109 protein-coding genes, 1 tRNA gene, 1 riboswitch and 1 other annotated feature (2 of these 112 running past the window's edge) are annotated in these 115,343 nt (G+C 36.3%); of the genes, 79 read left to right on the top strand and 31 right to left on the bottom strand.

Going from position 1 to position 115,343, the window contains the following annotated elements; translation table 11 throughout:
* The 3 genes from AC3WSO_RS18495 to AC3WSO_RS18485 form a co-directional block, all read left to right on the top strand.
* On the top strand, positions 1 to 423 hold the 3' portion of the coding sequence (locus AC3WSO_RS18495; RefSeq protein WP_492532851.1) for an amino acid ABC transporter permease. It extends 282 nt beyond the left edge of the window; only the last 423 of its 705 coding nucleotides appear in the window; the start codon falls outside the window, past its left edge; it ends in the stop codon at positions 421 to 423.
* Positions 424 to 435: 12 nt separating this feature from the next.
* Complete coding sequence (locus tag AC3WSO_RS18490) at positions 436 to 1,143, top strand: amino acid ABC transporter permease (protein ID WP_492532850.1); 708 nt, start codon at positions 436 to 438, stop codon at positions 1,141 to 1,143.
* A 153-nt stretch (positions 1,144 to 1,296) separates the two neighbouring features.
* The gene (locus AC3WSO_RS18485) at positions 1,297 to 1,809 is read left to right on the top strand and encodes a GNAT family N-acetyltransferase (protein WP_492532848.1); all 513 of its coding nucleotides are present in this window, start codon (positions 1,297 to 1,299) and stop codon (positions 1,807 to 1,809) included.
* 291 nt (positions 1,810 to 2,100) lie between these two features.
* Here the strand turns inward: AC3WSO_RS18485 and AC3WSO_RS18480 are convergent, their stop codons facing one another.
* Complete coding sequence (locus AC3WSO_RS18480) at positions 2,101 to 3,480, bottom strand: FAD-binding oxidoreductase (protein ID WP_492532847.1); 1,380 nt, start codon at positions 3,478 to 3,480, stop codon at positions 2,101 to 2,103.
* Positions 3,481 to 3,556: 76 nt separating this feature from the next.
* Positions 3,557 to 3,766: a small acid-soluble spore protein SspI gene (gene sspI, locus AC3WSO_RS18475; protein ID WP_079563188.1), complete on the bottom strand. Its 210-nt coding sequence runs from the start codon at positions 3,764 to 3,766 to the stop codon at positions 3,557 to 3,559.
* A gap of 235 nt (positions 3,767 to 4,001) precedes the next feature.
* Here sspI and AC3WSO_RS18470 point away from each other — a divergent pair, with 235 nt between their 5' ends.
* Positions 4,002 to 4,523 (top strand): sigma-70 family RNA polymerase sigma factor, encoded by a 522-nt coding sequence (locus tag AC3WSO_RS18470; protein WP_492532846.1) that lies wholly within the window; start codon positions 4,002 to 4,004, stop codon positions 4,521 to 4,523.
* 197 nt (positions 4,524 to 4,720) lie between these two features.
* A complete protein-coding gene (locus AC3WSO_RS18465; protein ID WP_492532844.1) occupies positions 4,721 to 6,883 on the top strand; it encodes a putative bifunctional diguanylate cyclase/phosphodiesterase in 2,163 nt (720 codons plus the stop codon).
* 315 nt (positions 6,884 to 7,198) lie between these two features.
* Here AC3WSO_RS18465 and AC3WSO_RS18460 read toward each other — a convergent pair whose 3' ends face one another.
* The 3 genes from AC3WSO_RS18460 to AC3WSO_RS18450 all read right to left on the bottom strand — a co-directional run bounded on the left by AC3WSO_RS18460 (position 7,199) and on the right by AC3WSO_RS18450 (position 9,192).
* Positions 7,199 to 7,390: an H-type small acid-soluble spore protein gene (locus tag AC3WSO_RS18460; RefSeq protein ID WP_079563186.1), complete on the bottom strand. Its 192-nt coding sequence runs from the start codon at positions 7,388 to 7,390 to the stop codon at positions 7,199 to 7,201.
* Positions 7,391 to 7,402: 12 nt separating this feature from the next.
* Complete coding sequence (locus tag AC3WSO_RS18455; protein ID WP_197144730.1) at positions 7,403 to 7,564, bottom strand: YfhD family protein; 162 nt, start codon at positions 7,562 to 7,564, stop codon at positions 7,403 to 7,405.
* A gap of 212 nt (positions 7,565 to 7,776) precedes the next feature.
* Positions 7,777 to 9,192, bottom strand: coding sequence for a LysM peptidoglycan-binding domain-containing protein (locus AC3WSO_RS18450; RefSeq protein ID WP_492532843.1), 1,416 nt, complete (start codon positions 9,190 to 9,192; stop codon positions 7,777 to 7,779).
* A gap of 165 nt (positions 9,193 to 9,357) precedes the next feature.
* Here AC3WSO_RS18450 and AC3WSO_RS18445 point away from each other — a divergent pair, with 165 nt between their 5' ends.
* Entirely contained in the window at positions 9,358 to 10,710 is a 1,353-nt protein-coding gene (locus AC3WSO_RS18445) for an FAD-binding oxidoreductase (protein ID WP_492532841.1), read from the top strand.
* Between the two features lie 123 nt (positions 10,711 to 10,833).
* Here the strand turns inward: AC3WSO_RS18445 and AC3WSO_RS18440 are convergent, their stop codons facing one another.
* Positions 10,834 to 11,232 (bottom strand): (deoxy)nucleoside triphosphate pyrophosphohydrolase, encoded by a 399-nt coding sequence (locus tag AC3WSO_RS18440; protein WP_492532839.1) that lies wholly within the window; start codon positions 11,230 to 11,232, stop codon positions 10,834 to 10,836.
* A 260-nt stretch (positions 11,233 to 11,492) separates the two neighbouring features.
* Between AC3WSO_RS18440 and AC3WSO_RS18435 the strand changes: the two genes are divergently transcribed.
* The 5 genes from AC3WSO_RS18435 to AC3WSO_RS18415 all read left to right on the top strand — a co-directional run bounded on the left by AC3WSO_RS18435 (position 11,493) and on the right by AC3WSO_RS18415 (position 21,271).
* Positions 11,493 to 12,257: a TrmH family RNA methyltransferase gene (locus AC3WSO_RS18435; protein ID WP_492532837.1), complete on the top strand. Its 765-nt coding sequence runs from the start codon at positions 11,493 to 11,495 to the stop codon at positions 12,255 to 12,257.
* A gap of 1,127 nt (positions 12,258 to 13,384) precedes the next feature.
* On the top strand, positions 13,385 to 14,422 hold the full coding sequence (gene pheS / locus AC3WSO_RS18430) for a phenylalanine--tRNA ligase subunit alpha (protein WP_197144733.1): 1,038 nt from the start codon (positions 13,385 to 13,387) through the stop codon (positions 14,420 to 14,422).
* A gap of 12 nt (positions 14,423 to 14,434) precedes the next feature.
* The gene (gene pheT / locus AC3WSO_RS18425; protein WP_492532835.1) at positions 14,435 to 16,852 is read left to right on the top strand and encodes a phenylalanine--tRNA ligase subunit beta; all 2,418 of its coding nucleotides are present in this window, start codon (positions 14,435 to 14,437) and stop codon (positions 16,850 to 16,852) included.
* 241 nt (positions 16,853 to 17,093) lie between these two features.
* A complete protein-coding gene (locus AC3WSO_RS18420; protein ID WP_492532833.1) occupies positions 17,094 to 19,061 on the top strand; it encodes a methyl-accepting chemotaxis protein in 1,968 nt (655 codons plus the stop codon).
* A gap of 242 nt (positions 19,062 to 19,303) precedes the next feature.
* Positions 19,304 to 21,271, top strand: coding sequence for a methyl-accepting chemotaxis protein (locus tag AC3WSO_RS18415; RefSeq protein ID WP_492532832.1), 1,968 nt, complete (start codon positions 19,304 to 19,306; stop codon positions 21,269 to 21,271).
* 125 nt (positions 21,272 to 21,396) lie between these two features.
* On the opposite strand, the gene rnhC is transcribed toward AC3WSO_RS18415, so the two are convergent.
* Positions 21,397 to 22,323 carry a ribonuclease HIII gene (gene rnhC / locus AC3WSO_RS18410; RefSeq protein ID WP_492532830.1) on the bottom strand — a complete coding sequence of 309 codons (927 nt, stop codon included), beginning with the start codon at positions 22,321 to 22,323 and terminating at the stop codon, positions 21,397 to 21,399.
* Between the two features lie 133 nt (positions 22,324 to 22,456).
* On the opposite strand from rnhC, the gene zapA reads away from it, so the two are divergent.
* From zapA to AC3WSO_RS18335, 15 genes are all read left to right on the top strand, one after another.
* The gene (zapA, locus tag AC3WSO_RS18405; RefSeq protein ID WP_476425303.1) at positions 22,457 to 22,717 is read left to right on the top strand and encodes a cell division protein ZapA; all 261 of its coding nucleotides are present in this window, start codon (positions 22,457 to 22,459) and stop codon (positions 22,715 to 22,717) included.
* A gap of 5 nt (positions 22,718 to 22,722) precedes the next feature.
* Complete coding sequence (locus tag AC3WSO_RS18400) at positions 22,723 to 23,262, top strand: CvpA family protein (protein WP_492532828.1); 540 nt, start codon at positions 22,723 to 22,725, stop codon at positions 23,260 to 23,262.
* Positions 23,263 to 23,321: 59 nt separating this feature from the next.
* On the top strand, positions 23,322 to 25,031 hold the full coding sequence (gene polX / locus AC3WSO_RS18395) for a DNA polymerase/3'-5' exonuclease PolX (protein WP_492532826.1): 1,710 nt from the start codon (positions 23,322 to 23,324) through the stop codon (positions 25,029 to 25,031).
* An 18-nt stretch (positions 25,032 to 25,049) separates the two neighbouring features.
* Positions 25,050 to 27,416, top strand: a complete 2,367-nt coding sequence (locus AC3WSO_RS18390; protein ID WP_492532824.1) for an endonuclease MutS2 — start codon at positions 25,050 to 25,052, stop codon at positions 27,414 to 27,416.
* A gap of 21 nt (positions 27,417 to 27,437) precedes the next feature.
* A complete protein-coding gene (locus tag AC3WSO_RS18385) occupies positions 27,438 to 27,851 on the top strand; it encodes a DUF350 domain-containing protein (protein WP_197144741.1) in 414 nt (137 codons plus the stop codon).
* A 783-nt stretch (positions 27,852 to 28,634) separates the two neighbouring features.
* Entirely contained in the window at positions 28,635 to 30,326 is a 1,692-nt protein-coding gene (locus AC3WSO_RS18380; RefSeq protein WP_492532822.1) for an AMP-binding protein, read from the top strand.
* Positions 30,327 to 30,490: 164 nt separating this feature from the next.
* On the top strand, positions 30,491 to 31,072 hold the full coding sequence (fadR, locus tag AC3WSO_RS18375) for a fatty acid metabolism transcriptional regulator FadR (RefSeq protein ID WP_079563171.1): 582 nt from the start codon (positions 30,491 to 30,493) through the stop codon (positions 31,070 to 31,072).
* A 14-nt stretch (positions 31,073 to 31,086) separates the two neighbouring features.
* Positions 31,087 to 31,860 (top strand): enoyl-CoA hydratase, encoded by a 774-nt coding sequence (locus AC3WSO_RS18370; protein WP_492532820.1) that lies wholly within the window; start codon positions 31,087 to 31,089, stop codon positions 31,858 to 31,860.
* Between the two features lie 117 nt (positions 31,861 to 31,977).
* Positions 31,978 to 32,751, top strand: a complete 774-nt coding sequence (locus AC3WSO_RS18365; RefSeq protein WP_492532818.1) for an electron transfer flavoprotein subunit beta/FixA family protein — start codon at positions 31,978 to 31,980, stop codon at positions 32,749 to 32,751.
* Positions 32,752 to 32,802: 51 nt separating this feature from the next.
* Positions 32,803 to 33,780, top strand: coding sequence for an electron transfer flavoprotein subunit alpha/FixB family protein (locus AC3WSO_RS18360; RefSeq protein WP_492532817.1), 978 nt, complete (start codon positions 32,803 to 32,805; stop codon positions 33,778 to 33,780).
* Positions 33,781 to 34,175: 395 nt separating this feature from the next.
* Positions 34,176 to 34,409: a binding site (T-box leader), on the top strand.
* 186 nt (positions 34,410 to 34,595) lie between these two features.
* Complete coding sequence (locus AC3WSO_RS18355; RefSeq protein ID WP_492532815.1) at positions 34,596 to 35,945, top strand: amino acid permease; 1,350 nt, start codon at positions 34,596 to 34,598, stop codon at positions 35,943 to 35,945.
* Between the two features lie 133 nt (positions 35,946 to 36,078).
* A complete protein-coding gene (gene trxA / locus AC3WSO_RS18350) occupies positions 36,079 to 36,390 on the top strand; it encodes a thioredoxin (RefSeq protein ID WP_004226420.1) in 312 nt (103 codons plus the stop codon).
* A 496-nt stretch (positions 36,391 to 36,886) separates the two neighbouring features.
* Complete coding sequence (uvrC, locus tag AC3WSO_RS18345) at positions 36,887 to 38,683, top strand: excinuclease ABC subunit UvrC (protein WP_492532813.1); 1,797 nt, start codon at positions 36,887 to 36,889, stop codon at positions 38,681 to 38,683.
* 551 nt (positions 38,684 to 39,234) lie between these two features.
* A riboswitch (Lysine riboswitch) is annotated at positions 39,235 to 39,413 on the top strand.
* A 220-nt stretch (positions 39,414 to 39,633) separates the two neighbouring features.
* A complete protein-coding gene (locus AC3WSO_RS18340) occupies positions 39,634 to 40,860 on the top strand; it encodes an aspartate kinase (RefSeq protein WP_492532811.1) in 1,227 nt (408 codons plus the stop codon).
* A gap of 126 nt (positions 40,861 to 40,986) precedes the next feature.
* Positions 40,987 to 42,246: a methyl-accepting chemotaxis protein gene (locus AC3WSO_RS18335; RefSeq protein WP_492532809.1), complete on the top strand. Its 1,260-nt coding sequence runs from the start codon at positions 40,987 to 40,989 to the stop codon at positions 42,244 to 42,246.
* A 51-nt stretch (positions 42,247 to 42,297) separates the two neighbouring features.
* On the opposite strand, the gene AC3WSO_RS18330 is transcribed toward AC3WSO_RS18335, so the two are convergent.
* Complete coding sequence (locus tag AC3WSO_RS18330; RefSeq protein WP_492532808.1) at positions 42,298 to 42,732, bottom strand: YslB family protein; 435 nt, start codon at positions 42,730 to 42,732, stop codon at positions 42,298 to 42,300.
* 272 nt (positions 42,733 to 43,004) lie between these two features.
* On the opposite strand from AC3WSO_RS18330, the gene AC3WSO_RS18325 reads away from it, so the two are divergent.
* From AC3WSO_RS18325 to AC3WSO_RS18265, 13 genes are all read left to right on the top strand, one after another.
* On the top strand, positions 43,005 to 43,613 hold the full coding sequence (locus AC3WSO_RS18325; protein WP_492532806.1) for a succinate dehydrogenase cytochrome b558 subunit: 609 nt from the start codon (positions 43,005 to 43,007) through the stop codon (positions 43,611 to 43,613).
* Between the two features lie 67 nt (positions 43,614 to 43,680).
* Positions 43,681 to 45,435 (top strand): succinate dehydrogenase flavoprotein subunit, encoded by a 1,755-nt coding sequence (gene sdhA, locus AC3WSO_RS18320; RefSeq protein WP_492532805.1) that lies wholly within the window; start codon positions 43,681 to 43,683, stop codon positions 45,433 to 45,435.
* Between the two features lie 5 nt (positions 45,436 to 45,440).
* A complete protein-coding gene (gene sdhB, locus AC3WSO_RS18315) occupies positions 45,441 to 46,220 on the top strand; it encodes a succinate dehydrogenase iron-sulfur subunit (protein ID WP_132357129.1) in 780 nt (259 codons plus the stop codon).
* Positions 46,221 to 46,600: 380 nt separating this feature from the next.
* Positions 46,601 to 47,059, top strand: coding sequence for an acyl-CoA thioesterase (locus tag AC3WSO_RS18310; RefSeq protein ID WP_492532803.1), 459 nt, complete (start codon positions 46,601 to 46,603; stop codon positions 47,057 to 47,059).
* Positions 47,060 to 47,227: 168 nt separating this feature from the next.
* Positions 47,228 to 47,449: a helix-turn-helix domain-containing protein gene (locus AC3WSO_RS18305; protein ID WP_004226437.1), complete on the top strand. Its 222-nt coding sequence runs from the start codon at positions 47,228 to 47,230 to the stop codon at positions 47,447 to 47,449.
* Between the two features lie 77 nt (positions 47,450 to 47,526).
* Positions 47,527 to 47,979, top strand: a complete 453-nt coding sequence (locus AC3WSO_RS18300) for a MarR family winged helix-turn-helix transcriptional regulator (RefSeq protein WP_053484913.1) — start codon at positions 47,527 to 47,529, stop codon at positions 47,977 to 47,979.
* A gap of 10 nt (positions 47,980 to 47,989) precedes the next feature.
* Positions 47,990 to 48,787, top strand: a complete 798-nt coding sequence (racE, locus tag AC3WSO_RS18295; RefSeq protein ID WP_492532801.1) for a glutamate racemase — start codon at positions 47,990 to 47,992, stop codon at positions 48,785 to 48,787.
* Between the two features lie 132 nt (positions 48,788 to 48,919).
* A complete protein-coding gene (gene rph / locus AC3WSO_RS18290) occupies positions 48,920 to 49,669 on the top strand; it encodes a ribonuclease PH (RefSeq protein ID WP_079563156.1) in 750 nt (249 codons plus the stop codon).
* 1 nt (position 49,670) lies between these two features.
* Positions 49,671 to 50,264 (top strand): XTP/dITP diphosphatase, encoded by a 594-nt coding sequence (locus AC3WSO_RS18285; protein ID WP_492532799.1) that lies wholly within the window; start codon positions 49,671 to 49,673, stop codon positions 50,262 to 50,264.
* Between the two features lie 12 nt (positions 50,265 to 50,276).
* Entirely contained in the window at positions 50,277 to 50,780 is a 504-nt protein-coding gene (locus tag AC3WSO_RS18280; protein WP_492532797.1) for a metallophosphoesterase, read from the top strand.
* Between the two features lie 438 nt (positions 50,781 to 51,218).
* Entirely contained in the window at positions 51,219 to 52,685 is a 1,467-nt protein-coding gene (locus AC3WSO_RS18275) for a protein adenylyltransferase SelO (RefSeq protein ID WP_492532796.1), read from the top strand.
* Between the two features lie 544 nt (positions 52,686 to 53,229).
* Positions 53,230 to 53,409, top strand: coding sequence for a DUF2639 domain-containing protein (locus tag AC3WSO_RS18270; RefSeq protein WP_492532794.1), 180 nt, complete (start codon positions 53,230 to 53,232; stop codon positions 53,407 to 53,409).
* 61 nt (positions 53,410 to 53,470) lie between these two features.
* Positions 53,471 to 54,160: a YqjF family protein gene (locus tag AC3WSO_RS18265; RefSeq protein WP_492532793.1), complete on the top strand. Its 690-nt coding sequence runs from the start codon at positions 53,471 to 53,473 to the stop codon at positions 54,158 to 54,160.
* A gap of 14 nt (positions 54,161 to 54,174) precedes the next feature.
* On the opposite strand, the gene AC3WSO_RS18260 is transcribed toward AC3WSO_RS18265, so the two are convergent.
* Both AC3WSO_RS18260 and AC3WSO_RS18255 read right to left on the bottom strand, forming a co-directional pair.
* Positions 54,175 to 54,840 carry a hypothetical protein gene (locus AC3WSO_RS18260; protein WP_492532791.1) on the bottom strand — a complete coding sequence of 222 codons (666 nt, stop codon included), beginning with the start codon at positions 54,838 to 54,840 and terminating at the stop codon, positions 54,175 to 54,177.
* Between the two features lie 175 nt (positions 54,841 to 55,015).
* Positions 55,016 to 55,186: a hypothetical protein gene (locus AC3WSO_RS18255; RefSeq protein WP_492532790.1), complete on the bottom strand. Its 171-nt coding sequence runs from the start codon at positions 55,184 to 55,186 to the stop codon at positions 55,016 to 55,018.
* Between the two features lie 311 nt (positions 55,187 to 55,497).
* Here AC3WSO_RS18255 and AC3WSO_RS18250 point away from each other — a divergent pair.
* The 7 genes from AC3WSO_RS18250 (at position 55,498) to AC3WSO_RS18220 (ending at position 64,122) form a co-directional block, all read left to right on the top strand.
* Positions 55,498 to 55,571: transfer RNA gene (locus tag AC3WSO_RS18250), tRNA-Arg, on the top strand.
* Between the two features lie 163 nt (positions 55,572 to 55,734).
* Complete coding sequence (locus AC3WSO_RS18245; protein ID WP_492532788.1) at positions 55,735 to 56,718, top strand: tyrosine-type recombinase/integrase; 984 nt, start codon at positions 55,735 to 55,737, stop codon at positions 56,716 to 56,718.
* A 356-nt stretch (positions 56,719 to 57,074) separates the two neighbouring features.
* Positions 57,075 to 58,076 (top strand): hypothetical protein, encoded by a 1,002-nt coding sequence (locus AC3WSO_RS18240; protein ID WP_492532786.1) that lies wholly within the window; start codon positions 57,075 to 57,077, stop codon positions 58,074 to 58,076.
* Positions 58,077 to 58,624: 548 nt separating this feature from the next.
* Positions 58,625 to 60,568 carry an ATP-dependent nuclease gene (locus AC3WSO_RS18235; protein ID WP_492532784.1) on the top strand — a complete coding sequence of 648 codons (1,944 nt, stop codon included), beginning with the start codon at positions 58,625 to 58,627 and terminating at the stop codon, positions 60,566 to 60,568.
* A gap of 2 nt (positions 60,569 to 60,570) precedes the next feature.
* Positions 60,571 to 62,352, top strand: a complete 1,782-nt coding sequence (locus AC3WSO_RS18230; protein ID WP_492532783.1) for a UvrD-helicase domain-containing protein — start codon at positions 60,571 to 60,573, stop codon at positions 62,350 to 62,352.
* A 132-nt stretch (positions 62,353 to 62,484) separates the two neighbouring features.
* Positions 62,485 to 63,291 carry a DUF5677 domain-containing protein gene (locus tag AC3WSO_RS18225; protein ID WP_492532782.1) on the top strand — a complete coding sequence of 269 codons (807 nt, stop codon included), beginning with the start codon at positions 62,485 to 62,487 and terminating at the stop codon, positions 63,289 to 63,291.
* Between the two features lie 375 nt (positions 63,292 to 63,666).
* On the top strand, positions 63,667 to 64,122 hold the full coding sequence (locus AC3WSO_RS18220; RefSeq protein WP_492532780.1) for a hypothetical protein: 456 nt from the start codon (positions 63,667 to 63,669) through the stop codon (positions 64,120 to 64,122).
* Positions 64,123 to 64,256: 134 nt separating this feature from the next.
* Here AC3WSO_RS18220 and AC3WSO_RS18215 read toward each other — a convergent pair whose 3' ends face one another.
* Positions 64,257 to 65,120 (bottom strand): putative endonuclease domain-containing protein, encoded by an 864-nt coding sequence (locus AC3WSO_RS18215; RefSeq protein ID WP_492532778.1) that lies wholly within the window; start codon positions 65,118 to 65,120, stop codon positions 64,257 to 64,259.
* A 505-nt stretch (positions 65,121 to 65,625) separates the two neighbouring features.
* Here AC3WSO_RS18215 and AC3WSO_RS18210 point away from each other — a divergent pair.
* From AC3WSO_RS18210 to AC3WSO_RS18180, 7 genes are all read left to right on the top strand, one after another.
* Entirely contained in the window at positions 65,626 to 65,808 is a 183-nt protein-coding gene (locus AC3WSO_RS18210) for a hypothetical protein (protein WP_492532777.1), read from the top strand.
* A 218-nt stretch (positions 65,809 to 66,026) separates the two neighbouring features.
* A complete protein-coding gene (locus tag AC3WSO_RS18205; RefSeq protein ID WP_492532775.1) occupies positions 66,027 to 66,485 on the top strand; it encodes a helix-turn-helix domain-containing protein in 459 nt (152 codons plus the stop codon).
* 1,516 nt (positions 66,486 to 68,001) lie between these two features.
* Positions 68,002 to 69,084, top strand: coding sequence for a YecA family protein (locus AC3WSO_RS18200; RefSeq protein WP_492532774.1), 1,083 nt, complete (start codon positions 68,002 to 68,004; stop codon positions 69,082 to 69,084).
* Between the two features lie 112 nt (positions 69,085 to 69,196).
* Positions 69,197 to 70,531, top strand: coding sequence for an AAA family ATPase (locus tag AC3WSO_RS18195; RefSeq protein WP_492532773.1), 1,335 nt, complete (start codon positions 69,197 to 69,199; stop codon positions 70,529 to 70,531).
* Entirely contained in the window at positions 70,512 to 71,507 is a 996-nt protein-coding gene (locus AC3WSO_RS18190; RefSeq protein ID WP_492532772.1) for an HNH endonuclease family protein, read from the top strand. The genes AC3WSO_RS18195 and AC3WSO_RS18190 overlap by 20 nt, the downstream gene beginning before the upstream one ends.
* Positions 71,508 to 72,659: 1,152 nt before the next feature.
* Positions 72,660 to 73,424, top strand: a complete 765-nt coding sequence (locus AC3WSO_RS18185) for a hypothetical protein (protein WP_492532770.1) — start codon at positions 72,660 to 72,662, stop codon at positions 73,422 to 73,424.
* Between the two features lie 422 nt (positions 73,425 to 73,846).
* On the top strand, positions 73,847 to 74,620 hold the full coding sequence (locus AC3WSO_RS18180) for a hypothetical protein (RefSeq protein ID WP_492532768.1): 774 nt from the start codon (positions 73,847 to 73,849) through the stop codon (positions 74,618 to 74,620).
* 210 nt (positions 74,621 to 74,830) lie between these two features.
* On the opposite strand, the gene AC3WSO_RS18175 is transcribed toward AC3WSO_RS18180, so the two are convergent.
* Positions 74,831 to 74,986, bottom strand: coding sequence for a hypothetical protein (locus AC3WSO_RS18175; protein ID WP_492532766.1), 156 nt, complete (start codon positions 74,984 to 74,986; stop codon positions 74,831 to 74,833).
* 573 nt (positions 74,987 to 75,559) lie between these two features.
* Here AC3WSO_RS18175 and AC3WSO_RS18170 point away from each other — a divergent pair.
* From AC3WSO_RS18170 to AC3WSO_RS18160, 3 genes are all read left to right on the top strand, one after another.
* Positions 75,560 to 75,760, top strand: a complete 201-nt coding sequence (locus AC3WSO_RS18170) for a hypothetical protein (RefSeq protein ID WP_492532764.1) — start codon at positions 75,560 to 75,562, stop codon at positions 75,758 to 75,760.
* A gap of 448 nt (positions 75,761 to 76,208) precedes the next feature.
* Entirely contained in the window at positions 76,209 to 77,567 is a 1,359-nt protein-coding gene (locus tag AC3WSO_RS18165; RefSeq protein ID WP_492532762.1) for a lytic polysaccharide monooxygenase, read from the top strand.
* 162 nt (positions 77,568 to 77,729) lie between these two features.
* Positions 77,730 to 78,017, top strand: coding sequence for a hypothetical protein (locus AC3WSO_RS18160; RefSeq protein WP_049667586.1), 288 nt, complete (start codon positions 77,730 to 77,732; stop codon positions 78,015 to 78,017).
* A 195-nt stretch (positions 78,018 to 78,212) separates the two neighbouring features.
* On the opposite strand, the gene AC3WSO_RS18155 is transcribed toward AC3WSO_RS18160, so the two are convergent.
* The 3 genes from AC3WSO_RS18155 to fdhF are packed head-to-tail and all read right to left on the bottom strand — an operon-like array spanning position 78,213 to position 82,686.
* Positions 78,213 to 79,259, bottom strand: coding sequence for an Mrp/NBP35 family ATP-binding protein (locus tag AC3WSO_RS18155; RefSeq protein ID WP_492532760.1), 1,047 nt, complete (start codon positions 79,257 to 79,259; stop codon positions 78,213 to 78,215).
* 12 nt (positions 79,260 to 79,271) lie between these two features.
* The gene (locus AC3WSO_RS18150; RefSeq protein ID WP_197144782.1) at positions 79,272 to 79,748 is read right to left on the bottom strand and encodes a helical membrane plugin domain-containing protein; all 477 of its coding nucleotides are present in this window, start codon (positions 79,746 to 79,748) and stop codon (positions 79,272 to 79,274) included.
* 4 nt (positions 79,749 to 79,752) lie between these two features.
* The gene (gene fdhF / locus AC3WSO_RS18145) at positions 79,753 to 82,686 is read right to left on the bottom strand and encodes a formate dehydrogenase subunit alpha (protein WP_492532758.1); all 2,934 of its coding nucleotides are present in this window, start codon (positions 82,684 to 82,686) and stop codon (positions 79,753 to 79,755) included.
* Positions 82,687 to 83,303: 617 nt separating this feature from the next.
* Between fdhF and AC3WSO_RS18140 the strand changes: the two genes are divergently transcribed.
* From AC3WSO_RS18140 to moaA, 3 genes are read left to right on the top strand one after another with little or no spacing between them, the layout of a single operon-like run.
* Positions 83,304 to 83,651, top strand: coding sequence for a Na-translocating system protein MpsC family protein (locus tag AC3WSO_RS18140; protein ID WP_323651379.1), 348 nt, complete (start codon positions 83,304 to 83,306; stop codon positions 83,649 to 83,651).
* A 12-nt stretch (positions 83,652 to 83,663) separates the two neighbouring features.
* Entirely contained in the window at positions 83,664 to 84,494 is an 831-nt protein-coding gene (fdhD, locus tag AC3WSO_RS18135) for a formate dehydrogenase accessory sulfurtransferase FdhD (RefSeq protein WP_492532755.1), read from the top strand.
* 30 nt (positions 84,495 to 84,524) lie between these two features.
* On the top strand, positions 84,525 to 85,541 hold the full coding sequence (gene moaA, locus AC3WSO_RS18130) for a GTP 3',8-cyclase MoaA (protein ID WP_492534414.1): 1,017 nt from the start codon (positions 84,525 to 84,527) through the stop codon (positions 85,539 to 85,541).
* A 102-nt stretch (positions 85,542 to 85,643) separates the two neighbouring features.
* On the opposite strand, the gene moaC is transcribed toward moaA, so the two are convergent.
* From moaC to AC3WSO_RS18115, 3 genes are read right to left on the bottom strand one after another with little or no spacing between them, the layout of a single operon-like run.
* A complete protein-coding gene (gene moaC / locus AC3WSO_RS18125; protein ID WP_386827716.1) occupies positions 85,644 to 86,126 on the bottom strand; it encodes a cyclic pyranopterin monophosphate synthase MoaC in 483 nt (160 codons plus the stop codon).
* The gene (locus AC3WSO_RS18120; protein ID WP_492532752.1) at positions 86,119 to 86,709 is read right to left on the bottom strand and encodes a molybdenum cofactor guanylyltransferase; all 591 of its coding nucleotides are present in this window, start codon (positions 86,707 to 86,709) and stop codon (positions 86,119 to 86,121) included. Before AC3WSO_RS18120 ends, moaC begins: the two co-directional genes overlap by 8 nt.
* Positions 86,706 to 87,200, bottom strand: a complete 495-nt coding sequence (locus tag AC3WSO_RS18115) for a MogA/MoaB family molybdenum cofactor biosynthesis protein (RefSeq protein ID WP_492532750.1) — start codon at positions 87,198 to 87,200, stop codon at positions 86,706 to 86,708. The genes AC3WSO_RS18120 and AC3WSO_RS18115 overlap by 4 nt, the downstream gene beginning before the upstream one ends.
* A 119-nt stretch (positions 87,201 to 87,319) precedes the next feature.
* On the opposite strand from AC3WSO_RS18115, the gene AC3WSO_RS18110 reads away from it, so the two are divergent.
* The 3 genes from AC3WSO_RS18110 to mobB are packed head-to-tail and all read left to right on the top strand — an operon-like array spanning position 87,320 to position 90,134.
* Positions 87,320 to 88,336: a thiazole biosynthesis adenylyltransferase ThiF gene (locus tag AC3WSO_RS18110; RefSeq protein ID WP_492532749.1), complete on the top strand. Its 1,017-nt coding sequence runs from the start codon at positions 87,320 to 87,322 to the stop codon at positions 88,334 to 88,336.
* Positions 88,337 to 88,350: 14 nt separating this feature from the next.
* Positions 88,351 to 89,643 (top strand): molybdopterin molybdotransferase MoeA, encoded by a 1,293-nt coding sequence (locus AC3WSO_RS18105; protein WP_492532747.1) that lies wholly within the window; start codon positions 88,351 to 88,353, stop codon positions 89,641 to 89,643.
* Positions 89,604 to 90,134 carry a molybdopterin-guanine dinucleotide biosynthesis protein B gene (gene mobB, locus AC3WSO_RS18100; RefSeq protein WP_492532746.1) on the top strand — a complete coding sequence of 177 codons (531 nt, stop codon included), beginning with the start codon at positions 89,604 to 89,606 and terminating at the stop codon, positions 90,132 to 90,134. Before AC3WSO_RS18105 ends, mobB begins: the two co-directional genes overlap by 40 nt.
* A gap of 234 nt (positions 90,135 to 90,368) precedes the next feature.
* Here mobB and AC3WSO_RS18095 read toward each other — a convergent pair whose 3' ends face one another.
* Positions 90,369 to 90,545 (bottom strand): hypothetical protein, encoded by a 177-nt coding sequence (locus tag AC3WSO_RS18095; RefSeq protein WP_492532744.1) that lies wholly within the window; start codon positions 90,543 to 90,545, stop codon positions 90,369 to 90,371.
* Positions 90,546 to 90,624: 79 nt separating this feature from the next.
* Here AC3WSO_RS18095 and AC3WSO_RS18090 point away from each other — a divergent pair, with 79 nt between their 5' ends.
* Both AC3WSO_RS18090 and moaD read left to right on the top strand, forming a co-directional pair.
* The gene (locus AC3WSO_RS18090) at positions 90,625 to 91,104 is read left to right on the top strand and encodes a molybdenum cofactor biosynthesis protein MoaE (protein WP_492532742.1); all 480 of its coding nucleotides are present in this window, start codon (positions 90,625 to 90,627) and stop codon (positions 91,102 to 91,104) included.
* Positions 91,097 to 91,330: a molybdopterin converting factor subunit 1 gene (moaD, locus tag AC3WSO_RS18085; RefSeq protein ID WP_492532740.1), complete on the top strand. Its 234-nt coding sequence runs from the start codon at positions 91,097 to 91,099 to the stop codon at positions 91,328 to 91,330. The genes AC3WSO_RS18090 and moaD overlap by 8 nt, the downstream gene beginning before the upstream one ends.
* Before the next feature lie 111 nt (positions 91,331 to 91,441).
* Here the strand turns inward: moaD and modB are convergent, their stop codons facing one another.
* The gene (gene modB / locus AC3WSO_RS18080; RefSeq protein ID WP_492532738.1) at positions 91,442 to 92,098 is read right to left on the bottom strand and encodes a molybdate ABC transporter permease subunit; all 657 of its coding nucleotides are present in this window, start codon (positions 92,096 to 92,098) and stop codon (positions 91,442 to 91,444) included.
* A 5-nt stretch (positions 92,099 to 92,103) separates the two neighbouring features.
* A complete protein-coding gene (gene modA, locus AC3WSO_RS18075; RefSeq protein ID WP_492532736.1) occupies positions 92,104 to 92,889 on the bottom strand; it encodes a molybdate ABC transporter substrate-binding protein in 786 nt (261 codons plus the stop codon).
* A gap of 373 nt (positions 92,890 to 93,262) precedes the next feature.
* On the opposite strand from modA, the gene AC3WSO_RS18070 reads away from it, so the two are divergent.
* Complete coding sequence (locus AC3WSO_RS18070) at positions 93,263 to 94,183, top strand: substrate-binding domain-containing protein (RefSeq protein ID WP_492532734.1); 921 nt, start codon at positions 93,263 to 93,265, stop codon at positions 94,181 to 94,183.
* A gap of 51 nt (positions 94,184 to 94,234) precedes the next feature.
* On the opposite strand, the gene AC3WSO_RS18065 is transcribed toward AC3WSO_RS18070, so the two are convergent.
* Together AC3WSO_RS18065 and AC3WSO_RS18060 are read right to left on the bottom strand one after the other, a co-directional pair.
* Positions 94,235 to 94,417 (bottom strand): hypothetical protein, encoded by a 183-nt coding sequence (locus AC3WSO_RS18065; RefSeq protein WP_492532732.1) that lies wholly within the window; start codon positions 94,415 to 94,417, stop codon positions 94,235 to 94,237.
* 445 nt (positions 94,418 to 94,862) lie between these two features.
* Positions 94,863 to 94,961: an ATP-binding cassette domain-containing protein gene (locus tag AC3WSO_RS18060; protein WP_492534412.1), complete on the bottom strand. Its 99-nt coding sequence runs from the start codon at positions 94,959 to 94,961 to the stop codon at positions 94,863 to 94,865.
* A 517-nt stretch (positions 94,962 to 95,478) separates the two neighbouring features.
* On the opposite strand from AC3WSO_RS18060, the gene AC3WSO_RS18055 reads away from it, so the two are divergent.
* Positions 95,479 to 95,679, top strand: coding sequence for a cold-shock protein (locus AC3WSO_RS18055; protein WP_053484870.1), 201 nt, complete (start codon positions 95,479 to 95,481; stop codon positions 95,677 to 95,679).
* Between the two features lie 273 nt (positions 95,680 to 95,952).
* Positions 95,953 to 96,291 carry a hypothetical protein gene (locus AC3WSO_RS18050; protein ID WP_492532730.1) on the top strand — a complete coding sequence of 113 codons (339 nt, stop codon included), beginning with the start codon at positions 95,953 to 95,955 and terminating at the stop codon, positions 96,289 to 96,291.
* Positions 96,292 to 96,353: 62 nt separating this feature from the next.
* Here AC3WSO_RS18050 and AC3WSO_RS18045 read toward each other — a convergent pair whose 3' ends face one another.
* The gene (locus tag AC3WSO_RS18045) at positions 96,354 to 97,730 is read right to left on the bottom strand and encodes an MATE family efflux transporter (RefSeq protein ID WP_492532728.1); all 1,377 of its coding nucleotides are present in this window, start codon (positions 97,728 to 97,730) and stop codon (positions 96,354 to 96,356) included.
* Positions 97,731 to 98,246: 516 nt separating this feature from the next.
* Between AC3WSO_RS18045 and AC3WSO_RS18040 the strand changes: the two genes are divergently transcribed.
* From AC3WSO_RS18040 to AC3WSO_RS18020, 5 genes are all read left to right on the top strand, one after another.
* Positions 98,247 to 98,624, top strand: coding sequence for a hypothetical protein (locus AC3WSO_RS18040; RefSeq protein WP_492532726.1), 378 nt, complete (start codon positions 98,247 to 98,249; stop codon positions 98,622 to 98,624).
* Positions 98,625 to 98,673: 49 nt separating this feature from the next.
* A complete protein-coding gene (locus tag AC3WSO_RS18035; RefSeq protein ID WP_492532724.1) occupies positions 98,674 to 99,213 on the top strand; it encodes a TlpA family protein disulfide reductase in 540 nt (179 codons plus the stop codon).
* Between the two features lie 96 nt (positions 99,214 to 99,309).
* Positions 99,310 to 99,813 carry a DinB family protein gene (locus AC3WSO_RS18030; protein WP_492532722.1) on the top strand — a complete coding sequence of 168 codons (504 nt, stop codon included), beginning with the start codon at positions 99,310 to 99,312 and terminating at the stop codon, positions 99,811 to 99,813.
* Positions 99,814 to 99,835: 22 nt separating this feature from the next.
* The gene (locus AC3WSO_RS18025; protein WP_492532720.1) at positions 99,836 to 100,240 is read left to right on the top strand and encodes a metallophosphoesterase family protein; all 405 of its coding nucleotides are present in this window, start codon (positions 99,836 to 99,838) and stop codon (positions 100,238 to 100,240) included.
* Between the two features lie 113 nt (positions 100,241 to 100,353).
* Entirely contained in the window at positions 100,354 to 100,560 is a 207-nt protein-coding gene (locus AC3WSO_RS18020) for a hypothetical protein (protein ID WP_492532718.1), read from the top strand.
* Between the two features lie 74 nt (positions 100,561 to 100,634).
* On the opposite strand, the gene AC3WSO_RS18015 is transcribed toward AC3WSO_RS18020, so the two are convergent.
* The gene (locus tag AC3WSO_RS18015; protein ID WP_349659306.1) at positions 100,635 to 100,937 is read right to left on the bottom strand and encodes a hypothetical protein; all 303 of its coding nucleotides are present in this window, start codon (positions 100,935 to 100,937) and stop codon (positions 100,635 to 100,637) included.
* Positions 100,938 to 101,373: 436 nt separating this feature from the next.
* Positions 101,374 to 102,378, bottom strand: a complete 1,005-nt coding sequence (locus AC3WSO_RS18010) for a nucleoid-associated protein (protein ID WP_492532716.1) — start codon at positions 102,376 to 102,378, stop codon at positions 101,374 to 101,376.
* 445 nt (positions 102,379 to 102,823) lie between these two features.
* Between AC3WSO_RS18010 and AC3WSO_RS18005 the strand changes: the two genes are divergently transcribed.
* From AC3WSO_RS18005 to AC3WSO_RS17975, 7 genes are all read left to right on the top strand, one after another.
* Positions 102,824 to 104,383: a spore germination protein gene (locus AC3WSO_RS18005; RefSeq protein WP_492534411.1), complete on the top strand. Its 1,560-nt coding sequence runs from the start codon at positions 102,824 to 102,826 to the stop codon at positions 104,381 to 104,383.
* A gap of 25 nt (positions 104,384 to 104,408) precedes the next feature.
* On the top strand, positions 104,409 to 105,506 hold the full coding sequence (locus AC3WSO_RS18000) for a spore germination protein (RefSeq protein WP_492532714.1): 1,098 nt from the start codon (positions 104,409 to 104,411) through the stop codon (positions 105,504 to 105,506).
* The gene (locus AC3WSO_RS17995; RefSeq protein WP_492532712.1) at positions 105,503 to 106,711 is read left to right on the top strand and encodes a Ger(x)C family spore germination protein; all 1,209 of its coding nucleotides are present in this window, start codon (positions 105,503 to 105,505) and stop codon (positions 106,709 to 106,711) included. The genes AC3WSO_RS18000 and AC3WSO_RS17995 overlap by 4 nt, the downstream gene beginning before the upstream one ends.
* Positions 106,712 to 106,923: 212 nt before the next feature.
* Positions 106,924 to 107,385: an SAM-dependent methyltransferase gene (locus tag AC3WSO_RS17990; protein WP_492532711.1), complete on the top strand. Its 462-nt coding sequence runs from the start codon at positions 106,924 to 106,926 to the stop codon at positions 107,383 to 107,385.
* Between the two features lie 61 nt (positions 107,386 to 107,446).
* Entirely contained in the window at positions 107,447 to 107,998 is a 552-nt protein-coding gene (locus AC3WSO_RS17985; RefSeq protein WP_492532709.1) for a GNAT family N-acetyltransferase, read from the top strand.
* A 410-nt stretch (positions 107,999 to 108,408) separates the two neighbouring features.
* The gene (locus AC3WSO_RS17980; RefSeq protein WP_492532707.1) at positions 108,409 to 109,524 is read left to right on the top strand and encodes a DUF418 domain-containing protein; all 1,116 of its coding nucleotides are present in this window, start codon (positions 108,409 to 108,411) and stop codon (positions 109,522 to 109,524) included.
* A 24-nt stretch (positions 109,525 to 109,548) separates the two neighbouring features.
* Positions 109,549 to 110,286: an alpha/beta hydrolase gene (locus tag AC3WSO_RS17975; RefSeq protein ID WP_492532705.1), complete on the top strand. Its 738-nt coding sequence runs from the start codon at positions 109,549 to 109,551 to the stop codon at positions 110,284 to 110,286.
* 157 nt (positions 110,287 to 110,443) lie between these two features.
* Here the strand turns inward: AC3WSO_RS17975 and AC3WSO_RS17970 are convergent, their stop codons facing one another.
* The 5 genes from AC3WSO_RS17970 to qoxA form a co-directional block, all read right to left on the bottom strand.
* On the bottom strand, positions 110,444 to 111,304 hold the full coding sequence (locus tag AC3WSO_RS17970) for a DUF6612 family protein (protein WP_492532703.1): 861 nt from the start codon (positions 111,302 to 111,304) through the stop codon (positions 110,444 to 110,446).
* A gap of 655 nt (positions 111,305 to 111,959) precedes the next feature.
* Positions 111,960 to 112,244, bottom strand: a complete 285-nt coding sequence (gene qoxD, locus AC3WSO_RS17965) for a cytochrome aa3 quinol oxidase subunit IV (RefSeq protein WP_323653264.1) — start codon at positions 112,242 to 112,244, stop codon at positions 111,960 to 111,962.
* Entirely contained in the window at positions 112,244 to 112,843 is a 600-nt protein-coding gene (qoxC, locus tag AC3WSO_RS17960; protein ID WP_079563106.1) for a cytochrome aa3 quinol oxidase subunit III, read from the bottom strand. Before qoxC ends, qoxD begins: the two co-directional genes overlap by 1 nt.
* A gap of 1 nt (position 112,844) precedes the next feature.
* Positions 112,845 to 114,788: a cytochrome aa3 quinol oxidase subunit I gene (gene qoxB / locus AC3WSO_RS17955; RefSeq protein ID WP_492532701.1), complete on the bottom strand. Its 1,944-nt coding sequence runs from the start codon at positions 114,786 to 114,788 to the stop codon at positions 112,845 to 112,847.
* 32 nt (positions 114,789 to 114,820) lie between these two features.
* Positions 114,821 to 115,343: the 3' portion of a cytochrome aa3 quinol oxidase subunit II gene (qoxA, locus tag AC3WSO_RS17950; RefSeq protein ID WP_492532699.1), read on the bottom strand. 437 nt of this gene lie beyond the right edge of the window; only the last 523 of its 960 coding nucleotides appear in the window; its start codon lies beyond the right edge, outside the window — the gene reads right to left on this strand; the stop codon is at positions 114,821 to 114,823.

Raw genomic sequence — 115,343 nt, 5'->3', positions numbered from 1 at the left:
GATGCTATGTATTTTGTAATTATTACTTACACGTTGAGCAATGCTGCATCGTTTGCAGAGATTTTTAGAGCGGCAATTTTAACAGTTGATCGTGGACAAATGGAGGCAGCTTATTCAGTTGGATTAAGTGGAATACAGGGCTTTATTCGCATAATTCTCCCTCAGGCGATTCGTGTGGCCTTTCCCAATATGGCAAATACGATGATAAGTTCATTAAAGGATACGTCTTTAGCATTTTCAATTGGTGTTATGGATATGGTGGGACGCGGAGAAACACTAATTGCTTCAACGACAAGAGCACTGGAAATATATTTGGCGCTGGCCATCGTTTATTATGTCATTGTTATTTTGTTAGAAAATATATTAAAGCGCAATGAACGGTATCTTAATCGGTATATGCCTAAGGAAACTGTATCTAGTTAGGGGGGAATGGCTATGACAATAGATATTGCTTTTATTTTTGAAGCGTTAAAAGAAATTAGTAAAGTATTGCCGTTAACGTTGTTCATGGCAGTTACACCTGTCTTATTGGGCACTTTAATCGGCATTATTGTTGCATTTATTCGGATACAACAAACTAAATTTCTCGCACCATTGTTGAATTTTTACGTATCTTTTTTTAGAGGCACACCTATCATTATGCATATTATGCTTGTTTATTTTGGCATACCAATTGTTGTTGATGTCTTTGCCAAGGCTTTAAAACTTGAGATTCAATCAAGCTCTATTCCTATTTTATTTTTTGTTATTTTGGCTTTGACGCTGAGTGCAGGAGCTTATGCTTCCGAAATAATTCGGTCCGGTATTTTAAGTGTACCAAAGGGACAGTTAGAAGCAGCATATGCAGTCGGTTTAACATTTTCACAGGCGATGCGACGCTATATATTACCCCAAGCATTTAGTAAATCCATCCCTAACTTCACAAATGTCTTTATTGGTTTCTTACATGCCACGTCACTAGCATTTTTCCTTTCGGTTAAAGAGTTAACCGGGGTTGCGAATATCGTTGCTTCTATTAATTTAAAGTTTTTGGAGGCATTTATCGCTGTCGGACTAATTTATTGGGGTGTTTCAGTTATCGTTGAATGGCTTGCACATCGTATTGAGAAAAGAGTAACTGCCTATAGTAAGGGCGGCATTTAATTTCTTTTCGGCGAATGTCTTTTGATACCGAATGCGTAGCGACAGGTACAGATATCCAAACATCCGATGAAAAGAGGATTTCAAGCTAAGAGACTTAATTATGCTGAGGCATAATGGATATATTGTTGATTAAATAGAAAAGGGGATTAAACAATGGTAGTAGCTGAAATAGTGATTGAGCATTTGAAAGAGGAAGACTATGCCCGGTATTTAGAGGTTCTAGTAGAGAGTTATGCACAATATGAAAAAGAATATGAAAACCCAGAGAACTGGGCAGCGTACTTAAGTGATATTCGCGCATCTGTAGGTAATCCAAATGCAGAAACCATTTTAGTAGCAAAACGTGGCAATGAGATTTTAGGGGGACTGCAATTATTTACAGATTCCGAAAAAGCGTATGGTTTGCCGGAGCTTGACATAAAGTCTACCATTGTGCGATTGCTGGGCGTCCATCCTAAAGGAAGAGGGCTAGGCATTGCTAAAAAATTATTGCATGAAAGCTTCGACTTTGCTCGCAATCGTCAGGATCAAGCATTATATTTGCACTCAGGTGATATTATGCAGGCTGCTATTAATCTTTATTTATCGCTGGGCTTCGTAAGAGATGAATCTAAAGAGTTTTATAAGGGAGGTAAGCTTGTAAAAAGTTTCCGCTATGATTTATAAATTCCCGTAAAATTTTTTATGCTATAGGAAAGGGTTGATTTACCCTTTTCTATGGCATTTAAACTGCAAAAGAAAAAGGCGTCATCTACGGTAAAGTATAAGAGGTAATGACAGAAGTAAGGATGAAGGAATTTTTCGGTATTGAGTCGAAAAAATAATATTTGAAGAAGGAGATTATCTGGTTGAAACGATGATACCAAGCGCATTAGGGTCGGAGCGTAACAATCGATAATCTCCAAAAATAAACACGGTCTCTCCTTTCATGGCGAGATCGTGTTTTAAGTATCTATTTTATAACTTGAAAATTTTCCCTGGATTCATAATATTATGTGGATCAAGTGCTGCCTTTATGCTCTTCATCACTATTAAAGAGGTTCCATGCTCTGCAGACTGATACTTCATTTTCCCAATACCAACACCATGTTCACCGGTACAAGTGCCACCACGCAGTAAAGCAAATTGGACGATATGTTCATTGAAGCGGTTGGCTTTTGCTTGCTCCTTTGCATCGTTTGGATCTAACATTAACAAGGCATGGAAGTTACCGTCTCCTACATGTCCTACAATTCCGCCTGCAAGACCTACATCCTCAAGCTGTTCACGAGCATACAAAACGGACTCAGCAAGCATAGATATCGGCACACAAACATCAGTCGACATAAGCTTTTTCCCTGGATAGGCATGGATATATGCATAGGCCAATGAATGGCGCGTCTCCCATAGCTTATTACGAGCCGCATTGTCATGTTCAAATTCAACAGAAAGACAGTCAAAGTCCGCGAAAATTTCTCTAGCAAATTCTATATCTGCATGCATACCAGCTTCATTTCCGTGAAATTCTAAAAATAGTGTTGGTTTCTCGTCATAGGATGTTTCATTATAAATATTTGCTTGTTTAATAGAGGCTTCATCGACCAGTTCAACACGGCCAATTGAAATGCCCGCTTGCAGCAATGCGGTTACTGCACTGACAGCATCGCCAACTGTCGCAAAAACTGCACGTCCTGCCGCTACAAATTCGGGTATACCATAGACTTGTAAAGTTAACTCTGTAAAGCAACCAAGCGTACCCTCAGAGCCAATGAAAAGGCCATTCAAGTGATAACCAGAAGAAGACTTTGCAGCTAAGCTACCGGTATGAATGACTGAACCATCTGCGAGTACAACCTCTAAATCTCTTACTTGATCGCGCATAACACCATAACGCACTGCGGTTGTTCCACTGGCATTCGTTGCTGCCATTCCACCCAGTGTAGCATCAGCACCCGGGTCAACTGTGAATTGAAGTCCATGTTTTTTTAATTCTTTATTCAATTGGGCACGTGTTACACCCGGTTGTACTTTTACTAGCAGGTCATCTGGTCGAATTTCTAAAATAGCATTCATTTCAGAGAAATCGATAGAAATGCCATTTGCAATGGGAATTGCATTACCTTCTAAACTTGAGCCAACACCAAAAGGTACGACTGGTACACGTTCCGCATGCGCAATTTTTAAGATGGCACTGACATCGGCCGTGGAACGAGGAAAGGCAACGACATCTGGTAAGCTCATTGTATGATGAGATTCATCCTTTCCATGTAGCTGTCGCACCGTTTCGTTTGTTGACACCTGTTCTTCAGATAAAACTTTTTTTAGTTGATTTACTATTAATTCTACAGCAACAGTCATTCCAATCCCTCCTAATTTTCTGATAAATTAAACTTTATCATGCATTTATTGGAAATGGAATGACTGCTATAAAAAATTAGTGAGCAAATGCTTTTTCTAATTTTTGAGTAAATGCATCCTGCTCAGCAGGACTAGATTGCTGCCACCATTTTTCGAAAAACACACCAAGCCCTGGAAGTAAGTGCTCTTCACCACGGCTAATTGCATCCTCGACAATATCTTTAAATTCAGCCGCTGATTGTCCATGTACGTTTGTCGTAATCGCATCTCTTATTTGAAAATTCATCTATTTCGCCTCCTTAGTAGTAATTTGTCCAACCATTTAAGAAATATGTATAGAATTACAGTTAAAACATAGATTTTTTAAATATCACACTATTGTTACGTATAAATATAAAAATGTGCTTTTAAAAACTTGTTGATCATTTTGATAAAATGGCTGTTCGACACCCTTGTAGCCTATTAACTAAGATAGAGGCACCTAGGAATAATGGACTGTGCACAGTCGACAGGACAATAGGATGACACCACAGCATAATAAAAAGTTATCACCTGAACTACCATTTGATGAAGTATTAGAATTAGTCCAGCCGATGATCACGTCAATTTTGTTAAAGTGCCGAATTTATAAGGATTTTGATTATTATCGTCATATAGCATCCATAGCCGTGTGGAATGCTTGGCGTAAAGCAGATCAAACAAAAGGACTGTTTTCTGCTTATCTCTATACAACCGTTAAAGGAGAAATTTTAAAAGAACTTTCAAAGGAAAAGAGTTTTGAAAATATGAATACACCTATGGATCATGAAACGATAAATTATATTCGAAATCATGATATAAGTGAAAGAAATCCAGCTCTTTTAGAATGGTGTATGTCTTATTTGAAATTAGAGGAAAGAAAAATAGTACTACTTTTTTATGTAGAAGGTTATAGTTACTTGGAAATTGCTAAAGAACTAGGTGTATCTGTAGAAGCAGTTAAAAAAAGACGTACAAGAATAATGATTAAGCTTCGCAAGTTGTTAAATTCTAAAGAAGAATAGTGCTATAAAGCATTAAAGGTATGCTAATATCAGTAAAAAATGAATATTGGCATACTTTTAAATTTGCACACAACTTCCGATAAAAATGCTATGATTTGTAAGAAGTCAAAGAAAAATACAATTTTTAATTTTATATTTCCTTTGGATAGAACATATTACCTATCTAATTTGATATATATTGGTATGGAGGGTTTCTGTTGGAGAATGGGTTGAATCAATTTGAGATAAATAAGAAAGAGATTTGGTATATAGTATTGCCACTTTTACTAGTGTTGCCATTGTTAGGTTTAAGTAATCAAGTACTTGGTTCTTTTAATGAAGAAAGTTTTATTTGTTTAAACTTGATTATACAAGTACTAATTATTGTATTTACAATGGCAATCGCTATTCAATCGTGGCTCGTTTTTTCACATTTATTATCAAATCAAACATTATACATAGGTAACTTATTTTTAATCATCGCCTTGTTTGAATTAGTGAACTTGGCATTGGCTCAATATCCAATGGCTGAAACACTATATTTGGAAATATGGTTGGATTTAATCATGCGTTTATGCTTATCAATCGGTTTTCTCTTTATTATTTTAAAGCGAAAAAAACGCTTATCGATGAAAAATCGTATTTATACATATAGCAGTTCCTTATTGTTTGTACTACTAAGTCTTTTACTAGTATATCTCTCTTCAAAATATTTTTTACTCGAAGAACAATTGTTACTGGAAGCAAGCGCTATTGTTTATTTATTGTCTGCTGTCTTACAAGGTATAACGATAGTGATTTTAAGTAAGTATAAAAAAGAGTTGCCTAAACGAGTTATGTGGCTTATTAGCGCAGCAATGTATTTAATTATTAGTGATATTTTCTTTGCGTTCATCAAAGATTTGAAATCAATTTGGGGGTTTTCAGCATTAATTTATCAATTTTTTGCATTCTTCTTTTTCCTAAAAGCCATTTACTATACAACTGTTGAAAAACCATTTCAGCAACTTTTAAAAATAAAGCGAGATCTTGAGTATTCGCAGCAGGAGCTTCATTTTCAAGCTTTTCACGATGATATTACAAAGCTTCCAAATGAACATTTATTATTGAAAACCTTAAAAGAGGATTTTCATGACACTAGTCGTCAAAAAGCAATCATTGCGATTGAGATTGATCGCCTTGCCGCTATCCGCTCATCTATAGGTATTAATTATTCTAATACAATGATGAAGCTCGTAGCAGAGAGAATTCAAGCTATATTACCACCTCATTATTTTGCAACAAAGCTTCTTGAGGGGCAGTTTATTATTTATATTAATCATGTGAAGACGAGAGAAGAGTTAGTACAATTTTGCTTGAATTTGAAGAGAGCTATGAAAAGACCATTACAAGTACAACTATTCACACTCACTGGGAATCTTAATATTGGGATTGCCCCGCATGAAAAAAATTGCTCAGGTGAAGAGCTTTTAATGCATGCTCAGTTAGCAATGAGAGAAGCGAGCCTAATACCTCAAAGAGTTCTTTTTTATAAGCCGTATATGTCAAATGGTCTTGCTGATCGTCTATTGCTTGAACAAGAGCTCCATAGAGCATTGGCTAATGAAGAATTTTACTTAGATTTTCAGCCACAAGTAAATTTAAAAACGGATAAAATTGACTCTGTAGAAGCACTAGTACGTTGGCGTCATCCAACCCGTGGCTTTGTTTCACCTGAGCTGTTTATCCCGATTGCAGAAGAATCTGGCCTTATTATTCCTTTAGGGAAATGGATTTTAGAGACGGCATGCGCTCAAGCAAAAATATGGAGGGAGCAAGGTTTACCACCAATGAAGGTTGCCGTAAATTTATCTATTGGACAATTATTCCAGCAAGACTTAGTGCATATGGTACAAGAAATTTTACAATGTACAAAATTAGAACCAAAATACTTACAATTAGAAATTACGGAAAGTATGACGATGAACATCGATCAAATAACACAGCTACTTCATGAATTAAAGGAAATTGGTATTCAAATCGCTGTTGATGACTTTGGGACAGGGTATTCGTCGCTTTCATATTTAAAAGATTTTCCGATTGATTGTTTGAAAATCGACCGGGCGTTCGTACGGAATATTCAACATAATCCAAATGATGAAGCGCTTGTTTCTATGATTTTATCCATGGCAAAGCATTTAAGATTAAAGGTTGTTGCCGAAGGAATTGAAGAAGTGGAGCAGCTTGCTTTCCTCATAGACGGTGGTTGCGATTATATTCAGGGCTATTTATTTAGTAAGCCGATTTCCGCAGAAGAGATTTACAATAACTTTAACGAGTTACATATTCGAGCAAGAGATGTTTTAAAAGAGTTTAAATATGAAGAGGATTTCGTAATATAAAGTTAGGTTTATCAGAAGCGAGAAATAGAGCGATGGATGGAAGGGCGATGGAAATAAGAGCCAGGGCGATGGAAAGACGATCCAAAGAAACGGATAGAACAGCAAATCGTGGATAGAATCGTCAAAATCGTGGATAGAACCACCAAAATCGTGGATAGAATCACCAAAGCGACGGATAGAAATTAGAATGACATGCCGGAAAATCAACCTTCTTTTTGCAGAAGAGACTTAATATGTCCGACATATTAGTTTTTCACAACATAAAAACTGCTCACTTCAATTTCATCATCGAAAGTTGAAGTAGCAGTTTTTTATTTAATGTGCGAGGTACTCTTCCTTTAATTCTCCTATGTCCACTTCGGATCGTTCCTCTAAAGAACGCCGTAAATGAACAGTTGCTGTTTTACCATCATCGTGAAGCTTGTCAATCCAGATTGATACGCCATTATAACTTACTTCATATTCTTTTGGTGAGGCGACAATTTCTTGTGCACGTTCAAAATCCACTTGAAGCCCCCCTTATTTTTTTGTTTTACCTTCTTTAGTAACCGTATTAATCAGGTTCATAAACTCTTGAGAAAATTCTTCACTAACTTTGTTTGGTGCTATTTTTTGGTTTTTTGGTGTTTGAGGCAATGACCCTTTGTTAGCGCTTTGACCTTGCTTATTGTCTCTTCCCATGTTTAGTTTCTCCTTTCGTTTTGATATTTCTTAATATGGCCTTGATTTGATTTTTTATCATGGGAAAAACTAGGGAAAGGTAAGAATTTATTGTAGAAATATTTAGAACTTTTTGGGTTAATAATAAAGCCTTAAATGCGCAAACTAAGCCAATAAAACGGCTCATTGGACATCCTAGAAAGCGTCTAGTCTAGCGAAATCACCCTCACGTTTTATAATGAAACTTTTTTAATGGAAAAATCATTATTTAATAGCGCCCAGTTTTGAGGGAAAGGAAAACCTAATGCCCAATAACTTATACCTCGAAGATTATATTGCTTCGTCATGTCAAACTTAGCTTGTGCACTTCTAGCATCTTCAAACCATACCTCATGATTTCTACCTTGTTCATCAATATAACGGAAATACGGTGACTGTGCGGTCCTATCATATTGAATAGTTGCGCCATATTTTTTTGCTCTGTTAAGTGCCTCTTGAGAGCTAAATGTTTCTGCCTCTTGACCTTTAACATGCGGTAGAAGCCAATCGCGAGCATAAATTTCAAAGCCTAAAAATATTTTGTCAGCAGGCATAACTGATAATGCATATTCCACAACTTTTCTCATTTCGTTAATAGGTGAAATTGCTTGTGGTGGACCAAGCCGATATCCCCACTCATATGTCATCAAAATAACAAAGTCTGCAATTCTTCCGTGTGCTTCATAATCATGTGCCTCATACAAAGTGCCTGCCTGCGTTCCACTCGTTTTTGGCGCAAGTGCCGTTGATACTAGGAATCCTTCTGGATGAAGAGTATCAACAGCTAATTGGAGGAAAGTGTTATAATTTTCCCGATCTGCTGGAAGAACGTTTTCAAAATCGACGTTTAGAACTTTATAGCCCTTTTCCTGCATCACTTGTAAAGTGTTGTCGATAACCTTTTTCCTTAATTCTGCACTAGATAAAATAACATGTGATAAGTTAGAACCGGCCTCTGTGGAAGAGAAATTCGTAAGTGTCAACATAGGAGTGACGTTTTTGGCAATGGCAGCATCAATCATTTCTTTATCCTTTATAGACTGTAGTGTTCCATCCTCCTTCACCATATAAGCAAAGGGGCTAAAATAAGTTAGTAGATGACCAACTGCGTTTATCGACTGCACAGCTTCTTTAGGATCTTCATACGTATAAGCATTTACTTCAATGGAAGGCTTTGCTCTCGGAATAATCAAATGCGTACCAGCGTAAATCATGTTTGGATTTGAAATTTCATTTTCTAAAACAATTGCTTGCACAGTCGTTCCATATTGCGTGGCAATTTGCGATAAAGTCTCCCCTGGTAGCACAATATGTGTAGTGGGTGGGATAATTAGTCTAGTGCCAGGTGTTAAAACATCTGGATTCGTTAAATGGTTTTCTGTGATTATCGATTGCATGGTCACCCCATATTGTTGGGAGATTGACCATAAAGTATCACCCCTTTTTACTATATGGGTTGTGTAAGGAGAAGGGATAACGAGTGATTGTCCGATTACTAATTGGTTTGGATTAGATAAAGCGTTTAATTGGATAATAGAATTAATAGGTACAGAATAGCTGTTTGCAATTTGCCAAAGCGTTTCACCAGCGCTCACCACATGAATAATCATTAGGACACCTCCTTAGTGGTTTCAATATAGCATCATATGTATGAATAAAGGGAATGAGCATTTATCTTTCATTTTTACGTGATAAAAATTGCAAACTTCAAATTCTTTCCAAGTGATATGCATAGGATAAAACATATGCAATGCATCATTTGAGAGAGGAGCTGTATGTTGAAGAAAGTAAAGCTCACAGGAAGAATTGTTACCCCTAAAGATCCGGACTATGAGCAAGCAAGAACAAATAATAATTTAAATGATCCTAAATTTCCGAGTATCATTGTATTTTGTCAAAAGACGAAAGACGTTATCCATGCATTAAGATGGGCGAGAGAAAATAACGAACCATTTCGAATCAGAAGTGGGAGACATAACTATGAAAATTATTCATTATTAAATGAAGGTCTTGTTATAGATGTTAGTGAAATGAATGAAATAACAATTAACCAGAAAGAAATGACAGCGAGAATTGAAGCAGGTGCTAATTTAGGAGAAGTGTATCGAGTATTATGGGAAAATGGTTTTACAATCCCGGCAGGAACTGAAGGTAGTGTAGGGGTTGTTGGTTTGGCGCTTGGTGGAGGGTTTGGCATGTTATCTCGTCCATTTGGGCTAACATGCGACAAACTACTAGAAGTTGAAATGGTTGTTGCAAGTGGTCATGAAGGGGCTGAAGTAATCCAAGCTGATAAGCATAGAAATAGTGATTTATTTTGGGCGAGTTGTGGCGGTGGCGGTGGGAATTTTGGCATCGTTACAGCACTTACATTTAAACTACATTCTATTTCTAACGTTTCGATTTTCTCTATTACATGGGGATGGGAAGATTTTGAACGAGCCTTTGACGCATGGCAAAAATGGGCACCATATACAGATGAACGCTTGACCTCACAGATTGAGCTTAAATCTAGGGAAGTTGGAGAAATAGTAGCTCAAGGTGAGTTTATAGGTACAGCATCTGAGCTAAAGAAACTACTCCGACCTATAAGAAAAACAGGTTCACCAACGAGCATATGGATAAAGGAAGTACCGTATATTAAAGCTGTAGAATTTTTTGACTTACCGAGCGGCAATAAACCAGCTCTTCGTAAAAGGTCAGGATCCTTTATTGAAAGGCCACTCCCTCATGCTGCCATTGTACAAATGAAAGAATTTTTATCTAATGCACCCAATAGAAATGCATCCATTTGGCAGCAATCGCTTAAAGGGGCAGTAAGTCAAATTGCATCAAGTCGAACTGCTTATTATTATAGAAATGCTTTAATTGTTCAGGAGTATATTACTTCGTGGAAAAAGCCTAAAGAGGAAGAAAAAAATATTCATTGGGTAGAGAATTTAAGGCGGGTTTTATCACCGTTCACTACTGGTGATTATGTGAATTTCCCAGATCGTTTTATAAAAGATTGGCCAACTGCCTATTATGGTCGTAATCTAAGAATGCTCAGAGAAGTAAAGGGAAAATACGATCCGTTTAATGTATTTAATTTTCCTCAAAGTATTCCACCAAATAGAAAATGGCTTTAAATGAAAATCAAAAAGAGCAGAATGCAGAGATGAACCAAGCATTGCTGCTCTTTTACCTGTTTTAAACCCGATTGATGAAGACGACTACACAATGGGAGATGAAGAAAATCCCAATGAATAAATTCAATACTTTTCTGCAATTATTTTATTTATCGCTGGAATATCAGCAGGAGCAAAATTAAGATTTAGAAGTTCATGTCGAGGAACCCATCTAATGGCAGTATGTTCAAGTAGAACGGGTTCTCCTTGTATAATCGAAGCTTTAAATGTTTCTAAGCGTACTATAAATTTTTCGTATTCATAAATGGTATCCTCAACTTTATCTCCAACTTGTATAGAGCAATTAAATTCTTCTAATATTTCACGAGTTAAAGCTTGCTCAGGTGATTCGCCCTCTTCGATTTTACCACCAGGAAATTCCCAATAATTTGCTAGTACCATATTAGGATTTCTTAACGCGCAAAAAATTTCATGCTTTTCATTTTCAATAATGGCACCTACTACATGTACATTTTTTTTCATTTATTTTCATCCCCGTTGTGCATTCTTAAAATATTGAAAATTATAACATATATCACTGGATTCTCCCATTATCTAGTAGGGAATAATATTGCTCATTTCCATAGCGTGGGGCTGATTTCCGTTCCGTCTAGGAGACTTTATTGTTAATAATTAGTAAACAAAGAAATAACAATTAAACTGTTTTTTGCATGACTATGTAATTGTCGTTTTCTACTGTATAATAATGAACATTATATAGAAAAAAGGCGGTACGAGGAACGATGAAAAAAATTGAATCTACGCAAAATGCGTTAGTGAAATATTGGAAGAAACTAGCGACGACACGGAAAGAGCGTGAAAGATCTGGAGAATTCATAGTAGAGGGATTCCATTTGGTGGAGGAAGCATTAAAAAATAAGGAGCAGGTGCTGCAGATAATTGTACGTGAAGGTGTTGATTTACCAATGCTTTGGCCGATTGATAATGTAGCGACAATAGAAGTAACAGCGGCTGTTGTCAAAGAGTTTGCTGAAACGGAGACATCTCAAGGCGTATTTGCAGTTTGTAAGCAGCCTTTGTTAAAAGATGATGTAATGGCCTCATGGCGCAAGGTGCTACTAATTGATGCCGTCCAAGATCCAGGAAATATTGGTACGATGATTCGTACTGCGGATGCCGCTGGTTTGGATGCAGTAATTCTCGGCAAGGGCTGTGCTGATCTATATAATCCTAAAACGCTTCGCTCTGCACAAGGATCACATTTCCATATCCCTGTCCTTCGTGGTGATTTAGAGGAATGGATTGAGCAGCTACAAGATAATGATGTACCGGTATTTGGTACTGCTTTAGATGAGGATGCAGTTGTCTATAGTGATATTGAACATACTGGTGCATTCGCTATCATGATGGGGAATGAAGGTAGTGGCATTCAACCACAACTACTTTCAATGACAGATCAAAATATGATTATTCCAATTTTGGGACAAGCAGAGTCTTTAAATGTAGCAGTAGCAACAGGAATCGTTTTATATGGATTTGTGAAGTAGTTAATAAAAGTAATCATATCTGGAGTAATAAGGATATATTAAAACTGAGCTCATCACTAAAAGTTATAAATAACATTTTTAAATATATGCATTGTATATTAGTTGAGTGGAGTCTGGTCGACTCCTTGGGGATCAGCGATATAGAGGAACGAAGGCTAAAAGCATCACGTCCTATGATAACGCCTTCGTGACCAACATCCTGCTGGCCCGAGACCTTGCAACGAAGCGAAGCGGCTCATCTGACGCCTACAGGAAGCTTTGCTCTGTGCGAAAGCGAAGCGTCAGCAACAAAGTCCCAGCCGGAACAGAAATCAACCGCACGTTTTGGTGATGAGCCTAAAAATTGCCGTTAGAACCATTATTATCGATGGCAATAGGCACATGGCTCTTGATTTGAATTGGTATAGTATTGTATAATCACATGTAAAATGTATATATGAATATTAAATGCTTTGACCGGGAAGTAGTAAAGATTGTGAATGGACAACAGGGAGCGTAGGCCGGAGATTGAGAGCCAGCGCCGTACCAATGCAGTTTTGAATTCATCTCGCGAGCAGCTACCGGGACCAGCGAAATGCTGTAAAGGTTTGCCGGCTTTAATCTAGTCGTTATGTCAATGAAGTGATTGTGAGGAGTTTGCCTTGCAATAACTAGGGTGGTACCGCGAATATGTCCTCGTCCCTTTTTTAGGGGCGAGTTTTTTTGTGCCATCGAATTATCGGCATTTATCTTCATTCAGCAAATCTTTTTGAGCGAAAGTGAAACGTCAGCTACAAATGTTTTATATACCGAAAGCGTAGCGACAGGTACAGAGGCTCCCACCTTTGAAGGTGGTGAGATAAATGCGGATGTGGTTCCTTTTCAGTTGGTGTCCAAAAAACTACTGAATGAAGATAAAGCCTCCGGCGGGTTTTACGGATTTTCAAAGGAATGAATTTAAGGATGTTAGTCTAAAATCTTCGCATTCTGCGAAAACAGCTAACTGACCTGCATCGGTAAAAACGCCACGTCCTGTGGCATTACCGAAATGACCGACATCGTGTCGGCCTTCGTGCGGGCCTGGGCACAATTCAAAATCCAGACGCAACGCCAAGGCGAAATTGATTTAATCAAGGAGGGTTTATTACATGGAAGAGCAATTAAAGCAATTAGAGCAAGAAGCACTTGCTAAAATTGAAGCGGCAGCAAATTTAAAGGAATTAAATGATGTGCGAGTAGCGTATCTAGGGAAAAAAGGACCTATCACTGATTTATTAAAGGGGATGGGGAAATTATCAGCTGAGGAGCGCCCGAAAATGGGTGCCTTAGTCAATACAGTTCGTGAAAATGTAACTGCTGTATTAGAGGAAAAGGTTACGGTACTAGAGGAAGCGGCGATTGCTGAAAAATTAGCGAGTGAGTCGATTGATGTCACTTTACCTGGTCGTGAAATTAAAGTTGGGAATCGTCATCCTTTAACACGCGTTATTGAAGAAATTGAAGATTTATTTATAGGTATGGGCTATGAAATTGCAGAAGGTCCGGAAGTAGAGAAGGATTATTATAACTTCGAGGCGCTGAATTTACCGAAGGGACACCCTGCTCGTGATATGCAAGATTCGTTTTATATTTCCGAGGAAATATTATTACGTACGCATACATCTCCTGTGCAAGCTCGCACAATGGAAGAGAAAAAAGGTGAATCGATTCGCATTATTTGCCCAGGGAAAGTATTCCGTCGTGACAACGATGATGCTACACACTCTCACCAATTCATGCAAATTGAAGGGTTAGTGATTGGTGAAAACATTCGCATGAGTGACCTTAAAGGTACGCTTGATACATTAGCGAAAAAAATGTTCGGTGCAGACCGCGAAATTAGACTTCGCCCAAGCTTCTTCCCGTTCACAGAGCCATCTGTTGAAATGGATATTTCTTGCTTCAAATGTGGTGGTTCTGGCTGTAATGTATGTAAAGGTACAGGCTGGATTGAAATTTTAGGAGCTGGTATGGTGCATCCAAATGTACTTGAAATGGCTGGCTATGATCCGAAGAAAGTATCAGGCTTTGCATTCGGTATTGGTGCTGAACGTATCGCAATGTTGAAATATGGTGTCGACGATATTCGTCATTTCTATACAAGTGACACACGTTTCTTATCACAATTTGAGCGAACAGAGGCGTAAGGAGGATAAAAAATGTTAGTATCATTAGAATGGTTAAAAGATTATGTAAGTGTACAGGATTTAACGTCTGAACAGTTAGCTGAAAAAATTACGCGCTCTGGAATTGAAGTAGATGCAGTAATTGATCGTGCTAACGGAATGGATAAAATTGTTGTCGGCTATGTCGTATCAAAAGAGAAACATCCAGAAGCTGATAAATTAAATATTTGCCAAGTGGATGTTGGTGAAGCTGAGCCACAACAAATTATTTGTGGTGCTCCAAACGTTGATGCTGGTCAAAAAGTAATTGTCGCTCGTCCAGGTGCACATTTACCAGGCGGCATTAAAATAAAAAAAGCAAAACTTCGTGGACATGAATCAAACGGTATGATTTGTTCATTACAAGAGGTAGGAATCGAAGGTAAACTTGTACCTAAAGCATATTCTGAAGGGATTTATGTGCTTCCTGCCGATGCTGAGGTTGGTTCAGATGCCCTTGCTATTTTAGGTCTACGTGACACAGTATTAGAGCTTGGCCTAACACCAAACCGCTCAGATGCATTGTCTATGCTAGGTGTAGCGTACGAGGTTGGCGCAATTCTATCTGAAGAAGTGAAGTATCCAGAAATCGCCTACAGCACCTCTTCTGAAAAAGCAGAAGACATGTTAAAGCTACGAGTGGAAGATTTACAAGCAAACCCAATGTATGTAGCAAAAGTTGTGAAAAACGTAAAAATTGCAGAATCACCGATGTGGCTACAAAACCGCTTAATGGCAGCGGGTGTACGCCCGCATAATAACGTTGTCGATGTAACGAACTACATTTTAATGGAATACGGTCAACCGCTTCATGCCTTTGACTACGATAGCCTAGCAACAGGTGAAATCGTAGTGCGTAAAGCAACAGAGGGCGAAAAAATTACTACTTTAGATGAGCAAGAGCGCACATTAAAAGTTACAGATTTAGTCATTACAAATGGCAAAGAGCCGGTAGCTATCGCAGGTGTAATGGGCGGTGCAAACTCAGAAGTAAATGATTCTACAACAACAGTTGTAATCGAATCTGCTTACTTCGACGGCTTATCTGTACGTCAAACATCGCGTCATCTTGGACTTCGTTCAGATGCTTCTGCTCGCTTTGAAAAGGGTGTAGACCCTAACCGTGTGTTACCTGCTGCAGAGCGCGCTGCTGCACTACTAGCTGAATTAGCTGGTGGTGAAGTGTTAGAAGGAACGTGCATCGTTGATGAACTAGATAAATCACCAGCACGTGTTGTCGTTTCTCCAGATTTCATTAATGAACGTTTAGGTATGAAAATTTCATTAGAAGATATGCTATCTATTTTAGAGCGTCTTAAATTTGGTGTAGAAGCAGCAAATGGTTTACTAATCGTTGATGCACCAACACGTCGTCAAGATATTAAAATTGAAGAAGATATAGTAGAGGAAATTGCTCGTCTATACGGCTATGATGAAATTCCGCTGACTTTACCAGAGGGAGCAAACCAAGTAGGTCGTCTAACACCATATCAAGCGAATCGTCGTGTAGTTCGTAATTATATGGAAGGCGCAGGTCTTTACCAAGCTGTAACTTACTCATTAACTTCAGAGGCATTGTCACAACGCTTTGCATTGAAAGCTGAGCCAGTAACACGTTTACTAATGCCGATGAGCGAGGACCGTTCAACTCTACGTCAAAGTCTGATCCCGCATTTAATTGAAGCTGCTGCTTATAATGTTGCTCGTAAGGCTGACAATGTGGCATTGTATGAGATTGGTTCAGTGTTCCTTGGTCAAACAGAAGAAGGGCTACCATATGAGGAAGAGCATGTGGCGGCAGTAGTAACAGGAAAATGGCTTGACCATGCTTGGCAGGGTGAGAAAAAAGCAGTTGATTTCTTCGTCTTAAAAGGCATTGTAGAAGGTGTTATCGGTAAGCTTGGTTTAGAGGACCGTATTTCATTTGTGAAAGCTGAAGTAGATGGATTACACCCAGGACGTACTGCTAGCATTCTTTTTGATGGTGAACAAGTCGGCATTATCGGTGGATTACATCCAGCAGAACAAAAAGCATGGGGTGTAAAAGACACGTATGTAATGGAGATGAATCTTGTAACATTATTAAATGCTAATGCACAAGAAGCACCTCTTGCCTATACGCCAGTGCCTCGTTTCCCAGCAATGTCTCGTGATATTGCGCTTATCATGAACCGTGCAACAACTGCTGGTGAGGTTATTACTGCGATTCGTTCTGCAGGCGTGAAATTATTGAAAGACGTTCGTGTATTCGACGTATATGAAGGTGAAAAAATGGAAGCTGGTAAAAAATCAGTGGCATTCTCTCTAACATACTTCGATCCAGAACGTACATTAACAGATGAAGAGGTTGTTGCAGCACATAATAAAGTGTTAAAAGCTATTGCAACAATTGAAGGCACAGAAGTACGCTAAATTAATAATTTTTTGTGAGCTGTCTCGTAATGAGGCAGCTTTTTGTTTTATTAACATCATGAGACTGTTACAAGGTTGTTTTCGCAGGAGTATGAGAAAAAGGTAGAGAAGATATTTTAAGCTAATTCTCACATTTAAGTTTTTCTTCAATATTTAGAAATAACAAAAAATAAATTTTTGATCTTTATTATGTGTATAGTAAGTTTTGGATAGAAAATTTTACTATGGGGTGGTAGTTATTATGAAAAATCATCGAAAAAGAAGAGGCCTTTCCGTGCGAGCCCGATTAATTTGGGCGTTTGCTTTGATACTTTTAATCCCAAGCATTGCTATTGGTTCGTTTTCGTATTTGAAGTCTTCTGATCAATATCATAAGGAATTAAGTGAAAGCTCACGCGAAAATGTAGATTTATTAAATACACTCATCTCAAATGAGATATCACCTATTCAAAGTGATGTGGAATATTTATCTGCATCTTTTAATAAGAATCTGCAAGATGCAGATGCTTTAAAGGAATTAGAAAAATATAATGCTTTACATAGCAACGTCTCTGTAGTCAATTTGGCAATTGAGGGGCATAAATTTATGCGTGAACCACAAGCTGAATCTTCAACTGATTATGATCCGTTTACGCGACCATGGTACTTAACGGCTATTGAATCACCTGGCAAAAACGTTATGATTGATCCATATAAATCAACGATTACAGGGGAATTAATATTAGCAGTATCAGCTGGTTTACAGGATCGTTCAGGGGTTATTTCTATTGGTCTAAATTTAGACGGAATTTCCGAGCTAGTGAAATCAGTGGAAATTGGTGATAATGGCTATGCTACATTAGTAAATGCCAATAATCTTATTATTGCTGATCCACAGTTAGAGGCAGGATCGGAACTCAAAAAGTCATATATAGAAAAGATGCAAGGAAAAGAAGATGGTAGTTTTACCATTAAGGAAGATGGAAAAGAGTATCAAGTATTTTTCACTACCAATAAACTAACAGGTTGGAAAATCGTTGGTACTATGGATATAGCAGATGTAGCAACTGTCACAAAACCAATTTTAACAAACACTATGACAGTCATTGCTATTGCTCTTATCATATTTGGAATCATTGGTGCCGTCATTATAAGATCAATCATTCAGCCATTACAGAAGTTGTCAACAGTAGCTGAGCAGGTAGGAGACGGTGATTTACGCAATTTAATTGAAATTAATAGAGAAGATGAGATAGGTAAATTGGCGGGTATATTCAATAAAATGATTCTATCTTTGCGTGGCGTAGTTGGTAATATTGGTGAGGAATCAAATCAGTTAGCTTCATCCTCGGAGGAACTTACAGCAAGTACATCAGAAAATAAACGAGCTACATCACAAATTGTTGATTCCATTCAAACATTCGCTGAAACGGTTGATGTGCAAGCAGAAACAATTAATGACAGCACTAACGCTGTACTTGAAATGTCTTCATCGATTCAACAAATTGCAGTAAAGGCCGATACCGTTAATGAAATGTCGAATAAAGCAATGGAAGCTGTTATGATAGGAGACAAAACTATTCAAACAGCAATTGGCCAAATGGAAATGATTCAAAGTACTGTTCAGGAACTGGAAAGTACGGTACAAACATTAAGCGATCGTTCAAATGAAATCGGACGAATTGTAGAGGCAATTACGCAAATTGCTGATCAAACAAATCTTTTAGCTTTAAATGCTGCAATTGAAGCTGCTCGTGCTGGTGAGCATGGTAAAGGTTTTGCAGTTGTTGCTGATGAGGTACGAAAGCTTGCAGAGCAATCCGCACAATCAACAATGCAAATAAAAGATATCATTGGTTATATTCAAACCGATACAAAACTAGCAGTTGAATCAATGACTGCTGGCTCAGCTGAAGTCGTAAAGGGAATCGAAGTAACAAATATGGCAGGAAAGTCATTTAAAGAAATTAATGATAATGTACGAAGCGTAACCTATGAAATAGGAGAAATTTCAGAGACAGCAAAAGTTATTTCTGAACACTCCAATCAAGTGGCAATCGGAATTGAAAGTGTGCTTCAGCAAACAAATGAAAATACAGCAAATGCACAAAATATTTCCGCCGCAACAGAGGAACAGCTTGCTTCTATGGAAGAAATCGCTGCATCGGCTGAAGCCCTTGCTAAAATGTCTGAAAATCTACAACAAACAATTAAACAGTTTAAATATTAAGGCTAAACTAAAATCCGATTATAATAATTTTTTTATGAGCTGTCTCGTAATGAGGCAGCTTTTTTAGTTGGATGACCGTCATGCGAACGTATTAATATTTTCTGAGTAAGCAGCCACTGTATACTTTTTGGATATTTCGTGTTTTTAATAATATTTTGAAATAACAAAAAATAAATCTTAAGTATTTATTATGTGTATAGTAGAAATTGGATAGTAAAAAATAGTAAGAGGAGATAATGATTTTGAAAGAGTATCGAAAACGAAAAAGCTTATCTGTGCGTGCTCGGTTAATCTGGGCGATTACAATGGCACTATTAATTCCGAGTATTGCAATTGGTACATTTTCATATATGAAATCAGATAACCTATATTATAACGAATTAAGTGATAAATCTCGTGAGAATGTCGATTTAATAAATACTTTAGTAACAAAAGAAATTTCCCCAATCATAAGTGATGCACAATATTTGGCTGCTTATTTTAATAAGGATTGGCAAGATGCTGCTGCATTAAAGGAATTAGATAAATACAATGCTTTACATAATAGTGTTTCAGTGGTTGCGTTAACTCTAGAAGGCCATGGTTTTTTACGAAATCCATATCATGAAATGCCTTCTGATTATAATCCGTTTTTGCGCCCCTGGTATTTAAAGGCTATGGAATCGCCAGGTAAAGGCGTCGTGATGGATCCATATAAATCAAATATTTCAGGTGATTTAACTTTAACTGTAGCGGCAGGATTGCGTGACAAATCCGGGGTTGTTTCCATAGATTTGAAACTTGGTGAAATTGCGGAGCTCGTAGATGCTGTAGAGATTGGGAAAAGTGGCTATGCCTCATTAGTGAATGCCAATAATTTTACGATAGCAGATCCGAATGTTGAAGTAGGAACTAAGCTGAAAGATTCGTACATAGAGAAGATGCAAGGAAAAGAAGAAGGTAACTTTACAATTCAGGAAGATGGCGAGGAGCATCAAGTATTTTTCACTACTAATAAACTAACAGGGTGGAAAATTATCGGTGTTATGGATGTAGCGGATGTCACAGCTGTCACAGCGCCAATTTTAAAATCGACAATAGCAGTCATTGTTACTGCTTTAATTATTTGTGGGATCATTGGTGGTATGATCATTGCCTCAATCATTCGTCCACTAAAAGAACTATCTACAGTTGCTGAACAAGTAGGAAACGGCGATTTACGTAACTTTATCGACATAAGAAGAAATGATGAAATAGGGAAATTAGCTACTATTTTTAATAAAATGATTTCCTCATTACGTGAAGTAGTTGGTAATATTGGTGAGAAATCGAATTTATTGGCCAACTCTTCAGAGGAGCTGACTGCAAGTACTGCAGAGAATAAGCGAGCAACATCACAAATTGTTGATTCCATTCAAACGCTTGCTGAGACGATTGATATGCAATCAGAGACTGTTAGTGAAGGTAATAGTGCTGTACTGGAAATGTCATCATCTATTCAGCATATTTCTGCAAAAGCAGGTGCAGTAAGTGATATGTCTAATAAAGCTATGGACGCTGTTATGATCGGTGATGAGACTATTCAAACAGCTGTTCAGCAAATGACCATGATTCAGAATACTGTACAAACACTAGAAAATACAGTGCAAACATTAGACAAGCGTTCTCACGAAATTGAGCACATTGTTGAGGCTATAACCCAAATTGCTGATCAAACAAACCTATTGGCTTTAAACGCAGCAATTGAAGCTGCACGTGCGGGTGAACAAGGAAAAGGTTTTGCGGTCGTAGCTGAAGAGGTACGAAAGCTAGCTGAACAATCCGCACAATCCACGCTGCAAATTAAAGATATTATTTCACAGATTCAAGAAGATACAAATCTAGCAGTTGAATCAATGGCTGCTGGATCAGCTGAGGTCGTCAAGGGGATTGGTATAACAAACATGGCAGGAAAGTCATTTGAAGAGATCCGTACGAATGTACAAAGTGTAACCTCTGAAATAGGACAAATTTCAGAAGCATCTAAAGTTATGTCTCAACACGCCAATCAAGTGGCGATGGGGATTGAAAGTGTTCTTGAACAAACGAATGAAACTACAGCAAGTGCACAAAATATTTCCGCGGCAACTGAGGAACAACTTGCTTCTATGGAGGAAATCGCAGTATCAGCCGCTACCCTTGCTAAAATGTCTGAAAATCTTCAACAAACGATTCAACAATTCAAATATTAAGTTGAAACGAAAACTTTTTGATAAGTTTTTTATATAAAAAATTTCGCTAACTCCAGTAGAAAGCAAGTTATATAAAACTTGTAATCTGCGGGAGTATAGCGAAATTTTTTGTCTATAAGTTCAATTTATTTCATCTTTTTAGCTTTCTCAGTATTCGCAAAATGCCATTTCGTAATGCAACGTAAAAATTCCTCACCTTGTTTTCTCCAAATGCGAGCTGCTAAGGCATCTACTTTTGCTGAAGCCCCCTTCAACAACTCTATCCCAGCAATCTCACTCAGTCGGTCCATTTCTTTTAAAAACGCCGCACGAGCTAATATCGATGCAGTTGCTACTGAAACATGTAATTGCTCGGCCTTCGTAGAAAATAGCACATCATCTCGAACAACATCTCGTTCATTTTTTAAATAATTGTAATACACGCCACGTTCCGCAAACTGATCTATCAAGATCTGTTCTGGTTTTTCGGGAGCCATTTTTGACAGTGTATTTTTAAGTGCCTTATTATGCATCATAGCTTTCATTTTACCTTGTGAGTAGCCTCGTGACTGTAATTCGTTGTATTTTTCATTGCGTAGTACAAGCACACTATGGACGCAAGCTGCACGTAAATCGGGTGCTATTTTACGCATGTAATCATCTGTTAGCATTTTGGAGTCTTTAACACCAAGTTCGTTAATAAGCGCAATTTTTGATGAAGGGACAAATACGGCTGCAACTGTAATTGGACCAAAGTAATCGCCAGTACCTGTTTCATCTGAGCCTAGCACCGACATCGTAGCAAAACCTTCTGGCAGGGCGTCACCCTTTGCTCCAATCGATGATGTTTTCTGAGTGTTTGTTACTTCTACGTCTCCCCAGCGTGCAGCTTCTCGCTCAGCGCCTCCCCCTTGGAACATTAATTTCCCTGATTTGTACATCGTAATGGCTGTATCAGGGAGCTTTGCAGCAAAGATTACCCCTGGTGCTTTACGTTCTACAAAATGATTTGCGTAGTAGGACATCACCTCTTTTTGTATATTTATTGATATTGAAAGTACAATATTTGCCATTTTCTCGTTCCTTTCTGTCCTCGTTGTTCACAATTTTATACCTTTCATGGTATGATAATAAATAGCTTTTTTGTGTAAGTTGCTCACAATCGGAAAAATCGTGAGCACAAAAATTAAAAAGGGGGGTGCGACTATGGGAAATCAAGAAAAGAATAAAATTTCTGTGGAAATATACGGTCATACATATAAAATGGTCGGCTCTGAATCCATCGGACATATGCGACTTGTCGCTTCTATTGTTGATGACCGTATGCGCGAAATGATTGTACATAATCCCTCTCTTGATAGCACAAAGCTTGCCGTTCTTACAGCAGTAAATACCGTTCACGATTATTTACTATTAAAAGAACGAATGGAGCAACTAGAAGAAGAAGTGAAAAAATTAAAGGGTTGAAGTGAATGTTAGATCTAATCATATTAGCGGTACTATTAGCCGGGCTCATCGTTGGAGCAAAACGTGGTTTCATTGTACAGATGATGCATATTGTTAGCTTTATAGTTGCCCTAATTGTTGCGTATATCTATTATAAACCATTAGCACAAAAAATGGTGTTTTGGGTCCCGTATCCAGGGGTAACGGATTCAGGTAGTCTTGGAGTAGTCATTGATAGCTTGGATATAGACCGAACTTTTTACCGTGTCATTGCATTTGCTGTCATATTCTTTGCGGTGAAAATTACAATGCAAATTGTGGCATCGATTTTTGATTTTATAGCGTATTTACCTGTATTAGGTACAGTGAATCGTTGGCTTGGAGCATTGTTAGGCATGATTGAAAACTATTTAATTATGTTTATCTTGCTTTACATTCTTGCTTTATTGCCAGTTGATTCTATCCAAAGTTTAATGTCGAAGTCGTTGTTAAGTGGTCTCATTTTGGAGCATACCCCAATTATTACGAGCATGTTCCAAAACTGGTGGTATATTTATACGCAATAGCAAACTGTGCACTTCTCTCGGTTTTGAGGGAAGTGTTTTTACGATAGGAGGAATCCCCAATGAACAAAAAAACAATTATTCGCACATTAGAAAAGATTGCATTGTATATGGAATTACAAGGGGAAAATCCATTCAAAGTGTCGGCCTTTCGAAAAGCTGCTGCTGCACTTGAGGGAGACGAGCGCTCATTGAGTGAGATGGAGGATGTAACAAAGCTTAAAGGTATAGGTAAAGGTACAGCTGCTGTTATTGAAGATCTAATAACAAATGGTGAATCGAGCTTATTAAAAGAATTAGAAGACATTGTACCAAAAGGATTGTTGCCGTTATTAAAACTTCAAGGCTTAGGTGGTAAAAAAATAGCTAAGCTTCATCAAGAGTTAGGAATTGATTCTGCCGAAAGTTTAAAGGCCGCTTGTGAAGCTTGTAAAGTTCGTGAGCTAGCAGGGTTTGCGGCAAAAACTGAAGAAAAAATTTTAAAAGAACTTGCAAATTTATCAAACCGATCAGAACGTTTACCGATTTGGCAGCTAGAGCCAGTTGTTTTACAAATTGAAGCGCTTCTAGGTAGTATGGAAGAAGTTGAGCGTTTTTCTGTTGCTGGAAGCTTCCGCCGTGCAGCGGAAACAAGTAAAGATATTGATTTTATTGTTGTAACGGAAGCAGTTGAGGCTGTACGTGAAAAGCTACTGAATAAGCTTTCTGTACAAGAAGTAGTAGCTGCTGGTGATACAAAGATTTCAGTTATTTTAGATTTAGAAGAGCCTGTAAGTGTAGATTTTCGATTAGTGAAAGATGCTGAATATGCAACGGCCTTACATCATTTCACAGGCTCGAAAGATCACAATGTCCGCATGCGTCAGATTGCAAAAGCCCGTGGTGAAAAGATTAGTGAATACGGTGTGGAACAAGCGGATGGCACTGTTTTAACGTTTAAGGATGAAGCAGAATTTTTTGCGCATTTTGATTTACCATTTATCCCACCTAGCTTGCGTACAGGAACAACGGAATTTGATAAAACGGATGACATTCAAGATCTTGTGAAATTAGAAGATATTAAAGCAGATTTACATATGCATACGACGTGGTCTGATGGTGCATACTCTGTAGCTGAAATGGGCGAGGCATTAATAGAACGTGACTATCAATATAGCGTTATTACTGACCATTCACAATTTTTAAAAGTAGCAAATGGTTTAACGCCAGAGCGTTTAACAAAGCAACGTGCTGAAATTGAGGCATTTAATGAGGCACATCCAGATTTCCATTTATATGCGGGGACAGAAATGGACATTTTGCCAGATGGTTCACTCGATTTTGAAGATGATGTGCTGAAAGAGTTAGACTTCGTCATTGCCTCTATTCACTCTAGCTTTACACAATCGCAGGACAAAATTATGGCGCGCTTACTGACGGCGATGCAAAATCCGTATGTTCATATGATTGCACATCCAACTGGCCGCATTATTGAAGATCGTACTGGCTATAATCCTGATATGGAGCAATTAATTGCTTGGGCGAAGGAGTATGGTAAAATTTTAGAGTTAAATGCGAATCCATATCGTCTTGATTTATGTGTTGAGCATTTAGAAATGGCTTTAACAGCTGGCGTGCCCGTAGCAATCAATACGGATGCCCACGATATTGCTCATTTACGCTTTATGGATATCGGAGTACGCTACGCAAACAGGGCATTGTTGAAAAAGGATATGATTGTGAATACATGGACGCGAGAACAATTTGAAGCGTTTATTCGACGAAATAAATAGGTTGAGGAGGTGTTCTCAGTGATTGCAGAACGCGCATTGAAAACACTAGAATATGATAAAGTACGTCAGCAAGTGGCTACATACTGTACTTCTTCAATCGGTAAATCTGCCGTTGATGAACTTGTACCACAGACAGACTATGAAAAGGTTGTTCAATTATTAGAAGAAATGGACGAAGGACTATCCATTTTACGTGTTAAAGGCAATGTACCAATGGGTGGGATTTTTGATGTACGACCAGCTGCAAGGCGTGCACAAATCGGGGGCATGCTTTCAGCGGTGGAATTAATGGAAGTATCAAGTACGATTCGAGCTAGTAGAATTCTTCGTAATTTTATTGAAGATATAGAATCAGAAGAAGTGATTAATATTCCTCATTTCATCGCCAAAAAGGAAGCAATGCCTGTTTTGACGGGCTTGCAGCATGAAATTAATAACTGTATTGATGAAAACGGCTCAGTTTTAGACTCTGCAAGCCAAACGTTGCGATCCATTCGCCAATCTTTGCGCGCTGAGGAAGCTAAAGTACGATCTAAGCTGGAAAGCCTTACACGCGGGAGCAATGCTTCAAAAATGCTCTCAGATACACTTGTAACGATTCGAAATGATCGCTTTGTTATCCCTGTTAAGCAAGAATACCGTCATCATTATGGTGGGATTGTGCATGATCAATCATCTTCTGGTCAAACACTATTTATCGAGCCAGATTCGGTTGTTCAAGCGAATAATGAAATTCATCGCTTAAAAATGAAAGAGCAAGCTGAAGTTGAACGCATTTTACTTGCATTAAGTGCGATGGTTGAGGAAGTAGCTCCAGATCTTTTTAACTTAGTAAAAGTACTAGGCGAGATTGACGTCATTTTAGCTAAAGGCAAGTACGGTCAAGCGAACAAATGTACAATGCCTAAAATGAATAACGATGGTTACATTCGACTTGTGCGTGCACGTCATCCACTATTACCGATTGAAACGGCCGTTGCTAATGATATTGAATTCGGGAAAGATATAACGGCAATTGTCATTACCGGACCAAACACTGGTGGTAAAACTGTCACTTTAAAAACAGTTGGATTGTGTACATTAATGGCACAGGCTGGATTACCAGTGCCTGCACTTGATGGTTCAGAACTTGCTGTTTTCAAACAGCTTTTCGCGGATATTGGGGATGAACAGTCAATTGAGCAATCACTGTCAACATTCTCTTCTCATATGGTCAACATAGTAGATATCTTACAAAAGTTTGATGACGAATCACTCGTACTATTTGATGAATTAGGTGCCGGTACAGATCCTCAGGAGGGGGCAGCTCTAGCCATCTCCATTTTAGATGAAGTACATGGTCGTGGTGCCCGCGTGATGGCAACGACGCACTATCCTGAGCTAAAAGCATATGGCTATAATCGTCCAGGAGTTGCTAATGCGAGTGTAGAGTTCGATATCGAGACATTGAGTCCAACATATCGTCTACTAATCGGAGTACCAGGTCGCTCCAATGCATTTGAAATTTCAAGTCGCTTAGGCTTACCTGAGTCGATTATTGACCGTGCGAAAAGCTTTACAGGTACAGATCGCCATGAGGTGGAGTCCATGATTGCTTCACTTGAAGAAACTCGTCGCCAATCAGAAGATGATGCTGAACGCTCTCATGAATTAATGATAGAGTCTGAAGCCCTTCGCAAAGAGCTACAAGGAAAACTACAAGCTTACGAAGACCGTAAAGAGGCACTCGATAAAAAAGCGAAAGAAAAAGCACGTAAAATTGTTGATGAAGCAAAAAGAGAAGCAGAATCAATTATTGCAGAGCTTCGAGAAATGCGCAAAAATGCAGACCAAGTTGTTAAGGAGCATGAACTCATCGAAGCTCGTAAACGATTGGAAGAAGCTACACCGCTTGAAAACAACAAAGTGCTGAAAAAAGCAGCACAAGTAAAGGCCCGTGCACAAAACTTAGTTGTCGGAGACGAGGTAAAGGTGTTAAGCTATGGACAACGGGGAACATTGCTCGAAAGAGTATCGAATTCCGAATGGGTTGTCCAAATGGGTATTTTGAAAATGAAAATCTCCGATAGTGATCTAGAGTACATTAAACCAGAAAAAGAAACTGTGCAACGTATGGCTGGTGTAAAAAATCGCAGCAACCATGTAAAATTAGAATTAGATTTACGCGGCGAACGATATGAAGACGCCATTTTACGTACAGAAAAATATATTGATGATGCCTTGCTTGCTAACTATGGGCGTGTATCAATTATTCATGGTGTCGGTACAGGTGCACTACGTCAAGGAATTCAAAGCTATTTGAAAAAGCATAAGCGTGTAAAATCCTTCCGTTTTGGTGAAGCCGGCGAGGGGGGCTTAGGCGTCACAGTTGTGGAATTGAAATAAGCTGTAAAGGGGACGGAGAAAATGCTGAATTCTAGCTTTTGGCGATATCCAATTATCGAAACGGCAGGATATTTTAGTGTTGTCGTATTGTGTTTAGTCGTCTCGATGGCATTGTTCGAAGTCGTTACGAAATATAAAAATTGGGAAGAAATTAAAAAAGGTAATATCGCTGTGGCACTCGCAACAGGTGGAAAAATTCTAGGAATCTGTAATATTTTTCGCTTTTCTATTGCGCGCCATAGTACTTTAAGTGAAATGATTGGCTGGGGCCTTTTTGGTTTTACGTTATTAATTGTGGCGTATTTCTTATTTGAATTTATGACACCACGTTTTAATGTCGATCAAGAAATCGCAAATGACAATCGCTCAGTCGGCTTCATTTCCTTTACCATTTCAGTCGGTCTATCGTTTGTTATTGGGGCAAGTATTGCATAGGAGTGTAATGACATGGAGAAATTAGCAAAAGTACTAATCGTTGTCTGCATCGCATTTTTGGCAGTCGGTGTCTATTATATGATGACCGTTTAAACAAAAAACGCATCCTTTTAGGAGGATGCGCTTTTTTTATTGATAGGGTGAGGAGAAGAACTGCTACTCGGATGTCTATCTACGGAAAGAAGCCGGGGCGACGGAAAGAAGAGCCAAAACGATGGATAGAAGCGTCAAAAACGTGGATAGAACAGCCGAATTCGTGGATAGAAGCGTCAAATTCCTGGATAGAACAGTCAAAGAAGCGGAAAGAAAAGCCACAGCGATAAGTACTTATTTCTAAATATCTAGAGTAGCTTCGAAAACGGCTCAGATGAGTGAAGAACTGCACAGGTCCGGAGAGGAAGCAGCCAGCTGATTGTGTCATCGCATTAATAAATAATACTCCCCGAAAAAATCATAAGTTACATCAACCTCATATGAACCATCGCAAAATACTACTAACATCTATTAACATTCCTTCATCTATCTAAAAGTTAGCATTAAAAAATTATTTTTCGAATATAGAAATATGAACTCAGTCTAGAGTATAAAAAAAGCAAGAGTGAATTAGTATTCATAAAGTATATCGATCTAACCCCCAAGAAATACAGTTATATAAATGTTGTTAATTGCATAATAATTAATCGTAAATGCATTTATTTTCTATTTTATGTTTGAAAGAGTATTTCTTTTTCATTATAATTAAAATAAGAGTTTACAAAGTTTGGAACAAAGGGGAGAGGACGTATGACAACAAAACCATGGCTATCAAATTATCCTGAAGAAGTACCATCGTCTTTAACGTTTGAGGAAATTCCTGTGCAAGAGTTTTTGACACGCGCCTATAAAAAGAATCCATCCAAAGTTGCGATTCATTTTATGGGAAAGGATTTGACGTATACTGAGTTATATGAGTCATCGCTTAGGTTCGCAAACTATTTACAAGCCCTTGGGGTGGAAAAGGGAGACCGAGTAGCGATTATGCTACCAAACTCACCACAAAGTGTAATCGCTTACTACGGGGCAATGTATGCTGGAGCGATTGTCGTACAAACAAATCCACTTTATACTGAGCGTGAACTTCAATATCAAATGGCTGATTCAGGTGCGAAAGTAATTTTATTGATGGATATTTTGTATCCACGTGTTATGAAAATTATCAAAGAAACTGCGCTTGAAAATGTAATTGTCACAGCTATTAAAGATTATTTACCATTTCCTAAAAATTTGGTATATCCATATATTCAAAAAAAGCAGTACGGTTTTAGTGTCAAGGTTGAACATAGTGGTCAAAATCATTTATTCACAGAAATTATGCGCTCCGCTCCCATCAAAATGATTGATATTCCATTTGATTTTGAAGAGGACATTGCACTGCTTCAATATACAGGTGGAACGACGGGCTTTCCTAAGGGTGTAATGCTAACTCATAAAAACTTAATTGCTAATGCAACGATGTGTGATACATGGATGTATAAATGTATACATGGAGAGGAAACCATTATGGGCATCCTACCATTCTTCCATGTCTATGGTATGACTACTGTTATGTTATTATCCGTTTTCACGCAAAATAGAATGGTGTTATTACCAAAGTTTGATGCAGAGACAGCGTTGAAAACGATAGATAAGCAAAAACCGACTCTTTTCCCGGGTGCACCGACCTTATATATTGGTCTATTAAATCATCCGGATATTGCAAAGTATGACTTATCGTCTATAAAAGCATGCTTAAGTGGTTCTGCTTCATTGCCAGTAGAGGTGCAGGAGAAATTTGAAGCGGCAACAGGGGGAAAACTTGTAGAAGGATATGGGTTAACAGAAACTTCTCCTGTCACACATGCTACACCAATTTGGGGTAAGCGTGTTATGGGCTCAATTGGTTTACCTTGGCCAAATACGGATTCAGTGATTTTACGTACAGGGGATACAGAGGCACTTCCAGTCGGTGAGGTAGGAGAGATAGCTGTAAAGGGACCACAGGTTATGAAAGGCTATTGGAATCGCCCTGAAGATACAGCAGCGTCGTTCGTAGATGGCTGGTTTTTAACAGGCGATCTGGGCTATATGGACGAAGAAGGGTATTTCTATGTAGTTGACCGTAAAAAGGATATCATTATCGCAGGTGGTTTTAATATTTACCCTCGTGAGGTAGAGGAAGTATTATATGAACGAGAAGAAATCCAAGAATGTGTAGTTGCGGGCATACCAGACCCGTATCGAGGAGAAACGGTAAAAGCTTATATTGTTTTAAAAGAAGGATATTCGATTACGGAAGACGAATTAAATAAATATTGCCGTCAAAACTTAGCCGCTTTCAAAGTTCCGCGCTATTATGAGTTTAGAGATGAGCTACCGAAAACGGCTGTTGGGAAAATTTTGCGTCGTTCGTTAGTAGACGAGGAAAAAACGAAATTGGTGAATAAAGAAGCAAAATAAATACGTGGTAAAGTATTGACAAGCAAAGTTGTAAATTATAATATGAAAATATGAATGAATGACCATTCATATTTTCATATTTTTTTAGGTTACCACGTCACATCCTTTGCAATACATCAGCATGAATGGGGCGTGTGCAAGTTTTTTTAGGTGGTGATATAAAGGTGAAACGTGATAAGCCAAAATATAAGCAAATTATTGATGCAGCTGTCATCGTTATTGCAGAAAATGGGTATCACCAAGCACAGGTATCGAAGATTGCTAAACAGGCAGGGGTGGCCGATGGAACAATCTATTTATATTTTAAAAATAAAGAAGATATATTAATTTCTGTCTTTAATGAAAAAATGGCTGTTTTTGTAGAGTCATTACAAGATATAATAGAAAATGGAAGTACGTCTAAGGACAAACTTTCACGAATGATCGCAAATCATTTTAATGTTCTAGCGACAGATCGATACCTAGCAACCGTCACACAATTGGAACTACGACAATCGAATAAAGATTTACGACTAAAGATTAATTCGGTGTTAAGAGAGTATTTAAAATTACTTGATCAAATTCTAATCGAAGGTATGCTATCAGGTGAGTTCAATCAAACGATGGATGTGCGCTTGGCGCGTCAAATGGTGTTTGGAACCATTGACGAAACTATTACGTCGTGGGTTATGAATGAATATCGATATGATTTGATAGAGCAGGTTCCAAAAGTTCAGGCATTAATCTTGAACGGTATTAAAGCTTAAAAGGATGTGGAGAAATGGAATTTCTAAGTTGGAAAGCAGTGGATGGAGTAGCGATTATTACAATTGCACGCCCACCAGCAAACGCATTATCTCGCGGAATCATCGCCGAAGTAAATGCTGTGCTAGATGAAGTAGAAAATGATGACACTGTACGTGTCCTTGTACTTCATGGCGAAGGTCGTTTCTTCTCAGCAGGTGCAGATATTAAAGAGTTTACAGAGGTTGTTTCTGGTGATGAATTTTCCAAGCTAGCGAGCAATGGTCAACAAGTTTTTGAGCGAGTTGAAACGTTCTCTAAACCTATTATTGCTGCAATTCACGGTGCTGCACTAGGCGGGGGCCTAGAATTAGCGATGAGCTGTCATCTGCGCTTTGTGACAGAATCTGCGAAATTAGGACTACCTGAATTACAATTAGGACTTATTCCAGGTTTTGGGGGTACACAACGTCTACCGCGATATGTAGGAGTTGCAAAAGCTGCAGAAATGATGTTCACAAGTGAGCCGATTTCTGGTACAGAAGCTGTACAATGGGGTTTAGCAAATCGTGCATTTACTGATGAAGCATTACTAGAAGAAACGTTAAAGGTAGCAAAGAAAATTGCGAAGAAGAGTCCGGTTGCTTTAAAAGCAGCTATCCAAACATTGCAATATGCAAAGCATGCTTCATTCTATGAAGGGATTGAGGCGGAAGCAAAATCCTTTGGTACAGTATTCGTTTCGGAAGATGCAAAAGAGGGAATTCAAGCATTTATTGCAAAACGCGAGCCTGTGTTTACTGGTAAATAATATTCCATCAGTGTCGATAGCGACTTGAAAGAGTGTTATCGACGTTACCGACACTGAAAATATATAATATTTATAAGTTTACTTAGAAATAAAAATCGTTTCAGGGGGTATGGATATATGAATATTTTTGCATTAATTAAACGTACGTTTGATACAGAAGAAAAAATCGTTGTGTCGGGTGGTAAAATCCAAGAGGATGGCGCAGAATTCATCATCAATCCTTACGATGAGTATGCCATTGAAGAAGCTATTCAAGTACGAGACGCTGCAGGCGGTAAAGTAACAGTTGTTTCAATTGGTGGCGAAGATGCAGAGAAGCAATTACGCACAGCTCTTGCAATGGGAGCTGATGAAGCGGTTCTGATTAATACAGAAGATGATCTAGATGAATTAGATCAAAATGCAGCAGCATATATTTTAGCTGAATATTTAAAAGATAAAGACGCTGATTTAATTTTATCAGGAAACGTTGCAATTGACGGAGGCTCTGGCCAAGTAGGACCTCGTGTTGCAGATTTACTAGGCATTAACTATGTTACAACAATTACAAAGCTTGAAATTGATGGAACATCTGCGAAAATTGTACGTGATATTGAAGGTGACTCAGAAGTAATCGAGACATCTTTACCACTTTTAGTAACAGCTCAGCAAGGTTTAAACGAGCCACGTTACCCATCTTTACCAGGGATCATGAAAGCGAAGAAGAAACCGCTTGCAGAACTTGAGTTAGATGATTTAGATATCGATGAAGATGATGTAGAAGTTAAGGTAAAAACAGTTGATATTTTCTTACCAGCTCAAAAGGCAGCAGGTCGTATTCTTGAGGGCGAACTTTCTGCTCAAGTAAAAGAGCTTGTAAACCTACTTCATACAGAGGCAAAAGTAGTTTAAGTCATCTGATGACACAAATCGAATCTTAAAGGGTAACGGAGGGAATATACTATGTCAAAAAAAGTATTAGTATTAGGTGAAGTTCGTGAAGGAAGCTTACGAAATGTTTCTTTCGAAGCAATTGCTGCTGCAAAGCAAATCGCTGATGGCGGTGAGGTTGTTGGTGTTCTTTTAGGAGATGCTGTAGCCGGTTTAACAGGTCCATTATTTGAATATGGTGCTGACCGTGTTGTAACGGTAGAGCATCCACACTTAAAACAATATACATCTGATGGCTATGGTCAAGCTTTATTAGCTGTAATTGAGGAAGAAAAGCCAACAGGTATCGTGTTTGGTCATACTGCAAACGGTAAAGATTTATCACCAAAAATTGCAAGTAAATTACAAGCAGGTCTTGTATCTGATGTAACGTCTATGGAAGGTACTGGTGATGATGTTGTATTCATCCGTCCAATTTACTCTGGTAAAGCTTTTGAAAAAGTGAAAGTAAAAGACGGCTTAGTTTTAGCTTCAGTTCGTCCAAATAATATTGCGCCGTTAGAAAAAGTAGCAGGAAAATCTGGTGACATCACTTCTCTTACTGTAGATATTACAAACCTTCGTACAATTATTAAAGAAGTTGTACGTAAATCTTCAGAAGGTGTCGATCTTTCCGAGGCAAAAGTTGTTGTAGCAGGTGGTCGTGGCGTAAAGTCGGAGGATGGCTTTGAACCATTAAAAGAACTAGCGGATTTACTTGGTGGTGCAGTTGGAGCTTCACGTGGTGCATGTGATGCTGAATATTGTGACTACTCACTTCAAATTGGTCAAACAGGTAAGGTAGTAACACCAGACCTTTATATTGCAGCGGGTATTTCTGGAGCAATTCAGCACTTAGCGGGAATGTCAAATTCAAAAGTAATCGTTGCGATTAATAAGGATCCAGAGGCAAATATTTTTAAAGTTGCGGACTACGGTATCGTAGGCGATTTATTTGAAGTAGTACCTCTTCTAATCGAAGAATTTAAAGCGTTAAAAGTGAACGCATAATAAATGTGCAGGGAGGATGTATCTTCCCTGCTTTTTTTTGTCGAATTTTTTGACTTTTTGAAGTTATTGCAAAATAAAATGTTGACATAATTAATTTTTGAACGTATAGTGATGAATATTAATTTAACTTTTTTCAGCGGATCAAACACTCGCTGAAATAAAGGAACTCAGTTTAAGAACGCCACGTCCTGTGGCCACGACGGAGTGACCAACATCATGTTGGCCCAAAGCCTCCGGCGGATGTCGCGGAATCAGGAAGGAGTTCACATAGGATGTTAGCCTAAAATCATCGCATCCATGCGAAAACGGCTAACTGATCTGCATCACGCAGGCCTAAGCACAAAGCTGATTCCAGACGCAATTATGCCGAGGCATAATTGATTTTTATTCAAAAAAGAAACGCAAAGATTAGGAGTAGTAAAAGCTCATTATTTGGTGAAGAGAGCTGCGGGTTGGTGCAACGCAGTCCAATAAGACTTTGAACTTGCCTATGAGCGGTGAAATAAATGGAATTTGCAGAATATTCTATTTGTTGGACGGTTAACCTTCGTTACTAGGTTTTTAAGTAGGGTTCTAAAAGAACCAATTAGAGTGGTACCGCGGTTTGCTTATGGCATATCGTCTCTTCTTTCATTTGTTAATGGAGGAACAGACGATATGCCTTTTTTCGTCTAGGCTAAAGCGCTACATCCTCGAGGTCGCTTCGATCCCTCGGGCAAAAGTGGAGGCGCGCTTACTTTTGCTTTGGGCTCTCCAGCGCTTGTCGGATGTAAACGAGCGCTTTAGCGCATTTGTTGATTTTAGGAGGTAAGGAAATGGAAAACGACAATCAGAAATTAAAAAGAACGATGACCTCACGGCATATTACGATGATGGCTTTAGGTGGTGCCATTGGTGCAGGGTTATTTAAAGGAAGTAGTGCAGCTATTGATATGGCAGGGCCATCAGTACTTATTGCGTACTTAATTGGTGGGATTATCCTGCTGTTTGTTATGCAAGGTTTAGCAGAAATGGCAGTCCGTAATAGCGAAGCCAGAACATTTAGAGACCTAGTGCAAGCTGTTTTAGGAAAGTATCCAGCTTATTTCCTAGATTGGATCTATTGGAAAATGTGGGTGTTAAATATTGCTGCAGAATCTATAGTTGCGGCCATTTTTATTCAATATTGGTTGCCAGATTACCCGATTTGGATACTTGCATTATCTGTTTCGGTGTTAGTTACAGCCGTAAACTTGTTATCAGTGAAAGTCTTTGCTGAAACTGAATATTGGCTGGCATTAATTAAAATTACCGTTATTGTGGTGTTCATTATAGCGGGATTAATTTTATTGCTTGTTACTTTTGGTAATCATACAGCGGTTGGTTTTTCTAATTTAACGGAACATGGTGGTTTCTTCCCGAACGGATCAATGGGATTGATTTCTGCAATGCTTGTAGTTATTTACTCTTATGGTGGTACTGAAATTATTGGTATTACATTAGCTGAAACGAAAAATCCTGAAAAAGTAGTGCCAAAAGCTGTTCGCAGTACATTAGTACGTATTGTAACTTTTTATTTAGTTCCTTTCTTTATTATCGTTAGCTTGATTCCTTGGAATGAAGTAAACGGGGTGCCGGAAAGTCCGTTTGTGATGGTCTTTAAAATGGTTGGGGTTCCTGGTGCTGACCATATTATGAATGCTGTTGTTTTACTCGCAATTATTTCGTCAATGAACTCGGGGCTTTATGGTTCATCGCGAGTTTTGTATACACAAGCTGTAGACGGGCGTGTTCCTAAAATCTTTGCATATTTATCAAAAAGAAAAGTTCCGGTATATGCCATATTAATGTGTACCTTTGCTTTATATATAGCTGTAATATTTTCTTTATTTGCGGGAAGCAGAACTTTTGATTTCCTAATGGGTTCACTTGGATATACTGTGTTATTTATTTGGCTAATTATTGCGATTGCACATCTGAAATCGCGTAAAAAACAGCCGGAAAAAACAAGTACCTATGCAGTAAAATGGTTTCCTTACACAACTTGGATAGCTATTATTGCGTTAAGTGCAATCCTAATTGGTATTATTTTCACAACATCTATTATCGTCACAGGTATTACTTTAGCTATTTATCTCTTTATTACGTTAACCTATGTCTTTAAAGGTCGTTTTCAAGAAGATTAGGCTACACTAAAAATGAACTTAATGTCTTATTCGACCTAAATTTTCATAAATTATGCATACTAGGCAGATTGTTCGCTCAAGAGAATTTATCCATGCTATACTACAAACATAGTAAGTTTAAGGAGGATTTCAAATGGCAATTGTACATGCAACAGATGCAACTTTCCAAGATGATATTAAAGAAGGGTTAGTACTAGTAGACTTTTGGGCTGCTTGGTGCGGACCTTGTAAAATGATTGGACCAGTTCTTGAAGAAATGGATGCTGCAGGTAGTGCGGCTAAAATTGTAAAAGTAGATGTAGATAACAACCAAGGTACTGCAGCACAATACCAAATTATGTCTATCCCATCTTTACTACTTTTCAAAGACGGTGAATTAGTAGACAAAACTGTTGGTTTCCAACCAAAAGAAGCGTTAGAAGCATTTATCGCAAAACATGCTTAACTTCTTTCAGCAAATGTCTCTTGTGCCGAAAGCGTAGCGACAGGTACAGAAGTCTCCCAATTACATAGGATGAGACGAATGCCAATTTAAGTTTTTTTCAGGAGTGTCCAAACACCCGCTGAAAGAGTTAAAGCCTCCGGCGGATGTCATGGAATCGGAAAGGAGTGCTTAGGGGATGTTAGCCTAAATTCATCGCTTCCATGCGAAAACGGCTAACTGACCTGCATCGGTAAAAACGCCACGTCCTGTGGCATTACCGAAATGACCGACATTGTGTCGGCCCTCGTGCAGGCCTAAGCACAAAGCCGATTCCGGACGCAATTATGCCGAGGCACAATTGATTCTGTAAGAAAAAAAGAGTCGAGCCATCAATAGATGTGCTTGGCTTTTTTTCGTTATATAATAAAGAGAGAGCTATGGATAGGGCAATGTGGTGTGCAAAGCTCTATAAAAAGGAAAGAACGCTAGTTTTAACAAAAAGGGGGGCAGGTAGGCGATGAATGATTTAATTAAACGAAAGCTTAAAATTTTACCAGATCAGCCTGGCTGCTATTTGATGAAAGATCGACAAGGTACTATTATTTATGTCGGGAAAGCAAAAGTACTGAAAAATCGAGTACGCTCGTATTTTACTGGTACGCATGAAGGGAAAACGCAGAGACTTGTAAGCGAAATAGAAGATTTTGAGTACATTGTGACATCCTCCAATATCGAGGCATTAATTTTAGAGCTTAATCTTATAAAACTACATGACCCGAAATACAATGTTATGTTGACGGATGATAAAACGTATCCGTATTTAAAAATTACAAATGAAAAACATCCACGACTTATTACAACACGAAAAGTGAAAAAGGATAAGGCAAAATATTTTGGTCCATATCCAAATGCGTATGCAGCAAGTGAGACGAAAAAGCTGCTAGATCGTTTATATCCTCTTCGAAAATGTGTACAACTTCCTTCAAAGGTTTGTTTGTATTATCACATGGGGCAATGTCTAGCTCCTTGTGTGAAAGAGATTGATGTTGACACTTACAACGATATGATTGAAGATATGACAAAATTTTTAAATGGTGGGGTTGAAGAAGTTAAAAAAGAGCTAGAGGTAAAGATGCTAGCTGCCGCAGAAAATTTAGAGTTTGAGCGTGCAAAGGAATTTCGCGATCAAATTGCACATATTGATACAGTCATGCAAAAACAAAAAATCGTATCAAGTGATACAACTAACCGCGATGTATTTGGTTATGCAGTTGAGAAGGGCTGGATGTGTGTGCAAGTTTTCTTTGTCCGTCAAGGAAAGCTGATTGAGCGAGATGTCTCGATATTTCCGATTTATCAAGATGCAGAAGAGGAATTTTTAACGTTCGTTGGGCGCTTTTATGACAAGTTAGAGCATATTAAGCCTAAAGAAATTTTTATCCCTCAATCTATTGATTCGGATATTTTAACGGAATTATTAGAAGTGAAGGTACTTACACCAAAACGAGGGCAAAAAAAAGAGCTTGTTGATTTAGCGATTAAAAATGCTGAAATTGCTGTAGCAGCGAAGTTCCAGCTTATTGAACGTCAGGAAGAACGCACAATAGGAGCATGTGAGGCGCTCGGTGATGCTATGGGCATTTCTGTGCCTTTACGGATCGAAGCTTTCGATAATAGTCATATGCATGGAACAGATGCTGTATCTGCAATGGTTGTATTTATCGATGGAAAACCTGCAAAGAAGGAGTATCGAAAATACAAAACACGTACAGCTGCCAAGCACGATGATTACGGGGCAATGCAGGAAGTGATCCGTCGTCGCTATATACGGGTATTAAAGGAAGGTCTACCTTTACCAGATTTAGTACTAATTGATGGTGGGAAGGGGCAAATGGAAGTCGCGCGGGAAGTATTAGAGGATGAGCTCGGCCTTGTCATTCCAATTGCCGGATTAGCAAAAGATGACAAGCATAATACATCTCAGCTCCTATTTGGTGATCCACCTGAAGTAATTGCATTAAAGCGCACAAGTGATGGCTTCTATTTACTGCAACGAATTCAAGACGAAGTACACCGCTTTGCTATTACTTTCTTACGACAGCAGCACGAGAAGCATGCTATACAATCTGTCCTCGACCAAATAGAGGGAGTTGGTCCAAAGCGAAAACAGCAATTACTTAAGCATTTTGGCTCTGTCAAAAAAATTCGTGAGGCAAGTATGCAAGCCTTACAGGAAGCGGGGATGCCAGCTAGTCTAGCTAGCAATATTCATACTTATTTTCATTCAGCAGAAAATACTACCTCTGAAGGGTAAATGAGATGAATGTAAATGGAATTCCTTTTCGGTGGGTGTCCAAACATCTGTACCTGTCGCTACACTTTCGGTACAAAAGACATTTGCTGAATGAAAATAGAGCCTCCGACGGATGTCATGGAATCAGAAAGGAGTTCTGAGGGGATGTTAGCCTAAAACCATCGTATCCATACGATAACGGCTAACTGACTTGCATCGGTAAAAATACCATTTCTTGTGGTATTACCGAAATGACCGACTTCGTGTCGGCCCTCGTGTTGTTGCTATTGCTTCGCTTTCGCACAAAAAAACATCTGAAGACCTAAGCACAAAGTCGATTTCGGACGTATTATTTATCTGCGCGAAAGCAAAGCGACAGCGGCAATTACGCCAAGGCGAAATTGATTTTAAACAAGAGAAATTGTCAAAGGATTAGACGTATGCTAAGGTTTGTATATAACATAGCTATTCAATATAGCGATTTCATACACAGCATCTTAGTTAATAAGTAGTTTCTACTTATTAAATTGGAAATTCCTTCACTAAGATTCAATTAAATACAATCACTATTTAGTGATGATAGAGGTGCAAGGTTCAAGAGTAGTACATACGAGGACGAACAAGTCCAGTGAAAGTGTATGAAAGGGGAACTTGCCGAAGTGGAGCATCGTTGTTTCCGATGCTGTGCTGGTTTTACATTTAAGAGATGTAAGACTGTCGATTCTAAACGTTTCGGAGAGCTATCACACATGCGCAAGTTACTTTTATTGTACATGTTATAGGCAGCTTTCACGTTATGTGAGAGCTGCCTTTTTAGATTTCTCGAAACAACATTTTTTCAAGGCTGTTACTCTTACCTAAGAGTTGAAGGGTGTTATTTGCTTTTGCGATGTTTTTTTGTGAAAAGCTGCAAAATTATATAGCTACTTTATTATCAGCGAAATGATTAAATACGAAGGAGAATGAAAAGGATGGAGAGAATTGTGATGAAATTTGGTAGTGCTGCATTAGCATCAACTGAACACATACAAGATGTTGCAAAAAAGGTGATTGCAGAAAAGGAAAGTGGTTTTGATATTGTCGTTGTCACTACAGCAATGAGAGGGACGTCTAAAGAATTAGCAAAAATGGCTTGTAATCTATTAGACAAGGCGTCTAAACGTGAACTAGACACACTATTGTCAACAAGCTCACAACTATCAAGTGCATTAGTGGCAATTGCTTTGCAGGAAGAAGGTTACGATGCAGTGTCATTAACAGGCTGGCAGGCAGGTATTCAAACCGATGCGGTGTATGGCAATGCACGAATTAATGAGATAGAAGCTAGTCGAATAGAAGAACAGTTTACTCAGGGGAAAATCGTCGTCGTTGCAGGGGAACAGGGGATCAATAACTCACGGAATATTACGACGCTTGGTAAAGGTGGTGCGGAGACGAAGGCTTTAGCTATTGCTGCAGCATTAGAGGCGAAGTGCGTAGATATTTATACGAATGTGGATGGTGTCTATACAGCTGATCCAAGTCAGATTGCTAGGGCACAAAAGTTAAAAGAAATTTCCTATGATGAAATGCTAGAGCTATCAAACTTAGGATCACAAATTTTACACCCACGCGCTGTAGAAATAGCAAAGAAGTATCAAATCCCAGTTACCATTCGGTCAAACGAAAAAGATACAGAAGGTACTTTATTGAAGGAGGAAGTTAAAATGGAGAAAAATTTAATTGTACGTGGTGTTGCCTATGAGTCAGACGTTATTCGCCTAACGGTAGGGTATGATGCTTATTCTAATGCTTCGTTAGCAGATATGTTCACAATACTTGCAGAAAATCGCATAAACGTTGATATAATCGTACAAGCAATAATTGATGGCTTAAAGCCGACTGTATCATTTACTATTTTAAAAGAGGAGTTCGCGGATGCATTACGTGTCCTAGAAGATAGTAAAGTATCACTAGGGTTTAGTTTTGCTGATTTTGAAATCGGTTTAGCGAAAGTCTCTATTATTGGCTCAGGAATGGCATCTAATCCGGGGGTGGCAGCCCGTATGTTTGATCGTTTACGTCGTGAAGATATCCTTGTAAAAATGGTAAGTACTTCTGAAATAAAAGTATCCGTCGTTGTTCCTCAGGACGAAATGGTTCGCGCAGCAAATGCTTTACATGACGAATTTAATTTAGAACAAGCGCTTTACATATAAAATGAAAGGGATGTGTCATTAAATGGCACATCTCTTTTTGTTTACATTAATTTCATACTTTATCCAATTTCATTGTTATATAATAAAATGTGACATGTTTTTCCAAAAGGGAAGGTGGGAGTTAATATGGAGTTATTCGGTTTATTTCAAAAGCCAGTGGATGAAAGCGTTGAGCAACACAACGATTTAGAAATACAAATATTAAAAAAGCGAATTCTGGAATTAGAACTTGAGCAGGACAGTATTGATGTGAAAAATGCGATTTTAGACTTTGTACTGGCGCATATGGAGTTAATTAATTTTCAAACGGCTCTAAAGGTTCAAAATGTCTCAACAAGTGTAGGGGATATTTCAGCAATGAGTGAAGAAATGTCGTCAAATACAGAAGAGATACTTGCAGTTGAGCAAAATGTTAATGCAAACATTCAAGAAATCAAGCAGCATTCATTACTCCTTGTAGAGGAAATGGAATCGTCCATTATAAAAGGTGAACTGGTTCAGGAGTTGTTGTCTAAAGGAGCTCATTCAACAGAGCAGTTGTATAATGAAATTACTAAAATGGATGATATCGGTAAAGGTGTAACTGGGATTGCTGATCAAACACAACTACTATCCTTAAATGCCTCTATTGAAGCTGCACGTGCTGGTGAGCATGGAAAAGGATTTAATGTTGTTGCGATGGAGGTAGGGAAGTTAGCTAACAGCTCGAAAGGTTCATTGCAAGAAATGACGAAGATTCGATCAGTCATTGATAAGAAACTACATAATACAATAACAAATATTAAAGAAGTTGAACATTATTTAACGGACTTTTTAAGTATCATGAAGAACAATATTACTAATTTGACTGTAACGAGTAAAAATATTAAAGAAGCAGCACATGGCATTGATCAAATAACAATCGCATCAGAAGAAAATGTAATAGCTGTAGGACGTTTAGCGGAAACAACGAAGGAATTATCTCATACTAGTGACTTCTCGGATATAATACAAAATCAAGTATCTGAAATGTTAAAAGCTATCGCCCCTACAATCCGTAAGCCTAAAGAGCAAACGGTAGTTAGCCAATTGGCTGCAAGGTTAATGGATCATGCAAGCTTTTTACGAAATGCTATACAAAAGGCTGGCCATAAAGAAATTATAAAAACGCATCATGAATGTAAGTTTGGGGAATGGTATTATGGCCATTTTGAGGAATATCGGAATTTACCAGAATATCTTCATATAGAACAACCTCATGAATTAGTACATATGGCTGCACAAAAATTAGTGAATGAACTGTCAATCAAAAACTTAGAGGAAATGATTCAATTCTCACTAAATATTTTAGAAGCGTTTATTTCGTTAATAGATGTACTTTTAAAAGAAAGACATGCCCAACTATAAATATTAAAAAGGATTGTCATCCATAAATTTGGAATGACAATCCTTTTCGTTTTATTCTGAAGGAACGGTATTCATGATTCGTTCCTTAACGTCCCATTTAACTGTAAATGTAACGTTCTGTTGCTTTTCACATTTTTCATCATAGCATTCAGTTAAATAACCTTTTGCTTGCTGGATTTGTTCAGCTATAAATCCTGCTTCGAGTCTAAAGCTACGAAGACCGATTTGTAACAGTTCAGGATCATTTGTCAACTGGAAAGTACGTCCATCCTTCGATTCCTTGACAAGTTCTAAATTACCCCAGCAGGCATCTGCGAAAAATGCGATAAGTTCATCTTGACTATTACATGGGAACTTCCGTGCTAGGTCTTTTCCTGCCCAGTAAAGAACATCACCTTCATGTTTACCGAGAATGGAAGATAAAATATAATCGCGAATTATCTCATAGCCAAAAGCTGAGATTGTAGGTGATGAAGTGTTTAACATTTAAATCCTTCTTTCTTAGAATTTTCTTATAATTTGACACTGATAAAGTAAAGATAGATTTTTCGAGAAAAAACGACGCATCATGTACTAGATTGTTTCTTTAATAAGGAATACGAAAAACTCTTAGTTGCCTTGACGCTCGTAGCTCTTGAGAGTACAATAAACATGTCATAATATTGTACCATGATGAAATACACAGTCAATGAAGTATCAGTTACAAAATGATGACTTCTTTTGTTGTGATATTTTAAGTACTAAGGGGGGTAACAGTCTTGTCGAAAGATCGAGAGTTTTTATGGCGTCGCTTACATTCTCTACTTGGTATCATTCCAGTAGGTCTGTTTTTAACGATGCACCTGTTAATTAACTTTACAGCAACAGGCGGAGCAGAAAGTTACAACGCAGCTACCGCAAATATGGAAAAGATTCCATTCCTTATCCTAGTTGAATGGATTGTCATCTATATTCCATTAATGTTCCACGCATTTTATGGTGTTTTCATTGCATTCACTGCTACACCGAATACAGGACGTTTCAGCACATACCGTAACTGGATGTACTCATTACAACGTTTCACTGGTGTATTCTTAGTGATTTTCATTGCATGGCATATTTTCCAAACTCGTATTCAAAAAGCATTTGGTACTGAAGTTGATTACGACATGATGGCAAATATCGTTTCTAATCCATTTATGCTTGGATTCTACATTGTTGGTATTATATCAGCAACTTTCCACTTATCTAACGGTTTATGGGCATTCCTAGTAAGCTGGGGTATTACACAATCTCCTCAGTCTCAAAAGATTGCTACTTATGTAACAAACATTATTTTCGTAATTCTAAGTGTAGTTGGTGTGGCTGCTATTTTAGCTTTCGCTTAATGTAATAGAAGCTACTATAGAGCACATGGCAATCATTGCAATTTTTTAAGAGGAGTGAGAAATAATCATGGCGAAAAGCAAAATAATTGTTGTTGGCGGCGGTCTAGCTGGTCTGATGGCAACGATTAAAGCAGCTGAAGTTGGTACTGAAGTTGATTTATTCTCATTAGTTCCTGTAAAACGCTCACACTCCGTATGTGCGCAGGGCGGAATTAATGGTGCGGTAAATACAAAAGGTGAAGGGGATTCTCCTTGGATCCACTTTGATGATACAGTATATGGTGGGGACTTCTTAGCGAACCAACCACCAGTTAAGGGTATGTGTGATGCAGCCCCTGGTATTATTCATTTAATGGACCGTATGGGTGTTATGTTCAACCGTACACCAGAAGGTCTTCTTGATTTCCGTCGTTTTGGTGGTACATTACACCACCGTACAGCATTCTCTGGTGCAACGACTGGTCAACAATTACTATACGCACTAGACGAGCAAGTTCGTTCTCACGAAGTAGCTGGTTTAGTTAACAAATATGAGCACTGGGAATTCCTTGGTGCAATCGTCGATCCTGACGGCGTTTGTCGTGGTATCGTAGCGCAAGATATGCGTACAGAAGAAATTAAATCATTCCGTGCAGACGCTGTTATTATGGCGACTGGTGGCCCTGGTATTATCTTCGGTAAAACAACAAACTCTGTAATTAATACAGGTTCTGCTGCTTCTATCGTTTATCAACAAGGTGCTACTTACGCGAATGGTGAGTTCATTCAAATTCACCCAACAGCTATTCCTGGAGATGACAAAAACCGTCTAATGTCAGAATCAGCTCGTGGTGAAGGTGGCCGTATTTGGACTTATAAAGACGGTAAGCCTTGGTACTTCTTAGAAGAGAAATATCCTGCATATGGTAATTTAGTACCACGTGATATTGCAACACGTGAAATTTTCGACGTTTGTGTAAACCAAAAACTTGGTATCAACGGTGAAAACATGGTATACCTAGATCTTTCTCATAAAGATCCACATGAGTTAGATGTAAAACTTGGTGGTATTATTGAAATCTACGAAAAATTCGTAGGGGATGATCCACGTAAATTACCAATGAAAATTTTCCCAGCAGTTCACTATTCAATGGGTGGATTATGGGTTGACTACAACCAAATGACTGAAATTCCTGGTTTATTTGCTGCAGGTGAATGTGATTACTCTCAGCATGGTGCAAACCGTCTTGGTGCAAACTCATTATTATCTGCTATCTATGGTGGTATGGTTGCAGGTCCAAACGCAGTAGATTATGTTAAACATCTTAAAAAGCATGCTGAAGATCTTCCACAAGAGATTTTCGATGCTCGCGTTAAAGAAGAACAAGCTAAGTGGGATGCTATCATGAAAATGGACGGCACAGAAAACGCTTACTTGCTTCATAAAGAGCTTGGTGAAATGATGACAGCTACTATGACAGTAGTACGTTACAATGACCAACTTGAAGATACTTTGAAAAAACTTAATGAATTCCAAAAACGTTGGGAAAACATTAACATCAACGATACACAAAAGTGGAGTAACCAAGGTGCTCACTTTACGCGTCAGTTGAAAAATATGATTTACTTAGCGAAAGTAATGACAAAAGGTGCATTATTACGTAACGAATCTCGTGGTGCACACTATAAACCAGATTTCCCGAACCGTGATGATGAGCAGTTCTTAAAAACTACAATGGCGAAATTTGACCCAACTACTGGTGATCCAATTATCACGTACCAAGAAGTCGACGTTTCATTAATTCCACCACGTAAACGTGATTACTCTGCGAAAGGAGACTAAGAATTATGAATATCGCAGCTAATACTGGAAGAATGGTCAAAGTTGAAATTTTACGTCAAGATACACAAGGTGGCAATGGCTACTGGCAGAAATTCGAAATTCCTTACCGTCATGGTATGAACGTTATTTCTGTATTAATGGAAATTCAAAAGAATCCGGTTATGTCAAATGGTGAAAAAACAACACCAGTTGCATGGGATATGAACTGTCTTGAAGAAGTTTGTGGTGCATGTTCAATGGTTATTAATGGACGCCCACGTCAATCTTGTTCAACACTTGTTGACCAATTGACTGAGCCAATTAAACTTGAGCCTATGAAAACTTTCCCAGTTATTCGTGACTTACAAGTTGACCGTGAACGTATGTTCAATGCACTTAAAAAAGTTAAAGCATGGGTTCCAATCGATGGTACTTATGATTTAGGGGAAGGTCCACGTATGCCAGAAGGTAAACGTCAATGGGCTTATGAATTATCTAAATGTATGACTTGTGGTGTATGTATGGAAGCATGTCCAAACGTGTCTGAAAAAGCTTCATTCATCGGACCTGCACCATTATCACAAGTACGTCTTTTCAATACTCATCCAACTGGTGCAATGATTAAAGACGAGCGTTTAAATGCGATCATGGGTGATGGAGGCCTTGCAAACTGCGGTAACTCACAAAACTGTGTAGCTGCTTGTCCAAAAGGTATTCCTTTAACAACATCTATCGCATCATTAAACCGTGCAACTACAGTGCAAATGTTCCGTAACTTCTTCGGTTCTGACCACTACGTTGACTAATAGTACAAGCTTTTACTCCCAAACTCCTTTACACATAATGTGTAAGGGAGTTTTTTTTCTATGGAAAATATCAAATAAATTTATAGATTAACTACTTGTAAATGTCCGATTTGCAAAGACTGATAAAACGCCCACTGACTAATGTTTCGCATGATAGGGAGTTCTCAATAAGGGCATTTTTAAGAAAAACTAAATATGATGATTTAAGTACAGTGTAGAAAGATTTTGTTGCATAAAATAAGGGATTTTTAAATATAACGAGCTAAAATGTAAATTTTCTATGATGGAATAGTATTTTGCTTTATAATGAATATATATTCATTTATCAATCGCTAATTCTATCTATGAAGAGGCGAATGAAAATTAGGGGGATGGCTAAGATGAAAGCAAATTATATCGGAAATTTTCAGGAATGGACTAAGGATTTTGCATTTTTTATTGAGATCCGTGTACGTTTTTCAGAAACGGATATGTACGGTCATATGAATAATACAGTTAGCTTTACATATTTTGAACAGGCACGAATCGATTATTTCCGCCATTTAGGTGTTCTCATGCCATCAGCAATGGATGAAAATATAGAGGGGATTCCGATTGTAGCTGACTTACAGTGTGATTACGTGAAGCAAGTTTTCTTTGATGATGTGCTCAAAATTTATACGAAAGTAGCGACAGTAGGGAACTCATCAATAGATATTCATTATTTAGCGAAAAATCAGCATGATGAGGTTTGCTTTACAGGTCGGGGGACGGTAGTGCAAATGAACCCTCTAACTGGGAAGAGTGTACCTTTGTCTGAAGAAGTAAAAACTCAGTTAGCAAGCTTGGTGATCATATAATGATCTCTCGACGGTTGAAATTGCATTTTTCCATTGAATTCATTCTTTTATGGAAGCAATTTCCGAATTTTTTTAAGAAACACGAGATATTAATGAAAATAGCCGTCACCGCTCCTCATTCCTTAACATAAGTTACAATACGTGCGGGGGAGGAGGGTGTAACTGAAAATGAATGGCTCTCATCATCGTTCTCTTTTAACAAACCGAGAACGTGAAATATTTGCGCTTTTATTAGCTGAAAAAACAACGAGGGATATTGCAGAGCAACTTGGTATTAGTGAAAAAACAGTGCGAAATCACATTTCCAATACAATTCAAAAGTTAGGTGTAACAAATCGATCTCAAGCGTTAATTGAGCTGTTACGCTTAGAAGAATTTAAATTAGACTAAAAGGACACTTGCTATTTTAGAAAAAAAACGACAAAATAGAACTATTCAACGTATTTTTTTAGGAGTGAAATAGTTATATGTCGGATGAAGTAACAAAACACTCACCTGAAACCGTTGCAACGGTTGAAAAGGAATTACGCTATATAGCGGCGATTGTGAAGCAAAAAGGAAGAGAGATTGTTTCACAATATGCGATTACGCCGCCACAATTTGTTGCATTACAGTGGTTAGAAGAGCTTGGCGATATAACAATTGGCGACCTGTCAAATCGACTATACTTAGCTTTTAGTACAACAACAGATTTAGTGGACCGTATGGAGAAAAATGAATTAGTTAAGCGAGTGCGTGACGAAAATGATCGTCGTGTCGTTGTTGTTCATCTTCTCGAAAAAGGCGAACGTATTATTCAAGAGGTTATTGAAAAAAGACAGCAATATTTGCAAGAGAAGCTTGTTGGTTTTAACGAACAAGAAGTCGCGCAATTATCAAGCTATTTAGAAAAACTACATGTACACATGAAACAGGATTGAGGCGGAAAGTATGAATGCCCCGATAGGCGTTATTGACTCAGGAGTAGGCGGTTTAACCGTAGCAAAAGAAATAATGAAGCGATTACCAAATGAAACGATCTATTACATTGGTGATACAGCAAGATGTCCGTATGGTCCAAGAACTCGACAAGAAGTGCGGAATTTTACTTGGCAAATGGCAAAAGCACTAGAAAAAATGAATATCAAAATGCTCGTCATTGCTTGTAATACAGCGACTGCAGTAGCACTCGAAAGTTTACAAAGAAATATGCCTTTTCCGGTACTAGGCGTTATTAATGCTGGCGCACGTGCAGCTGTAAAGAAAACGAAGCGACATGAAGTCGTTGTGCTTGCAACTGAAGGAACAATTAAAAGTGGCGCGTATGAGGAAGCCTTATTATCACTGAATACGTCAACTCATATAATTCCACTTGCTTGTCCAACATTCGTACCACTTGTAGAAAGTGGCGAATATAAAGGTGAATTTGCAAATAAATTAATTGCGGAAGGCTTAAAGCCACTGAAAAACGAACAATTTGACACGGTCATACTAGGATGTACGCATTATCCAATTTTGCAAAAACAAATTGAAACTGTTGTGGGAGAAGAAGTTTTTGTGCTATCTTCCGCAGAGGAAACAGCAAAGGATGTTCAAGAAATGCTTGCTTATAATGGCACTTTGGCTGACCCAGACGCTGTGCCTGCTCATAAATTTTATGCAACGGGTTCTGTTCCAATTTTCCGTTCAATTGCTGAAAATTGGCTTGAGCAAGGTACTCTTCAAATAAAACGTATGACATTAAAATAAAAAATCAGCTTAGCTATGAGCTAGGCTGATTTTTGACGTTTTTTAGCATGGTACATAAGGAATGAGCACTTTTTTGAAGATCAAAATTATGTTAAGATGAGTGCGCGAAAGTATTTAGGAGGAACGAAAAATATGACAAGATTTGACGGAAGAAATGTAGATGCACTGCGTCCGGTGAAAATAGATAGTGAGTATTTATTGCACCCAGAAGGCTCAGTTTTAATTCAAGTAGGTAATACGAAAGTAATTTGTACAGCAACGATTGAAGATAAGGTTCCTGGTTTTTTACGTGGACAAGGCAAAGGGTGGATCACTGCAGAATACTCGATGTTACCTCGTGCAACAGCACAGCGTACAGCTCGCGAATCATCTCGTGGAAAAGTCAATGGCCGCACAATGGAAATTCAACGATTAATCGGTCGTGCATTACGTGCAGTCGTGGATTTAGAAGCACTTGGTGAACGAACTGTATGGATTGACTGTGATGTGATTCAAGCAGATGGCGGAACACGTACTGCTTCAATTACAGGAGCATTTGTAGCGATGACACAAGCAATTGCTAAGTTTGCTGAAGAAAAACAATTAAAAAAATTCCCAGTAACAGACTATTTAGCGGCAACAAGTGTTGGTATTGTAGAGGATCATGGCGCCGTTTTAGACTTAAACTATGTTGAAGATGTCGCTGCTGCTGTAGATATGAATATCGTCATGACAGGAGCAGGCCGATTTGTTGAGCTTCAAGGTACAGGTGAAGAAGCAACTTTTTCTCGTGAAGAGTTAAATGAACTACTGGAGTTAGGTGAAAAGGGCATTCAACAATTGATTGCACTTCAAAAAGAGACACTAGGTGAATTAGCTAACAAAGTGGGAGGTAATGAATAACATGAAACAAGTAGTAATTGCGACAAAAAATAAAGGAAAAGCAAAAGATTTCGAAGCGTTATTTGGACCGCTTGGCTATGAAGTTGTAACGATGTTTGATGTAGCCCCAGAGATGGAAATAGACGAAACAGGCACAACCTTTGAGGAAAATGCTATTCTAAAGGCAGAAACATTAGCAAAAGAGCTTGGTACAATTGTTATTGCTGATGATAGTGGCTTAGCTGTTGATGCATTAAATGGTGAACCAGGTGTGTATTCTGCACGTTATGCTGGTGATCATGATGATGAAGCAAACATGGTTAAACTACTAGAAAACTTAAAAAATGTCGAGGATGAAAAGCGTACAGCACGCTTCTGCTGTTGCATTGCTATTGCAGGACCTGGTTTTGAGACGACAACAGTTTTTGGTACTTGTGAAGGTGTTATTGCTCACGAAAAACGTGGCACAAACGGATTTGGTTATGATCCAGTCTTCTTTGTCCCAAGCTTAAACCGTATGATGGCAGAGCTTACAGCCGATGAAAAAGGAGCAATTTCCCACCGTGGGAATGCGATTCGTAAGTTAAAGGAACAATTACCTAATCTTATAAAATAAGAGGTGATATCCATGCAAATACTTGTCATGAGTGATACACATGGCGACAGTAATGTGATTGAAAAAGTTCGTGGCTTTTATCCAAATGTCGATGCAGTCATTCATTGTGGAGATAGTGAGCTTCCTTTCTCCCATAAAGCATTGGAGGGAATGAAGAAAGTACGAGGTAATTGTGACATTGATAAAGCTTACCCTGATGAAGAAGTATTCGGTTTAGAGGATGCTACAATCTTTGTCACACATGGCCATTTATTCAATGTTAAAACTTCTATCTTGTCTTTATCCTATCGTGCCAAAGAAGTAAACGCGCAAATTGCGTGCTTTGGTCACTCTCATGTTCTTGGGGCGGAAATGATTGATGATGTATTATTTTTAAATCCGGGGAGCTTATTAAAACCACGAGGTCGTAAAGAAAAAAGCTTTGCTCTTGTAGAGGTTGAAGATACTTATTTTGAAGTAAAGTTCTTTACGGATGATAATAGCTGTATTTCCACCCATAAGTTTATGCGAAAATGATGAAACAAAAACGCTTAAGTTATAGAAACTCTAAGCGTTTTTTGTTTTATTCTACAATCAATTATGCCTCGGCATAATTGCGTCCAGAATCGGCTTTATGCTTAGCCCTGCAGATGTTTTTTGTGCGAAAGCGCAGTGTTAACGTAGCGTCAGCAAAGGGTTTTGCCTGTGCGACAGCAACAGCAAGATGTTGGTCACTCAGTCGTTTGCCACAGGACGTGGCGTGCTTAGACTGAGTTCCTCTATTTCATCGAGTGTTTGGACACCCGCTGAAAAGTAGCTTAAATCTGCATTCATCTCACTACCTATGGAGGTAGGAGAATTCTGTACCTGTCGCTACATAAAACATTTGTAGCTGATGCTTCGCTGGTAAAAATGGCTATGAATTGTTTATGATGAAGTAGAAAAAATAAATATAAACGATACAAAGGAGAAAACATGGAAAATAAAATGGGATGGAATTTTGATAATAGCTATACCTGCCTATCGAGCATTTATTATACAACAATCAATTTAAATCCAGTTCGCTCACCAAAGTTAATCATGTTAAATGAATCAGTAGCCAAATCACTTGGATTAAACAGTAATGTTCTGAAAAGCGAAGAAGCGGTAGCAATTTTTGCTGGTAACAACAATCCGACCGGAGGCACGCCTATAGCTCAAGCTTACGCAGGGCATCAATTTGGTCATTTTAATATGCTAGGAGACGGAAGGGCACTGTTATTAGGTGAACAACTAACATCAGCTAATGAACGCTTTGATATCGCACTAAAAGGCTCAGGAAGAACGCCTTATTCCCGCGGCGGAGATGGCAGAGCAGCACTTGGTCCAATGCTACGTGAATATATTATGAGTGAAGCTATGTATGCACTTGGCATTCCAACTACTCGAAGTTTAGCTGTCGTGACTACAGGCGAAACGATTCTCCGCGAAACAGAGCTTCCAGGCGCAGTTTTAACGCGTATTGCAAGCAGTCATCTGCGTGTTGGAACTTTCCAATATGGCGCGAATTTTGGAACGGAGGAGGAGCTAAAAGAATTGGCAGATTATGCTTTAGAACGGCACTTTCCTAATGCTGATAAAGCTCAAAACCGTTATTTAACCCTACTACAGGAAGTTATAAAGAAACAAGCGTCTCTTATTGCAAAATGGCAGCTAGTTGGTTTTATTCATGGGGTTATGAACACAGATAATATGGCCATAAGTGGGGAGACAATAGATTATGGTCCATGCGCTTTCATGGATACTTATGATCCAGCGACAGTATTTAGCTCGATTGATCGACAAGGTCGTTATGCATATGGTAACCAGCCTAATATCGGAGGATGGAATTTAACACGATTTGCCGAATCATTAATACCGTTAATCCATGAAAATGAGGAAGAAGCTATACAAGTAGCTCAAGAGGCTCTAAAGCAATATCCTCAATTGTATTATGCAAACTGGGTAGCAGGTATGCGAGCAAAGCTAGGAATATTTAACGAAGAAGATCAGGACCTGGCACTAATTGAAGAGCTTCTAAAGTTAATGCAACAACATCAAGCAGACTATACGAATACATTTATCGCATTAACTTTTGAAAAATTCACTGAATCAGAATCAGCATTATTCGGTACAGAAGAATTTAAAGAATGGCATAAAAATTGGCTTGCAAGACTAGAAAGACAGCAAGAAACAAAAGACATGTCTCAGCAATTAATGCGTGAGCACAATCCAGCGGTAATACCGCGAAATCACCGTGTAGAAGAAGCATTAGAGGTTGCTGTTGAACAAGAAGACTATAGTGTAATGGAGCGATTACTAGAAGCTCTTGCTCAACCTTTTGCACATACAAAAGAGCAGCAGGAATTCACGACATTACCAACACCATCTAACCAACCATATCGAACGTTTTGTGGCACATAAATTGAAAGCACAATTTCCAAGGGGATTTTTGTAAGTGTTAGGGCGCTTTAATCGAGGGTAATTTCTGCGCACAGATAAACAATATCGCTGAACGCTTTGCCTTCGCACAAAAATGCATCTAACTGAAGTTTTTTTTATCACGATAAATTTGAGTACATGGCAGAGGACATGCTAAGTGAAGTGGTTGATTGAAGTGGAGACTGGGCGACTCCTTGGGGATTAGCGATATAGAGGAACGAAGGCTAAAAGCATCACGTCCTGTGATAACGCCTTCGTGACCAACATCCTGCTGGCCCGAGACCCTGCAGCGAAGCGGCTCATCGGACGCCCTAGGAAGCTCTGCTCTGCGCGAAAGCGTAGCGGCAGCAACAAAGCGCCCAGTCGGAACGGAAATCAACCCCTCGTTTTGTAAAAGAGCCATACCTGAATATGACATTTTAATTTCATTGAAAACGAAGGATATTTCTTCGTTTTTTTATTTTGAAAAAATTGTCACTACATAAATTCCTGAGCATACGCTATGTAAGAGTATTAGTGAAGGGGAATGTGTACAGTGCATAAGTATTCAAAAGGTTGGTTTGTAAAGCAACTTCGAAATCATGGTATTTTGGTGCATCCACAATTTAAAAGTCATTTAGGCAATTATAAAGAATCGGAATTGCGCAATTTATATTACCGATATGTAGAAAAAGAAACGGAAACATTAGATTCAGAACAAAAATAGTCATGTTCGTTTGAATAACTCCTTCGTAGGAAATAATTTAACTACAGAAAGGAGTTATTTTATGTGGAGTAAATCATGGGTTTTGACGCAAAATTGGCAAGATGTGTTGTTCTTACATTGGCCGGTATCACCTAAGGATTTAGAGCAGTACATTCCGCAAGAGTTACAACTAGATCTCTATGAAAATAACGCTTGGCTTAGTGCTGTCCTTTTTAAAGTCAATGGACAACGACTAAGATTTCTACCACCATTACCAGGGGTGGATTCCTATTTGCAGCTAAATGTCCGGACATATGTTACATATAACGGCATGAAAGGAGTATATTTTTTAAATTCAGATATTACGAATCGCTTTATTGTCCAAATAGCTAAAAAGGGCGGTTTAACATATCGCCATTCTAAAATATCTATAAAGCAAAAGGAGAACAATTTTTCGTTTACAAGTTTATATTACGGCGCACTGGCAGAAAGGTTGAAAATTTCATATCAACCGATTGCCAGTGAAATAATTAGTTCTACCTTTGATAGATGGTTAGTGGAACGTTATCATTCTTGGTCAAAATGGAAAAATTCTTTATTTCGCATAGATATAGAGCATCTGCCATGGCAGCTACAACGAGTCCACATTAATATTAAAAGCAATACAATATCATCATTTGTGAAGGAATCAATACAAGGCATTCAACCGATTGCTCATTATTCAAAGAGTAAACAGGCTAAAATTTTCTCGCCAACTTTGGAAAAGAAATAATCGATTTATTGATGTTAATAAAAGAGGTAATAAAATTGCTTTACAATGGCGCTTGCAATCATATCCGACATAGCAAGTGCCTCTGCTTCAATATCATCAAAAACTTCAACATCCTCTTGATAGTTTTTCTGAATCATAGTCACGGCTTCTTTTTTGGTTAAAGCTAAATGTGTATAGAACATTTTTTGCACTTCCTCCATACGTAAGTATGGATTAATTTGACTTAAAAATCTGGCAATGTCGTCAGCATTACGATACCATTCTTTTTCCTTTGCATCCGCTGTTGCTGTATCTCCTTTGGTAGCTGCAGTTACTAGCTCCGCAGCAATAAGAAGATGTTCTTTAATCAGCTCAGCATAACGATCAGCAATTTGATCCCCGTAAAATGGACGTAGACAATTGCCTAAGTCCGTCGCATTTTGTAACAGTCGCTTCTGCACAAAGGGTAGATCAGGTAAGCCAAACACTATACTAATAATCGTCATCCTCGTCCAATTGACATGCTCCATCCATAATAAACGATTCATAGCCATAAAATCTGCTTCAGCCCTACTGATATAGCGACGAGGATCGTTCTGCGGCAATAAAAAATGGCGAACAGGTGCAGTATATTGTGTGGAAGTAGCTTTATATAACGCACTTAAAGGACTAACGTAATGTCCACTTGAATATGGGTACAATGTATATCCACTCCCTCTAGTTTTTCCTTCTACTGTAGAATACTCTGAGGTATTTCCATATATGAAAAAACAATGTAATGAAAGGAGTGAATATGGCTATTTTTCATATATCATTTTCTTTGTCATCCCACCATCAACTATTAGATTAATGCCTGTAAAAAATTATTTGTTTGAATCAAATCATTCCATTCATCCATGTTACGTCATCAAAAGATTTATGTTGAAATTTACCCGCCTTATTAATTAAAATATGAATAGGATCAAAAATATTTTGCATTAAAGAAACGATGTCCTGTTCTTTTGTAACATCTGTGTACACAAAAAGGACAGAATAATCATGCTCCAATGCAACCCTAATTCTTTATTTATAGGGGCATCATTTCAGGCATACGTTAGCACAATGTATTTACCAATCCTTTGTGCACAGCTATTTACGACGACTACTAAATCTTTAAACATGTTAGCTTCCATCAGTTTTTTGCTTTTTATTATTTAACAAAAGTAGAGTAGAGAGATGGCATAATGAGGTAAAGGAAATCATATAATATTAATATTGAGGCAAACCTTGCCTTCACAGTAAAATTAATGTTGACTTTATCGTAAAAAGAACATATAATAAATATTGTCCTTGATATGGACTGCATAAAATAACAACATGTCTCAGTAGCTCAGCAGGATAGAGCAACGGCCTTCTAAGCCGTCGGTCGGGGGTTCGAATCCCTCCTGGGACGTCCAAAAAGCAGGTTTCAGGCCTTTAGGGATAAGGGTTTGAGAGAAATTAGGGATAGGGTCAGGGCTTCGGTCTGGATGACTGTATCCCTTTTTTGTACCCTTGTAATTTTATTAGGTGACCAGAATCATCTTCCAATCAATTCTTGAATGGAGGATTTTTTTATGACTAAAAAGTCGGGACTATTTGAAGTAGATGTTGATTTAAACCTTTTAAAGTTTGAGAATGAGACAACTGTTAAGCATGTGAAAAATAATTCAAAAATGATAAAAGATGCGATTCAAATTGTGAAAAGACAAATGATTTCCAGTGGTCTTCGACCTCGGACAATAAAAGACTATGAAACAATTGTAAATCATTTAAAAGATGCACAGACTATTACGTTTTTAAATGAAATAACATTAGATACAATTTACTCTTGGCTTGAAAATATGCAAGTTTCAAATCAAACAAAACTAACGAGATTAAAAGCACTAAAGTCATTCTTAAGTAAATGTTATATTAATGGTTGGTATGAGTCGAAATTTTGGCAAGAAGTGAACCTCAAAGTAGATAAAAAAGTAAAAGCTGGAGCAAATGAAAAAGATGTACAATTATTGATTTCCCTTTTAGATTTAAATACTTTTATAGGTCTAAGAGATGCAGTTGCAATATTAACAATGTATAAAACTGGGATTAGAATTAATACTTTAGGAAAACTTGAAGAAAAACATATAGATTTTGATGAAAAAACATTGGTTTTAGAAGGGGAGATTTTAAAAAATCATAAGTTATTGAAGCTACCGATTGATAATCAATTAATTCAGTTGTATCAAGTGTTGATTCAACAAAATAATAAAATTCGACGACATTATCATCAAAATAACGAGAATATCTTTATTTCCTATAAAGGAACTCCTTTAGATACAAAATCCACTAATAATGCAATTTCAAAACAATTAACAAAGTATAGCAAACAATTTGGTTTAAAAAACATTAATCCACATGCACTTAGAAGAGCATTTGCAAAAAATTTACTTTCTAAAGGAGCAAATATTGCTTTAATATCTAAGGCATTAGGACATTCTAACTTGGAGGTCACAACCCAATATTTAGACTTAGATGTTGACGAAGTATCAAATAGCTTAAGGGAATATTTGATTGAATGAAATTAATTACTTTTTATTGCCATCTACTAAAAATATTGTTCCTAAATAAAAGTGTGTAAATAAAAAAGTATGGTCAAGACTGGAGGGAAATCAGGTAAACGCCTGGGAGCCCTTCGGTCTTTTTAGCTGTTAATATATCAAGAGGTTACTTTTTATTCTCCTTACCAGCAAGCTCTATGTCTCATAAGTAATTATAATTAGAGAAATATGGAGGCTGATTTTGTATGATATGACACAAGGAACCTGTCGTTATGTCTCTATGTTAAATCAGCAGATGTCTTAAATATTGGAGATAAATTCGATGAAGGATATGGTATAATTACCTAAAAATACTAATGATGATGAGGAGAAGCTTTATGATAAATATATGTAAGTATAGTAACAAAGAGTTATTTTGTGATTTAGGATTATATCAGCCTGTTCGTGTTGACTGTACTGATTTTGTACATACAAGCCGACAAGAGTATGATTTTAGCAATGCTCACGAGCATAACCATACGATATATGAAATTAAATATTCTGAGCAATTCAATCGACTTATTAGTTTTATGTCGGACACTAAAAATACCTATATATTTTGTCCTTTATGCAATAAGCACATGTCTTTTCAATTGATTCCGGTAACCTTATCGAAGGAATTAAACAACTCTGTGCTTGATAGCATTTCCGAATACGAAATAGATTCGGAAATTAGTACATCAGAAAAATATAACATGTCAGAAAGAATCAAAAGAATAATTTCAGAAAATAGGATATTTGATAAAATAATACGCTGTACACATGACAGTTCACATGTGTTCAAATTTTCCTACTTGTTGCAGAAGGAGGGAATTTATCCGAATGAGTTTTTAACATTAACAAAAATTGGACAGTATCCTTCAATTAAGGATTTTAATGTTGAACATATAAAATCTTATCAAAAATTATTAAAAGAATATAAAAGAGAATACACTACAGCATTAGGACTTTATTCAGCGGGTGTAGGAATTGGTTCTTTTGTATATCTACGAAGGGTAATCGAATTCTTACTGGAAAATGCTTTCTTAAAGGCCGAGAAAGATGGAAAAATCACCAGAGAGGAATACATGAAAGACGAGAACAGAAATCGAAAAGTAGATGAGAAAATCAAGTTACTTAAAGATTATCTCCCTAAATTTATGGCGGAAAATGCAATTATTTATAATATTTTAAGCAAAGGTATTCATGAATTAGATGAAGAAAAGTGCAAAGAAATATTCCCAGTCTTACAGAAAAGTATTGAACTTATTCTTGATGAAGAAATTGCAATTCAACAAAAGGAGAAAGTTACCAAAGAAGCCCGTCAGCAATTAGGGCAAATTAAATCCCAAAACGCATGAAGAAAAAAGAAATCTGTTAATAAATTTAATGAAGTTTATTATTGACGTGGAATCTTGCATAATTGGTAATACCATGAAGCTATTCAATTCAAATATTTAAGGAATATAGAGAGCGAAATAGTTCTCTATTTTTTTCTTTTATGTTCAGTCTATAAAGAAATAAAGAACCTTAATTTGATTTATAAAATGGAAAAAGACGGGGGATAATCCATAATTCATTGCTACTTTTACTCGTTGTATATCCATAAAAAACATTGTCCCTAAATAAAAAAGCATGTTCAAGACTGGAAGAAAATCAGGTAAGAGCCTGGTTGCCCTTCGGTCTTTTTTGTGTTAACAAAACAAGTAATAAATAAATGGGAATATAAAAATGTAGATGATAGGAAGATATCTGCTTTTAAAGATATCTATTGTGTAGTAAAAAATTTGAAATTATTTAGGGAAAAAGGGAGAATATAAATAGTTATATATATCTTAGTCTATTGATTCTATGTAATGAATTCTATGCAAGCGATTGCTGGTAGTTTTTAAGGAGGAAAATAAAAACAATGTATATTTCACAAATGAGAATTAAAAACTTTAGGTGTTTTAAAGAAGATTTTATTGTCAATTTTAATCCTGGTATGAATGTAATAATAGGTGCGAATAATTCGGGTAAAACTACAATTATAAGAGCGCTGGAAATGATATTCAGCCGAAGTAGTAACAAGAGGTTATTGATAGATGATTTTAACAAATTAATTAGCGACTTTAGTGAGCCTCCTGAGGTAGTAATAGAGGTCAAATTACGTGTGAATGAAACGGATACTGATGAGGATAAAGCACTTATAGCAAGTTGGATTACAGATGTAGAACAAGATTTTTGGGAAGCGACTCTTACATATAGATTCTTTCTGCCAGAAAGCGATAAAGAGCAATATCTGAAAGAAATTTCTTTTGCTCATGATGTGTTTGCAAAATGGAGAATCTTAGAAAGGCATTTACCACGCTACGTATTTAAAATTATCGGTGGTAATTCAATCAATAATTTAAAGGCAGACACAGACTTGTTAGATAAAATTCATTGTGAAGTCTTAGATGCATTACGTGATGTGGAAAGTAAAATGGCTACAGGGAGAAGCAGGTTATTGAAGCAAGTATTGCTTCATTTTAAAGATGTAGTACCCAAAGATTCAGTTGGTGAAAATGAAGACCCTGAGAAACTATCTCCTGAAGAACAATTTGAAGAGTATGCAAATAGAATTGTAGGTAATTTAGTTAATCGAATTGATGTTACTGAAATATTGAATTTAGCTAAAGATACAGGGGCTGCTGTTGGAGGAGAACCAAAGCTAAATGGGGTTTTAACTGAATCAGAAATTTTATCTGCGTTGAGCTTGGTCATAAAGAAAGCATCAGGGATTGAAATACCAATTTTAAATAATGGATTAGGATATAACAATCTAATTTACATTTCATTGATACTTGCGAAATTTAAAGTTATCACCTCTGTTGAACAAGGCGAAAATGCAAAAACTTTTCCTTTGTTGTTAATAGAAGAACCAGAAGCACATCTACATCCGTCTTTACAATACAATTTTCTGAAATTTTTGAAGCAAGAAATCGAAAAACAACGGAATAGCAGACAAATTTTTATAACAACGCATTCTACCCAAATCACATCTGCAGTTGGATTAGACCCAATTATTTGTGTAGAAGAAGATAACAATGGGGTTATAACAGCGAAGTTACCTGCAAAGGTTTTTGGTGAAACAAAAGACGACATTAATTCTAAAAAGTATATCGAACGATTTTTAGATGCAACTAAGTCAGCTATGTTATTCGCAAAATCTGTGATTTTAGTGGAAGGGATGGCTGAGTTACTCTTATTTCCTGTATTTGCTGAACAATTAAATGAAGATTTAGAACGCAAACATGTTTCAGTTGTTAAAGTAGATTCAGTGTCATTTAAACACTTTGTTAAGCTTTTTGGGGCAGGGACAGTGAATAATAGTAATGCACTGGATAAAAGAGTAGCCTGTGTAACGGATAAAGACCCTCTAAAAAAGTTAAAACAAAAAAATCAAAGATGGAAAAAATGTTGGCCATTTGAAATAAATACTGATACGGAAAACTATGATTATACGCCATTCTCTTTTACCTTAAATAATTTAAACGATTTAGTAGGGGAATCTTCGAATGTCAAAGTTTTTTATAACAAGGAAGCTTGGGGGAAAACTTTAGAATTTGATTTGGCTTGGGAGAATTTTGAACATGATTTTTTCTCTCATGATTCGAATATTGAGGAGGATTTGCAAGACAAGATTGATAGTTTTAAAGAAGCAGACAGAGCGTTAATTGCTACTAAATATTTAATCTATGCAGAAGAACAAAAAGGAGAAGTTGCCTTTGATTTGATGGAATATTTGAATAAATCAGGAGAACCTCCTATTATCTTACCCGCTTATATAAGAAATTCTATCTATTGGGCTTGTTTCAAGGAAGGAGAATGAGGATGGGCAATAGTTTATCATGTTTAATTAATTCAGATTATCTTCTTGATGATTTAGAGCGTCCTTTTAAAGTTATTGCTGGTCCAGGGGCTGGTAAAACATATTGGTTAGTAAAAAATATTAAACATATACTGAATAACTCAAAAAAATTACACAGAAATTCTAAAATTGCTTGTATAACATATACAAATGTTGGGGTAGATGAAATAAATCAAGAACTGTCCTCTGGATTTGAAAATGTAGAGGTTTCTACTATTCATTCGTTTTTATATAAAAATGTATTAAGACCCTATGCCTATTTACTAAATCAAAAGAACAAAGAGCCTATAATTAATATAGATAGGCTTAAGGGTCAAGAAAATAATATTCCTTCTAAAAATTTGGTAGATGGGTGGAGAAGACATGATAACATCAATTATTTAAATTGGCAAAGTGACACAAGTAGTAATATCAGAAAAGTGTTAGGCGGACTCAAATGGTCACTTGATAATGAAGAGCCTAAGTTAACCTCTTCTGAGTTCATATTGGGTCCTTCAATTAGGCAAGTTGATTATATAAAGTTCAGAAAATATTGTTGGAGTAAAGGTATTATTTATCATGATGATATCATTTATTTATCCTATAAGTTGCTACAAGATTTTTCTTTTTTAGCAAAAGCGATTTCTTCAAGGTACACATATTTACTACTGGATGAATTCCAAGATACAAATGTCATGCAATCTAAAATTGTGAAGATTTTTGCTCAAGCTGGTAGTATCGTAGGAGTAGTTGGAGACCCAGCACAATCTATCTATAAATTCCAAGGTGCTACAAGGCAAGAATTTATAGATTTTCATGTTGATAATCAAGTTCAATACATAATTCAACAAAATCGTAGAAGTGGTCAAAATATAGTACAGTTTTTAAATATTTTAAGAGATGATACACTAACTCAGACTTCACTGAATAAAGAATTAGATGACCATATATTTATTTATCAATACAACGAAGGAATAAAAGGAGAAATAGATGATATAAAGCAATCATTTGATACCAAGCGAGCTGAATTAAATTTACAGGATGATTTTTCATTTTTGGCTTATCAACATAAACATATAAATTTATTTAAGTCATCAGTTGATGATGAAGAAAAGTTGTGGAACACGTTACATTTACTTGATGGTGACAGGTATGTTTTACTTTATAAAATTTTTAAAGCGTATCGGTTATATCAAGAAGAGATGTTGGATTTAGCATTTAATGAGGTAATTTCTACATTACGCTTAAAGAGTAACGCAAATTTGATAGAACCTTTTAAGTCATCGATAAGTGATTATCATCGAAGAAGTGTTGCTTTAGAAATCATGCAGTTTACGATTAAATGGATAGAAAAGTATTCCGATAAGGGAGTTTTAAAAACCTTTTATAATGAATTAAGCGAGCATTTATTAAATAAACATTCAATAAAGTTACCAAAAATAACACGAGGTGACTTTAATTCATTCGCTTCAGAATGTGTTGTTAAGGCATTAATAGAGCAAGTGAAAATGAATGATGTTAAGGTAGATTATCACCGTACTATACATGGGGTAAAAGGAGCTGAATTTGAATCTGTTTTAGTATATTTAGACAATGCTAACCATCTGGTAAAGCCTGATATAAATGCTGATTCTGATTCAACAAGGATTTTTTATGTTAGTTGTAGTCGACCAAAAAGAATGTTATTTATCGCTATCCCTGAAATAAGTGAGATGGACAAAAAGAATATGATAGGTAAATATGGAGACGTAATAAACTTTCTTTAAATAGTTATATTTTTCTTTTGATAGATATCATATTCAAGATAGAAAATTTTGCATGATACTATGGTGAGTGTAACCTCTGAATGGAGAATTTGGAACAGCTTTTAGTAATGTGATTGAGAGGAGGAAGGGAAAATGTCGAGAATTGATACCTATAATTTATTGGATAAACTTAATGTATATTCAGAAGATTTATTCGAAGTATTTTATTATTTTGAAAACTCAAGGGAATATCAAGAGAATATAGAAGAATCTTTACGCCAATATTTTTATCATATCTATCTAAAATGCAAACGAAATTATAAAGCGATAAAGCTATTAATAAACTTTGATGATGAAGATTTGAGGAATGGCTATGTTGAAGCAACACCACTACTTAGAACCTTAATCGAAAGCTATTTTCATCTTTGTTATGTGACGAATTCATTAAATAAAGAAGATGTGATTCGTAGTTATGATTTACTAAATAAATATCAACTAAAGCAAATGTTGAATAACAAAACAGGATATAAAATAGTTTTTCAAGGTGATGCTGATAAACAGGTGTTGAATGGAATAAAACAAAATGTTAATAAAGTAAAGGAAGAGGACATTAGGTTATTTAAAAGTGCTTACCAGCTTGCTAAAAAAACAAACAATTTAGATATTTATAATGGTATTTATCAAAAGTTCAATAGTTATGTACATTATAATCCGACGACATTTATATCTTACGGAACGATGGTGGGGCAAGACAGTTTTACTTTTGGAGCCATGCAACATCAACCTGAAAGAGAATGTGAAATTTTATATTATATGATTGAGGTGGCTTTAAAAATTTTAATTACAACAATGGACTTCTTGAGAATTGACTCTGTGGACAACTGGGTATTTGAGGTGTTTATGGAGTGGGAAAATCTACTAAAGGAATATGATAGTGTCGATTTAGTGAATTATCTTTAATCCATTTTCTTTTTCTTTCTTTGTCTATCCCTAAAAAACATTATCCCTAAAGTAAAAAATGTGTCCTTAGTTAAAAAGTATGTTTAAGACTGGAGGGAATGTCGCCCTTTGGTCTTTTTTGCGTGAAAAAAGTAGGGGGAAAAGTCTGAAAGGACAGGAGAAGGGAATAGGGAAGAAGAGGGACAAGGAATTCTCTGCATATGGTCTATAGGGAAGCATATCAACTTTTGATGCATCATCAATGAAGTCAGTTTGTTTTGAATTGAAAATTTATTTATATATTGATATTATGGTAATAATTGTATGTTAGAAATGGTAAGAGTATTTTAAAATAGATAGACTATCAGTTTAGAACTATTGGAGGGGAATTACATAGTGGAACAAAGCGGATTTGAAGTACATAGCGTTGACCGTAAGGGAAATGATATTATGATTAGATGTGAAGGTGTAGACGACCAAGAGTTAGCTCATTTTGGAGGATTGGATTTACATGTAAAAGCAACAAAAGCACTTATCAGTGATTCTCAAAATAGAATGTCTTTTCCAGAAAAAGAAGGAGATTATGTGATAGGCAGTAAAGTAGTAGCCCTTTACCTAAATGAAATTGGTGAGTTACTTAGAAACCTTTCTTTTGACCCTGAATATTTAAGTGAATACTCGAATATAGATTTAGTAAAAATATTTCTTGAAAACGAGCTGAAAAATCCTGCGATAGCAAATGTAATTGAAAAGGACAATGTTGAAATTCAACAAGAACGTGAAGAAATTGAAAGAGAAGAAAAAGAAATGTGGGCTGGTTTTGTTGAAGGGTTGAAAAATAGAGACATGTAAAGAACACCATTTTTAGGTGTTTTTTATATTTACTTTCAATAAGATATTACGTGCATAAAAAAGACTGCTTATTGCAGTCCAAGATTGTTGGTATTAGACTAAAGGATTTATGCCATACAATCATCGTAAAAAGTCTATAATGATTGTTCGTTTTTCTTTAAATACAATGAAATTCTTTCTTTAATCATCTTTTCATCTAATTTATCTCTGTAGTCAAAATAAACTACTTTAAGCTTATAGTAATCACATAGTTCAGCTTTTTCTTTATCTCTTCTCTTGGTATTTTCTAATGCTTCTTTGCCTCCCATAAAAGCAATTGGTTTAAAGTGCTGCTCCCCTTGATATTCAATCACAAGATTTAGCTCTTCGATGAAAATATCAGCCCTTAAATGGTCGATAGGGTATTGATGAATTACAGTATAATTAGGATAAAGTTTTCTTATAATTTCAAGAAGCTTCACCTCAGTTGTCCATTTCTTCCCAATAGCAAAGTAACCTATTCGAATTCTAATAACATCTTCACAATATCGTAAAAAATCTATTGTAGATTGCTCATCAATTCTTTTATCATTAAATGAATCAGTAATAAGAAGAGGAACGATATCAGCAGGAATCAGCTCTGGTGCGTAAATTCTTCCACGAGAATTAATACCATATCCAAAAGCTAACCCGTGTATATAATGACCATATATTGAATGGAATTTAGTTCCCTTAAATGTTTTCCCGTAGCCATAGTTTGGGCAAACCTTATTACATACATGGCATAAATTATCTTTGAACTGAAGTGTATCGAAAAATGTTTCTCCCAATTGGAAACGTAATGATTTAGGAATCTCCCCAAAGCGACCAAATTCTTCATTCAAAAGATATATTTCCAAGCCTTTTCTTTGACAGGAGCAATAGCAGACAGGACTATCTTCAGTTTCTTGAAACCCAAAAAATGAACCCCAACTTGAAGGATAATGGACAATTGGGAATGGTAATCCTTCTTCATACATAATACAACCATCTGATTCTAATGTCGGCACAGCTTCCTTCGGCACAATTTTAGACCGCATTCGATTTTCACTCCGTTTCTTCAATATAGATTATCTTTATTTCCCTTTAGCCTTAAAATCTCAAATAAGTATTTATTTAGATTGAAAATATATCCAATGTATATTATAGTATCAAATGATGAAATAGAATGAATATAGTAATTTCATCAGGTGCAACAGAAAAATATTTGAAGAATAGAAAATGCCTTCCTCGACATGGCTTAAAGTGGTATACTCAATGCATTCACATAGGGAGGTGTTTCTTTTGCAAAGAAAATGTATGAAGCATTTTAATTATTTTAGATTGGCAAATTCAAAAATTGAACATGGTAGATGTACATGAGACGTTGGATATAGCGATGACTATATGCAGCGTCTTTTTATTTTTATCTATAGTCAATATAGAATTGTTTTTCCATTGATTGTGAGAGTGGGAAATGTTGGATGAACAAGAGGAGGATAAAGAATGACTGTATATCAGATGTTAAAAACCATCCACGTTGTTACGTATGAAGCACAGGTCAATTTTTTTGAACAGGAAATTTATAAAGAGTCTGAGCTTGCTGATGCTTTTTTAGATGTGCAGCTTCTACTTAAAGCAGGGTTATGCAAGCTTGTTGTGATGGATGAAGAAATGAATAGGGAATGAACCAGAAAAAATAGTTTACCATATGCATCCACGGTTTATGTGAAAGGTTTTTATGCTTCAACTTACTTTTCCTCACTGATATTATCGAATAAATTTGCAAACCAAATCTATAATATAGCAAGTTTCTAATGACAAAGGATTCTATTTTTTAGAAATCATCATTATTGGAAAGTCTAAAGCGATTGTGGATTAGATAAATTAAACAGGGGGTACTGTATATGAATGAAAATACTACGACTGTAAAAGGAAACCGAGAGATTTCAAGGACATTTTCTCAGCGTCTCAAGCACTATCGGCAAGTCCGAAATCTCACTTATAAGCAATTAGGCGAACTGGCGAAAATGGATGCAGGCTATATCAACAAACTTGAAAAGGGCATTAGGCGTGCCCCTTCGTATCCAATTATCAAGAACCTCGCTCAAGCACTTGGCGTGCAGATAACAGATTTAGTTGATATCGACCCATTTGAGGGAGACCTACCAGCAAAGAGTATTCAAGAGATGTTGGTATATAACGAATATCTAATTAGAGGAAAACTGCCAACAATGGAGGCAAGAGAGAGTTTGTTAGCACTTATACAAACATTACTGGATAGCGAATGGAAAGGGCATAGCAAACATGTAGATACAATTAAAATAATCAGTAAAGTAGATGTTTTTCTTAAGGCACTAAAGTAATACATGAACAAAAGTTAGAAAAGAGAACTATGATTTTTTATTAGTTCTCTTTATTTTTATTTCAAAGGGTGCTCCAAAATTTCCGTCTGAATAACATATTTCAAAGGGTGTTCCAAAATCTCAGTACTGAACATACTCTTAATATCGTATGTAGTTAAACAGGAACAAAGCATGGGGGTTACCAGTACCTTATTTCAATAGGGGCATGTATTTAATCTTATACAAAATCAAATACGCCTCCAATGAATCTGCCTATGCCTCTAAGTAACCAGAAGATTAATCTGAAGGGTAAGAAAATTAATTCTGGTATACAGGATAGTACATCAAGAATGAAATCTAAAAAGGTATAATTTTTATCACTCTTCTTACTTTTTCTCGTTTTGTTTTTCTTCCTTTGCCACCATTTCTTCATATGACTCATCCCTTTTTCCTGAAATAGTTACTGACCATTATAATTTTTCTTAAATAAATTTACGTTTAAGAGTTTATTTGGTTTCATTTAATAGTCAGACTACATTAATAATGTGGATTCAAAAATGTTTGTTACATAACTATTCTTAACATCTGCGAAATAATTTCATAAAAGTTCTTATTTTATCATGCTTATTCCATAATTCTTTGGGGTAAATGCAGAAAAAGTATGACAAGGTTCATATTTTTTTCGCTAAATAATGAAAATGGTATAGGTTACAACATGGCTGTATATAACACAGGAGGAGGTATCTGTTATTATCAAGTCAAGTATACATGGTTTGTGATAATGCTTTTCAAAACTGATATGGAATTATGTAAAGGTAGGAGCAGGGAATGAGAAACACTTCTGTAATACCAATACGAAATTTTAAATTTTAAAAACTTGGAGGAGGGAATTATGACTTTAAGTTAATTCCTAAGAAAGAAGCTCAAGCGATAAATTATAAGATGTATGAAGAATTTACGCCAGCGGAAATAAATTAGTGGACGGGGTTTTCCTTCTATTTAATTATGAAAGGGACTAATAGCATTGTGCTTGTTCAATATGGGCTTACAGGAGTTCGTTACAATCCTGTCATGAGAATCAAAGGAAGAATTATTTCGTTTAATTTCAACAAGATTTGCAAGAATGATTTATTGCAATGTCTCTGCCTTGCTTTCAGTTTAATTAAAAGTTTGGTAAAATATAGACTGCGGAGCTTTTGGGGTTCGTGCATAGCAAAACCCCTATGGCCAGAATTTCAAATAAATTATGAATAATATTTATAGTGGTAAACAATTAATTCCAAATGTTATTATAATTGATAAGGGATTGTGTTGATGTAATATCTTATGGGTTTTATGTAATAAGTTTAAAAACAGTTTCTAATTTTTTATTAGTGCTGTTTTTTTATATTTTCAATCCCTTACACTTAATGAAGATAAAATAATAGAAATTTATTTTCCAATCGATTATTAATAGCTGTTTTATTTGAATTATATCTATAAAGTTAAAAATATAATTTGCAAAAAAGATAAATAGTAGGAGGTAACAAATTTAAAAATGGGAGTAAAAATAGGTAGAAATAATCTATGCCCTTGCGGAAGTGGTAAAAAATTTAAAAAATGTTGTATTGAAAATCTTAACAAAGCAGATGATAAAGAGTTTTTAAATCCAGCTAATTTTTTTGAGAATTACAATAAATTAAGAAGAGATTCTCAAATAAAACAGTGTTTACATCCAGATAAAAATGAATGCTCTGAGAAAATAATTAAAGCCCATTCAATACAGAACAATAAAATATTAAATAAGATTTCCAGTAACGGAATAGTGTATATGCCAAGGCCAAAGGGAAATAATCCTTTAGCTATCGTTACTCAATATGGAAGAAAAGAAGCAACTGTATTTACGGGTTTTTGTGGACATCATGATAAAGTATTATTTCAGCCTATAGAGGATAATTTATTTAATAAAAGTTCTGAACATATCTTTTTATATACTTATCGATGCTTTGCTGTTGAGTACCACAGAAAACAAGAAGTAAATAAAATGGGTCAAATAACTTATACAAAAAAACCTTCATTATTAAATTTGCCAATAGATGAAAATCCTTATATAGGTTTCAATATGGCAATTAATGATTTTGAGCCAGTGAAAGAACAATTTGATAAAGCCATATTCAACAAAAATTATGATATTTTAACAAGCATAGTTTGGGAGTTTGAACAGCCTGTTAAATTTGCGGGAACAGGTTTTGAGGTTCTAACTGAGGACCTCAACGGAAGAATACTTCAAAATCTATTGGATATGCATGAAGCAATGAAACATATGTTTATTATGGTATTTCCAGAAGAAGATAAAACATATTGTATAATTTCTTGGCTCAAAGAAAATGATATATTATTTTCGAGCTATCACGAACAGTTGAATCAGTTAACTGAGCAAGAAAGAAAAAATTATATTAATAATTTACTTCCTATGATTAGTGAAAATATTGTTATTAATCCTGAAGCATGGGAGCAATGGGAAGAATATAAGAAAAATGAATTTGGAACCTTACTATGGGGTATGGCAGATTTCGGAGAAATGTTGGGTTTTACTTGGAATAGGTTAGAGTCTCCTATATACGACCTGTTTGAATTGTAATAAGGATTCTTTACTGAAGAAAAAGTAAAATGTAAGGAAAACTTAAATATAACTTTTAGTAGGGTGTTTTATTCTGTCAAGTTTTTAAATAAAAGCCTAAAGGAAGATAGAAATGGAACTAAAATTTATAAAAATTTGGGATTATAAGATAATAAAAGAGAAACTTATCTTTTTAGTTCCAGAAGGTGGTTATCCACCTTATTATAAGGACTATTTTAATAATAATTATACTATTTTGGTTGGAGAAAATGGACAGGGAAAGACTACATTATTAAGTTTTATAATTAATATATTTCATAATTTAGAGAGGTTTCACAGTAGAATCTTTGCAGATTTTGTATTACGATATGACCTATTTTTAAATAAAATAGAATATAGAGTTTTATTAGAGAAATACGACGATGAAATCTACATAACGATAAAAGATGTTATTAGAAGGTCGTTATTACTTGAAAATAACCCTAAAAAAATGAGTGGAGTAAACCCACCTAAAAATAATTATTCCCCAATAATTACATATAAGGAAATACGAAAATTCTTGCCTACAAAAATAATTGGCAGTGTGTTTTCTTTTCATGGTGAATACCCTTCTGAAAGACCTGCAAGTTATGTAGGAGAAGAGCGAGTGAAAGTATTTGATATAGCTAAATTGTATGGTTTGAATCATTATAATTTTAATTCTTTGTCAAATGGAATAAGTAAAATTATTGAAATGTATAAAGAGGATAGTAAGTCGGTAAATGAGTTTTTTGAACTGCTAAATTTAACATTTGAAAATAAAGTTCGTATATTTGAATTAAACTATGATGAAAGTCTTTCGGAATTCGATTATCTGGATGATGAAGGTTGGATAAAAGTTACAGAATTAAATAGAGAATTGATAATTTCTAAACATTCTAAGGGAGAACTTTATTTAAATGATTTAAGCTTTATTAAAAATGGTACACAAGTTAACTTAAGTAATATGAGTTCAGGAGAAAAAATGTTTTTAGTTCGTATCCTATCTATTCTATCTGAAATCGAAGATAACTCTATTGTTATTATTGAAGAACCAGAGTTACATTTAAATCCATCCTGGACAAAACAAATCATTTCTATGTTTCATCACTTTTTCAAGAAATATAATGTTCATTTTTTAATATCAACACATGATTATTCTTTCATTAATACACTGTTTCCTGAAAATATAATAGAGGTAAAAGAAGGGGAATTTAAGAATTTGAATCCAGATGTTAAAACCTTTTTAGCAAATGAGGCGGAAATTAATAATATATTTTTTGATAATACTAAAAAGACTAATTATGTAGAAGAAGTTTTATATGAGAAAGTTTCAAAGAGTACGAAAGAAGAGTTAGAAGAGATTTTTGAGTACTTAGGTGAATCCTATATAAAATTTAAAGTATATAATGAAATGTTGAGGAAAAACGATGTGGAAAGTGACCAATAATCAAAATTTTATTTTTTTAAATTCTTTCAAACTCAAAATAATTATTAAGATATTTAAAATCATATTAGAGCTGTCAGGAAAACAAATGAATTTAAGCAGTAAGAATGATTTTTGGAAAGGTACCTTTAACTTTGGATTATTAACTCAAGAATCTAAAGTATTAATTAATTATATAATGAATGTTCAATTAAAAAACGTGAAATTTAGTGAAGTTATTTTTGATTTATTGAATAATAATGATAAAAATACAATAAAAAGTATTATTGAAATATTTATCATTCAAAACAATCAAATCGAATCACAGGATTATGCAATCGTACAGCAAAATGTCCCAGATGAAATTAAGCGGATTTTTGTAGATTTTTATTATAATAAATTTTTTGTTGACCAAAATATTTGGAGTGGTTTAAATTTATCTGAATATAATCGTACCTCTTTTCATGAAAACTTCAAAAAAGAAAATAATTTATCTGTTTGTCCATACTGTGACATAGATACAGTGGTGACTAATTCTAATAATAACATTGAGCATTTTTTTCCGAAATCAAAGTACCCACTAATATGTATGAATCCATATAATTTAATATCCTCTTGTATAGCTTGTAACAAAGCACATGAAGGTAAAGGAGATACTGCTCCAACTCATCCTATAAGTATGCCTTATTCTGAAGAAATACAGAATTATATAGAATTCGACATGGATTTTACTAATAGAAAAATATCATTGATTAACAAAGGTAGCGACAGACATAGAAATTATCTTAAACTGCTAAAATTAAATAATAGATACCAAACTCAATCAGTTTTCAATAGTCTTGATAAAAAAGCTAATACATTATTTGATATATGTTCAAAAGGTGGAACAATAGATATGGATGTGCTTGAGTCATATTTAAGATTAAAAGCAAAGGATGAAAATCTAATTGTAGCTTTAAATAATTTAATAAAAAAATATCCACAGTATAGACAATGTTAAAAACCCTTTCATTAGATAATTAAATTTCTTAAAGAGTAGAATTGTAGTTTGTCAATTTAAATGAGAAATAATGTGATTAAAATTGTGGTGAAAATACAGAATTGACTATCGAAAAATTAGATAAAATATTAGTTGACGTAAGGATAAATTCGAAAGCGAGATTAGGAAGGTATGTCAGAATGAATAATGGAAGAAATATTTGAAAAGCGTAAAAGTGCGATTAAAAAGTGCCTTTAAAATAAGAAAAAATAATGATAATATGATATTGAAGATGAATACGGTCTAAGTTCGTAAAAAGAACGAATCCCTAACAATTTGAAAAATTGCCTTCGCACCCTATAAAGCCTGAATTAAAAGCAGGATAGAGCAACGGCCTTCTAAGCCGTCGGTCGGGGGTTCGAATCCCTCCTGGGACGCTAACTAAAGCCTTACAGCCACAACGGTTGTAAGGCTTTTTATTTTTATGCATGAATGTATAATTCACTAATTGGTGCCCTAGAGGTGCCCAAATTAAATTTTAGATAAATAGTGTGATTGGATCTATCCTCAATTCACTGGAAATAGTAGATGTGTATAGGAATATTTATAAACGAAATTTAGGTGTAAAATTTTCTGTTTCGTATAGTTATTTGGCTTTATTTCGATGGCGTTTTTTTGCACAGGAGGCTCACAAAATACTTCAAACTACGAATCTAGTACAAATTACAGGTCGACAGCATCAAGGTAGTTCACAAGGGTAGAATTACGGTAATAACAACCAGCCAAGTTATACAAGGGTGGATGAAGATCCGTTTGCAAATAGTAAAGAGCCGATTGAGGTTAATCAGGATGGCCTACCGTTCTAAAAAGAGGTGATAAATATGAACACTTTAGGGGAACAAAGGCTATAAACTACATTTACTGAGATTTAACCTAATCAGCGTAATCCGAATTAATAAATGGCAGAATGAGCGTGATAGCCTTCCATAATCAATAGGTAGTAGACCATATAATTTAGAGAACCGGGTAGAATGGTAGATGGATGAGATAATGATATGGAAAAACACTCTACTTTTGTTGTATTTTTAAAATTTGTTGGTAGAATATAAGATTTCAGGTATATAATACAAAGATAATATGTTCTTTAAAATAAAACTGAGTGGGAGGAGAATGATGAAAAAATTATTTATTGTGTTACTAGCAGCATTTGTATTTGCAGTAGTTAATCCAACAAAATCAGAAGCAAAAGTGATGTATGATGGGGCTGAAGTAGTAAAAGGGCAAACCGGAAAAATGACCTTTAAAAAAGACATCAAGGTGTACAAGAAAAATCCAGATGGTACGTTTGAATCTTTAGTGGTTAAGCGAAATAACTTCTTTAGAACGTATGATATTGAAAAATATGATGGCAAAATATTCTACCAGATGGGGCAATATCGGGTACAAGCAACGGATTTGGTAGTTTTTAAAGAAGTACCAATAGAAATTCGTTCATCTTTCTATAACAATCCAACTTATATTTTTATTAATCGTAATAGTAATACCCCAATCCCAACTTACGGATATCACTTCAAACTAGAAGGATCTTGGGGTATTTATTTCAAGGATACAAATAATGGACAACTACTGAAGTATTGCGACAGTGGTGATGGTAGTGAGGAATTTTGTTATGAGTATCTTGGTACAGACCTTAAAATCGCTGAGACAATATCGAGAGAAAGAGGTGTACGTTATGAACTAACAAGAGATGCAGAGGGGAAAGGCGTTCCATTAAAAGAATCTAAAGCTGAAAGAATTATGAAAAAGGGAAGTACTGTTTTTTCAGTGTATTATCATGAAATTAATGGTTATATATATGTGACCGAAGACTTAGAAGGAAGACTTGATAATGCTGTTTATCTTCCAATGAATTCACTAAAGCCAGTTAAAGATAAGTAATAGATTAGAAATTATATTTATGCCCTCTTATTTATTTGATAGGGGGCTGTTTTTTATGGTTGGTTGACATGTGGATAGGATGTTTATCGATGTCTTGGGCTTAGCTGAATAAAATATATATAAAGACCACTCCGTGAGGTGTTCTTTAAATTTGTATTAGTTAATTTTTCTGTGGAGGACAAATCACACAGAGAGCGTCCAGTGCTTTTTTATAATTGGTTAAATGAACGTGATAGCCTTCCACAATCAATTAGTAATAGACCATATAGTATTGGGTAGAATGGTAGATCGGAGAAATAATGTTATAGAAAAACACTATACTTTTGTAGGTTTTTTAACATTAATTGGTAGAATAGTATATTTCTGGTATATAATACTAAGATATTATGTTTTTTAAGATAAAACTGAGTAGGGGGATAATAATGAAGAAATTTTTTATTGTGTTACTAGCAGCCTTAGTATTAGCAGTAGTTAATCCAACAAAATCAGAAGCAAAAGTGATGTATGATGGGGCTGAAGTAGTAAAAGGGCAAACAGGAAAAATGACCTTTAAAAAAGATATCAAAGTGTACAAGAAAAATCTCAATGGCACATTTGATTCTTTAGTGGTAAAGCGAAATAACTTCTTTAGAACGTATGATATTGAAAAATATGATGGCAAAACATTCTACCAGATGGGGCAATATCGGGTACAAGCAACGGATTTGGTAGTTTTTAAAGAAGTACCGATCGATATTCGTGCATCTTTCTATAACAATCCAGCTTATGTCAATATTAATCATCAGGGCTTGAAATTTGAAGGAGTGTATAACCTTGACTATGGTGAACTTTTAACAGTTGGAAAACGAGAAGATGCTTGCAGACCAAAAATATTTGTAGTTTCTATTGGGAAGGGCAAATTAAATTACCATCTTTGTGCTGGAGATATTGAAGGAGAGGATGTAATTACTCCTGGTATTCTTGATAGCACTGATATTCGAATTTTTGAAAAGATAATAAGAAATAAAGGCTCGTATATATTAACAGAAGATACAGAACTATACAGTGGTCCGATGATAACAAAATACCATGGAAAAAAGTTGAAGGGAACAGTCTTTTATTCACCAGGAATTGAGATCAATGGTTATTTGATGGTAGGAGATGCGAATTTTGGTTTTATTCCAGCAAATCTATTGAAGCCAGTTGAAGATAAGTGATATATAAGGAATTATATAATGCCCTCTTAATTAGGGGCTATTTTATATGGCTTGTTGATATGCAATATTAGTTGATTAAATTAGCTGAATAAACTATATAAAGACCACTCCGTGATGAACTGCTCCCCAATTGTTAGACGCACAATCTAACAATTGGGAGCAGTTCAGAATGGGTGGTCAAAAAAATAAAACACTAAATAGCAGCCTTAGTTATAACGAAGTTGATTTACTTTTTTTCGCATTTCTAACGTCTCCAGGTGGGCGAGTGGATTCAGTATGTTCATCACGCTCATTAGGTTTTTTAATATTTGATTGTTTTGTTGACTCGTCTGTTGCAAATTCTGTATCTTTTTTATCCCTTTTCATTTCGACACCTCCTAAAGATATTATTTAACTTAACTAATAAAATATACTTTGTTTATGAGTGGTCTAAAAAGCGAGGTAAACAAAAGGTAAATATTATAGTCATAAACCGTTGATATATCAATGTTTTAGTATGTCCTCCTGAGACGTTATAATTGCGATATAAACCGCGCGAAATCAACCTTCTTGCGTAGTTAGATAGCAGTCAGTGAAGAGGTCTAACTGCCGAAATTGAAACGCCTTCTAACTAAACGTTAGGAGGTTTTTTTGCGTGGTCTAAAAAAAGATGGTTTATAAGTAATGCGGATTTAAACGGAATATTTAGCGTAAGGAAAGCTAGTACTCGATCGTTGTTAATCCGAAGTCTACGCTATCGAAGAAAATGTATTTCGCTTAACTGCTGTTTGGTTGGTTATTTTTTAACTCTGTTAAGTAATGTATGTACGAGGTACAGAAAGAGTTTTTAAATTCATATAGCATTTTGGATTTCTTTCAGCAACGATTCTTTTGTAAAATTAGAATAATTTATATAAAAAACGGAAAGAAATAGGTGTAAAAATGTTGGAGTTGATAGGTATGCAATTTGATAAAGAGAAAGAAGTTTACTGCTACAGCTGTCGTAAAAAAACTGTATTTACACGTAAAGATACGCATAATAAAAGTGGGGTAGACAGCCATTGTAGTGAATGTTCTGGTATTTGGTTTGAATGGCAAAATCGAGCCGTGGAGAGAGAAATGGAAAAGTGGATTGAATATAATAAAGGGCTCGCTAATTAGAATAAGGCGTAGTTTTCCACGTTCGGATAGGTAAAAAATAAGAATTAATCATTGCTAATCTCATTACTAATAGTTTATATATATTTTAGATAGATAGTAAAGAAGCAAAAGAGTCAGTTTGGAATTGAAAGTACTTCTTGTGAAAATAGCTCATGCCTAGGAAGCAAGAGCTGTTTTTTATTTTATATTTATTTGTTAAAATCGTAAAAATGACAAATTTAACTTGAACACTTTATGAACATTTTACTAAAATTTATAGCAATTTTAAATGGAATATAACAAAATGATAAGTTATTTATTATATTTAGTACTATTTGTCTATATATTTTAAGAGAAAACATACTCAGCTAATGCACCTTTTATCATGTTTATTCATAGTTTGCTTATTAATAAGTTCATAGCTATCATACCAATAGAAACACAATTTCAAAACAAGGAGATTAGTTATATGAACATTAAATTCACAAAATTAAGTAAGAGTACAAAAGGGATAACTGCTGCCGTGCTAGCAGCTGGAATCATGGGGGTTACAATGGCACCAAATGCATCTGCCCATGGGTTTGTTGAGAAACCAGCTAGCCGCTCCGCTTTATGTAGCCAAAATTATGGCGCACTTAACTTGAGTTGCGGAAGTGTAATGTATGAGCCACAAAGTCTAGAGGCACCAAAAGGGTTTCCACAAAGTGGACCACTTGATGGGAAAATTGCTTCTGCAGGGGGTAAGTTTGGTGGCATACTCGATCAGCAAACTGCAAATCGCTGGTTTAAGAATACAATTACAGGGGGAACAAATACCTTTACATGGAAGTACACTGCACCACATTTAACAAGTAAATGGCACTATTACATTACAAAAAAGGGATGGGATCCTAATAAGCCATTAACTCGTGCTGATCTTGAGCCAATTGGAACTGTTGAACATAATGGTTCTGCTGCATCAAATAATTTAACGCATACAATTAACGTACCAACGGACCGTAGTGGCTACCACGTTATTTTAGCTGTTTGGGATGTAGCTGATACTACAAATGCTTTCTATAGTGTCATTGATGTTAATTTGGTGAATAATGTGGATATAGATAAAGAAGCTCCATCTCAAGCAACTGGATTACAAGCAACGAAAGTTACTTCTAACAGCGCTGAGCTAAAATGGAATCCTTCTACAGACAATGTGGGTGTAAAAGAATATCAAGTATTACGTGATGGTAAAGTAGTTGGAAATGTGGTGGGAACTACATTCACAGATAAAAATTTGAAAGCAGAAACAAAATATACATATGCAATAAAGGCCGTGGATGCCGCTGGAAATGTTTCTAAAGTGAGTGAGTCTACAGTTGTAGAGACAATGAAAGCAACTCCAGATACGGAAGCACCAACGCAACCAACTACACTACATACGATGGCGGTAACATCATCAAGTGTAGATTTAATGTGGAGTGCATCAGAGGATAATGTAGAAGTTGACCATTATGTTATCTATCGAGAAACACCAGTTGGGCAAATGACTGCAGTTGGAACATCTAAAACTACATCATTTATGGATATGAATTTACAAGATAATACATCTTATAAGTATGCAGTCACTGCTGTTGATGCCGCTGGAAATGAATCTATTAAAAGTTCCGTTTTAACTGTGACTACAAAAGAACAAGGGGCGTCTTATGAGCAATGGAGTTCATTTAAGGCGTATACAAAAGGTGATAAAGTTGAGCACCAAGGTAAAGTATATGAAGCGGTTCAAAGCTATCAAGGATATGGAGATCCGAATTGGATTTTCGCATTGTCTTTATGGAAAGAAGTTAAATAAAAAGTAAAGTCCTAATAAAAAGCCTTGCTTATGCAAGGCTTTTTTCAAATTTAGTTATAGATTTTAACAATCCAAATGTCAAAGAAACGAGGGAAGAGAAAACTTATAAAAAGAGGTATAATATAATAGGAAGAAACTCATGATAGAAAGATGGATTTTAAAATGAATGAACAATTAGTAGATTGGATTACACGTTTTCAAAAGGAGAAAGATATAGAGGCTCTCGCAAACTTAAAAGACTATTGCTACTATATGATTGAGCCTTTAATTGAGGAATTTACGGAGAAATATGGTGAAGATGCTGGGGAATTATTACGGTTAAAATGGGATAAGCGTTTTTATTTTATTTTTACTAAGTATCAATTAAATGTTGGGCTGCCTTTAGATTCTTTCGTTAAAAATACGTACCGTTTTTATTTTATGCAGGTTTTAAAGAAGGCTGGCTATTGAACTAAATAATAGGGAGTATTTCAAATTTGAACATGGCTCCATTAAAAAATCCTTGTCTCGTGTTAAAAGCGAGACAAGGATTTTTATGTTTTATCATGCTCTTAGGCGGAAGATTAACTGCCTGTAGAAGCATGCTTGGTGAAGACTAATCATCAGTAGGGGATGAAGAAAACGCCTACTGATGAAAATTTCACTTTATTGATACATCAAATCTTCTGCAAGGTGGGTAAATACTTCACCGATAATAGAGTCTTCGTCGTAAACAGAAGAACCTGTATTTTCCTCAGGTTGTGCAAATGGAACTTGAGCAATGATACTTGTTTGAAGTTCATCTGCTAGTTTCTCGGCGCCACCTTGACCGAATAGATAATTCTTTTCTCCATTCGAATGTTCAAAGTAAGCCATGTTTTCAACAACACCAAGAATCGTGTGTTTCGTATGTTGAGCCATCAGACCTGCACGAGAAGCAACATGAGAAGCTGCAAGATGTGGTGTTGTGACAATGATTTCCTGTGCTTGTGGAATCATCGCTGCCATGTCAATGGCTACATCTCCTGTACCAGGTGGTAAATCGATGAGGAGATAATCTAATTCATCCCAATGTGTATTAACAAGGAAATTGCGAATCCATTTGTTGAGCATTGGACCACGCCACATGACAGGTTGGTTTTCGTTTGTGAAAAAACCCATCGACATGATTTTTACACCATGGCTTATTACTGGAATAGCTGTTTGGTCAAGCATTGTTGGCTTTTGATGGATCTTCATCATAGCTGGAATACTAAATCCATAGATGTCTGCATCTAAAATACCAACACGTTTGCCAAGACGGGCAAGGGCTACTGCTAAGTTAATCGTCACAGTAGACTTACCGACGCCCCCTTTACCACTAGTAATTGCAATAAATTTGACACCAGAATCGGGTAGAAGCATTGTAGGCATTCCTTTATCCGTAACTTTTTCTGATTTTAAAGAAGCTGTTAAACTACGACGTTCTTCATCAGTCATAGAACCAAATGTAATGGAGATTTTTGATGCACCAATCTCTTTCAACGCTTCTTCAACATCTTGTTGGATTTTTGCTTTTAAAGGACAACCTTGAATAGTCAATATAATATCTAGTGAGATATGCGTACCATTGACTTGAATATTGCGTACCATATTCAAGTCAACGATGCTTTTATGAAGTTCTGGGTCATCAACTTTCTGCAAAGTTTTTAAAATGTGCTCGTTCGTTAGCATATAACCATCCTCCTATTTTAGGCCTTTGCCAAGCCCTTTTAAGAAGTGAGCGCCAAAATTTACAGCACGATTAACATCTGGATCGTTTAGCATTTTGAACAGCTTAAAGGCACTAACTTTTTCATCAGATTCAACAGCTTTGTTCGCTTCATCTAAGCCAGTATTTAAGCCTTCAATCAGCTTTGTTGTTGTTTCTGGGTTCAGCTCGGTTAATGCTCCCGCAACACCCATTAAGTTGTTGATGATGTTTGTCACAGGCTTACGAGTTAATTGACCAAGAGCAATATGGGTAACCTCTTCTTTTGCTTCTAGTAGTTTCGTAGCTGCTTCTAGTGCTCCGATATCATTTAGTTCTGCCATGATCGTAAAGACCTGGTTAACCATTTCTTCATTCTCAGAAAGAAGTTGCTTTAAATTCTCTAACTTTTCTTCCTTTAATTGTTCTTCAGTCTTTTGCGCTTTTTGAATTGTCGTAATTGGTGCTGCCATGAACTCACTCCCTTTCGTTAGTTGTTAAATGAACGTAGCCAGGACGATTCCATTTACGTTGTACCTCAACACCATTTTGTGGATGACGTTTTTTATAACGCGGATTTGTTCTAGGAAGTGGTGATTTTCCTTTTTGTTTCAATACTTCAACGCGTACTTTTGTTTGTTTATACGCCGGTGTCGATGTATTGATGTCTCCAGCTGGGCCCGTTAAGAAATTAATCGCTGAATCTTTGCTAACAGAGTTCATAGGTAAGAAAAGTTCATTTCCTTGTACGCGATCTGTTACTAGGGCATTTAATTTTAATGCGCCTTGAGGAGACACTAAACGAAGAAGAGCTCCATCTTCAATGCCACGTTCTTTTGCTAGTTCTGGTGATACTTCAACAAAAATTTCAGGTACTTTCGATTGAATACCTTTTGATTTATTTGTCATATTACCTTCATGGAAGTGTTCAAGCATACGGCCATTGTTAATATGACAGTCATATTGCGCTTCATATTCAACCGGTCTGATCCAATCATTTAAAGCAAAGCGAGCTTTTTTGTCAGGGAAGTTAAAACCATCTTCATATAGTAAAGGTGTGTCTTTACCATCATGGCTACCCCAACAGAAGCTACCCCAATTTTCTAATACATCATAGTTCGCTTGCGAGAAGAATGGAGCAAGACTAGCCATTTCAGCAAAGATTTCACTTGGGTGACTGTAATTCCAGTCAGCACCTAGGCGACGTGCTACTAATTGAAGGATTTCCCAATCGGCTTTTGATTCACCAAGTGTTGGTAATACTTGATATAGTCGTTGTACACGACGCTCTGTATTCGTGAAAGTACCTTCTTTTTCAAGAGAAGGTGCTGCTGGTAAAATAACATCCGCATATTGTGCTGTACGTGAAAGGAAGCAATCTTGTACAACAAAGAAGTCTAATTGTGAAAGTACTTTATCTACATGGTTAGCATCGCAATCTACAAGTGCCATATCTTCCCCAACTAAATACATTGCTTTCATTTTACCTTCCATGATAGCATCCAACATTGCCATATTCGTACGGCCTGGTTCAGGTTTGATTTTTACACCATATGCTTCTTCAAATTTCTTACGTGCTTCGTCGTCTATTACTTTTTGATTACCTGGTAATAGATTTGGGAGTGTACCCATATCACAAGCACCTTGAACATTGTTGTGACCACGAAGTGGGTAGGCACCTGCACCTGGACGACGATAGTTACCAGTAGCTAGAAGTAGGTTAGAAATTGCAGCTGATGTATATGAGCCACCTGTATTTTGTGTAACACCCATACCCCAAAGTACACATGTACCGTCAGCATCACGAATCATTTCAGCAACATTTATCAACGTTTCTTTTGAAATGCCCGTTTCTTTTTCTGCATATTCTAGTGTGTATGTTTCAAGTACATCTTTAAAATCATCAAAGAAGTGCACGTTCTCTTTAATGAAGGCTTCATCATGCCAACCTTGATCGATCATATATTTTGTAACGGCCATTAACCATACTTGGTCTGTTCCTTGTTTTGGGCGCATGAAAATATCAGAACGCTCAGCCATTTCATGTTTACGAACGTCGGCAACAATTAATTTTTGACCGTGTAACTTATGGGCACGTTTTACACGAGTAGCTAAAACAGGGTGACCTTCTGCAGGGTTTGCCCCTACGATAATAACGAGGCCAGCTTTTGCGATATCTTTGATCGTTCCAGCGTCGCCACCTATACCAACTGTGCGTAGTAGGCCATCTGTAGCTGGAGATTGACAATAGCGTGAGCAGTTATCAACGTCGTTTGTTTCGAATAATTGACGTGCCATTTTTTGAATTAAGTAGTTTTCTTCGTTTGTAATTTTTGAAGAAGAAATAAAGCCGACAGAACCAGAACCGTGTTCTTTTTGAATGCCACCTAGTTTAGTAGCAATTAAGTCAAGAGCTTCATCCCATGAAGATTCAACAAATGCATCATTTTTACGAATTAATGGTTTAGTAATTCGTTCTTCAGAGTTGATGAAGTCCCAACCGAATTTTCCTTTTACACAAGTAGAAATAGCATTTACAGGACCTTCAGAAGGTTGTACTTTTAAAATTTTGCGGTCTTTTGTCCACACTTCGAACGAACAACCTACTCCACAGAAAGTACAAACTGTTTTTGTTTTCTTCGTACGTTTACTACGCATAGCAGCTTCGACTTCAGAAACAGCAAAGATACCACTATAGCCAGGCTCGACTTCTTTAATTAAACTAATCATCGGATCTAATGTTTCTTGCTTAAGTCCAGTCATAAAACCAGCTTCACCAAGCATTGATTTTTCCATTAATGCGTTACATGGACAAACGGTAACACATTGTCCACAGCCTACACATGAAGAATCGTTAATGGCAACGCCTTCATCCCAAACTACTTTTGGTCTTTCGGCTTCCCAGTCAAGAGATAATGTTTCGTTAACTTGTAAGTTTTGACAAACCTCTACACATTGTCCACATGCGATACATTGGTTTGGATCATATCGATAAAATGGGTGCGACATGTCTACTTCGTGAGGTTCAACTTTTGGTTGATAAGGATATTTTTGATGTTCAATTTCCATTAATTCTGCTGTGTTATGTAATGTACAATTGCCGTTGTTATTATCACAAACTGTACAATACAGCAGATGGTTTTCTAGTAGACGATCCATCGCTTCTGTTTGTGCAGCTTTCGCTTTATCAGAAGTAAGTTGGATATCCATGCCGTCTATAGCTTTTGTTGAACAAGAGCGAACTAACTGTCCGTTTACTTCAACGATACATGTATCACAAGTTTTGATAGGGTCAACAGATGGTACATGACAAATTTGTGGGTGGGCGATGCCATTTTGATTAATGGTATCAAGTATTGTAGCTCCCTCTGCTACATCATACGATTGGCCATTAATGTTAATTTTAGTCAAAGTGATTTCCTCCTTTTGTTCGTTGAGACTTTTTTGGCAACAGGTTAATACTGGGGATAAATCGAGAATAGGACTACGAGTTTTTTTATGTTGAATGTCTTGTTCATTAAAAAATGGTCTTGTAATAATGTCATTTTCCGATTTATCCATTTTCTACACTAAACTAGATATAGGAACATGTATTACGAGTTGTCAATGTTGATATTGCTGAAAAATAAAAAAATCCACCATGAAAAGGCACGTATAAAACATGCTGATTAGTCATGGTGGATAAAATTCTTAACAGGCCTTGCTAAAAATTCAATCTACTTTTATTTTTTATTCAATATAACTATAGAATATAAATATTAAAACCACCATGCCAAAAGTTCAAACCTATTTGTATAAAACCATGACATAAGAATCAAAATACTTTCATTCCATACATAATATCACTTATTATAGCCTTTTCAGCTAAAATGGACAATAATTATAATAAAAATTATTGATTGAGAATAATTATCATTGAATATTTTCTCTTTAATTTTTATTTAAGTTGCTATATTATTAACAAACTATAAGGGTGACCCCCAAGAACATAGGATAAAAAGATTAATTACGTTGGGAGAATCGTTAAAATGTCAAAAAAAGTGCATGAATTCAACGACATTATTCGAAAACTACGCAAAGATATATTTGGAAAAGGACCGGAGCGTATTCATACGGTTTTCGTCGAGAACATGGCTGTGTCAACTTTATATGGTAATATCACACCGACAGAAAAATTTATTGCGAGTACACCTGAAGGATTAAAAATGGTCCATGCTGCACGTACTAGGATGATTCAAGATTTGTATACTAAATCACCTCCAGAAGGCATGGAAGAATTGATGGGCACTAAGTTACTCCATTTATTTTCAGATATCAAAATTGAAGAAGATTTTGCTATTTCCGTATTTGTTTTTGAAAATAATATTAGTGAATAAAGGGGATGCCATATGGAACGAGCGGTAGCAAGAGACATAATACGTGTTGAAGGTAATCAATTCAAAGAAATAGAAGATACTGTTGTCACAGAATTTGCTGTTACAGTGAAGATTAATGAGCAAGAATTTGTGACGATGGTGTGCACTCCAGAGTATGTAGAAGATATGGTTATTGGCTATTTGGCTTCTGAACGAATTATTCGTAATTACGATGATATTGAAGAAATTTGGCACCAAGAAAAAGAAGGCTTTGTGCATGTTAAAACAAAGCGTGTGAATCCTTACTTTCAACAAATTCAAAATAAACGTTACATAACTTCTTGTTGTGGCATGAGCCGCCAAGGTTTTGTTTTTGCTAATGATGCATTAGTAGCAAAAACAATGGAAGGTATTCATGTGCGTATTACAACAGATGATTGTTTTCGTTTAATGCGCGATATGCAAGATTTGGCTGAAATCTTCAAACAAACTGGTGGTGTTCATAATGCAGCACTATGTGATACGAATGGAGTTTTATTAAGCCGAATGGATATTGGGCGCCATAATGCCTTAGATAAAATTTATGGTTATTGCCTAAAAAACAATATTAGCATTCAGGACAAAATTATCGTGTTTAGCGGAAGGATTTCATCAGAAATTTTACTTAAAGTATCGAAAATTGGCTGTGAAATTGTTTTGTCCAAATCTGCTCCTACAGAATTGGCATTGCAATTGGCAGAGCAACTCGGTATTACGACGGTAGGCTTTATTCGCCAAAATACACTTAATATTTATACACATAAGGAACGTATTCATTTACCTACAAATGAGTTAGAGCCCCCGGACGCAATTACACCAAGTTGAAATTGATCAAAATGAAAGGAAGAGATTAAAATTACTAATCTACGAGACCAACTACAAAGACCATTAAGAGATTTAAGGATATCAGTAACAGACCGTTGTAATTTCCGTTGTCAATATTGCATGCCTGCAGAAGTATTTGGTCCTGATTATGCTTTTTTACCGTCCGATAAAATATTGAGTTTTGAAGAAATCGAACGATTAGTAAAGATTTTCGTTTCATTAGGTGTGAAAAAAGTGCGCATTACTGGTGGTGAGCCTTTACTACGTCGTGATCTGCCGAAATTAATTGAACGAATACATCGCATAGCTGGAGTAGAGGATATTGCTTTAACGACCAATGGCACATTGTTGAAAAAATATGCAATTGAATTGGCGAGAGCTGGTTTATCACGAGTAGCTATTAGCTTAGATTCTCTAAACGAGGAACGTTTTTTCGAGATGAATGGTCATCGCGGAAAAGTGAAAGCGGTATTAGAAGGTATAGAAAAAGCGGCAGAAGCAGGTTTACAAGTTAAGATCAATATGGTTGTTCAAAAAGGTAAAAATGACCAAGATGTCGTTGCGATGGCAGAATATTTTAAAGAGAAACAGCATATTCTTCGCTTTATTGAATATATGGATGTCGGTAATTCAAATGGTTGGCGGCTAGATGACGTTCTGTCGAAGAAAGAAATCGTTGACCAAGTCCATCAATTTTCTCCACTACATCCTGTTGACCCAAATTATAAGGGGGAAGTCGCTACACGTTATCAATATGAGGATGCCAAAGGTGAAATTGGCGTGATATCATCTGTAACAGATTCTTTCTGCTCAACTTGTTCGCGTGCCCGTATTTCGGCAGAAGGAACATTATATACGTGTTTATTTGCGACAGAGGGAACGAGTTTACGAGAATTGTTAAGGTCTGGGGAAGATGATGAAACTATCACCCAATGCATTTCGAATGTTTGGGAAAATAGAAAAGATCGCTATTCAGATGAACGAAATGAACAGACGATGGAAAAACGGAGAAACTCAAAAATTGAAATGTCACACATCGGTGGTTAGACGAAATAGAGTGGTATTAGTTGGTAGTAGCTTGTTAGTATTAGTGACTTATGTTAAAAAAACAGAAAAAAAACGGCACAATAATGCCGGATTTTTTTCTGTTTATTTATGCACAAAGTCGCCACTTTTTCCGCCTGTTTTTTGAACAAGGTAAGTTTCTTTAATGACCATAGACTTGTCGACTGCTTTACACATATCATAAAAAGTCAGTGCAGCAATGGATACAGCAGTTAGTGCTTCCATTTCGACACCTGTTTTACCACTACATTTCACTGTAGCTTGAATGTGTAGTTCGTAACCAACTTCTGCTTTTGTATAGTCAAATTGAAGGTCGGTTCCTTGTAACATAATCGGATGGCACATTGGGATAATATCAGCCGTTTTTTTAGCACCTATAATCCCAGCAATTTGTGCCACTTGAGTTGGGTCGCCTTTTTTAATGCCTCCTTGTTGGATGGCTTCATAGACCTCATCAGATAACGTGATTGTACTGCGAGCGATCGCTGTACGGTTTGTGCTTGTTTTTTCTGAAATGTCGACCATTTTAGGACGACCTTCTTCGTTCCAGTGTGTAAAATTACTCATTATTAGATTTCCTTTCAAATGTTTGTAGCCAATCTTGTTGTGAATTGATATTGATAAATGTTGAGCTGTCGTCTTCAAAGGGAACATAACACACTTGAAGTTGCTCTAACAAGGCTTTCATACTTCGCTTGTTTTGTTGGACTAATTGATATGCTTTTGGTAAAGCACTGCGTCGATATAAAGCAGCAAGAGGTTGTAATCTTGAAGCTTGTTTAGGAACAATAGCCTCATAACGATCATCGATAAATGTTAGCATAGTTTGAACAAATTCTGCATTAATAAAAGGCATATCACTTGCTATTACGAAAAACCACTCTACTTCTGGGAAGTTTGTCATGATATGATGCAATGCAAATAGAGGTCCTTGATGAGGCTGTTTTTCGATGCTCCATTGGACATCTTCATCTACAAACTTCGATTGCAAGCTAGCATTCGTAGCAATAATTATAGGGTGTAGTTGATTTTTTTGTAAGGCTATGAGACTTTGCTTATATAAAGGCAGACCAGCAAATGATTCAAACATTTTCGGTTGACCATACCGAGAAGATTGACCACCAGCTAAGATAACACCTGCTATTTTCATATGCGATTCAACTCACCGACAAAATGTTGCACAGTAGGAAGAATCAGTTTTGTCATGGCAAGTGTCACGGCATTCGTGGAACCTGGTAGTACATAGATAGCCGTTTTATCGAGACTACCTGCTGTTGCACGACTAAACATGGCTTTTGGGCCGATTTCTTCATAGCTTAGTGTTCGAAATAACTCACCAAATCCCATCATTTCTTTTTCGAAAAGAGGGAGAATCGTGTCATAAGTTTGGTCTCTAGGTGTAAACCCTGTTCCACCTGTTACGATAATGGCATTAATGGTAGAATCAGCGCACCATTTTTGTACATGGTTTGAGATTTCAAGTGGTTCATCTTTTGATAGTTGATAGTCTACTAATTCAAATGAAGCTTCTTGAAGCAATGATTGAATACGCTGACCACCACGATCATCCGACTTCGTACGTGTGTCACTTACTGTTAAAATGGCAGCTCGTATAGGAAGTTGACTATGTGTAGGATGCAAGATAAAAGGCCTCCTTTTAAAGAGTTGATATTGTTTTTTCTGAAAAACATTGCTTTTATTATAAAGCTATAAATGAAAAGGTCAAACTAAAATTCATAGAAAGAAAGGCAAAAACGTTTATGCAAAATAGATATTCAAGACAACAATTATTCAGCCCAATCGGAGAACAAGGGCAGCTATTATTAAAACAAAAGCATGTCCTTATGATAGGAGTTGGTGCTTTAGGCAGTGCTAGTGCAGAGGCTCTAGTAAGGGCAGGTATCGGAAAACTGACGATTATTGATCGTGATTATGTAGAGTGGAGTAATCTACAAAGACAACAACTATATACTGAACAAGATGCGCAAGAAAAAGTCCCTAAAGTCATCGCTGCAAAAAAACGACTACAAAGCATTAACTCTGAGGTAGAAATCAACGAATATATAGTTGATGCGTGTACAGAGCAATTAATTTCACTGCTTGAAGATGTAGATATAATGGTAGATGCAACGGACAACTTTGATATTCGCTTTATGATGAACGATCTTGCACAAAAATATCAAATTCCTTGGGTTTATGGTTCTTGTATTGGCAGTTATGGCGCTACTTATACGATTGTGCCAGGTAAAACACCTTGTTTACATTGTTTGCTAGCAGCGATACCTAATACGGGGATGACATGCGATACAGTAGGAATAATCAGTCCGACTGTTCAAATCGTAGCAGCTTATCAAGTAGCTGAGGTATTAAAGTATTTAGTAGGCAATGAAAAAGCATTACGAAAAAGTTATTTAACTTTTGATGTTTGGCAAAATCAACACTATGAAATAAACGTTGAAAAAATTCGTAATTATGATTGTCCATCTTGTGGAAAAAATCCGACTTATCCGTATTTGTCATATGAAAATCAAACAAAATTAAATGTGTTATGTGGTCGGGATGCTATTCAAATACGTCCACCTAAACCGATTCATTATAATTTGGATCAGCTCGCTATCCAACTTCGCCCTTATGGTGATATTCAACAAAATCCCTATTTATTATCTTGCCAAGCAGAAGATTATCGACTAGTGATTTTTCAAGATGGACGAGTTGTTATTCACGGTGTAAAAGATATACAAAAGGCTAAAACCATTTATTATCGTTTATTCGGATAAAGGAGTGTTCTAAAATGTTAGAAAAAAGAAAACCAATTGCTGTTGCAGAAGCTGTTCAACGGGTCATGCAGTTTGCATTCCAAGAAAAAGTAGAAACCGTATCAGTACAGCAAGCACATGGACGTTTTTTAGCAGAAGATATTGCTGCGGACCAAGATGTGCCAGCATTTGATCGTTCACCTTATGATGGTTATGCTATTCGCTCGGTCGATAGTCAGGAAGCCTGTTCAGAAAATCCAGTAACCTTTAAAGTAGTAGGAGAAATTGGCGCGGGCTATGTATTTGAGGGGGAAGTAAGTGAACGAGAAGCGGTGCGCATTATGACAGGAGCTCCTATCCCGCACAGATGTGATGTAGTCGTTATGCTAGAATTAACGCACACTTTTGAAGAAGGCAATCAACGCTATATGTCAATTAAACGCTCTTATGAAGCAGGAACAAATATTTCCTATAAAGGTGAGGACGTTCAAAAAGGCGCGATTCTTATTGAAAAAGGGCAATACATCAATCCGGGCGTTGTCGCATTACTTGCTACTTTTGGCTATGATCAAGTACCTGTTTTTCGAAAACCGATCGTAGGCGTTATTGCAACAGGAAGTGAATTACTAGAACCAAGTGATGCTTTACAACCAGGGAAAATTCGTAATAGTAATGCCTATATGATGATGGCTCAAATTGAACGTGCTGGGGCAACCGTCAAATATTTTGGTAAATTTAGCGATGAGTTAAATTTATGTATACAAGCTGTAGAAAAAGCTCTTCAGGAAGTAGATATATTGATTACAACAGGAGGAGTATCAGTAGGCGATTACGATTACTTACCTGCCATTTATGAAGCCATTGACGCTCAAGTACTGTTTAATAAAGTGGCGATGCGACCAGGTAGTGTAACAACTGTTGCGGCTCGAAATGGCCAATTATTATTTGGACTTTCAGGTAATCCATCAGCTTGCTATGTTGGGTTTGAACTATTTACACGACCTATTATTCGAACAGCATTCGGTAATAAGCAACCACATTTACGTAGAGAACAGGCTGTTTTAGGTGTGGACTTTAAAAAACCGAATCCGTTTACTCGTTTTGTACGTGCTAATGCTTCGTACGAAGACGGTCAATTAGTTGCAGTTCCTTCTGGTTTTGATAAATCTAGTGCGGTTTCTTCTTTAGCGGAAGCTAATGCCTTTATTGTATTACCAGGTGGATCACGTGGATACGAAAAAGGAATGCAAGTTGTTGTCTTAATGTTAGAAGATTTGCAGGGAAGTGAGTGGCCATGGGACAACATCGAAAAATCCTACAAATCGTAGGCTATCAAAATAGTGGTAAGACGACGTTAATGGAACAGCTCATTACACAAGCCACAACAGAGGGTTTTCGTGTAGGAACAATCAAGCACCATGGACATGGTGGTATCCCTATGATCGAAAGTTCAAAAGATAGTGTTCGTCATGAGAAGGCTGGTGCAAGTGTCACAGCAGTTGAGGGAGAAGGTACTTTGCGCATGAGTATTCACCAAAGTAACTGGCAGCTTGCTGATATACTAGCTATTTATGAAACATTTAATATGGATATCATTTTCATTGAAGGCTATAAAAATGAAGACTATCCGAAGGTTGTTCTTTTGCGCCAGGTGGAAGATGAATCTTTGCTACAAAAAGTAAGCAATATCATCAGTGTTCTTTATTGGCCAACATATCCACTAAATAAACCGTTAGATTATCCGACTTTTTCAATTCATGAAAAAGCACAATATATAGATTTTTTAACTTCTTTCATCAGAAGTTTCCCACCTTTATAGTGATGAGATAAAGGTGGATTTAAGTTACTTTTCAGCGGGTATCCATATATACACCCGCTGAAATAGAGGAACTCAGTCTAAGAACGCCACGTCCTGTGGCAATTTATCTAGGCGAAACCCTTTACTGACGCTGCGTTAGCACTACGTTTTCGCGCAAAAAACATCTGTTGGTCCAAAGCTTCCGGCAGATGTCACAGAATCGGAAAGGAGTGCTTAGGGGATGTTAGCCTAAAATCATCGCATCCATGCAATAACGGCTAACTGACCTGCATCAGTAAAAACGCCACGTCCTGTGGCATTACCGAAATGACCGACATCGAGTCGGCCCTCGTGTTGTTGCTGTCGCTTCGCTTTCGCACAGACAACACCCTTTGCAGACGCTACGTTAACACTGCGCTTTCGCAAAAACATCTGCAGGCCTAAGCACAAAGCCGATTCCGGACGCAATTATGCCGAGGCATAATTGATTACAGGAAATGAGGAGAAAATCATGACTACACCGTTGTTTGACATCGTTGATAAATCGATTGATGTTGAAGAAGTTAGACAAAAAGTTACAGATCGAAATGCTGGTGCAATTACTGTTTTCATTGGAACAGTACGTGAGATGACGAAAGGAAAGAAAACACTACATTTGGAATATCAAGCTTATCCATCTATGGCTATTAAAATGTTTGAACAAATATCTAAAGAGATACAAGAGCAATGGCCAGAAGCGAAAATAGCCATTACACATCGTGTTGGCCATTTAGAAATTTCGGATATTGCCGTAGTAATTGCGGTTTCATCACCACATCGTAAAATAGCCTATGAAGCAAATGAATATGCTATTGATCGTATAAAACAAATTGTGCCTATTTGGAAAAAAGAGTATTGGGAAGATGGAACCGAATGGATTGGTGATCAATTAGAAAATGTCCCTTATCCAAAAGGAAATCCATCAATCAGTGAGGAGGAATCTTGTGATTAACATATTATTATTTGCTCACTTACAAGAAAGTATAGGCGAGTCAAAATTATGTGTAGACCTGTCAGATAGAACAATTGGACATATTAAAGAATGGATGGAAAGACAGTATCCTCAAGTTTCTTTACAACATGTTATGACAGCGGTAAATGAGGAATTCGCAACAGATGCAACGGTAATAAAAGACGGGGACACAATCGCCTTTATTCCACCGATTAGTGGAGGGTAAAAATAAAAGATGTAGTTGGTTCAGCTTAGTGAACCGACTACATCTTTTATTATATTGATCCAGAAAAAACTCGTCAGTAGGTGAAGATACTCTACTGGTTAAAGTTTTACTTTATGTCTTTATGAGATGAACGCTCAGAAGCATAAGGAAGGAAATACCTATCATACAAATCACCCATGACCAAGCGAGTGACATGTTACCTGAACCAATCGCCATGTAAATAGCAAGTGGCGTCGTTTGCGTTTTGCCTGGGAGGTTACCGGCAAACATTAAGGTTGCACCGAATTCACCTAAAGCTCGTGTGAAACTTAAAATTCCACCGGAGACAATTGATTTTAATGCAAGTGGGATAGAAATAAAGAAAAAGACTTGCCATTCTTTTGCACCATCAACACGTGCAGCGTTCTCGACGTCCTCATCAACAGATTCAAAGCCGGTTTTTGCTGATTGATACATTAAAGGAAATGCAACAACAGTAGAGGCCATGACTGCCGCCCACCATGTGAACATAACAGGTTGGTTAAAAAGCCATATAATCAAGTTACCTAGCACACTATTTTTACCAAAAATAATAATCAGAAGAAATCCTATTACAGTAGGGGGCAATACTAGTGGTAAAAGTAACACTGTTTCTAGAAATAACTTTCCTTTGAAATTACGTTTTGCCATCCATTTACCCAATAGAATACCAATTACTATTACAATTATTCCTGACACAAAAGCTATTTCGATAGAAAGTTTAAGAGGTGACAAGAAATCAGTACTCATCTCTATTAATGAGTACCTTGAAAGCCGTATTTTTTAAATACTTTCATTGCTTCATCACTTTGTAAATAGTGATAAAAATCTTCCGCTTCTTTAGCGTGCTTACTATCTTTGATAACACCTACAGGATAAATAATAGGTGTATGCGTATCATCTTTGGCTGTAGCAACGACATCGACTTTTTCTGATACAAGAGCATCTGTTTTATAAACTAGACCTGCATCGACATTTTCAGTTTCTGTATATGTAAGAACTTGTCGTACGTCTTTTGTATACACTACTTTTGATTCTACATGTTCCAAAAGATTAATGTTAGTCAATGTTTCTATACCGTACTTGCCAGCAGGAACCGTCTCAGGTGTACCAATGGCAATCTTGTCAGCTTTCGATAAGTCTTCAAATGATTGAATTTGTTTTTCATTCTTCTTGGGAACAATCAATACTAATTCGTTCGCTAAAAGATTCGCTCCTTGTTTTTTGTCGATTAAATCTTTTTGAACTAGTTCATCAAACTTATCTTCTGCCGCTGAAAAGAAAAGATCAACAGGAGCACCTTCTAAAATTTGTTGTTGTAAAGCGCCAGAGCCACCAAAGTTAAATGTGATTTTAATAGTATCGTGCTCATTTTCATAGGCTTTTTGAAGCTCTTCTAACGATTCTTGTAAACTAGCTGCAGCGGAAATCGTTAATGCAACAGGCTCTTTTGTTTTGTTGTTGCTCTCTTGACTACCACAACCAGCTAAAATGCCGATCAATAGTAACAATGAAACTATTAAACTAAAATACTTTTTCACTTTTGATTATACTCCTTTTATAACTCGTTATAACAAGACATAACTAATTATAATTAGTTATGTCTAAAAAAGAAATACCAAATCGCAAGAAACTTTCAAGATGTAAAAAAATATGGTTCGTTACCAAAAGTTGTGGATGAGTTTTGTTAAACGTATACTATGTAAATAAGTTAATTGGAGTGGAGGCTGGGCGACTCCTTGGGGATTAGCGGCTCATCGGACGCCCCCAGGAAGCTCTGCTCTGCGCGAAAGCGAAGCGTCAGCGGCAAAGCGCCCAGTCGGAACGGAAATCAACGACACGTTTTGGTGATGGTTCAAAAATATTATAATTAAGTTACTATAGAATCATAGAAGCAGAAGGGGAGATTTTTACATGTCACATGAACATTCCTATACGATTGAAGAGGTAGCTCAATTATTAAAGGTTTCAAAATTAACGATCTACGATTTAGTGAAAAAGGGGGATTTACCTGTTTTTCGTGTAGGTCGACAAATGCGCGTAGATAGAACCGATTTACAATTATATATACAAAAGAGCAAGTCAGGAGCAACTACTACCGCATCTACTACTTCGACTATTCCTTCTACAAACAAAAAAGTTATTATTAGCGGACAAGATTTAGCTTTAGACTTATTAGGAAAATATATAGAGAAAAAACAATCAAATAAAGTATTGCGCTCACATGAAGGTAGCTTTAATGGTGTTATGGCGCTGTATAATGGAGAAAGTGATATTGCTAGTTTACATTTGTACGATGGTGATACAGGGGAATATAATACACCTTATTTGAAAAAGATTTTTGTAAGTCACTCTTATATTCTTATCAATCTGATTTCACGCCGAGCAGGTTTCTATGTGAAAAAAGGAAATCCATTGCAAATTCAATCAATCGATGATTTTAAGACTAAATCACTAAAATTGATGAATCGTGAAAAAGGTTCAGGTGCTCGTACTTTCCTAGATGAGCAATTACGCATTCATCACATATCTCCATCCTCAATTGAAGGGTATAACGAAGAAGAAATGAGCCATATAGATGTAGCTTCTGCTGTCGCAAATGGGAATGCGGACATTGGAATAGGTATTGAAAAAATATCAAAGCTTATAGATGTTGACTTTATACCACTTGTTAGAGAACGTTATGATATTGTTCTATTAAAAACTCCCGAAAACCAATTGCTGTTAGAAACGGTAAAAGAGATTTTAAATTCACCAGATTTCCAATCAGAAGTAGTCGCCTTAGGAGATTATGATGTCAGTCAAATGGGACAAGTTATATATGAAACACTTTAATAATGAAAAGAACTTGCCGAAAAGGCAAGTTTTTTTCATTGATCGGAATAGTTATAATAATACTATTGTTTCTGCATCAAAAAATAGTAGGTGTTGAGGCTGAAGAGAAAGTGTTTCTCCGATTTTGAAGCTATGTTGGCCACTCCATTTAATCGTCCATGTTTGATCTGCCATTCGGTCAATGATATGCGTTACATGTCCTAGCTGTTCCATATTTACTATAGGAAGATGCAAAACGTCTCCTTTTGGAGATGCTCGGGCCGAACGCAGATTGATAATGGTGTATGTTGAGGTAAACGTGCATAAACATCGCTTGGAAGTTTCATTTTAAATTGATTTTCTATAATGAGCGTAGAATTTTCTAGAACTGCGCTTGCCATGTTTATAGCTGGAGAGCCTATAAAGCTTGCGACAAATAAATTTTTGGTTGATTATACAATTCTAGAGGTGTGCCAATTGGCTGAATACATCCATTATGTAAAAACCATTATTCGATCCCCGAAGGTCATCGTTTCTGTTTGATCGTAGGTTACATAAATAGTTGTTAATCCAAATTTGTTGTTTGATTTCTGTCCGCATTTGTGTTCGTAATTGTGCATCTAAATTGGATAAAGGCTCATCCATCAGGCACAGCGGAGATTGGCTTACGATAGCACGTGCAAGAGCAACACGTTTGACGTTAACCCGACATTTTATCTAAGCCAGCAATAAGGCGCAGAAGTGTACTTTTACCTGAACCAGGCGGACCTACTAATACAAAGAATTCACCTTTTTCAATCGTTATATTAATATCTTTTAATGCAGGTGGCTGGGTATATACTTTTTCGACATGTGTTAGCGTAATAAAACTATTTGTTAAGCCTCATTTCAAATGATAACTAAAACAAAAGTCATTGTAACATTCTTGTGGCACACATTATGATAGAGATATTAACGCGGACAAAATCTTAAAAAGAGCTGAGTAGTTCAAAGAGGACAGTATTCATTAATCTAGGTGATTCAACACTTGCGCTGAACATCTTCAAAGGTATTAAGTGGTAATTTCAATGCGTTAGTTGAACTGAATTTAGTAACGTAATAAGTTGTTTTGAGAATGGATATTAAAAAAATTAGCTTTTGCACTAGACAAATATGATTTTTTTTTATATAGTATAATTAATAAAATCGTTTTCAAGAGAACAAAAAATTCACATATTACAAAGAGTAATCGTGTTTTATTTGATGCTTTTTGTAATATGTGAATTTTCTTTTGGTAATAATGATTTTAATTAATACAATTAATGGAGGTCATTCAAATGACACAAGGTACAGTAAAATGGTTTAACTCAGAAAAAGGTTTCGGTTTCATCGAAGTAGAAGGTGGAAATGACGTATTCGCTCACTTCTCAGCTATCCAAGGTGACGGCTTCAAAACTCTTGAAGAAGGTCAAAAAGTTGAATTTTCAGTAGAAGAAGGTCAACGTGGACCTCAAGCTACAAACATCGTAAAACTTTAATTTTAATGATGTAACCATAAAAAAGGCATCCTTTCAGTAGGGTGCCTTTTTTTTATGCATAAAAGGAAGTGATGGAAAGTGGAAAAGTGGGGTAGTACTACCTATTTTTATTCCATCTCAAAATTCAACTCATCGAACATTAATTTAATTTCTTCCTCATTAACAGAAAAAAATGCGAAAAAATAGCGAATAAATTTAACTAAAAATAGAACTTAATTCCTGTTTGGTCGTATACAAGTAATAGGGTGTATAAAATTTAGCGGGAGAGTTTATATGCGTAGTAAAAATTTAATTATTATGATAGTGGCATTTATTGTAGAAGTTTTAATGACGTATTTTATTGCTTCATTTTTCTCTGTAAGGTTTATTGAGATAATGTTTTTCACTGGTATAGCTTTTGCTGGGTGCACTTTTTACTTTTCGAGTAGTGGTGGAGCTATGACTAGGTTATTTGCATCTCAAGTTAGTGGGCAAACAGGCATAATTCAGAAAAGGGAAAAGTTCACTTATCAAATAGGTCCGATATTTATTACGTCAGTTATATTCTTTTTGATTGGTTTAGTACTCTTTCTCTTATTAGTTTGGGGAATAATTCCCCCTGTGGAAGCTTGAAATACTTATAAAAATGCTGTAGACAAAGTAATGTGTGGCTTTGTCTACAGCATTTTTAATGATTAATCGCTTAGCATTGCTTTTAATGTTCGTTTTTGCCAGCCTAGCTTGAAGTATGCGTATTGTAATACAAAATGCACACAGAAGGCAGCAGGGTAAGCTAACCAAACACCATTTAGCTCGAATGTAGTGTAGTGCGATAAAATAAACGCTAATGGCACCTCGACTACCCAAATCGTGATAACTAGGAAAATTGTAGGCCATAAGACAACACCTGTAGCTCGCATTGTAGCCGAAACTGTTTGTGTATGGCCAAAAATTAAATAGCTCCAAAATGCAATATATAGATAATTCTTTGCGATAAGTACCGTATCATGTTGATCAATAAAGAAAGATAAAATAGGCTCCGCAAATAAATACATAATTAAAATAATTGTGCCGCCTAAAATATAGTTAATAAGCACACCTATTTGACGAATTTTTTTAATCATCTCTGTAGAGTTTGCCCCTAAAGCTTGCGCCACAAATACAGATGTCGCAATCGCGATACTCATCGCTGGCACTTGTGCATAGCTAGCAACTTGATTGACAACACCATATGCGGCAGTAGCATCAGAGCCGTAAACATTAACGAAGCCTATGACAGCAATTTCTGCTACAGAGATCGCAACCATACTAATGCTTGCTGGTATGGCTAACTTTAATAATGAAGCTAATATATCCTTCTTTAATTTAAAATGCTGTAATATCGATTTGTCTAAGCGCAAAATATGCTTTGTTCTATGCAAGTAGGCAAATAATAATAACATCGTTACTAGATTGGATAAAACAGAGGCATAAGCAGCGCCGTTTAAGCCAAATTCAGGCAGACCAAGCCAGCCAAAAACTAATGGTGGTAGGAATGCAATATTTAAAATAACGCTTATAACTAAAAATAGAAAAGGTGTTTTAGAGTCACCTACACCACGCATAAAGGTAGTGTACACCATATACCAAAACATAATCGGTAGGGTGAAAAATAAAATTTGAGCATAGCTAATACTCATATCCAAAATGTTTGCAGGTGTTTGCATAAAACGTAAAATCCATTCAATGAAAAAGCCGCCAAAAATTGCGACGACTATTGATATAATCGTCGTGAAGGCTAGTGTTACCCCAACAACTTCCTTCATCTTCTCATGATTGCCTGCCCCATATGTTTGCCCGACTAAAATCGAGCTACCAGAGCCAACCCCAATAGCAAATGCCATTAAAAAGAAGAAGAATGGGAAAAATGCTGAAATCGCCGCTAGCGCATCAACTCCTAAATTACGCCCAACTATAAACATGCCAAAGACTTGCCCTAAAGATTGCAGCACATTCGCTAGCATTACAGGTATTAGAAAATTAAAAAAAGCTTTCTGTAGCTTTTTATCATCATGTAAAATTTGTTGGTCCATTTTTATGCCCTCTTGGGTTTTAATAACCCATTTCCTTTTAAATATGTGATAGCGTCCGCAGGCGTTGGTCAATTTGCCCACCATCCGCACTTAAAACTTGATTAGAGATCTTAATATCCGTTCGTTTTCTGTACATGACTTCCGCAGTCATTGCATCCCCTATAAGCCGATAACAGGGTTTTGTTCATCATATAAATGTTCGTAGCGCTAAGCCTTCCTTATGCTTGCCTTAAATGTATAGTTATTTCATCAAATTCAACCCCTTTGAAATATTTAAATTTAATTTAGTAAATGTACCACCAGAAAAAAATGAAGTCAATAATAGTGTGGGGATTTTTTCATTCTTTGACATAATGAGGCGTCTAAGGTCTTTAAAGGACTCGTTGCGGTTATAGTGTAGAACGAATTTAGAGATTTGATTAATGTGGTAAATTATTTATATAATGGTAAAAGCGAGTGATAATTGATACTCAAAAAAAGGGGTATCTCTAAAAAATAATGAAGGAGCTCAATAGAATGATGATCCCATCTACAAATAATAATTACATAAATACAATAAAAAAAGATGAACTAAATGGACTATCTCCAAATTTATTTTTAGATAAAAATAAACAGAGTAAAGCGAAATATGAAATTAAAAAAGAAGATGGTTATATTCGTCATTATGTCACAAATTTAAATGGTGAAAGAGTAATGATTAAAGAAGTCAAATTACCAAAGGGACAAGACACCGATCAAAGCGCAGGCGAGATGCACGATGTTTTAATAGAAAACTTATTAAAACAATTTACAAAAATAGTAGATCATCAAAAATCTACGGAATTATTTAAAACAGGATTAGCTGGTCAAAAAGCCAAAGAAAAGTTAATCGTATCTTATCAAAATTCAATCTAGGTATGCTTGAAGAAAAATAATATTTAAAGGGTAATTTAGGTGATCGTTTATGCAATTTAAAAAGCGTCTAGGTTTATATTTCTCAGCTTTGTTAATCGTATTACTTGTTGGAATTGTTTTGAAAGATGTATTCCTAAAAGAAGCAACAGTTAACCCATTAGTAGAAAATGAAGATGGAACAAAACAGCTTGCGTTTGATGCAAAGTTAACACGATTAGACGAATCAACAACAACGTTTAATGAATACAATGGAAAGGTCTTAATCGTTAACTTTTGGGCATCTTGGTGTGGACCTTGTCAAGAGGAGGCTTTTGAATTTAGGGATTTTTATAACAATAAATCTGAAAATGTTGAGCTGTTGGCGATTAATGCAACTTCTCATGATAGTAGTGAAAATGCTATGGAATTTCAAGAGTCCTACAATTTGAATTTCCCTATATTTCTTGATTTAGATGGTACATTTCAAAAATCATTTGAAATAGTGGCTTATCCAACAACTTTTATTTTTGATTCTAAAGGTATATTAAAGCACAAGATAAAGGGAGCGATTAATCAAAAACAATTAAATGACTATATTGATAAACTTTAATAATTTGTAAATTAATCACTTCCTTTACGATGGGAGCATTTATATGTTGGCGTCATTTTTAAGAAAATTAATAACGCAAGAAAGAGGAGGATTATTATGTATCAGACATTAAATGTTTTTTTTAAGTCTTGGGAGTTTGAAGCCGATTGTACACAGAAGTTATTGAATAATCTAACTGATGAATCACTTAAGCAGGAAATAACGTCTGAAAATTGGACTTTAGGACGTATTGCTTGGCATACGGTCACTGCAATCCGCATTATTACTTCGAATACAAGTTTAATGTTTGATGCTCCAACTAAAGATTATCCTGTTCCTACTTCAGCGCAATTTATTGCAGATTGCTATTCTCAAGCTAATAATGCGTTTGTGCAAGCGGTAAAAACAAATTGGACTGATCAAACCCTTCACGAGCATATCCAGTTTTTCGGTCAAGAAATGCAAATTGGTACACTTTTAATGTTCTTGATTCAGCATCAGAATCACCATCGAGGACAAATGACGGTTCTTATGCGACAGGCGGGGTTAACTGTCCCCGGCATTTATGGTCCGGCTAAAGAGGAATGGGCAAATTTCGGTATGGATGATCCGGAAATGTAAAATTAATTAAGGTGAGGATATTGTGAGAATAGCAGTTATATCAGATATTCATGGAAATAAAGATGCATTAAAAGCAGTGTTAGAGGATATAAAATATAGAAGTATCGATAAGGTATATAATTTAGGTGACACTCTCCACGGACCGTTATTCCCATTAGAAACATATGAAATGATAAAGAGTACAGATATTAAAAGTGTAAGTGGAAATTGTGATCGGATATTATTACAATCTTCATCGGAAAATCCAACCGTTCAATATGTAATAGACGTGCTCTCAGAGGAACATAAAAGCTGGTTAATGAACCTGCCATTTTCAATTCAGACAGATGATTTTTACTTTTGTCATGCTTCACCTGAAAATGATGAGTTATATATGTTGAATGAAATTACGCCAAATGGTGTTACTTTAAAAAAACAGGGGAAATAATCGAATTAGTAAAAGATATCCCTCAAAATATTATTTTTTGTGGTCACTCCCATTTTCCAATGATTGTTTATTTACCTAATAACAAAATCATTATTAATCCAGGCAGTGTCGGTTTGCCTGCTTATGAAGAAGTTGAACCGTTCTATTATAAGATTGAATCAGGTACACCGTTTGCGAATTATACAGTTGTAGATAAAAGGAATGGTGAATGGATTATTGAGCAATGCAGCATTCCTTATGATACTACGGAGGTTATTAAACAAAGTGAAGGTCAAAATAGATCTGATTGGGCTAGAGCATTAAAATATGGGAGAGTTTAAGGTGATATCCTTTAAGTTTAAAAAAGTAAAAGGACTTGTTGATAAATCATAAAAACAAGTCCTTTTTTATCATGTTAAATACTGTCGTGAGCTTTGTCTTTCATTGTTATTACCTTTAGTAGATTCTTCTTCTGGATAAATAAAATAACTAAGGCTTGTATTGTCATTGCTAAGACAAGGAGAATGAAGTGTGAATTGTGGTACAAAATTATTGAAAGAAAATAAAATATTGGTGCAGACGAAAGGTACGAAATATATTGGTTTTTAGTTACTAAATAAATAATAGTTGAAATACAAGTCGTCACCAAAAGAAGTTCGAGTAAAATTCCGATTGAAGCACTATCAATATAATACTGTAAATCGTTTACATAGGACATATTAAAAAGATCCCCCTAAATCGATAAAAATATTCAACTTAATTGTAACATATTAACAAATCTGGTGTATGGGTAATAATAGGGGATATTAGGGTGATGGAAGAGCTATTGAGCTATTTGAAGCAGTGTATTTTAGGTAATATGAAATCATTGGTAATTATTATAATTGCCTTCGAAGCGATAGCTATAATTACGCCAAGGCGAAATTGATACCAGTTGATTGGAGTGGAGACTGGGCGACTCCTAGGGGATCAGCGTCACAGATGAGACCCTGGAGCGAGCAACGTGAGTGAGGCGGCTCATCGGACGCCCCCAGTCGGAACGGAAATCAACCACACACTATGGTAAGGAGCTTCCTTTGTACACTAGGGAAGTATCTTAGGATTTAACTTCTTTAAGCCGATTCCGGACGCAATTATGCCAAGGCCTAATTGATTTATAATTCTTCCTGGAAATAAATCTTATAAAACTTTCGATTTGTCGATTCATCGTAGCCTACTTCAATTAGTTCATCTACTTGCTCAATATCCTGTACGTTTACCTGGATTTCAATATTGGAATCGAGTTTGATTTTCCGTTTATATTTTTTCTCAGCCTTTTCAAGTGCGCTCTCAGAAATAATGGTTTCATAAGGTTTTACCGAATTGATGATAATGTCTTTTTGTGTTGGCTCCGCATGTTCAAACACCGTTTCAATATAGTTATTTACTTGAAATTCATCTTCATTTCTAAAATAATCAAGCGTTTTATTTAATAGACCTAGCTTTTCAGTATTTGTAAAGCCTTCTTCTTTTAAAATATATTTTTTGCATTCTGTTAAGGCTAAGTTCGTTTTATAATAATGTTCATCGGCAGCTTTGATCTTTAAAAAACGTTCTTGCCAATAGATAATATCTTCTTTCCTTTTTGTTTTCATAAAGACAGCAGGTGCCTGTTCCGGCCCCATATCTACGATGATGGCCATATTGTTAACTTTCTTTACATTGATGCCATCAATACCGTTGATAACCATTTTGTTTTGGTCGTTTTTTACATCTAAAAACATTTCTTTTTCATCAATTTTAACGATGGCGATTATTTTTTTAGCTTCTGTAGATAGAAAACAATTGTCAAATAATCCAATAAACAATTCGCCACTTTTAATGTTAGGGTGCTGAGATACACTATGTAAGTGTTTAGCAATGTTGATCGATTGTTCAAGGAAACTATTCTCCTGATCAAAAATTGCTCTCACATATGTGTAAACCTCATTTAACCCAATATCTGTTTCATGAAAAAATTCGAATTGCTGCTCCAAATCGATTTTGCTAAATGCTAACTGTGTAAAAGCTGCTTCTAGCATGACCTCTGGTTGTGTTAATGATTCTTCACCTAAGACGAGTGTATCGTCAATAAAATGTATAATATATTGTGCTAACTTACTTTCACTTATTTCTAGCATGTTTTCACCCTTCTAAAATAGCATTGTAGATAATATACCATATCATATATAGGACAATATTTTAATGTATTTTATTAGTAGTTAAAAATTAATAATGATCACCATGAAACTGAAATCTTTTGCATAACTATTGCAAAAGATTTTTTGTTTTTTAAGCAAAAAGGATTTCTACCATAATTACAACCTCATTCATATCTTGCGAAGAATATGAATGATATTAGTTTAAAATGCTGTTGCTTAGATAATGATGGAACTATATAAATTGTGAAGCTGTAATTCGCTTTATTATCAGCTTAAGAGGGTGATGAATATGTGGGAAAAGATCTTAGCTTACATTCCAGAATGGAAAGTATTTATGCAAGGTTTTATTGTTTTTTTCATTCCTTATATTATTTTCAAATTGTTTAATGGGATAGTATCTAAACAAGAGATGAATGACGATGATATGGTGAAAATAAAAGGTCAGACGAAACCAAATGATGAGTTCGAAGACCAAACAGAAGAATCTTCCCAAGAGTCATTTGATTATTATACGGGTAATTACAACTTAGATGTTGGACTTGTTAAGAAAGAGATTGGTCATAACTGGGATGTGCATTTTAGGGAGTTTCACATAGGGAACACAGACATTCGTGCAGCGATTATTTTTCTTGATGGGCTGTCAGATAAAGAACTGATTGATAAACATATTTTGTCATCTCTTATGGGGGATTTTTCACAAAAAGATGAGCTGGAGTCTTTATATGAAAAAGGAGTCTTTTTACAGTCATTTATTAAAAATGAAGTTCTTTCCGTTAGTGACATCACAGAAGAGTTTGATGTAAAGCAATCTGTAGGCAAAATATTAGCAGGGACGACCGCCTTGATAATTGATGGAATGCCAAATGTATTAATGCTAGGGATAGCCAAAGGAAAATCGCGCAATATTGAAGAACCGGTATCAGAAGCATTGGTTCGAGGTCCGAGGTTAGGCTTTACTGAAATGTTAAGTGATAATACGGCTCTATTGAGACAGCATGGTGAAAATAGTGATTTATCAATTATCAATTTTCAAGTAGGTAAACGTACAAAAAAAGAATTGGTTATCGCCTATGTTAAGGAGATTGCAGACCCGAACTTGGTCGAAGAGGTTAAGAAAAGAATTGAAACAATAAATATTGATGATGTTGCGGAATCGGGCTATGTAGAGCAACTAATCGAAGATAATTATCTCAGCCCTTTTACACAAGTTCAGAATACGGAACGCCCAGATCGTGTTTTTGCTGCCTTGATGGAAGGAAGAGTGGCAATTTTATTAGATGGTACACCTTTTGCGTTAATCGTGCCAGTGACATTTAGTATGTTATTGCAATCACCAGAAGACTATTATGAACGATGGTTGCCAAGTACACTCATTCGACTATTACGTTATTTAGCTGCAGCTATTACGCTTTTTGCACCATCCATCTATATATCGTTTGTCTCGTTTCATCAGGGCTTAATTCCAACTAAGCTAGCATTGTCAATGATGGGAACGAGGGAAGGTGTTCCGTTCCCTGCAATAATTGAGGCACTAATTATGGAAGTAGCTATTGAAATTTTACGAGAAGCAGGGCTTCGTTTGCCTAAGCCTATTGGTCCTACAATGGGAATAGTCGGAGGCCTTGTTATTGGGGAAGCTGCTGTACAAGCAGGGATTGTTAGCCCCATTATGGTAATTGTTGTTGCGTTAACAGCTATTTCTTCTTTTGCTATTCCGCAATATAATGCGGGAATTTCATTGCGCATGCTTCGTTTCGTAGCAATGTTTTTTGCTGCTTTATTTGGTTTATATGGGGTTATCCTGTTTTTCTTACTTCTTTGCAGCCATTTGGTGAAGTTGAAGAGTTTTGGCATCCCTTTTGTTAGTCCGACGGTTCCTTATAGAGCAAGTGATTGGAAAGACTTTATGGTTCGTATGCCACTTATGATGATGAAACGTCGTCCGAAGATGTTGCATACAAAAGATTCTAGCCGTCAAGATTAGTCACTAGGAAAGGAAATAAACTGGCATGATGATTAATTCACAAGACAAAATTACGGCTTCACAAGCAGTTGTTGTCCTCGCTAATTATATTTTGGCTACAGGAATACTTACCTTGCCAAGAACATCTGTTGAAAAGGTCAAATCACCGGATGTATGGATTAGTGTTTTTTTAGGAGGGATCATTGCGATAATCGCAGCCGTGATTATCGTGAAATTAAGCCAAAAATATTCTGATAAAACCTTCTATCAATATAGCCAAGATATTGTAGGGAAATGGGCAGGTTGGTTTTTAAGTTTACTTATTATAGTCTATTTTTTTACAATTTCAGCATTTGAAGTCAGGATAATGGCTGAAGTAACCTCACTCTTTCTGCTCGAAGGTACGCCAACTTGGGCTATCATTTTGCCCTTTATGTGGATAGGGCTTTATTTGATTAGTAGTGGAATCAATTCGATTGCTCGACTATTTGAAATCATCTTTCCTATTACGTTTGTCCTCTTTTTATTGGTAGCTTTTATGAGCCTGGGCATATTTGAAATAGATAATTTACGTCCTGTATTAGGATTGGGAGTCATGCCAGTATTAAAAGGAGTAAAAACAGCAACCCTTGCATTTTTAGGTCCTGAAATTATGCTGTTGCTTGTCGCATTAATGAAGCAGTCAGAGAAAACGAAAGCAGTAAAAGTCGTCCTTGTTGGCTTAACGATTCCCTTATTCTTTTATGTCATAACAGTTGTAATGGTAATAGGTGCTTTATCAATCGATGGAGTTGTCACGAGAACATGGCCTACATTAGAACTTATGCGAAGTTTTGAAATTCCGGGGTTAATCTTTGAACGATTTGAGTCTTTTTTACTCGTGATTTGGATCATGCAAATATTCGCCACCTTTACTATTACCTATTTTGCGGCTGCTTTAGGGTTAGCTCAACTCTTTAAAAAGAACATACAGCCCTTTATATTTGGTTTGTTACCGATTATTTACATTATTTCTATGACGCCTAAAAATATCAATGACCTCTTTAAGTTCGGTGATATGATTGGGAATGCTGCATTATTCTTATTTGGTGTTTTTCCTGTACTCTTACTTTTTATTTCGAGGTTGAAGGGTGGAAAGACATGAAACTAAACAATATGAAGGTACGATTTCGTTTAGGTTTGCTGTTATCTCTTATACTTCTAATTCTTACAGGTTGTTGGAGCAGTAAAGAAATTGAAGACTTAGGTCTTGTTGTAGGTACCTCGTTAGATTTAGAAACAGATAGTAGTTCTAGAGAGACATTGGAGGAACAAGAAGCTAGAAACTCTAATAAAGAGCTGATTACAATTACCAATCAATTCGTTACCTCAGAGACAACTGGTTCTGGTGCAAAAGAAGGTAAAAAACAACAAAAAGCTTATAAAAACGTTTCAGAAACCGGAGATGCTATTCTTCCAACTTTGCGTAATATGATGTTAAAAAACGACAAACGAGCCTTTGCAGAACATTCAAAGGTTATTGTCCTAGGAGAGGATTTTGCCAGTACATTCTATCTAACACAAACAATGGATTTTTTTCTTAGAGAACTGGAAATGAGACCAAGTGCGCTTCTTCTAATCGCTAAAAATCATGCAAGTAATATTCTTGAATCGAACGAACCAACTACAATTCCTGCGTTTCAACTTGTTGAGATGATGAAAGGACATAAAAGAACGACAAAGATACTACCCCCGATGACATTTGCAAAGTTACAGGGAAAATTAAATTCAGAAGCCAGTTTTTTGTTGCAAAGTGTAGTGCCAGAAAATGGAGAAGTAAAATTTGCAGGAGCAGCTGTAATAAAAGGTAAAACAAAAAAACTGAGAGGTTTTCTTACGGGAAAAGAATTAGAGGGTATAACGTGGATAACTGGAAAGGGCAAAGGTGGTTTAGTAACAAGTTTTTATGAAGGGACAGATCAGCCGATTATATACGAGATATTGTCAATGAAAAGTAAAATTATACCCCATGTCGATGGAGACAATATTTCATTTAATGTAAAAATTGAATCTGAAGGGCGAATTGCTGAGCATTGGGTTCTTTCTGAGAAAACATTTGATAATAAGTTTTTGAAAAAAGCAGAAAGAGCTACTGAAAAAGAGGTAGAGCGTCTTGTGAAAAATGTTTTAGAGAAGATACAAAAAGAATATCAAACGGACGTATCAGGGTTTGGAACAAGATTGAGAATAGAGTATCCAAAAGTGTGGAAAAAAAAGCTAAAAAAAGATTGGGATCAAACATTTAGCGAGGTACCGATTCAGTGTGAGGTAAAAATAACGATAAAAGACTATGGGACGTCAGGGGAATAAAACTGATTTCGTTTTATGGAATAATAAATGTACATGGTAGTGAAGTCTTTACAATGCTAGGAAATATTAAAGGGATTAAGTTCTCTGTACTACTACTTAATCCCTAAAATCTGTAGATAATTCCCTGGAATTGACATTAGTAATAGTTTGAGTATACTGGAATTAAACGGAAGTCGCACAGGTAAAAACAACAATGGATGAGGTCATTTTGTATGGAATACAGTATTAAACCAATAGCTGTAGTGAGCAATAGTCGAAAAATGATTGAAGATGACAATTGGGGTAACGTCATTTCTACTGTTGAATTGACAAAAGATATACATGCATCGTCTTTAAAAGGGATTGATGATTTTTCTCATTTAGAAATAATTTTTTATTTTGATAAAGTTGTAGATGAGAAAATTCAATATGAAGCGAGACATCCAAGAAATAATAAGGATTATCCGGAAGTCGGTATTTTCGCTCAGAGAGGCAAAAATAGACCTAACAAAATAGGTGTAACGGTTGTAGAATTACTAGAATTAAAAGATAGAACATTAATCGTTAACGGCCTCGATGCTATTGATGGAACACCATTTATTGATATTAAACCTGTCATGAAAGAGTTTTTACCAAAAGGTGAATTAAAGCAGCCAAGTTGGGCAACTGATTTAATGAAGAATTATTGGGACTAGTATATGCGCACAAAAGGAATGAAGATTTTTTAATTTTAATTCAATTGAAGGAGAAAACAATATGTTTTTAAATCTACATATTGAAACCGAGAGGCTGATCATTCGTCCATATGCTTTAACTGATTTGGATGAATTGTATGCAGTAGTTTCTGAGCCTGATTTTTATCAATTTATACCAGAGGATGTACCTAGTCGAGGTGATGTTCAGCGGATAATAGAGTGGTCCATTCAATGCAACTCAAAAAACACGCCTACTAAAATACATAAGCTTAATCTAGCTATTGTAGAGAAACAGAGTCAAAAAATAATTGGCTATTGCGGGCTTGGCCCCGATGATGTAAAGGAAACAGAAATCGAAATTTATTACGGAATTTCGGAAGTTTATAGAGGTCGAGGAATAACATCTGAAGCAACAAAAGCTTTGATGAATTATGCATTTTATAAGATAGGTTTACCTAAAATTATTGCTGTTGTGCATCCGGATAACGTGGCATCTTTACGAATTTTAGATAAACTAGGAATGAGCTATAAATATACGTATAACAACCTTAATTTGGAACTGAAGGATTTTGAAGGATTGCTTTATTATTCTATAGATGCTAAAGCATATTGATGAAATAAATGATATGGGAATATGTAAAGCTTAAATTCTTTCTCGGGGATCAGCGATAGAGGAACGAAGGCTAAAAGCATCACATCCTGTTGTTGACGATTCGCTTTCGCACAAACGAGCTCCCGTGGAAAGTGCTCAGTCGGAATGGAAATCAACCTTTCTTTTTTGAAGAATGTTCAGGTTAAAATCATAAAGAAAATAGCTTTTCAATAACATGGGATTTCTACTTAATTAGTAGAAATCTTTTTTGTTATCGAACAAAATTCAATGTCCATTTTCATGTGCCTTTATACATTCTGAAAACAGAAAAGTCTTATTTTTCTGTTTTTAAGACTATCTTAAGATAACGATTAAATAGCTATAAGGTTCTTACGTTATTCTTTCTTTAAATGAATGGAAAGGGGAAAATGATGGGATTGAAGCGGATTTCGTTCGTTGATAGTCTTCGTGGATTAAGTTTGCTTGGGATTTTACTTGCTAATTTAATAATTTTTCAATATGGCATGCATGGAGCCTTAAAAAATTTATCATCACAAAGTGCGGGGGATTTTGTGAGGGTGTTGATCGGCGGATCTTTTATGCCTATTTTTACGCTGTTATTTGGATTTTCTTTTATAAAACTAATTGAATCTGTACGCGGAAAAGGGATGAAAAGTCGATGGATTATTCTTCGACGGAGCTTGGGGCTCATTTTATTAGGCTGGCTGCATACTACATTTATATGGGAAGGTGACATACTCTTATATTACGGTTGTATGATTTTGTTTTTGTTACCATTCATTAATCGAAAAGCAAAAACAATTATTATATGGGCTAGTTTGTTCTTTGTATTTTCAGTTGTAATTATGATGAATATTAACTTAGATCTCACAGCAAATCAGCAGGATATCAATGCGTATATTGAAAAAGCAGACGCCATTTATGCACATGGCAGTTATTTAGATGTTCTTAATTTTCGTCTAAATAGGCTGATGCCTGAACAAGAAACATCTATCCTGTTATTTGTAGCGCCATTATTCTATGCACCGTTGTTTTTACTTGGTATGGCGCTTGCGAAAATGCGAGCATTTGTAAATATAGAGCAGGAACAAAAGTGGTATAAGCTAGGTATGATACTTGTACCTATTGGGATACTATGTAAATATTTGAGTTTAAAAGAAGGAGATTTGTCAATTATGCTTCAGATGAGTGGAGCACAAGTTTTAGCGTTAGGCTATGTATGTGTAGCCGCCTTACTCTATAAGAAATGGCGTACGACGCCTATTATTCATGCCTTTGAATGTGTTGGTAAGCTGTCTCTAACTAATTATTTGCTGCAATCTATTGTTTGTACAACTGTATTTTTTGGTTATGGTTTTGGGCTGTTTGGAAAATTAGGCATCTTGAATGGGGTGTTATTTGGATTAGGAATTTATTGTGTACAGTGCATTGGCAGTGTCTTATATTTAAAAAAATTCAAACGTGGCCCATTTGAGCAGGCCTTACGGATGTGGACGAATTGGTCCTTTGATGGTCGATTAAAGTGAGCGAAAAGAACGAGTATAGAGTGATTGAATAACTTTCAACAAAGGGGATGGGAGACATCCCCACCAGCGCTTTTATGGATTCATGGAGGAGGATATGTGCTAGGTGCTCCAGAGGGTGATGATTTACTATGCCAACATTTTGTGAATGAGGCAAATTGTATTGTAGTATCAGTGGATTATAGACTCGCTCCTGAATACCCTTATGCTTCACCACTTGAAGATTGTTACACAGCATTAAAAGGGGTAGCTGATCATGTGAAGGATTTAGGGATTGAGAGTACTCGTATTGCTGTAGCTGGGGCAAGTGCGGGAGGTGGCTTAACGGCGGCATTAGCATTACTGGCTCGTGATAGAGGATATCCTAACCTTTGTTTTCAAATGCTACTCTATCCAATGATTGATGATCGTAATAATACGCCTTCTGGATTGGAGATTACAGGACATATGGTTGGGAATCATGGTTTAAATCAAAAGGAGTGGGAAATGTATATGGATGGGGATAATGGCAGTGAAATTATTTCACAATATGCCGCAGCTGCAAGAGCAGAAGATTTATCTGGTTTACCATTTACTTATACTTGCGTAGGGCAATTAGATCCATTCCGTTATGAAGCATTGCAATATGTGACGAGGCTATGTCAGGCCGGTGTTGATGTTGAATTCCATTTGTATCCTAGCTGTTATCATGCTTTTGAAAGCTTCGTTCCAACTGCAGTAATTAGCCAAAGAGCAGCAACAGAATATGTTCAGGCTGCTAAATAAGTTTTAAATCGCAAAGTATAAATAATATATAAGTCTTGCGGATTTTTTCGATATTTCTTCAAGTAATCCTAGGGTAATGGTCGATTTTATTGAAGTGGTACCCAAAGCAAAAGGAATCTGCGTACATTAAAGTATGCAGATTCCTTTTTTATATTGTTTACTGTGCAACAGTTTGTGCGTTATCGATAATTTCTTTTGGGATGTCAATTGTTTTTAGGTTATTGAAATCAGTATATGTTACAACTGTCTTCGTTTTTGACGAAAATTCTTCATTTTCCACTTTTATTTTCAAATCCATATTCACATCTATTTTATTTGTATCAAAAGTTTTTTTATCAATGTATAGTACGTAGTCCATTTTATTAATCGTTAAATTATCAAGAGGATTTTCTTGAAGGTTAAGATCTTTCATCGATTTTTTCATTTCAGAATCGATGAGTTCTTTAAACTTATCGCCTTTTGCGTCTAAAGTTAAGACATATGCATCATCTGTTTGCTCGAATTTAAAATCACCTGCAAACTTTTTAAGTTGTTCTAATTGTTCCTTAGCGTTTGCTGCTGATGAAGTCTCCTTTAAAATTGAATCGAAATCATCGCTTGGTAACTTTAACCATTCGTTGGAAGCTTCGTCTTTTACGAAAATACCTTGATCCTTATTCATGTACATTTCAACTGACGTTTCATTATTCTTGTCGCCTTCGTCAAGCATATCTGGCGCTGTCGTTGTCATTGAGAAATGCATACCTAGTGGATCGGTAACTACATCCACGTCCATTTTTGTATCGCTGTTAAATTTCTCTGCTTTGTCACCTGACCCCATTTGTGCCTCTTGAGTCACTTCTGCTTTTGCACTCGCGCTTTTAATTTCTTCCTGGCGTTTCACCGCTTTGTCATACACTTGCTCTAAAGTGAGTTCACTTGTTTTAGTTGTACCTTTCGTTGGGGAAGCACTACTGTTACAAGCTGCTAGTGTTAGTGCTAGTGCTCCAACACTTAAAACTTTAAAAAATTTGTTCATTACATTCATCTCCTATTCGTTGGTAAAAGCATCAACTATTAGTATACAATACTATAAAAGTAAAAGTTTCTTAATTTTATTAAAATAATAGTAAATGCCTAGCGTGTACATTTAATTATAATCCTTTTTGCTTATGATAAGTCTCAAGAAAGTTGATTCATAAATATAAATCAATGCTAAATAAATCTGTTGTTAGTTATTGTAATATTGCAATGGCGTAGCTCATCACCAAAACGAGTGGTTGATTTCCGCACCGACTGGGCGCTTTTTTTGGGGATAGCTACTTGCTTTCGTAACAGATAGCCATAGGATGTGGGGTTTTTAGACTGTGCTCTTCTATTTTAGTAGATGTTTGGACGCCCCCTGAAAAGGAACCACATCTACATTCATATTGCCAAATTAAGGGCAGGAGGCTTCTACTGAATAAAGATAGATGTATCATCCACAAGTTTTGGTGAAGCCAATGGTGTTGAGACAAGAAACTATCACTGTAAATTATTTTTTTGTTGAGGATTCTAGTGATTTTCCGTTTAGTAGAGTAGGGGGAGTGTTGTTCGATTTCGATTTTGAGTTGAGTCTACTTTCAATAGTAAAATAAGTATATTTACAAAAAGAAAGAGCCGAGAAAATGATACCATTTTCTCGGCTCCGTTTATCAATTATAGCCCCAGATCATTGCGAATAATGTACCAATGATTGTGACAACACCTACGAATACTGAATATAAAATCGTTGTATATAACGTTTTTTTATCTTCAGATTCACCGATGTGCATGAATAATACTAATTGTACAGTTGCTTGTGCAAGAGCAGTTACTAGTAAAACAGCAAATGCCATGTTAAGAGACATATCGAATTTAATAACAGCTAAAGCTACAACTGTTAGTAATAGTGAGAAGCCGAAGCCCATCACGTGTTGTTTTGGGAATAATTCCTTCATCAGCTAATCAGTCCTTTCAAGTAGACGAAGCTGAAGATGAAAATCCAAACAACGTCTAGGAAGTGCCAGTACAGTGAGAAGATAAACGCTTTGTTAGCTGTTTGTGGGTTTAAACCACGGCTAGCTACTTGGATTAAAATTGCAACGCCCCAGAAGAAACCGAATGTTACGTGGAGACCGTGCGTACCAAGTAAAGTCATTAATGCCGATAAGAATGCGCTTGTTTGAATAGTCGCACCTTCTTCAACATATGTGACAAATTCATCAATCTCAATGCCTAAGAAGCCAAGACCTAATAGAAGTGTGATGATGAAAAATGCCATCATCGCTTTTTTATTGCCAATACGCATTGCATGAACACCAAGACCAATTGTGAAACTACTTGTTAATAATAAGAATGTTTCCCATAATACTGGTGTTAATTCGAAAATCTCAGCGCCATTTGGGCCACTACCTGTACGTGTTTGAAGTGTGAAATACACTGTAAATAGTGTGGCGAATAATACGATTTCGGCACCAAGGAAAATCCAGAAACCGAAAATTTTCAGGCGATTTTCTTCTGTACTATATTCTAATGGAAGTGAAGAATCGATTTTCATATTATTTATCACCTCTCAAGCTTTTTTCAGTTGCCATAACTTCTTCAACTGAAATGTATCGACCATGATCCTTTTCGAATGAACGATGAATCATAAAGCCAAATACACCAATCATACTAATGATTGCTGGAACCCATAGATTGAATACAGCGAAGAATGCTGCAAGGAAGAAGAATCCGCTCATCCAGAATGGTGTGCCAGTGTTGTTAGGCATGTGAATTTTTTCAATTTTACCGGCTGTAATATCGCGACCTTCTTTTTTCGCGAACCAGTATTCATCTAAACGTGTAACCGTTGGAACTACTGCAAAGTTATATTCTGGAACTGGAGAATGAGTAGCCCATTCTAACGTACGACCATCCCAAACATCTGCTTTTTCATTGCGTGGCATATGTTTCCAGCTGTAGTAAATGTTATATACGATTAACGCAAAGCCGACAGCAAGACCAAGACCACCGATGAACGATAGCATATTCAATGGACCGTAGCCAGTTGACTCAGAGTAAGTGTACATACGACGAGCGTAACCATCTAAACCTAAAATGAATAGAGGGAAGAATGTTACGTTAAAGCATACTGCGATAAACCAGAAAGCTGTTTTACCTAGTTTTTCATTTAAACGGAAACCGAACATTTTTGGCCACCAGTAGTGGTAACCTGCAAGTACACCGAATACTGTACCTGGAATTAATACATAGTGGAAGTGGGCAACTAAGAACATCGTATTATGATATTGATAGTCAGCACTTGCCATTGCAAGCATTACCCCAGTAACCCCACCAATTGTGAAGATAGGAATAAAGCCAAGAGCATAAAGCATAGGAGTTGTAAATTGAATTTTACCGTGTCTCATTGTGAGCAACCAGTTAAATATTTTAACCCCTGTCGGAACAGCGATTGCCATTGTAGTAATAGAGAATACGCTGTTTACCATAACACCGTGACCCATTGTATAGAAGTGGTGGGCCCATACTAAGAATGATAGTAACGAAATAACGACCATACTCATAACCATTGATTTATAGCCGTATAAGTTTTTACGTGCAAATGTCGCAATGATTTCAGAGAAGATACCGAAAGCAGGTAGGATAACGATATAAACCTCAGGATGTCCCCAAACCCAGAATAGGTTGGCCCAAAGCATATCCATACCACCATTTTGCATTGCAAAGAATTGTGTGCCGAATTGACGGTCAAGCATCATTAACGCAAGTGCTACAGTTAATACTGGGAATGCAAATACGATAATAATGTTTGTAATTAAAATTGACCAAGTGAACATTGGCATTTTCATTAATGTCATACCAGGTGCACGCATTTTAATGATTGTTGCGATGAAGTTAACACCAGTCATTAACGTACCAATCCCTGATAATTGTAAAGCTAAAGAATAGTAGTTGTTCCCAACAGTTGGACTAAATTCTGTCCCAGCTAATGGGAAGTAAGCTGTCCAACCAGCATCAGGTGAACCACCAATGATAAATGATAGGTTTAATAAACCACAACCAGCTGCAAATAACCAAAAGCTGACTGCATTCAGACGTGGGAAGGCAACGTCACGTGCACCAATTTGCAGTGGGATAACAATGTTCATTAAACCAATTACGAATGGCATAGCCATGAATAAAATCATTAATAAACCGTGTGTTGTGAAAATCTCATTATAGTGTTGTGCATCAAGAAGTCCATTATCAGGAACTGCTGTTTGTGCACGCATTAATAGTGCATCGATACCGCCGCGGAATAGCATCAAAAGTGCTGTAGCGATATACATAATACCGATTTTTTTATGGTCAACAGTTGATAGCCAGTTTTTGTAGAAATAGCCCCATTTTTTGAAATACGTAAGGCCAGCTACAATAACCACTGCTCCAACTACGATACTAATAGCTGCCGCTAAAATCATCGGTTCTTGCATAGGATGGAATACTTCTTCCATACTCATTGGATGCGCTCCTTTCAGGTGTAAAAATAAAATTAATGTGAATGTGTTTCTTCAGAATTTTTGGCTGAATCAGAATGATTCCCATGATCCATTTTAGAGTGATCCATTTCTTTTTCGGACATGTCCATATCACTATGATCCATGCCGCCCATTTTCATGTGTTCACTGTGTTCCATTGGAGCAGGTCTAAATTCTAAGTGTGTAGATGAATAGCTTGAACGACCAACGTGTTCTGCTTTTAATAGTTCATCAAATTTTTCTTCTGTTAATGGTTTTTCGTTTGTTTTCACATCAGAAACCCATTCGTCGAATTTTTCTTGTGTCATAGCTTGTGCTTCAAATTCCATTTCAGCAAAACCGCGGCCGCTAAAGTTAGAGTTACGGCCCATGTATGAACCAGCCTCATCTGCAGCAAGGTGAATAGTCGTTAACATGTCACTCATCGCGTATTTTTGACCAGCTAATTGTGGAATCCAGAAACTTGTGATTGGTCCGAAAGAGTAAAGTTTGAACTCGATTGGACGGTCAGTTGGAATATTTACATAGTTTACAGTT

Source organism: Lysinibacillus sp. EB106-09-02-XG168, from assembly GCF_058791475.1.
This window is presented reverse-complemented; position numbering and strand designations above follow the sequence as displayed.

Bases quoted from the DNA above. Each gene is read 5' to 3' on its own strand.
- AC3WSO_RS18000 (WP_492532714.1), top strand. From the start codon at position 104,409: ATGATGATTAATTCACAAGACAAAATTACGGCTTCACAAGCAGTTGTT.
- AC3WSO_RS18440 (WP_492532839.1), bottom strand. From the start codon at position 11,232: ATGAAAAAAAATGTACATGTAGTAGGTGCCATTATTGAAAATGAAAAG.
- uvrC (WP_492532813.1), top strand. From the start codon at position 36,887: ATGAATGATTTAATTAAACGAAAGCTTAAAATTTTACCAGATCAGCCT.
- AC3WSO_RS18400 (WP_492532828.1), top strand. From the start codon at position 22,723: ATGTTAGATCTAATCATATTAGCGGTACTATTAGCCGGGCTCATCGTT.
- AC3WSO_RS17970 (WP_492532703.1), bottom strand. From the start codon at position 111,304: ATGAACAAATTTTTTAAAGTTTTAAGTGTTGGAGCACTAGCACTAACA.
- AC3WSO_RS18240 (WP_492532786.1), top strand. From the start codon at position 57,075: ATGATAAATATATGTAAGTATAGTAACAAAGAGTTATTTTGTGATTTA.
- AC3WSO_RS18070 (WP_492532734.1), top strand. From the start codon at position 93,263: ATGTCACATGAACATTCCTATACGATTGAAGAGGTAGCTCAATTATTA.
- AC3WSO_RS18275 (WP_492532796.1), top strand. From the start codon at position 51,219: ATGGAAAATAAAATGGGATGGAATTTTGATAATAGCTATACCTGCCTA.
- AC3WSO_RS18230 (WP_492532783.1), top strand. From the start codon at position 60,571: ATGGGCAATAGTTTATCATGTTTAATTAATTCAGATTATCTTCTTGAT.
- AC3WSO_RS18055 (WP_053484870.1), top strand. From the start codon at position 95,479: ATGACACAAGGTACAGTAAAATGGTTTAACTCAGAAAAAGGTTTCGGT.
- racE (WP_492532801.1), top strand. From the start codon at position 47,990: ATGAATGCCCCGATAGGCGTTATTGACTCAGGAGTAGGCGGTTTAACC.
- AC3WSO_RS18190 (WP_492532772.1), top strand. From the start codon at position 70,512: ATGTGGAAAGTGACCAATAATCAAAATTTTATTTTTTTAAATTCTTTC.
- pheT (WP_492532835.1), top strand. From the start codon at position 14,435: ATGTTAGTATCATTAGAATGGTTAAAAGATTATGTAAGTGTACAGGAT.
- AC3WSO_RS18270 (WP_492532794.1), top strand. From the start codon at position 53,230: ATGTGTACAGTGCATAAGTATTCAAAAGGTTGGTTTGTAAAGCAACTT.
- AC3WSO_RS18380 (WP_492532822.1), top strand. From the start codon at position 28,635: ATGACAACAAAACCATGGCTATCAAATTATCCTGAAGAAGTACCATCG.
- AC3WSO_RS18200 (WP_492532774.1), top strand. From the start codon at position 68,002: ATGGGAGTAAAAATAGGTAGAAATAATCTATGCCCTTGCGGAAGTGGT.
- AC3WSO_RS18305 (WP_004226437.1), top strand. From the start codon at position 47,228: ATGAATGGCTCTCATCATCGTTCTCTTTTAACAAACCGAGAACGTGAA.
- AC3WSO_RS18385 (WP_197144741.1), top strand. From the start codon at position 27,438: ATGCTGAATTCTAGCTTTTGGCGATATCCAATTATCGAAACGGCAGGA.
- AC3WSO_RS18090 (WP_492532742.1), top strand. From the start codon at position 90,625: ATGACTACACCGTTGTTTGACATCGTTGATAAATCGATTGATGTTGAA.
- fdhD (WP_492532755.1), top strand. From the start codon at position 83,664: ATGGAACGAGCGGTAGCAAGAGACATAATACGTGTTGAAGGTAATCAA.
- AC3WSO_RS18155 (WP_492532760.1), bottom strand. From the start codon at position 79,259: ATGCTAACGAACGAGCACATTTTAAAAACTTTGCAGAAAGTTGATGAC.
- AC3WSO_RS18175 (WP_492532766.1), bottom strand. From the start codon at position 74,986: ATGAAAAGGGATAAAAAAGATACAGAATTTGCAACAGACGAGTCAACA.
- AC3WSO_RS18355 (WP_492532815.1), top strand. From the start codon at position 34,596: ATGGAAAACGACAATCAGAAATTAAAAAGAACGATGACCTCACGGCAT.
- rph (WP_079563156.1), top strand. From the start codon at position 48,920: ATGACAAGATTTGACGGAAGAAATGTAGATGCACTGCGTCCGGTGAAA.
- AC3WSO_RS18235 (WP_492532784.1), top strand. From the start codon at position 58,625: ATGTATATTTCACAAATGAGAATTAAAAACTTTAGGTGTTTTAAAGAA.
- AC3WSO_RS18340 (WP_492532811.1), top strand. From the start codon at position 39,634: ATGGAGAGAATTGTGATGAAATTTGGTAGTGCTGCATTAGCATCAACT.
- polX (WP_492532826.1), top strand. From the start codon at position 23,322: ATGAACAAAAAAACAATTATTCGCACATTAGAAAAGATTGCATTGTAT.
- AC3WSO_RS18470 (WP_492532846.1), top strand. From the start codon at position 4,002: ATGACACCACAGCATAATAAAAAGTTATCACCTGAACTACCATTTGAT.
- AC3WSO_RS18010 (WP_492532716.1), bottom strand. From the start codon at position 102,378: ATGCTAGAAATAAGTGAAAGTAAGTTAGCACAATATATTATACATTTT.
- AC3WSO_RS18285 (WP_492532799.1), top strand. From the start codon at position 49,671: ATGAAACAAGTAGTAATTGCGACAAAAAATAAAGGAAAAGCAAAAGAT.
- AC3WSO_RS18120 (WP_492532752.1), bottom strand. From the start codon at position 86,709: ATGAAAATAGCAGGTGTTATCTTAGCTGGTGGTCAATCTTCTCGGTAT.
- AC3WSO_RS18445 (WP_492532841.1), top strand. From the start codon at position 9,358: ATGTTGAAGAAAGTAAAGCTCACAGGAAGAATTGTTACCCCTAAAGAT.
- AC3WSO_RS17980 (WP_492532707.1), top strand. From the start codon at position 108,409: ATGGGATTGAAGCGGATTTCGTTCGTTGATAGTCTTCGTGGATTAAGT.
- AC3WSO_RS18005 (WP_492534411.1), top strand. From the start codon at position 102,824: ATGGTGAAAATAAAAGGTCAGACGAAACCAAATGATGAGTTCGAAGAC.
- AC3WSO_RS18030 (WP_492532722.1), top strand. From the start codon at position 99,310: ATGTATCAGACATTAAATGTTTTTTTTAAGTCTTGGGAGTTTGAAGCC.
- sdhB (WP_132357129.1), top strand. From the start codon at position 45,441: ATGAATATCGCAGCTAATACTGGAAGAATGGTCAAAGTTGAAATTTTA.
- AC3WSO_RS18105 (WP_492532747.1), top strand. From the start codon at position 88,351: ATGTTAGAAAAAAGAAAACCAATTGCTGTTGCAGAAGCTGTTCAACGG.
- AC3WSO_RS18050 (WP_492532730.1), top strand. From the start codon at position 95,953: ATGCGTAGTAAAAATTTAATTATTATGATAGTGGCATTTATTGTAGAA.
- qoxD (WP_323653264.1), bottom strand. From the start codon at position 112,244: ATGAAGGAATTATTCCCAAAACAACACGTGATGGGCTTCGGCTTCTCA.
- AC3WSO_RS18370 (WP_492532820.1), top strand. From the start codon at position 31,087: ATGGAATTTCTAAGTTGGAAAGCAGTGGATGGAGTAGCGATTATTACA.
- AC3WSO_RS18160 (WP_049667586.1), top strand. From the start codon at position 77,730: ATGAATGAACAATTAGTAGATTGGATTACACGTTTTCAAAAGGAGAAA.
- AC3WSO_RS18140 (WP_323651379.1), top strand. From the start codon at position 83,304: ATGTCAAAAAAAGTGCATGAATTCAACGACATTATTCGAAAACTACGC.
- AC3WSO_RS18185 (WP_492532770.1), top strand. From the start codon at position 72,660: ATGAAAAAATTATTTATTGTGTTACTAGCAGCATTTGTATTTGCAGTA.
- AC3WSO_RS18265 (WP_492532793.1), top strand. From the start codon at position 53,471: ATGTGGAGTAAATCATGGGTTTTGACGCAAAATTGGCAAGATGTGTTG.
- qoxC (WP_079563106.1), bottom strand. From the start codon at position 112,843: ATGAAAATCGATTCTTCACTTCCATTAGAATATAGTACAGAAGAAAAT.
- AC3WSO_RS18480 (WP_492532847.1), bottom strand. From the start codon at position 3,480: ATGACTGTTGCTGTAGAATTAATAGTAAATCAACTAAAAAAAGTTTTA.
- AC3WSO_RS18245 (WP_492532788.1), top strand. From the start codon at position 55,735: ATGACTAAAAAGTCGGGACTATTTGAAGTAGATGTTGATTTAAACCTT.
- AC3WSO_RS17985 (WP_492532709.1), top strand. From the start codon at position 107,447: ATGTTTTTAAATCTACATATTGAAACCGAGAGGCTGATCATTCGTCCA.
- AC3WSO_RS18215 (WP_492532778.1), bottom strand. From the start codon at position 65,120: ATGTATGAAGAAGGATTACCATTCCCAATTGTCCATTATCCTTCAAGT.
- AC3WSO_RS18485 (WP_492532848.1), top strand. From the start codon at position 1,297: ATGGTAGTAGCTGAAATAGTGATTGAGCATTTGAAAGAGGAAGACTAT.
- AC3WSO_RS18210 (WP_492532777.1), top strand. From the start codon at position 65,626: ATGACTGTATATCAGATGTTAAAAACCATCCACGTTGTTACGTATGAA.
- qoxB (WP_492532701.1), bottom strand. From the start codon at position 114,788: ATGAGTATGGAAGAAGTATTCCATCCTATGCAAGAACCGATGATTTTA.
- sdhA (WP_492532805.1), top strand. From the start codon at position 43,681: ATGGCGAAAAGCAAAATAATTGTTGTTGGCGGCGGTCTAGCTGGTCTG.
- AC3WSO_RS18150 (WP_197144782.1), bottom strand. From the start codon at position 79,748: ATGGCAGCACCAATTACGACAATTCAAAAAGCGCAAAAGACTGAAGAA.
- AC3WSO_RS18225 (WP_492532782.1), top strand. From the start codon at position 62,485: ATGTCGAGAATTGATACCTATAATTTATTGGATAAACTTAATGTATAT.
- AC3WSO_RS18330 (WP_492532808.1), bottom strand. From the start codon at position 42,732: ATGTTAAACACTTCATCACCTACAATCTCAGCTTTTGGCTATGAGATA.
- moaC (WP_386827716.1), bottom strand. From the start codon at position 86,126: ATGAGTAATTTTACACACTGGAACGAAGAAGGTCGTCCTAAAATGGTC.
- trxA (WP_004226420.1), top strand. From the start codon at position 36,079: ATGGCAATTGTACATGCAACAGATGCAACTTTCCAAGATGATATTAAA.
- AC3WSO_RS18035 (WP_492532724.1), top strand. From the start codon at position 98,674: ATGCAATTTAAAAAGCGTCTAGGTTTATATTTCTCAGCTTTGTTAATC.
- AC3WSO_RS18110 (WP_492532749.1), top strand. From the start codon at position 87,320: ATGCAAAATAGATATTCAAGACAACAATTATTCAGCCCAATCGGAGAA.
- rnhC (WP_492532830.1), bottom strand. From the start codon at position 22,323: ATGGCAAATATTGTACTTTCAATATCAATAAATATACAAAAAGAGGTG.
- AC3WSO_RS17990 (WP_492532711.1), top strand. From the start codon at position 106,924: ATGGAATACAGTATTAAACCAATAGCTGTAGTGAGCAATAGTCGAAAA.
- AC3WSO_RS18335 (WP_492532809.1), top strand. From the start codon at position 40,987: ATGGAGTTATTCGGTTTATTTCAAAAGCCAGTGGATGAAAGCGTTGAG.
- AC3WSO_RS18095 (WP_492532744.1), bottom strand. From the start codon at position 90,545: ATGTTTTTGCGAAAGCGCAGTGTTAACGTAGCGTCTGCAAAGGGTGTT.
- AC3WSO_RS17995 (WP_492532712.1), top strand. From the start codon at position 105,503: ATGAAACTAAACAATATGAAGGTACGATTTCGTTTAGGTTTGCTGTTA.
- AC3WSO_RS18490 (WP_492532850.1), top strand. From the start codon at position 436: ATGACAATAGATATTGCTTTTATTTTTGAAGCGTTAAAAGAAATTAGT.
- AC3WSO_RS18435 (WP_492532837.1), top strand. From the start codon at position 11,493: ATGAAAAAAATTGAATCTACGCAAAATGCGTTAGTGAAATATTGGAAG.
- AC3WSO_RS18365 (WP_492532818.1), top strand. From the start codon at position 31,978: ATGAATATTTTTGCATTAATTAAACGTACGTTTGATACAGAAGAAAAA.
- pheS (WP_197144733.1), top strand. From the start codon at position 13,385: ATGGAAGAGCAATTAAAGCAATTAGAGCAAGAAGCACTTGCTAAAATT.
- AC3WSO_RS18165 (WP_492532762.1), top strand. From the start codon at position 76,209: ATGAACATTAAATTCACAAAATTAAGTAAGAGTACAAAAGGGATAACT.
- AC3WSO_RS18170 (WP_492532764.1), top strand. From the start codon at position 75,560: ATGCAATTTGATAAAGAGAAAGAAGTTTACTGCTACAGCTGTCGTAAA.
- zapA (WP_476425303.1), top strand. From the start codon at position 22,457: ATGGGAAATCAAGAAAAGAATAAAATTTCTGTGGAAATATACGGTCAT.
- AC3WSO_RS18450 (WP_492532843.1), bottom strand. From the start codon at position 9,192: ATGATTATTCATGTGGTGAGCGCTGGTGAAACGCTTTGGCAAATTGCA.
- AC3WSO_RS18015 (WP_349659306.1), bottom strand. From the start codon at position 100,937: ATGTCCTATGTAAACGATTTACAGTATTATATTGATAGTGCTTCAATC.
- AC3WSO_RS18180 (WP_492532768.1), top strand. From the start codon at position 73,847: ATGAAGAAATTTTTTATTGTGTTACTAGCAGCCTTAGTATTAGCAGTA.
- AC3WSO_RS18280 (WP_492532797.1), top strand. From the start codon at position 50,277: ATGCAAATACTTGTCATGAGTGATACACATGGCGACAGTAATGTGATT.
- AC3WSO_RS18205 (WP_492532775.1), top strand. From the start codon at position 66,027: ATGAATGAAAATACTACGACTGTAAAAGGAAACCGAGAGATTTCAAGG.
- AC3WSO_RS18360 (WP_492532817.1), top strand. From the start codon at position 32,803: ATGTCAAAAAAAGTATTAGTATTAGGTGAAGTTCGTGAAGGAAGCTTA.
- AC3WSO_RS18420 (WP_492532833.1), top strand. From the start codon at position 17,094: ATGAAAAATCATCGAAAAAGAAGAGGCCTTTCCGTGCGAGCCCGATTA.
- AC3WSO_RS18300 (WP_053484913.1), top strand. From the start codon at position 47,527: ATGTCGGATGAAGTAACAAAACACTCACCTGAAACCGTTGCAACGGTT.
- AC3WSO_RS18310 (WP_492532803.1), top strand. From the start codon at position 46,601: ATGAAAGCAAATTATATCGGAAATTTTCAGGAATGGACTAAGGATTTT.
- AC3WSO_RS18195 (WP_492532773.1), top strand. From the start codon at position 69,197: ATGGAACTAAAATTTATAAAAATTTGGGATTATAAGATAATAAAAGAG.
- AC3WSO_RS18040 (WP_492532726.1), top strand. From the start codon at position 98,247: ATGATGATCCCATCTACAAATAATAATTACATAAATACAATAAAAAAA.
- AC3WSO_RS18045 (WP_492532728.1), bottom strand. From the start codon at position 97,730: ATGGACCAACAAATTTTACATGATGATAAAAAGCTACAGAAAGCTTTT.
- AC3WSO_RS18455 (WP_197144730.1), bottom strand. From the start codon at position 7,564: ATGGGAAGAGACAATAAGCAAGGTCAAAGCGCTAACAAAGGGTCATTG.
- sspI (WP_079563188.1), bottom strand. From the start codon at position 3,766: ATGAATTTTCAAATAAGAGATGCGATTACGACAAACGTACATGGACAA.
- modB (WP_492532738.1), bottom strand. From the start codon at position 92,098: ATGAGTACTGATTTCTTGTCACCTCTTAAACTTTCTATCGAAATAGCT.